The organism is Aeromonas sp. 602658 (assembly GCF_049173005.1).
GTDB lineage: Bacteria > Pseudomonadota > Gammaproteobacteria > Enterobacterales > Aeromonadaceae > Aeromonas > Aeromonas veronii_A.
The window spans coordinates 342,683-458,025 of record NZ_JAAKRF010000002.1; the positions used below are offsets into that span (position 1 = coordinate 342,683).

A 115,343-nucleotide genomic window follows, 5' to 3' on the forward strand; every position below is an offset into this window, starting at 1 on the left:
GTATTTGAAGCAGCCGACGCGATCCAGCTCCGCCTTGTCGATAAAGTCCAGCAGCATCTGGAAATCTTCCTCGGTCTCGCCCGGGAAGCCGACGATAAAGGTGGAACGCAGGGTGATCTGCGGGCAGATCTCGCGCCACTTCTGGATCCGCTCCAGGGTGCGCTCGACGGTACCCGGGCGCTTCATCAGTTTGAGGATGCGCGGGCTGGCGTGCTGCAGCGGAATGTCGAGGTAGGGCAGCACCTTGCCATCGCGCATCAGCGGGATGACGTCATCCACGTGCGGGTAGGGGTAGACGTAGTGCAGACGCACCCAGATATCGAGCTTGGCCAGCTCTTCGCACAGGGCGACCATGCTGGTCTTGACCGGCATGCCGTCGTAGAAACCGGTGCGGTGCTTCACATCGACGCCGTAGGCGGAGGTGTCCTGGGAGATCACCAGCAGCTCCTTCACGCCGGCCTCTTTCAGGCGCTTGGCTTCTGCCAGCACGTCGCCGATGGGGCGGCTCACCAGATCACCACGCATGGAGGGGATGATGCAGAAGGTGCAGCGGTGGTTGCACCCTTCGGAAATCTTCAGATAGGCGTAGTGGCGCGGGGTCAGCTTGACGCCGTGGGCCGGTACCAGACTGGTGAAGGGGTTGTGCTGCGGCTTCTCCACATATTTGTGGACGTGACCCAGCACCTCTTCATAGGCGTGGGGGCCGGTGATCTCGAGCACCTTGGGGTGGATCTCGCGGATCTGGTTCTCTTTGGCGCCGAGGCAACCGGTGACGATCACCTTGCCGTTCTCGGCCAGCGCTTCGCCGATCGCTTCCAGCGACTCTTGCACCGCGCTGTCGATAAAGCCGCAGGTGTTGACGACGACCAGCTCGGCATCGTCATAGCTGGGCACCACATCGTACCCTTCGGTACGCAGCTGGGTCAGGATGCGTTCTGAATCGACCAGGTTTTTGGGGCAACCCAAGGAGACGAATCCTACTTTGGGGGCCTGTTTTGTGTTGGACATCGCTCAATCACTCTTAGGTGGCTCTTCTTTAAGGGCGCGGATTTTACCGGAATGGTTAACCAAAAACTATACAGCCAGCATGGCAGAACCTAACAATATCTCCGAGTGGGCAGGATTGGGCCGTGCGAATAGCGGCTGATGGTGGAGCCCTGACTGGCGCGCAGTCCCTGCTGCACAGGTTTGTGGCTGGCAATATGCATTGCTGACTTATTAGTCAATTTCGCGGTCTGTGGCTGGGAACCCTGTCACGGGTGCCCCTATACTCCCATCATGGTGATCCGGTGGAGAAGGCAATGGAAAGTTCATTTGGCGAAAGAATGCAGAATCTGCACGCTACGCTACGCGAGCGTTTTGACAAGCTGAGTCGGGTGGCCATTGCGATTTACGATCCCCATACCGATCAGCTCAAGACCTTCGCCCACAGCACCGAGGGGCCCTCGCCGCTGGTGCAGTATGAGGTGAAGCTGAGCGATGTTCCATCCTTGCGCTATCTGGCGGAGCACAAGCACCCCCGGGTGCTTGGCAATCTCGATGCCCTGCGTGGTTCCGCGTCGGAACACAGCCGCAAGCTGCTGGAGGCGGGCTATGCCTCCAGCTATACCGAGCCGCTGTTGTTCAACAGCAAGCTGTTTGGTTTTCTGTTTTGCGATGCCATGGAGCCGGGATATTTCGATGAGTCGATCCAAAGCGAGCTGTCGGCCTATGCCCAGATGTTGTCCGCCATCGTTGCGGTGGAGTTCTTCTCTATTCAGACCCTCGGCGGCGCGCTGACCACGGCACGGGAGTTCAGTCGCTATCGGGATGAGGAGACCGCCAACCATCTGCATCGGATGTCGGCCTACTCCCGACTGATCGCCAAGACGCTGGCCCCGACTTGCGGGCTGAGCGACGAGGAGGTGGAGTTTGTCTACCTCTTCTCCGAGCTGCACGACATCGGCAAGATCGCGGTGCCGGATGCCATTTTACTCAAGCCGGGCAAGCTGACCCCGGAAGAGTTCGAGATCATGAAGGTTCACACCAGCAAGGGGCGAGAGATGATCAGCCTGATGATCAATGAGTTTGGCCTCGATGGCATTCACCACACCGATATGCTGACCAACATCATCGCAGGCCATCATGAGCGTTTTGATGGCACCGGTTATCCGCTGGGCCTGGCGGGGGAGGCGATCCCGCTGGCGGCGCGTATCGTGACGGTGGCCGATGTGTTTGATGCCCTGACCAGCGAGCGCCCCTACAAGCAGGCCTGGCCGTTCGAGACGGCGTTTGCCTATCTGGAGGAGCATGCCGGCAGCCAGTTTGATCCCACCTGTGTCGCTGCGGCCCTGCACAACAAGGCCGAGTTTTATGCCATCTATCAGCAGTATCAGGATCCGACCTGCACTGCGAGCGTGGCGGCCAGCGGCGCGGAGCCGGGTTGAGCGTGTGTGATGAGCTTAAGGGGCAATACGGCGGATCAAGCATGAATGAAAAGCGTAACAAGAGAGGGGGCATCAGCAGGTGCCCCCTCTCTTTTATGCGCCTCTCGATTCCACGCGCCCTTATTTTGCCGACCTTATCTCTGCGGCTATGGCGGCTGCGGTCAGGTTACTTTTTGGGCGTTGGCTCACTGATCTGGTAGAGGTGATCCGCGCAGGCGCTGGAGCAGCCACAGGGACGCACCTCTTTATCTTCCCGCTTCTGGGCAAGCTGGTATTGGCGCCACCAGATGATGGTGCCCATGGCCAGGATCAGTACGAACGAGGCGAGCAGGCTCAATAACCAGATGGACATGATCTCTTCTCCTTAGATGGTGATGACATGCACTGTGATGACATCAGTGATGATGGCAGCAACTGGCCTGCGCCCTCACTGCCTTGACAACAAGTATGGCCTTGTCGTGAGCTCTCTGCCTGATGGCCACTACTGGCACAACAGTGATTGGAGCCACTGTTGCAACCACCATGACAATGGCTATGACTCTGGCCTGCTCCAACAGGCTGGATGGCACGGATCGCAGATTTGCTCTGATGACGGCGAGACGGACGCCCCTGACTTGCCTCGGTGAGAGGTTGCAGATTGGCGGGGGCCAGCAGCGCGGGCAGCGGCAGGCGGGCAGAGCGGCACTGCAGAACCCGGATATTGGCCGCCAGCAGGCGGCCCAGCATCCGCTCGCCGATATTGCGCACCACCACCTGACCCACCTGATAGTGGGCGAGGGCGTCGAGCAGCGCTTGCTTGCCGTGGCAGCCTTCGGCGGCGGCCGGGTTAGCCAGGGTGGCGATAACGTTCCCTTCGGGGTTAATAATTTGCAGCTGCTCGGCACGGGTAAAGTGGCCAGCCAGCAACCCCTGACTCAGCATCAGGGCGCTGTTGTTGGGGTTGGTGGTCATGGTTGTGACAGCATTCATGTCGGCTCTTCTCCACTGGTTGGGTGGTCGGGCTCGGCGGGTTGCATCATCAATGCCTTTCCCAGACTCAGACACTCCACCACCTTGTAACGCCCTTTTTTCAGAATATTGGCCAGGGTCTGGCGGGAAACCCCCATCACCAGGGCGGCCTCCTGCTGCTGCATTCCTTGAAGGTCGACGAGGCGCAATGCCTCGAACTCGTCAGGGGCCAGCGTGACCTGTTCCAGCTGATGCATGGGGCGGCCGTTGGGTTTGAAGCAGCTGTTGGCGGGGCGGCCACAGATCTGGCGGGCAATCTTGGGTCTTGGCATGGTGGCTCCTAATTGGCATAAGCCATTTATACGCCCATATGTAGCATATGCCAATAATTTTGTCGGGTGTAGAGAGCTGCGCGCATGCTGTTTACGGTAGCGAGGGGTAAAGAGAGGGAGGAGGAATACGTACAAAAGCTGTGAAGGTGGCAGAAACGACGCAGGCCCGAACATGGTTCGGGCCTGCGGTTTTGCAGAGGATGGCGGTTGCCTTCCCGGCGAGTTTACGCCTGTTCGGCCTCGGCCACAGGAGCTGCGCTCTCGCTACCGTTGGCGAAGCGATCCGCCCACAGGGCAATCACGCCGTCACCGGTGACGTTGCAGGCGGTGCCGAAGCTGTCTTGCGCCAGATAGAGGGCGATCATCAGGGCGATGGAGGCTTCACCGAAACCGAGCATGGAGGTGAGCAGGCCCAGCGCCGACATCACGCCACCACCCGGGGCGCCCGGGGCGGCGATCATGATCACCCCCAGCATCATGATGAAGGGGAGCATGGTCTCGATGCCTGGAATGGCCAGATGCTCGGAGAGGAACATCACCGCGGTGGCGCAGGTCACCAGGGTAATGGTGGAGCCACAGAGGTGAATGGTGGCACACAGCGGCACGGTGAAGTTGGCGATACCGTCGCTCACGCCGTTGTTCTTGCTCGATTGCAGAGCGACCGGAATGGTGGCGGCGCTCGACATGGTCCCCAGCGCGGTGAAGTAGGCGGGCAGCATGTTCTTGATGAGCTGCGCCGGTGAGCGGCCAAGGGCCAGACCGGTACCCACGAACAGTACGGAGAGCCAGATCCAGTGCATCAGGATCGCCATCACCAGCACCACGCCGAAAGTTTTCAGGGTAGCGAATACGGTGCCTTCTACCGTCATCTCGACAAAGACGCCCGCGATATAGAACGGCAGCAGCGGGATGATCACCTTGGCCAGCAGGCGGTCGATGATGTCACGACCCTGATCGGCGACCCGGCGCAGATCGGTGGCCTGGGTGGCGCTGATGCCAATGCCGAACACGAAAGCAGCGGCCAGTGCCGACATCACGCCAAACAGCGGCGGGATCTCCAGATTGACGTAGGAGGCGAGCTTGATGGCCGTGGCCGTGGTGGGCTCGGCGGCGGTGGTGAACAGCGGGATCAGGTGGCTCGCCACGGTAAAGGCGAACAGCCCCGCCAGAATGGTGGAGCAGTAGGAGAGGGCCACGGTTTTGCCCAGCAGCTTGCCGGAGTTTTTCGGCAGGCTGGCGATGCCGCTCATGATAAAGAACAGAATGATGAGCGGAATGGTGAAGGTGATGAGCTGACCTATCACTGTCTTGGCCGTAAACAGCACGCGCGCCACCCACTCAGGGGCGTAGAGACCGAGCAAGAGACCGGCAAGGATGCCAGCAATGAGTTTCAGGACAAGTTTCATAAGGAAATCCGGAGTTGGTTGTATTGTCTGTTTTGTTATTAAATTTTGATATTAATCACACTTTTTAACACGTAAGCCGTGTTATGTCTGCCTTTTCTGCGTTAACGCCGAGTTAAATATTGTCGAAAGCCAAGATCGCCGACTAGCTGTCGGCTTGGCGTTGAACGGGAAAATCTGTGATGAATTAGCCCGTTAGGTGGCTTGATGATCGCCACGCAGCAACATGACGTACTGGCTGGCGTGTTGACTTGTGCATGATGGCGTGTTGGTCGAGGCGGTTTCCATCGGCGCCAGTTGCAGCGCTATCCCGGATGTGGTGACCAGTTGTTTTAGCTCATCGTGACTAGTCTTGCCGCTTGGCTGCAGGGGGAAGCAGAGCGGAGCGCCCGCTTTGAGCAGGGTCGCCAGCTGTTGCAACAGGGGGACAAGGGTGGCCGCGTCGCTATCAAGCGGGCGGCTTAACCAGATGCCATCGTAAGGGAGCACCGAGTACATCTTCGCCAGCGGGCAGACCCGCACTGCTTGTCCGGATTGCTGCGAGGCAACTTTGGCGTCAGCCAGCACTGCTTCGCAGGCGGTGACCACATACCCTTCTGCACGCAGCCAGCACAGATCTTCCCCCATACCGCACTGACCATTGAGCAGGTGAGCACCGGGTGTGAGACGCGCCACAAAGGCAGCTCGAGCGTGGGTGTGCTGGTCGTTAAATGGCCAGGAAGCGGGGATGGCGTCAGAGTGTGGCACAGGGTTACCTCAAGCAGGGGGCGCACAGGGTAACAAATCGGGGCCTGACTGCCAAAGCGCGCGGTCAGGCCCCGATTTGGATGTTAGGAAGTTGCCGGAGCCGGTTAGCGGCCGCAGGCAGGCCCGTGGGGCTGGGCCAGCATGGTGAACATGCTCTCTATCAGGAAGGCTGATTCGCTCTGCAGGTCGATCCGCCCCGGAAAGTGGAGCCAGTTGATGATGTAGCCATCCAGGGTGCAGTGGAGCAGGGTGGCGGCACGCTGCAAGTTAAGGTCTGCCGGCAGTTGGCCCCGTCGTACCGCATTGGCCAAGGTCGTCTCCAGATCCTGAAAAAAGTGTGCGGACTCGCTGCGGATATGCTCGCGCAGTGAGATGGCTTCTCCCTCCAGCGATTCGAGATTGAACAACAGGGTGAACATCTGCCGTTGCGCCGGATTGTGAATGAAGCTGTGGAGCACCCCTTCGAAGAAGAGACGCAGTTGCCCCAGCGGATCCGGCTCATCGGTATTGAGGCAGGCATCGAGCTGGTGGGCGAGAGGGCTGCAGAGCTCTTTCCAGAGCGAAATGAAGAGTTCGTCCTTGTTCTTGAAGTGCCAATAGATGGCCCCGCGCGTCAGGTCGGCCGCCCTGGCGATGTCGGTCAGGCTGGTCTTGGCCAGGCCCTGAGAGCAGAACAGATCCAGCGCCGTGCTCATGATGTGGCAGCGTGTTTGCTGCGCCTCTTCTTTGGTTCGTCTGGCCATCGAAATTTGTGCCTCATGCAAGCAAAAAGTCACTTACATACATTTATGAATGTATGTATATTGCCTCATCTTTCGACTATTTACCAACAGGGCCCATGCGGCCCTGATTGTTCATTGACTGGCAAAGGCTCAGGTGTTTCATGCATAAACATATTCTTGCTCGTTCAGTTGGTCTTGCCTTGCTGGCTACAGGCTTGCTGGCAGGTTGTGGTGACAAGGGGGGCGCACCCCAGGGACAGGGCGGTATGCCCCCCGCGGCGGTCAACGTGGTGACTCTGCAGAGCGGTCCGCTGATGTTGACCACCGAGTTGACCGGTCGCAGTGCCCCGTTGCGGGTGGCCGAAGTGCGTCCACAGGTGAGCGGTATCATCCTCAAGCGTCTCTTTACCGAAGGGAGCGACGTGAAGGCTGGCGATCTGCTCTATCAGATCGATCCGGCTCTCTATCAGGCGGCGGTCGCCAGCGCCAAGGCCAATCTGGCCAAGGCGCAAGCCAACGAGCAGAGTGCCCGCCTCAAGGCCAAGCGCTATCAGGAGCTGCTCAAGGTCAAATCCATCAGCCGTCAGGACTATGACGACGCCGACGCCAGCTGGAAGCAGGCGCAAGCCGAGATCATGGCGAGCAAGGCTGCCCTGCGCAGCGCCGAGATCAATCTCGGTTACACCCGCATCACGGCTCCTATCAGCGGCCGCATCGGTACATCCGCAGTGACCGAGGGGGCGTTGGTGACCGCCCAGCAGGCTGACAGCCTGACCGCCATTCAGCAGCTTGATCCCATGTATGTGGATGTGCGTCAGTCCACTGCCGATCTGCTGCGCCTCAAGCGACTGGTCGCCGAGGGCAAGCTGACCCAGGACGAGCAGAAGGGGGCCAAGGTGACCTTCCAGCTGGAAGATGGCTCCACTTATGGCGAAGAGGGCTCGTTGCAATTCTCCGATGTGACCGTGGATGAGACCTCCGGCATGGTGACCCTACGGGTGATTGTGCCCAACCCTCACCAGCTGCTGCTGCCCGGCATGTTTATGCGCGCCACCCTGCAAGAGGGTGAGCGGGCGCAAGGGCTGCTGGTGCCGCAAACTGCCGTGACTCGCACCCCCAACGGCGGCGCCACCGTGATGGTGGTAACCGCTGACAACAAGGTGGAGCTGCGCAACGTGCAGCTGAGCCGTGTCGTTGGCAGCAACTGGGTGGTGGAGTCAGGGCTCATCTCCGGCGAGCGGGTGATCGTGGCTGGCCTGCAGAAAGTACGACCGGGCGCCGTGGTCAATCCCGCCGAGCAAGGTGCTGATGCAGCGTCTGCTCAAGCCGCGTCCAACACCCCGGCCAACAAGTAGGATGGAGTAGTCGCTTCATGGCTCGATTTTTTATAGACAGACCCATTTTTGCCTGGGTGATCGCGCTGGTGATCATGCTAGCGGGCAGCCTGGCCATCATCAAATTGCCGGTCGCCCAGTATCCGAGCATTGCGCCGCCCGCTGTCGGTATTTCCGCCAGCTATCCGGGCGCATCCGCCAAAACGGTGGAAGACTCGGTGACCCAGATCATCGAACAGAACATGACCGGGCTGGATCACCTGCTCTACATGTCCTCCCAGTCTGACTCCGCGGGGCGGGTGTCGGTGACCCTCACCTTCCAGCCGGGGACCGATCCCGATATCGCCCAGGTACAGGTGCAGAACAAGCTGCAGCAAGCGATGTCGCTGCTGCCGCAAGAGGTTCAGCAGCAGGGGATCCGGGTACAGAAGACCTCCAGCAGCTTCCTGATGGTCGCTGCCTTCATCTCCAGCGATGGCAGCATGAACAACGACGACCTGGCGGACTATGTGGTCTCCAACATTAAGGAGCCCCTGAGCCGTCTGGACGGGGTAGGGGATATCACCTTGTTCGGTAGCCAGTATTCCATGCGGGTGTGGCTCGATCCCAATAAACTCAACCGGGTGCAGATGACTCCTGGTGATGTGCAGGCAGCCATCAAGGCGCAGAACGCCCAGGTGGCCTTCGGCAAGCTGGGCGGCACACCGTCGGTGGAAGATCAGCAGTTCACCGCCACCATCATGGGGCAGACCCGTCTCTCTACCGTGGAGCAGTTCAACGACATCCTGCTGCGGGTGAATCAGGATGGCTCCAAGGTACGGCTGAAAGATGTGGCCCGGGTCGAGCTGGCGGGCGAAAGCTATGACGCCGATGCGCTCTACAACGGCCAGTCCACCGCCGCGGTCGCCATCAAGCTGGCGACCGGCGCCAATGCGCTGGATACCGCCGAGAAGGTGCGTGCCAAGCTCAATGAGCTGTCGGATTACTTCCCGGCCAACATGGAGATCGTCTATCCCTACGACACTACGCCGTTTGTGAAGATCTCCATCGAGGAGGTGGTGCAGACCCTGATCGAGGCGATCTTCCTGGTGTTCTGCGTCATGTATCTGTTCCTGCAGAATTTCCGCGCCACCCTGATCCCGACCATTGCGGTGCCTGTGGTGCTGCTCGGTACCTTCGGGGTGATGGCGGCGTTCGGCTTCTCCATCAATACCCTCACCATGTTCGGTATGGTGCTGGCCATCGGCCTGCTGGTGGATGACGCCATCGTGGTGGTGGAGAACGTGGAGCGGCTGATGAGCGAGGAGGATCTCTCCCCGCTGGAAGCGACCCGCAAGTCGATGACCCAGATCACCGGCGCGCTGGTGGGGATCGCCCTGGTGCTCTCCGCCGTGTTCGTGCCGATGGCCTTCTTCGGCGGCTCGACCGGCGCCATCTATCGCCAGTTCTCGCTGACTATCGTCTCGGCCATGGTGCTGTCGGTGCTGGTGGCGTTGATCCTGACACCGGCCCTCTGTGCCACCCTGCTCAAGCCGATGAAACATGGCGAGTTTGGGGCCAAGCGCGGCTTCTTTGGCTGGTTCAACCGCGCCTTTGATGCGGGTACCAATCGCTATCAGAGCGGCGTGCGCAAGGTGATCAAGCAGGGCGTGCGCTACAGCCTGATCTACGGTGCCATGCTGGCGGTACTGGCAGTGCTCTTTATGCGGATGCCCACCTCCTTCCTGCCGGAAGAGGATCAGGGGGTCATCATGTCCATGGTGCAACTGCCGGTGGGGGCGACCAAGCAGCGCACCGAGGTGGTGCTGGCGGACATGCGCGACTACTTCCTGAAAAACGAGAAGGATAACGTTGACTCCGTACTGACCGTATCCGGCTTCAGCTTCGCCGGTAGTGGCCAGAACGCGGGTATGGCCTTTATCAAGCTCAAGGACTGGAGCGAGCGCAAGAGCCCGGATCGCAGCGCCAATGCCATCATCGGCCGCGCCATGGGCTATCTGTTCAGCATCAAGGAGGCGCAAGTGTTCGCCTTTAACCTGCCTCCGATCCCGGAGTTGGGTACGGCGACCGGTTTTGACTTCTTCCTGCAGGATCGCGGCGGTATAGGTCACGACAAGCTGATGGCGGCGCGTAACCAGCTGCTCGGTATGGCGGCGCAGGATCCCACCTTGGTACGGGTACGCCCGAACGGGATGGAAGATACGCCGCAGCTCGATATCAAGATCGACTACGAGAAGGCGCTGGCGCAGGGGCTATCCATCGCGGATATCAACAACACCCTGGCTACCGCTTGGGGCTCGTCCTACGTCAATGACTTCGTCGACCGTGGCCGGATCAAGAAGGTCTATATGCAGGCGGATGCCCCCTTCCGGATGAACCCGGAAGATCTGAAACTCTGGTATGTGCGCAACAGTGCCGGTCAGATGGTGCCCTTCTCCGCCTTTGCCAGCACCGAGTGGAGCTTCGGCTCGCCGCGTCTTGAGCGTTACAACGGTGTGCCAGCGATGGAGATCGTCGGTGAAGCTGCGCCCGGCAAGAGTACCGGTGATGCAATGGCTGCCATCGAACAGATGGTGAAACAGCTGCCGGAAGGGGTGGGCATCGAGTGGACCGGGCTCTCCTTCCAGGAGCGTCAGGCCGGTTCACAGGCGCCAGCGCTCTACGCCATATCCTTGCTGGTGGTGTTCCTCTGTCTGGCGGCCCTCTACGAGAGCTGGAGCATTCCGTTCTCGGTGATGCTAGTGGTGCCGCTCGGGGTACTGGGAGCCATTGTGGCCGCCACCCTGCGTGGGCTGGAGAACGACGTCTACTTCCAGGTAGGCCTGCTCACCACCATAGGCTTGTCGGCGAAAAACGCGATTTTGATCGTGGAATTTGCCAAAGAGCTCTACGACAAGGGGATGGGGTTGGGTGAGGCTGTGGTGGAGGCGGCACGCCTGCGTCTGCGTCCGATCCTGATGACCTCGCTCGCCTTTATCCTCGGGGTGCTGCCGCTGGTGATCAGCTCCGGCGCCGGTGCCAGCAGCCGTAATGCAATCGGTACCGGCGTAATGGGGGGGATGATCAGCGCCACCGTGCTGGCCATCTTCTTCGTCCCGCTCTTCTTCGTGCTGGTGATGCGTTACTTCACCAAACACAGCAGCAAAGAAGAGCGTCTGACTCATGCTCATGAGTCAAAACATGACTGATGGCATGCAAGGTTGAGCAAATTTGAACAGAGTCCAATAAATCGCCAGTCTGCTTTGGTCTGGCTGACAATCAAGCAGGGCAACCCTATGGGTTGCCCTGTTTTTTCTGGGCTTGCCGAGAGGTTCGTGTTACCGATTGTTGAAATAAGTAGCAGGGCGTTCAAGCTGGTTGTGATCAGCCTCGTGCCCAGCTTCAAATTAACCCCCAGCGAGGTATTTTTTGCTGTTCATATGGGGGCAATACGAGATAGAATCCGGCATCAAATCGGGTATGTGTGGTGTGCAATATCACGAGATATCGGTGAGCGTGTCTAGCGATGCATACCAGCAAAAAATACAATTAAATGCTGGAGGACATGATGGCCAACAGCTTGGGAATCGTGTTTAAAATCAGCGATCTGGGGGCTGCAACTCAGTGCGGTAGCCATGTTATTTGTTGGTTTTAGCTCAAATGATGAGCGTTCTCGCCATCTAGTGATATGTATTAGATGGCAAATATCCATGCACTTCTTTGAATTCCTGCATCGTATTTCCCCCGAGTAATTAATGTCGTTCCAAAATGAGAGTGATTCTCGTTATAAGAGCACCTTTTCTATGAAAATTTTAGTGACCGGCGGTGCTGGTTTTATCGGCTCTGCCGTTGTGCGCCATATTATCCGTCATACTCAGGATGCCGTTATCAATCTCGATAAACTCACCTATGCTGGCAATCTGGAATCCCTGGCCGATGTATCGTCAAGCGAGCGTTATGCGTTTGAGCAGGTGGATATCTGCAACCGTGCCGAGCTGGATCGGGTGTTTGCCTTGCACCAGCCGGATGCCGTGATGCATCTGGCCGCCGAGAGCCATGTTGACCGTTCCATCACAGGCCCGGCTGACTTTATCGAGACCAATATCGTCGGTACCTATATGTTGCTGGAAGCAGCTCGCGCTTACTGGAACGGTCTGGACGAGTTACACAAGGCTGCCTTCCGCTTCCACCATATCTCCACCGATGAGGTGTATGGCGATCTGCCCCATCCGGATGAAGTAGCCGTCGGTGAGCCATTACCGCTCTTTACCGAAACCACTCCTTACGCCCCCAGCAGCCCCTATTCTGCCTCGAAGGCTTCCAGCGACCATCTGGTGCGTGCCTGGCGCCGTACTTACGGCCTGCCGACCATCGTCACCAACTGCTCAAACAACTATGGTCCTTACCACTTTCCCGAGAAGCTGATCCCGCTGGTCATTCTTAACGCGCTGGATGGCAAGCCGTTACCTGTCTATGGCAAGGGCGACCAGATCCGTGACTGGCTCTATGTGGAAGACCACGCGTGCGCGCTCTACAAGGTGGCGACCACCGGCGTGGTCGGTGAGACCTACAACATCGGCGGTCATAACGAGAAGCAGAATCTGGAGGTGGTACACACCATCTGCGATCTGCTGGACGAGATGGTGCCGAAGGTGGGCTCTTATCGTGAGCAAATCACCTATGTGGCGGATCGCCCTGGCCACGATCGCCGTTATGCCATCGATGCGACCAAGATGAGTGCCGAGCTGGATTGGCAACCGCAAGAGACCTTTGAATCCGGTATTCGCAAAACCGTGCAGTGGTATCTGGAAAACCAGCAGTGGGTCAACAACGTCAAGAGCGGGTCATATCAGTCTTGGATTGCTCAGCAGTACGGGGAGAAGAAGTAATGAAAGGGATTATTCTGGCTGGCGGTTCTGGAACTCGTCTTTACCCTATCACTATGGGCGTCTCCAAACAGCTCTTGCCAGTTTATGACAAACCTATGATTTACTATCCACTGTCAGTACTGATGCTTGCCGGGATCAGGGAAATTCTGATTATCACGACACCTGAAGATCAAGCAAGTTTTCAACGTTTGTTAGGTTATGGTAGTAATCTGGGTATTCATCTGCAATACGCTGTTCAAGCATCTCCTGACGGCTTGGCTCAAGCCTTTTTAATTGGCGAAGAGTTTATTGGTAGTGATAGTGTTTGTTTGGCATTAGGTGATAATATTTTCTGGGGGCAGGGCTTTTCTCCAATATTAATACGTGCCGCCCAGCGCCAAACCGGCGCCACAGTTTTTGGTTATCAAGTGAAAGATCCCGAACGCTTTGGTGTTGTTGAATTCGATGAAAATAGAAAGGCTATCAGTATTGAAGAGAAACCAGTTAATCCAAAGTCCAACTTTGCAGTAACTGGACTCTATTTTTACGATAACAAAGTGGTTGAGTTGGCAAAAAAAGTCAGACCCTCAGCCCGTGGTGAGCTGGAGATTACCACTCTCAACGATATGTATTTGCAAGCCGGTGAATTGAATGTAGAACTACTTGGTCGTGGTTTTGCCTGGCTTGATACTGGTACCTATGAAAGTTTGCATGATGCCGCCTCTTTTGTTGAAACCATCGAGAAACGCCAAGGTTACAAGATCGCCTGTTTAGAGGAAATAGCATGGCGAAATGGCTGGTTAACGGATGAGCAGCTATCAAGGGCCGCTAATTTGATGGCTAAAAATAGTTATGGCGAGTATTTGAATTCGTTAAAGAAATAGGAACCAAATTTTTGGTTTAATGAATTGGATTTACTATGTACACCATAAAATCAAAAGCTATTAAAGTCTTTGCGACTGGACTGAAAGGACTTAAGACAGTACAGGGATTAAGAAGAAAGACAAATAAAATCACTGTTATTATTGGAAAAGATACAAATGTGAAAAATGATTTCTCGGATGACATAGAGGTGTACTGCAAACAAGAGAATATAAAATATTATTTTAGTACAAAACATGCTGATAAGCATGAGTTTGGCCTTGCAGTCGCTGCTGGATGGCAGCGAATGATTTTTGATATCCCTTCTTCTGCACTGATAGTTTTTCATGACTCATTATTGCCGAGATATCGTGGTTTCAACCCCCTGGTAACAGCTTTATTGAATAAAGATGACTGTGTCGGGGTAACGGCTTTAATGGCAGCGGACAAATATGATCGTGGTGATATCCTATCTCAAGTTAAGGTTCCAGTCGAATATCCAATCACGATAGAAGATGCAATTATAATGGTAAGTGAGGCTTACTTTAATATTGCAGGTGAGATTTATGATTTATTCATTTCGGGACAGCTACATGGAAAACCCCAAGATGAATCACTAGCAACATATAGTCTATGGCGTGATAGCGATGACTATGCAATAAATTGGAATCTTGATTCTCATGCAATAGAACGACATGTAAATAGTGTTGGCTATCCTTATCTTGGTGCATCATCATTTGTTGATGGGGCATTAGTGAGAATTAAGAAAGTAGCATTGGTTAATGATGTTTTTATTGAAAATAGAGTTCCAGGAAAGATCATTTTCTTTGAGAAGAATATGCCAGTTGTTGTTTGTGGCCAAGGCTTACTCAGACTGGAAAGTATAGAAGATGATAATGGGAATGTATTAGAGATAAATAAACTTAGAACTAGGTTAAAGTAAAATGATAAATTTCAACAAGCCTTATCTCCATGGTAAAGAACTCGTGTATATTGCTCAAGCCGTCGCTGCGGGGAAAATTTCCGGTGATGGTACCTTTACCAGAAAATGTCATGATTTTTTTGAGCAACGCTATGGTTTTAAAAAAGCATTGATGACTACATCATGCACCGATGCGTTGGAGATGGCCGCAATCTTATTGGATATTCAACCTGGTGATGAAGTTATCGCCCCATCCTATACATTTGTGTCGACTGTCAATGCATTTGCGCTGCGTGGTGCCAAAATTATCTTTGCAGATAGTTATAGTGATCATCCTAATGTTGATCCAGCACAAATAGAAAAACTGATCACTCCTAACACCAAAGCTATTGTAGTTGTTCATTATGCCGGTGTTGCGTGTGACATGGACGCCATTATGGCAATTGCAAATCAGCATAATATCCCTGTAGTAGAGGATGCTGCACAAGCGATTGATAGCTATTACAAAGGGAAACCACTCGGTAGTATAGGTACATTTGGAACATTCTCATTCCATGAAACTAAGAATATCATTGCTGGTGAAGGGGGATTATTAGCCATCAATGATGATAAATACATTCATCGTGCTGAGATCATTCGTGAGAAGGGGACGAACCGCTCATCATTTTTCCGAGGTGAAGTGGCTAAATATGGCTGGGTAGACATTGGTTCGTCCTTCCTGCCATCAGATATTATCTCTGCTTACTTGTATGCGCAACTTGAAAACATGGGACCTATTCAGGCTAGGCGCAAAGAAATTTGGCAACGTTATTATGATAGATTGAATGTTGTATTAGCTAACACAGGTATTGAATTGCCAGTCGTTGCAGACTATTCAACTAATAACGCACACATGTTTTATTTGGTTTGTTCAAGTCTTGAGCAGCGCACGGCGCTAATTCAACACTTAAAAGACAACGAAGTGCATGCGGTTTTCCACTACTTATCTCTGCATACTAGCGAATTCTATCAAGACAAGTATATTGGTTACCCCTTGCTAAATTCTGATTACTTCAGCGATACCTTAGTACGTTTGCCACTATTTTATGAGTTAACCAATGAGCAAGTGGATTATATCTGTTCACAAATAAAGAGCTTTGTCGAGCTGAAATGAACAAAAAAATATTGCATCTAGCGTATTTGGATAAATTTATCCCAGGGTTTATTGAACTTGTTCGCCAGCATTTTTCTGGTGATCCTCACACAGTGATTACATTTGGGGACATTAAGAAATATCCTTATGTACAGTCACCGTCGATTTTGAATTTATCAACGTTGAATAGTTTTCGGAATATTATTAAGCTAGTCGTTGCCATGCATCGAAATGATAAAATTATCCTGCATGGACTTTTTTCTTCCCACTTAGTTATATTGCTTTGTTTTATGCCTTGGTTACATAAAAAATGTGATTGGATAATTTGGGGAGGGGACCTTTATTATCACAAACTAACTAAAAAAGATACGCGTTACTATGTGCTGGAAGTATTTCGCAAGTTTTTAATATCACGCCTTGGTGGTTTTATTACTTATGTGGAAGGTGATTATCACAATGCCCAGCAGTGGTATAATGCAAGTGGTAAACTTTATGAATGTATCATGTATAAAAGCAATGTTTATAGTGGTGCAACACTAAGTGAAGAGGAATTAATCCATACGAAAGGGCAAGGTTTACCCAAGGTCAATGTTCAGATTGGTAACTCAGCTGATCCAGCCAATAATCATCAGCAGGTTTTTGAAAAACTTGCCAAACTTGATGTACGAAATCAGATTGGTAAAATTTATTGTCCCCTTTCTTACGGTAACTCGATTTATGCAGCGCAGATAAAAAAATTGGGAGAAGCAATGTTTGGCGATAAGTTTTTCCCGCTGATGGATTTTATGCCGCTTGCGCAATATAATAAAATTTTGGATGAAGTTGATATTGCTATTTTTGCCCATGATCGGCAGCAAGCTATGGGTAATACCATCAATCTGCTTGGTCGTGGCAAAACTGTCTATATGCGCGCAGATACCAGCTCATATGCACTGCTGACAAAACTCGGAATCAAGGTATTTTCGTTAGATGATTTATCTCTCACCGTTCAATCACGCGAAGTAATCATCGCTAATAATCAACGGGTATGTAACTATTTTAGTGAAGAAAATTTAGTGAACCAGCTTAAAACTATTTTCTCCTAATATTTAGTTGGAAATTTAAATTGCAGTAGAGCTTATGTCACCAACAAAAATCCTTCATTTTTCCCTTGGCCCAATCGGTGGCGCATTATTGGGCTTTATCACGTTACCTATTATTGCCTGGGTATTTAGCCAAGAAGATGTTGGCAAAATGGCATTACTGAACGTGGTGCTAAGTTTCGCCACCTTGTTTTTTACTTTGGGGTTAGATCAAGGTTACGTTCGTGAATTCCATGAGTCAGAGAATAAACCTTTACTACTAAAAACTGCGGTCTTGCCTGGCTTAATATTATTGTTGATTGTGCTTGCGACCAGTTTGACATTTGGCTCTTGGTTAGCGGAATTTGTCTTTTCTCTAGAATCAACTAGTGTCAGTTGGATTCTTGCATTAGCTTTATTAGCTAGTTTTTTATCACGCTTTTTATCTTTAGTGTTGCGCATGAATGAACGGGGTTTAGCTTTTTCTATGAGTCAGCTTTTACCTAAGGCATTTTTGCTTATTATTATTCTTTCTTATCTTTTATTGAATGTTACTAAAAACTTTGAGCATTTGTTGTTAGCCAATACTCTCGCAATTTTTATTGCTTGTTTAATATTTGTTTGGAACACGCATAGCGAATGGCGGTTAAGCCTAAGCCAAAAAATAGATCTGCAGCAGTTACGACAAATGTTACACTTTGGCTTTCCATTGATTTTAGGTGGGGTTGCATTTTGGGGTTTAACATCGTTAGATAGAATTTTTCTAAGTCGATGGAGTAGCTATAGCGAACTGGCGGTATATTCAATTTCGGTCAATTTTGCCGCTGCAGCCACAATCTTCCAGTCAGTTTTTTCTACTGTATGGGCTCCGACAGTTTATAAATGGGCCAGTAAAGATGAGGGCCATGATAAAGTCATCATAGTTAGCCGCTATGTGCTGTTCTTAGTCATTATATTATTTTGTGCGGCTGGCTTGTTATCCTGGATTGTATCTTTTATTTTGCCATCTGAATATGCACAAGTTCAATGGATTTTGGTTGCCTGTCTTGCCTATCCATTGTTTTATACCTTGTCAGAGACCACGGTGGTTGGCATTGGTATCGCGCGAAAATCTGTCTACGCAATGTTAGCCTGTGTGCTCGCATTATTAGTTAATGTAGCTTGTAACTATATTCTTATCCCCAGATATGGTGCTGCAGGAGCTGCGAGTAGCACGGCATTGGCATTCTGGGTATTTCTAGTGTTGAGAACAGAGTTTGCTATTCACGTTTGGAAGGTATTACCGAGAGCAGCATTATACACTTTTACGTTCTTGTGTATCATAGGTGCAGTATTAGGTGCGCTAGAACAAGAGCGATTGGGTATTTATATCTATATATACTGGATTGCATTGCTATTGGGGTGTGGTTGGTTTTTTAGATGTGAGTTTTCACAAGCAATAAAAAAAATCTTAAAATGGTATGAAATCAAGTAATGTCTCTATTTGTCAATTTTATAAGCTGGAATTATCATGAAAATTGCCGTCGCGGGAACCGGGTATGTCGGTTTATCTAATGCCATCTTATTGGCGCAGCACCATGAAGTGGTGGCGCTCGATGTGCTGCTAGAGAAAGTCACGCAGATAAATGATCGTATTTCTCCGATTGCCGATGCAGAAATTGAATATTATTTGTCGAGTCAACCACTTAATTTGACTGCCACGCTGGATAAACGATACGCTTATACCAATGCAGAGTTTGTCATCATCGCCACGCCAACCGACTACGATCCTACGACCAATTATTTTAACACCCGCAGCGTTGAAGCCGTTGTGCGTGATGTTATGGAGATTAACCCTACTGCGGTGATAGTGATTAAATCCACCGTACCGGTTGGTTTTACTGCTAAATTGCGTGAAGAACTCGGCTGTGATAATCTGATGTTCTCCCCTGAATTTTTGCGTGAAGGCCGTGCCTTATATGACAATCTGCACCCGTCGCGTATTGTGGTAGGCGAGCGTAGCGAGCGTGCACAATTTTTTGCCAATTTACTGATCGAGGGAGCAATTAAAGAAGATATACCTGTTTTGCTTACCGATAGCACTGAAGCGGAAGCAATTAAGCTATTTGCCAACACCTATCTGGCAATGCGAGTGGCTTATTTTAATGAGCTTGACAGCTATGCTCAGTCTAATGGCCTGGACTCGAGGCAGATCATTGAAGGTGTGGGACTGGATCCACGTATTGGCAGCCATTACAACAATCCCTCGTTTGGTTATGGGGGCTATTGCCTACCCAAAGACACCAAACAGCTACTCGCCAACTACAGTGAGGTGCCCAATAACCTGATCCGCGCTATTGTGGATGCCAATACTACTCGCAAAGACTTTATTGCTGATTCTATTTTGCAGAGAAATCCCAAAAGGGTTGGTGTATATCGGCTTGTAATGAAAGCGGGTTCTGATAATTTCCGTGCCAGTGCTATCCAAGGCATTATGAAGCGGATTAAAGCCAAGGGCATCGAAGTGGTAGTGTATGAACCTACCCTACAGATGTCCGAGTTTTTTCACTCGCGGGTCATTAACAATCTTCACCAATTTAAAGACGAATGCGACATCATCATCACTAATCGCATGATGGCGGAGCTGAGTGACGTTGTTGAAAAAGTCTATACACGTGATTTGTTTGGTTGTGATTGATACGCAAGCCAAGTGGGACTCTATTGGAATTCCCTTGTATTTGCAATCCTGCCTAGTGGATCCCCCCTGGTTTCTTAGACACCTCGCTGTCTGAAAATGGACTGACTCCGCCCCAGTAGACTATCCAGTCCTAGAGTTTGAGCATAGGAGATGCGTATGAGCACACTACGCTTTACACCTGAATTTAACCATGCATCAGATAACTGGATGTGGTTATTCAGTGGCAGAGGTCTCCGACCGGTTGGGTGTTTCTGCGTTTCGGCTCTACAAATTGCTGAGGGCTATCAAGCCGGGGATAATAGCGAGCAGCATGCCCATGATCTACTGGAAGCAAAAATATAGATCATGAAGCTATGGGGGCAGTTTAAACGCGCCGAAGAAGAGCGAGATATTCTGAAAAATGCCACGTGGTACTTTGCAAGGGAGTCCGACTGAAGTACCGCTATTTATAAATGAACACCGATCGATATGGGGGTCATGATGATATGTCGGGTATTGAATGTCAGGTTGGCCGGATTTTATGCATGGCTGTATCAACCGGTCTCCGCACGCGACAAAACAACCAGCGGTTGCTGGCGCTTACTCGCGACCTATATGCCCTAAGTGACGGTGTATATGGTGATTGTGGGATCCATGGTGATCTTTGTGAAATCGGGGAAACCTGCGATCAAAATTGAGTGGGGCGGCTCATAACTGAACCGGAGCAGAGCCGTTCCTGATTATAAAGCACCATGCCTAGTTGCAGGCTTTCAGTCGTGGCGCCTAGTTGTATATAGCGACAGTTTACTGCCGTGCGGGCTAACCAGGTCTGGGGGCCCGTAACGTGGTGGGGTTGGTCGATGAAGCCAACCCTCTCACGCAAACTGGCGTTGAAGATGGCCATATGGCGGCGTAAACCGAACAATGAGGTTATCGTGCAGCCAATATAGTAGTGACAACGGGTAGCACTTTTACCTGGCCAATAATCTGGCACAGAGTATGAGTCTGCGTGGTAACTGCTGGGATAATGTGGTTGCCGATTTGTTCTTCAACTTGCTGAAAAAGTGTGAATTAGAAAACGGATCTACAAAACCCGGGATCTGGCCCGTACGGATATTTTCGATTACATTGAAGCACTCTATAACAGGGTCAGATACCGCTACCACCTTGGTGGAGTCAGTCCGGAGTCCTTCGAACAGGCCTCGTCGTGAGGACAGAAAATGTCTACTGTCATGGGGTCAATCCAAACACCCGACATATGGCTCTGAATATGTGATGTGCCGAGACCATGTATAAACCAGCCTGCGAAAAAAACAATTACTTTTTGTAGGTATGAGCGGCGGCTATCTCTGGTAATCTTTTCCCAAATATAAAAAATTGTTCATGCTCTCGTCTTGTATTTAAGTCCATCTAACTTTAATCATGAGTAAATAATAGCTTCCATTTTGGAGATGTACATTTGCATAAAATAATTGATGTGAATTTTATACTTGCTTGTATTATAATAAGTGGATTCATTATATATATGAGGAAAATGAAATCACATGAATGTAATGGTTCGATTGGATGGTTTTTTATTTTTGCTATAGTATCAGTCTGGTTCTCATTTAGAGATTTAGGCCTAGATTTAGACAACTATAAGTTTTTTTATCAAAATTCAAAAATAGCCGAGGCATTAAGCGAATCAACATTTGGGTATGACTTTGAGATAGGTTGGAGAATTATTATATATTTCTTCTCTTCATTAGGATTATCTTTTGAAGTATTTCTTTTTTTCTCAAGTATGGTGCCTCTCTTTATAATATATCTTCTCTCCTTTAAGCTAAAAAAAGATATTCCTTATGTGTACGTTTTCTTTGTTTTCTTTGTTTTCTTTATTTGGGAATTGGTTGATGTTATAAGAGCTTTTTTTGCATCTTCAATAATTTTGTTATCACTGTACGCATTAAGTCTCAGGTATCGATTGTTTTATTTTACATTATCTTTTTCTAGCATTTTTTTCCATAGCAGTGCGGTGATAGCACCTTTTGCTTCGATTGTATTTTCTAAAATTAGGTTAAATAAATCGACAGCTTATGTTTTATTGGTGTTGGCGTGTTTATTTGGATTGCTAGTTAAACTCAGTCTAATAGATCTTGAACCTGCCAGCTTAATAGAACGGGACGGAACATTTTTATCAGATATAATGTTCAAGTTAGATTATTATTTGTTTTATTATCAGTCGCAAGGGTATTTGTTTATAAACTCAACACATGAATATCTCACACATATTAAAGCAATATTTTCAGTGTTGTGCTATCTTGTGTTGTTTTATGTTTCCTTAGAGTTTAAGGATGACTCAAATAGATTTATTAGAATAATATCAAGGGTGTTTATTCTATCCATGTGTATTTTTATGTTTTTTTATTCATGTGGGTTGTCTGTCATCGGTAATAGAGTATTGTCCCTATTGAACCTTGGCTCCATATTTATAATGGCGAAATTCCTATCTACAGACAAATTCTCATCGAAATTTAAAAATATTTTTATTATGTTGATAATGACCAGAATGATATTTTATATTTTATACCATTCTGGTTTACACCAACCATTGAGCCCATTTTATCTAGGGCTGTAAAGATTTAAGCTATGCGAGTATTGTAAATGATGACTGATAGCCAATTAAAATGTGCTGTTGTTTTTTTTGCGTTTAATCGCCCAGACAAACTACAAGGTACTATAGAGTCCTATCTGTGTTGCAAAAATAGAAAGCTAGATGATGTTTTTGTTTTTATTGATGGGCCACGAAATAATAGTGACGTTGATAAAGTCAACCAGTGTGCGCAGATTGCAAACGTAAAACTGCCGTATGCGCAAATTATTATTCGAGAGACGAATTTTGGTTTAAAAAAATCAATATATGGTGGGATATCACAAATTCTTTCTGAATATGATGCCATCATAGTTATTGAGGATGATTTAAGGCTTTCACCTGATTTTTATGATTATATGGTAGCCTCTCTTGAAGAATATAAGAATTCAGAAAATGTCATGCAAATATCTGGCTATAATTACTTAGGTAATGAATTTTTAGATAGAAATAAGTCAGCCTTTTTCCTTCCAATTACAACGTCATGGGGGTGGGGAACGTGGTCAAGAGCTTGGCAGTCATTTTCTATTAATAATGAAATCTTGCTTCAGGACTTGGATAAAAAGAAATTCAATTTCTTTTCATCATTTCCATTTTTCACCATGCTTGAAAAAGAACTAACTGGGCAAGTTAGTTCATGGGCTATTCGCTGGTATCATCACGTATTTCAATCAGGGGGCCTGGTTTTATATCCTCCAGCTACATTAGTTGATAATGAAGGTTTTGATTCTACAGGAACCCACAGTGCTGCCAAATCTAATGTTTTGTATAAAAAAGTGATATTTGAGGATCTTGGAATAGTAAATTTTCCCCAAAGCATAGAGATTGATAGAGTTCAACAAAGAAAACTGGTTGGCTTCTTTAAAAAGAAACGACTTTCTATCATTTCAAAGCATGTTGTTAATTTGATTGCGAGGGCTTTAAATCGTGTTAGAAATAATTAAAAAAAACATGCTTTTGAGTTGGTTGATTGGTAATCTATACGGTATTTATCTAGGGGTATTAGGTTTTTTATATAGATTCAGATACTTTGGCCGGTGTAAGATATCCCCCTCAACAAGAGTAATTGGATGGCGGCACATTAGTTTTGGCGATAATGTTGTTATATGCCATGGTTCTTGGATTAATGTATCTAACAGAGATAAGAGTAAGGTTTATAAAATAACAATATCTGATAAGACTTTCCTGGGGGCGAACAATTTTTTATCCGTAGGGAAGAGAATTCACATAGGCTCACATGTACTTACTGCATCTAACTGCTCGTTTATTGGTGCCACCCATGTAGTTGATGATGTATACCGCCCCTATTTCTCTACCGGTGTAACAGAGAATAATACAATTCAGGTGGGAGATAATTGTTTTTTTGGTTATGGGAGTAGTGTGGTAGGTAATGTGACGATAGGGCGCGGCTCGATTATCGGTGCTCACGCTGTTGTGCTCAATGATATTCCTCCATTTTCTATGGTAGTTGGTAATCCGGCGAAGGTAATTAAGCGTTTTGATTTTAAAACAAACCAATGGACAAAATGCTTTTCAGATGTAGATGAGACTCTTTTTCCATCAGAAAAAGAGTATAAAGCACAACTAGATCGTCAAGTGTATAATCCGCTGCTGGCATCAATTTTAGCCAATCGATTACTATCAAGTATTTATTAGGGGGGGGCATGGCAAAAATACTAATAACAGGGTGTTTTGGTTTTATTGGCTCAAAGCTATTTGATAAGTTACTTAATGATGGGCATGATGTCTATGGGATTGGACGGAGTTCTTCTTGCAGTGATGGAAAGCAAAGCCAGATCTCAACGAGAAAGAAAAATATTGAAATAAAGCTCACTGAGTTGGAAAAGTTGTCGCTAGATAATAGTACACCATATGATTATGTATTTCATTTTGCTGGTGGAGCTTCAGTGGCGAAAGCTGAAGAGAATAATTACTCCAGTTTTAACAATACAGTGTCATCCACCCTTGAGCTTCTTGAATGGTCCAGAGTTCGACATCCAAACGCTACGATTATTATTGCATCAAGTGCTGCAGTTTATGGAGCAAATGAAGATAACAGTCTTCTTGTTGAGGAATCTGTTCTTAGCCCAATTTCAAATTATGGGCGTCATAAAATCATTGTTGAAGATCTTGCGTTGACATATAATCAGCGTTTTAATATGGATGTGAGAATAGCAAGATTGTTCTCTGTATATGGTCCTGGTCTTAAGAAACAATTTTTATGGGATTTCTGCAATAGATTATCTAACGCAAATGGCAAATGTGATATTGAGGTTTTTGGCACAGGAAATGAAATTAGAGATTGGATTAATATTGAAGATATCACATCTATAATTTCTGCATTTGCGTTTAGTCATTCATCTGAGAGAATAATCAATGTTGGAACAGGAAAAGGTACCACAGTAAAAGATATTGCTCAGACTATTATTGACGCAATGGCTATTGATGCAAGGCTTCACTTTAATGGCCAAGTGAGAAAGGGAGACCCTGAATCACTTGTGGCCAATATACATAAAATGCATTGCTTAGGCTTTTCTGCAAATGTAGATGTTAATCGTGGCATTCAAGAATATGTTAGGTGGTACCTTGACTCACAACGTTAAGAAAAAATGCATCGGGATATTCTGTCCAGATTATAAGGTGTGGATGGGCGGCGTAAATTATTATCTTCGATTATGCCAGGCATTGTCGAAGATGGAAGAAGATATAAAGTTGGTCGTATTTCTTCCGCGTGGTACATTAGTTGATATAAAATCTCAGTTTGAGCAGTGCCATAATGTATCCGTTGTCGATATTCACTCAACAAAACAGTCAATATCGTCATTGTTGTTGTCCCTAATCTGGGGCGTGGATTATAAATTTGAACGTTTAGCTGCAAAGCACGAACTTGATGTGGTCATTGAAAACGCATCTTTCTATGGATGGCGAACCAAGTTACAATGCATTGGCTGGGTTCCTGATCTCCAGCATATATTTTTGCCACAGTATTTTTCTCTGTTTTCTAGAGTGAAGAGGAATATCGGTTTCTATCTTCAGTCTCTGCTTAGAGACCGCATTATCGTCAGTAGTCAAGATACTAAAAATACATTTGTTGATTTTTATAGGGTTGGCAATCCTGAAAAAATAGGGGTGGTTAGATTTGCTCTTGAATCGATGATAAATGCTCACCCTGATGTTGAGATTAAGAGTAAGTATGGATTGCGGGATAAATATGTTTTTATGCCAAATCAATACTGGCCTCATAAAAATCATAGAATTGTTGTCGAGGCGTTATCTATATTAAGGCGGAATGACTCTGTTCCTGTACAGATAGTTTCTGTTGGAAGCACGAGCTCTGATACATATGAATCTGTAGCTGAACTGATTAACGAACGTAACGTTACTGATGATTACAAAGTTCTGGGTTTTGTTTCTGAGTCAGATATGCGCCAACTGTTTATAAATTCTGTGGCGGTATTGAATCCTTCCTTGTTTGAAGGCTGGAGCTCTTCAGTTGAAGAAGCAAAATCATTTAATAAGATGATGATTCTTTCTGATATACCAGTGCATCACGAGCAGGCAAGTGACAATGTATGTTTTTTCAAGGCCAATAGTGCTAGTGATTTGTCGAGACATCTTATCGAAGATGAATTCCCTCATATTATAAATTCACCTAAAGTAGATTTCTTTGGGCGATTTATCGATGATCTTAAAACAGTTCTAAAGTAAGGAAAGAAAATGAATAAAGTTGCACTTATTAGCGGGGTTACAGGTCAAGACGGTTCTTACTTGGCTGAGCTTTTGATCGAAAAAGGGTATGAGGTTCATGGCATTGTTCGTCGAGCTTCTCTTTACAATACACAGCGAATTGATGAAGTCATAAGCCGTTCGAATGGGCATCTCAAGCTTCACTATGGTGACCTGACCGATACATCCAATCTGGTTCGTCTGGTGCGCGAGATTCAGCCGGATGAGATCTATAACCTTGGTGCTCAGTCCCACGTTGCCGTTTCTTTCGAATCGCCCGAATACACCGCTGATGTGGATGCAATGGGCACTCTGCGCCTGCTTGAGGCCATTCGGATTTGTGGTCTTGAAAAGAAAACCCGTTTTTATCAAGCCTCAACATCAGAACTTTATGGCTTGGTGCAGGAAATCCCTCAGAAGGAAACCACTCCTTTCTATCCGCGTTCGCCTTATGCCGTCGCCAAGATGTATGCCTACTGGATCACCGTCAACTATCGCGAGTCCTACGGCATGTATGCCTGTAATGGCATCTTGTTCAACCACGAGTCACCACGTCGCGGTGAGACCTTTGTAACACGCAAGATCACCCGTGCCATTGCCAATATTGCCCAAGGACTTGAGAAATGTCTGCAGTTAGGGAATATGGATGCACTGCGTGATTGGGGTCATGCCAAGGATTATGTCCGCATGCAGTGGATGATGTTGCAGCAAGCGCAGGCCGAGGATTTCGTTATTGCGACTGGCAAGCAAATTTCTGTGCGTGAATTTGTGCGTATGTCAGCTCTTGAGGCGGGTATCGAGCTGGCGTTTAGCGGTGAAGGTGTGAATGAGATTGCAACCGTGGCGGCAGTAAGCGGTGACAATGCGCCGGGCGTAGCGGTGGGTGATGTGATTGTTCGTGTCGATCCCCGCTACTTCCGTCCGGCGGAAGTGGAAACTCTGCTTGGGGACCCGACTAAAGCCAAGAGCAAGCTGGGGTGGGTGCCGGAGATCACCGTCGAGGAGATGTGTGCCGAGATGGTGGCTGCGGACCTCGACAAGGCCAAACAGCATGCCCTGCTCAAGGCCAATGGCTTCGATGTATCCCTGTCGGTGGAGAACTGATCCTATGAGCAAGAAACGTGTCTTTGTCGCAGGACACAGGGGGATGGTCGGCTCGGCCATCTGCCGTCAACTGGCTGATCGCGATGATGTGGAGTTGATCGTCCGTTCCCGAAACGAGCTTGATCTCACCCGCCAGGATGCAGTTGAACGTTTTTTTGCCACCGAGGCGATCGAGGAGGTATATCTCGCCGCGGCCAAGGTGGGGGGCATCCACGCGAATAGCACTTATCCAGCCGAGTTTATTTATGAGAACTTGGTCATGGAGTGCAACATTATCAATGCGGCTCACTTGGCGGGTGTGCAGAAGTTATTATTTTTGGGATCTTCCTGCATCTATCCCAAGCTGGCCGAACAGCCGATGGCCGAAGTGGCATTGTTGACTGGCATACTGGAAGCCACCAATGAGCCTTATGCGATTGCCAAGATTGCGGGCATCAAGTTGTGTGAGTCCTACAACCGGCAATATGGACGTGACTATCGCAGTGTGATGCCAACCAACCTGTACGGCGATAACGACAACTTTCATCCTGAAAACTCCCACGTGATTCCCGCCCTGATGCGCCGTTTCCACGAGGCCAAGCTGCAAGGTGCGAGCGAGGTCGTGGTGTGGGGCACCGGTGCGCCGATGCGGGAGTTCCTCCATGTGGATGACATGGCCGCAGCCAGTGTCCATGTGATGGAACTCCAGACAGATATCTATCAAGCTCATACCCAGCCCATGCTCTCCCATATCAATGTGGGAACCGGGGTCGATTGCACCATCCGTGAGATGGCAGAGACTATGGCTGAGGTGGTGGGATACACCGGCCAGGTGGTCTTCGATGCCAGTAAACCCGATGGTACACCTCGCAAGCTGATGGACGTGGCCCGCCTCTCCGAGCTGGGCTGGCGCTATCGCATCGATCTGAAAGAGGGGCTGACGATGACTTATCGCTGGTTCCTGGAGCATCAGGATGACTTTCGAAAATAAGCAGAGCCATCGGCTGGATAAGGAGACTTTCGGGCAGGTCGTGGCATCTGCCCCATTAATCTCTATTGATCTTGTCGTTCGCAATGGACAAGGCCAAGTACTGCTGGGACGGCGTGTCAATCGGCCGGCTCAAGGGTTCTGGTTTGTACCCGGTGGACGTGTTCGTAAGGATGAGCGACTGGCTGATGCATTCTGGCGGCTAACCGATGAAGAACTCGGCCATCATGTGGCCATGTCGAGTTCCCGCTTCCTCGGGCCCTATGAGCACTTCTACGATGACAATTTTTCTGGCGAGGGATTTTCCACTCACTATGTGGTGCTGGGTCATGAAGTTCAGTGGCAGGAAAATTTGATGGCACTGCCGCTGGCACAACACGATCTTTACCGCTGGTTCACCGTAGAGGAGTTGCTCTCAGCCAGCGATGTTCATCAACATACCAAAGATTATTTTGTAAATAGGATCTAGCTTGATGTTATTACCCGTCATCATGGCTGGGGGATCGGGCTCCCGCTTGTGGCCTCTCTCCCGTACCCTTTTCCCCAAACAGTTTTTGCCGTTGAATGGCGATGCAACCATGTTGCAGGAGACATTGCAGCGTATCGCTTCTCTTGAACATCAGCCTGCCTTCATCATCTGTAACCAAGAGCACCGTTTTATCGTGGCTGAGCAGCTACGTAAGGCCAATCTTCCCCATGGCGGCATAGCGCTGGAACCTGTCGGGCGTAATACGGCTCCTGCTGTGGCTATTGCGGCCTTGCATGCCCAAGCGCAGGGACAAGATCCGCTGCTGCTCGTGCTGGCTGCTGATCACGTTATCCAGAATACCTCGGAATTTTGCCATGCCGTACAGGCTGCCATGCCCCTGGCCGAAGAGGGAAAGCTGGTGACTTTTGGCATAGTGCCAACCTCACCTGAAACCGGATATGGCTATATCTTGCGTGGTGACGCGGTTGAGCAGGGGGCTTCCACTGTGGCTGCCTTTGTTGAAAAACCCGATTTCGATGTTGCTTGCGCCTACCTGGCGGATGGTCGCTATTTATGGAACAGCGGTATGTTCCTGTTCAAGGCTTCGGCCTACTTGAACGAACTCCGTCAGTTTTGCCCGCAAATGGTGGATGCATGCAAGCAGTCTTTGGAACTGGCTCAGGATGACCTTGACTTTATCCGTCTGGCTGAGGCGGCCTTTTGTGCTTGTCCGGATAATTCTATCGACTATGCCGTGATGGAGAAAACTCGACAAGCCGTCGTCATGCCGCTGGATGCCAGTTGGAGTGATGTTGGCTCTTGGTCTGCGCTGTGGGAAGTGAGTGCCAAGGATGAGCAAGGCAATGTGCTGCGTGGGGATGTATTGACCGAAGCTACGCGCAATAGCCTGATTTATTCACAACATCGACTGACGACTGCGGTTGGTGTCGAAGATCTGGTGGTGGTAGAAACCAAGGATGCGGTCCTGGTAGCTCATAAAGAGCGGGTCCAGGAGGTCAAGGGAATCGTGGCTCAGCTCAAGCAGGCGGGTCGCTCCGAGCAGTTGCAACATAGAGAAGTATTCCGCCCTTGGGGTAGTCATGATGCTATTGCGGATGGGCTGCGTTATCACGTCAAGCAGGTGATGGTTAAACCCGGTCAGAAAACAGCAGTGCAAATTCATTATCACCGCGCCGAGCACTGGATCATTGTTTCTGGCACGGCGCGTGTTACCCGTGGTGATGAAACGTTTCTGATTTCAGAGAATGAATCTACCTACATTCCTGTCGGAGTGGCACATGCTATTGAAAATCCCGGCAAGATCCCGTTAGAAATTATCGAGGTGCGCACAGGTATTTATCTGGCAGAAGATGACATCGTGCGTATTCCTTCAACAGGAGTGGGTTATTGATTGATATTTGCACTATTTGGATGGTGGCTGATGCTTAATACAAAAAATGTAATTGGTGCGAGTGGTGTGCAATTTGGCACCAGCGGTGCCCGTGGCTTGGTTGTCGATTTTACCCCCGAAGTATGTGCTGCTTTCGCGCATGCTTTTGTTGCCATATTGCGCACAGAATTTGCGCCCAAGCAACTGGCGTTGGCTATTGATAACCGCCCCAGCAGTTATGCCATGGCGCAGGCCTGCGCTGCTGCATTACTACAAGCTGGGATTGAGCCTATTTATTATGGGGTGATCCCGACTCCGGCATTGGCTTATCAAGCGATGCAAGATAAAATGCCGTGCATCATGGTCACGGGCAGCCATATTCCGTTTGATCGTAATGGTCTGAAATTCTATCGACCTGATGGCGAGATAACCAAGGCTGATGAATTAGCGATTTTGGCGGCTGAGGTTGAGTTTGATTCCTTGCCTGTGTTACCTGAGTTGATTGCCAGCCTACGGGCAGCCGAAAATTATTGTGCTCGTTATACCTCTTTGTTTGCTGCAGATATGTTGGCGGGTAAGCGTATTGGTATTTATGAGCATTCCAGCGCCGGTCGTGAACTCTATGCTCCATTATTTAAGTCTTTGGGGGCAGAGGTTGTTCGTATCGAGCGTAGCGATAAGTTTGTACCGATCGATACTGAAGCGGTAGGTGAAGAAGATAAAGCTAAGGCAAGGCGGTGGTCTACCAAATACCAACTGGATACAATTTTCTCTACCGATGGTGATGGAGATCGACCTTTGGTTGCCGATGAAAATGGCCAATGGTTGCGTGGCGATATTCTGGGGCTGTTGTGTGCTACTGCTTTAAGCATCGATGCTTTGGCAATCCCAGTTAGCAGTAATACTGTTATTGCTACTTGTGGGCGATTTAACAAGATACAATTGACCAAAATTGGTTCGCCGTATGTGATCGCCGAGTTTGCTCAGTTAGCTAAGCAGTATTCCCGCGTAGCAGGCTTTGAGGCAAATGGTGGCTTCTTGTTGGGCAGTGATATAGATCTTGACGGCAAGCCGTTGGCAGCCCTGCCAACCCGTGATGCAGTGCTACCTTTTTTGATGCTGTTAGCTGCTGCAAATAAGAGCACTATATCAGCTTTAGTAGATGCCTTGCCCGCCCGGTATACCCATTCCGACAGAATTCAAAATTTTGCCACTGTTCGTAGCCTTGCGATTTTGGTTGAGGGCCTTAGAGACCCGCAAGACTTGTTAGTGAAGCTTGGTTTGAACGATGCACAGCTGATATTGGTGGATACTACAGATGGTTTGCGGTTGACATTAAGTAATAGTTGCGTTATCCATCTGCGCCCCTCGGGTAATGCCCCTGAATTACGTTGTTATGTCGAGGCGGAGGATATGGCAAAGGCGAAAACGTTGGTGGAGAAGGTGTTAACTAGAGTGATGCTGTTATAATTAAAACATACTAAAATGTACAATAAATTTTGATTAAACTATCCCCGCAATGCGGGGATATAAAATAATGATAGTAGTCGCTGAGTTTATTTTTAAATCGGTATGGCAAATTTTTTAAAAGGCTGGTTTTTATATGGCTAAATGGGCAGAGTTAAAATGAAAGTCTCTATTATTACCGTTTGTTACAATTCAGGAAAAACGATTGAAGACACGATTCGCTCTGTAGAAAACCAAACATATAAAAACATTGAGTATATCATTGTTGACGGTGGCTCAACTGATCAAACGAATGAAATCGTAAAAAAACATTCAAATATTGTCAGTATTCATATCAGCGAAAAAGATAATGGGCTGTATGACGCTATGAATAAAGGCATTAAGTTGGCAACAGGTGATGTTATTGGTATTTTGAATTCCGATGATGTCTTAGCCAGTAATACAATAATAGAAGAAATAGCTGTTTTAATAAAGGAGGTCGATGGTGTTTATGGTGATGTCGGTTTTTATGATAAATCATTAAACAAGAAAACACGTCATTATTCATCCAAGGGATTTCACAAAGCTAGGTTTTCAAGAGGGTTTATGCCTGCACATCCCTCATGCTATTTTAAAAAGGAATTGGTTAACAGAATTGGTTTATATAGTTTGAATTTCAAAATAGCAGCTGATTTCGATTTCTTAGTTAGAGCCTTCTCAGTTCCCAATGTTAATTTTTTGTATTTTCAAAATGAAATTGTAAAAATGCGAGAGGGTGGTATAAGTACCTCAGGATTATCTGCTAATATTTTATTGAACAAAGAAATTATACAGTCCTGCAGAAACAATGGCTTGCCATGCTCTTGGTTATCAATATTGAGTAAGTATCCAGAAAAAATCATGGGGTTAATATTTAAATGATTTTAATAACCGGTTCAAATGGCTTTCTTGGTTCGTGGTTGGTCAATACTTATCAAGGGAAAAAGCTGTCACTGCTTGACCGTGATCCGGTTAGCAAGCATTCAGGTTACCCGTATTTATCTGCGGAAATTAACAGTACAGATGATTATTCACAAGCCTTGGCTGGTTGTGATGCTGTGATCCACTGTGCTGCTCGTGTTCATATTATGGATGATAAAGTAGAAAATCCGTTGTCTTTATATCGTGAGGCTAATACTGCAGGGGCGCTAAATCTTGCCCGCCAAGCGATGTACAATGGTATCAAACGGTTTATATTTATTAGCAGTATTAAAGTTAATGGTGAATCTTCGCGGAAGGGGCAACCATTCACTGCGAATGATGACCGCCTTCCGCAAGATAGTTATGGGCTATCAAAATCCGAAGCGGAAGTCCAGTTATTAGACCTAGTAAAAGGTTCAGAGATGGAGGTGGTGATTATTAGGCCAACATTAGTCTATGGGCCTGGTGTAAAAGCTAACTTTGCCTCATTGTTTCGGCTCGTTTCTAAAGGGATTCCGTTGCCGTTTGGTTGCATTAACAAAAACAAACGAAGTCTGGTTTCTATAGATAACCTTGTCGATTTGATAGTGACATGTATTGACCATCCTAATGCAGCTAATCAAGTTTTTCTTGTTTCTGATGATCATGATCTCTCGACGTCAGAGATAGTTCACGAGATGGCAATAGCATTGGGTAAGTCTGCTTGGCAGTTGCCCGTTCCGATGTGGTGTTATAAGTTGGCAGGTAAACTATTTAACAAATCGGATGTTATCGATAGATTAACGGGGTCGTTGCAGGTGGATATTCATCATACCAAAGAAACCTTGAATTGGATGCCCCCGCAATCGTTGCAAGCCGGTTTTAAACAAACGGCGCAAGCCTTTCTTGAATCAAAAATGAGTCGTGAAAATAAATGATACGTTTAATCGATTTTATTGCATCGTTGTTTGGGCTACTTTTTTTATGGCCTGTTTTGTTGGTAGTCACTCTGATTGGCTTGTTTGACACAGGTTCACCCATTTTTGTACAAGAACGGGTTGGGCGTTACAAAAAGCCATTTAAGCTGATCAAATTTCGTACTATGTCAGTCGATACCCAGTCTGTGGCAAGTCACTTGGCGAGTAGCAGTTCTATCACCAAGCTGGGTGCATTTTTACGAAAAACTAAAATTGATGAACTGCCACAACTGATCAATGTGCTTAAAGGTGAGATGAGCCTAGTTGGGCCACGGCCTAATCTCTTTAATCAGGAGGAACTGATCAAAGAGCGTGATGCATTGAGGGTTTATGAGGTGTTACCGGGTATTACTGGCTTGGCACAGGTGCAAAACATCGATATGTCGACCCCAGCATTGCTTGCAGCAACAGATCGGCAGATGATCGATACCCTCACATTATCTAGCTACTTTCGTTATATCATCATGACGGCAACCGGCAGCGGTGCTGGTGATGCAGTTGGGTAGAAATAGTATCGCAGCGAGTAGCCTCACCTTATTTTATTCACCGCTATTAACGAGATGGCGCCATTATGTTGACCTCTTTCTTGGCTATCCCCCGTGCTTATAAACGTGGGATCAGTGTCTGTGCTGATCTGTTCTTACTAACCTTGGCCTTTTGGGGGGGGTATTGGGTTCGGCTAGATGTAAATATTCCGTTGCAGAGTGCGCAGCACTGGCAAATGCTGGGGTTACTGCTGCCGATCACCATCGTAATCTTTATACGGTTAGGGCTGTATCGCGCGGTATTACGCTATGTCGGTTTCAAGGTGTTGTGGACGGTGTCACTGGGCGTTCTTCTATCAACAATGTCTTTGGTTATGCTTGCATTTTTTATGGAGGTGCAACTTCCTCGAACCGTATCAGTGATCTATTTTGCTTTTTCAGTATTGCTGGTCGGTGGTGTGCGGCTTTTTTTCCGGGCGCTGGTACAGCGCAGTGGTCAGCAACGAGTGGCGGTGCTGATTTACGGTGCAGGATCTTCTGGTCGGCAGTTACAACTGGCCTTGAATCAAGGGCGGGAGTACCTGCCGGTGGCGTTTGTCGACGATGATCCTGCGTTGGTTAAAACAGTGATCCAGGGGGTGAACGTTTACAGCACCGAAGCTATCGAGGAGTTGACTGAGCGCTTTGATATTAAGAAGATCTTGTTAGCCATGCCTAGTGCCTCGCGTAGTGTCAGGCAAGCGGTAATAAATCGACTTGAACAGTGCCCATGTGAGGTTCTTTCTATCCCTGGTATGGCAGACCTGGTTGAGGGAAATGCTCATATCGATGAGCTTAAAGAGGTCAGTATTGAGGATTTATTGGGGCGTGATGCAGTTGCCCCGATCCCAGAGCTGATCAACGCCAATATATCTGGCAAGCGAGTGATGGTGACGGGGGCGGGGGGGTCTATCGGCTCTGAATTGTGTCGCCAGATCATCCGTTGCAAACCCGCGCAGCTGGTGTTGTTTGAGCTGTCTGAATATGGCTTGTATGCCATAGATAAGGAGCTGCAAGAAATAAGTCAACAAGAAGGGTTGCAGGTCGAGATAGTGCCATTGCTGGGGTCTGTGCAGCGACAGCATCGCTTGCAAGCGGTGATGAGTACCTTCCAGGTACAGACGGTTTATCATGCCGCGGCATACAAGCATGTCCCTTTGGTTGAATACAACGTGGTTGAGGGGGTGCGCAATAATGTGTTTGGCACCCTTTACTGCGCGCAGGCAGCCATCAAGGCCAAGGTTGAAACCTTTGTGTTGATTTCAACTGATAAGGCGGTGCGCCCCACTAACACTATGGGCACCACTAAACGATTGGCCGAACTGGTATTGCAATCGTTAGCTGCCGCGCAGCGGCAAACTCGTTTTTGCATGGTGCGTTTTGGTAATGTGTTGGGCTCTTCGGGCTCAGTGGTGCCGCTGTTTCGCAAGCAAATCCGCGATGGTGGCCCCTTGACCTTGACCCACCCCGACATCATTCGGTATTTCATGACCATTCCTGAGGCATCGCAACTGGTGCTTCAGGCTGGTGCCATGGGGCAGGGGGGAGATGTGTTTGTGTTGGATATGGGTGAGCCGGTCAAGATCATTGATTTGGCGCACCGGATGATCCGCTTGAGTGGCCTGAAGCTCAAGAGCGACAGTCACCCAGCTGGCGATATTGAAGTGAAGATCACCGGTTTGCGCCCCGGTGAGAAGCTGTTTGAAGAGCTGCTAATTGGTGAGCAGGTTGAGGGTACTGCCCATCCCCGGATCATGAAAGCCTCAGAGTCGATGTTGCCATGGCCACAACTGCGGGCGTTTTTGGCCGAGCTCGATAGCGCGTGTTTCCGCTTTGATCATGAGCAGATTCGTAGCCTGCTGTTAAGTATGCCTACCGGTTTTAATCCTACCGACGGGATCTGCGATCTGGTGTGGCAGGCAAAAAATACTTTGTCGCATGAACCTAGCCTAGGTGTGGTCGAGGACATTGATTTTCTTAATTCAGAGAGTCATCAGCCGATGCATTAAACTGTGTGTTTTATGGGATGCATACTGTTTTCGTAAATGACTGCGCAGATAGATGGACAGAGGGGCAACATGTTGAGCATCAATAGCTTGTTTGGGCCGAAGCAATCCTCTGTCCTAATCATGGGCAATGCTCTGTCAAAGTGTAGCCTTCAAGCATGTCTTGTCAGTCGGTCTTATATCGCAGAAATGCTCGCTTAAATATGTTGAGAATTCTCGTTACCGGTGGCGCTGGTTTTATCGGCTCTGCCGTGGTGCGCCATATTATCCGTGATACCCAAGATTCCGTTATCAATCTCGATAAACTCACCTATGCCGGCAATCTGGAATCCTTGGCCGATGTATCGTCAAGCGAGCGTTATGTGTTTGAGCAGGTGGATATTTGCAATCGCGCCGAGCTGGATCGGGTGTTTGCTCGGCACCAGCCTGATGCGGTGATGCATCTGGCCTCCGAGAGCCATGTTGACCGCTCCATTACAGGGCCGGCTGACTTTATCGAGACCAATATCGTCGGCACCTATATGTTGCTGGAAGCGGCTCGCGCTTACTGGAACGGTCTGGACGAGGTACGCAAGGCGGCCTTCCGCTTCCACCATATCTCCACCGACGAGGTGTATGGTGATCTGCCTCATCCGGATGAAGTGGCTGCCGGTGAACCATTGCCGCTCTTTACCGAGACCACCCCCTACGCCCCCAGCAGCCCCTATTCTGCCTCCAAGGCTTCCAGCGACCATCTGGTGCGCGCTTGGCGCCGCACCTACGGTCTGCCGACCATCGTCACCAACTGCTCCAACAACTACGGCCCGTACCACTTCCCCGAGAAGCTGATCCCGTTGGTCATTCTTAACGCGCTGGATGGCAAGCCGTTACCTGTCTATGGCAAGGGCGACCAGGTCCGTGACTGGCTCTACGTGGAAGATCACGCGCGTGCGCTCTACAAGGTAGCGACCACAGGCGTGGTCGGTGAGACCTACAACATCGGCGGTCATAACGAGAAGCAGAATCTGGAGGTGGTACACACCATCTGCGATCTGCTGGACGAGATGGTGCCGAAGGTGGGCTCTTATCGTGAGCAAATCACCTATGTGGCGGATCGCCCTGGCCACGATCGCCGCTATGCCATCGATGCGACCAAGATGAGCGCAGAGCTGGATTGGCAACCGCAAGAGACCTTTGAATCCGGTATTCGCAAAACTGTGCAGTGGTATCTGGATAACCAGCAGTGGGTCAGCAACGTCAAGAGCGGTGCCTACCAGTCCTGGATTGAGCAACACTATTCCTCGATTGAACAGAATGATGGGGAGCGTGCCTGATGCATATTCTGCTGTTTGGCAAAAACGGCCAGGTAGGCTGGGAGCTGCAACGCGCACTGGCGCCGCTGGGGCGCATCACTGCCGTTGATTTTGACTCCACCGACTATTGCGGCGATTTCAGCAACCCGGCAGGGGTGGCCGACACTGTACGTCTGGTCAAGCCGGATGTGATTGTCAACGCTGCGGCCCACACCGCAGTCGACAAGGCGGAGAGCGAGCGTGAATTTGCCGAGCTGCTCAACGCGACCAGCGTGGCAGCGATAGCCAAAGAAGCGGAAGCATTGGGTGCCTGGTTGGTGCATTACTCCACCGACTATGTATTTGATGGCAGCGGTGAGCGCCCCTGGGGGGAAACCGATGCAACCGCCCCGCTCAACGTCTATGGCGAAACCAAGCTTGCGGGTGAGCAAGGGGCCGCACTTTGTTCCCGTCACCTGATCTTCCGCACCAGCTGGGTTTACGCCGCCCGCGGAGCCAATTTTGCCAAGACCATGCTGCGCTTTGGCAAAGAGCGTAGCGAGATGTCAGTGATCAATGACCAGTTTGGCGCTCCGACCGGCGCCGAGTTGCTGGCCGATTGCACCGCCCATGCTCTCCGCGTGGCGCAGCGCAAACCCGAGGTCGCCGGGCTGTACCATCTGATTGCCTCCGGTACCACCACCTGGTTTGACTACGCCCAGCTGGTGTTTGCCAAAGCCAGAGAGGCTGGCGTTGAACTGGCGGTGACACAACTCAATGCGGTGCCGACCAGCGCCTTCCCTACCCCGGCCAAACGCCCCCATAACTCCCGCATGGATACCGGCAAATTCCAGCGCACCTTCGATCTGGTGCTGCCGGAGTGGACAGTCGGTGTGGAGCGGATGTTGACCGAGATCCTTGGCAAGTAAATTACTGGCCAGGGATGTAGTGACTGCCTCCCTGGCTGCCAGGGATAAAACGGAAAGGTGGCCTAAAGCCATGCTTCCTCTATATAAGAAACAAGCATCATGACCAAACGTAAAGGCATTATTCTGGCCGGCGGCTCAGGCACCCGTCTCTATCCGGTAACCATGGCAGTGAGCAAGCAGCTGTTGCCTATCTATGACAAGCCGATGATCTACTATCCTCTCAGCACCCTGATGCTGGCGGGAATTCGCGATATTTTGATCATCAGCACGCCGCAAGATACCCCCCGTTTTGAGCAATTGCTAGGTGATGGCAGTCAGTGGGGCCTGAGTTTGCAATACAAGGTTCAACCAAGCCCGGACGGGTTGGCACAAGCCTTTATTCTGGGTGCAGAGTTTATCGGTTCAGACCCCTGTGCACTGGTGTTGGGGGACAACATCTTCTACGGCCACGACTTGCAGAAACAGTTGGAGGCGGCAGTGGCCAAAGAGAGCGGTGCTACCGTCTTTGCCTACCATGTGCATGACCCCGAGCGTTATGGGGTGGTTGAGTTTGATAAAGAGGGCACCGCGATCTCTCTGGAGGAGAAGCCACTGGAGCCCAAGAGCAACTATGCGGTAACCGGCCTCTATTTCTACGACAACAGCGTGGTCAAGATCGCCAAGAGTCTGACGCCGTCGCCCCGTGGCGAGCTGGAGATAACCGATGTAAACCGTATCTACCTGGAACAAGGTAATCTGTCGGTGGCCATGATGGGCCGTGGTTATGCTTGGCTTGATACCGGTACCCACGAGAGCATGATTGAAGCGAGCAACTTTATTCAGACCATCGAGACCCGTCAGGGGTTGAAAGTCGCTTGTCCTGAAGAGATCGCTTTTCCCAAGGACTTTATCGATGCCGACCAGTTGCGAGCGCTCGCTAACCCGCTGGTAAAAAATGGATATGGTCAATACCTGCTGCAGTTGCTCGCCACGCAATCTGATGTGTGATTCAAGTGGGGTTTGCGAGCGGAAAGGGAAGCTGTCAAGCTACAGCCGAGGAAGTTAAACAGTAAGCGATCGGTCATCCGGTTTTTTTTCGCATGGATTTATCAATGCAATATCGTACAACATCGCTGGCGGAGGTTATGATCCTTACGCCCACAACCTTTTCTGATCATCGTGGCCAATTTCGCGAGTGTTTTCGTCAAGATGAGTTTGAACAACACTGTGGCCATTATCCGCTGGTGCAAGACAATCTGAGTCGTTCGATCGGGGGCACGTTGCGAGGTTTGCATTATCAACACAGCCGGCCACAGGGTAAACTGGTGCAGGTCATCAGTGGGAGCATTTTTGATGTTGCGGTTGATATCCGGCCCACGTCGCCTACGTACGGGCAATGGTTGGGTTGTCTATTAAATGCAGAACTCGGCGAGCTTATCTGGATTCCCCCCGGTTTTGCGCACGGTTTTTATGTGCTAAGTGACAGCGCGGATGTTTTTTACAGATGCAGCGATTATTATCATCCCGGTGATGAAACTGCTATTCGATGGGATAGCCCTAATCTGGCGATAAAATGGCCATTATCTGAGCGGTGGCCCTTACTGCTATCGGATAAGGATCGCCTGGCCCCTTGTTTTGTCGGTGCCCCATAATTGTGCCTCTGTCGTAATATTTTTAACATTGATAATGAAGAGAGAAGAGATGAGCGAAAAAACGCCAGTTATTCCTAACCAGTGGGTGCAAGCACCTGTACCAAAGGAAATCGATCTACGTGAGCTGGTATTGGTATTGTGGCGCCAAAAATTATTGATATTGTTGGTTTCTGGTGTATTTGCCGTTGCAGGAATTGCCTATGCCCTATTGTCGCCACAAGTTTGGTCTGCTAAGGCGGTGATCTCGGCACCACGTAACGAAGATCTGCGTCCTATGTTACGAGTAGCCAGCCAGGCCAACCTGTTTGGGATAAGCGACTTTCCCGATGCAAATCAGGTATATGGTGAGTTTGTTGCTCAGTTCAACTCTTATGAGAATCGTCGCAATTTTTTGAAGGACAGTTCATTTTTCAAAGAGCAAGTCCAAGCAGCTAAGTTGGATCAGCCCGCGCAGCGCCTATGGTTACGTAAGTGGTCCGAGTTAATCTCTGCCGAGGCCGTTGATAAAAAGGGGGAAAGACCCGGTATTATCATCTCGAGCAGCGCAAATAACTCAACTCAAGCATTAACTCTGTTGGAAACCTACATTCAATTCATTATTGAAAAGCAACAGCGTGAATTGGTTAGTAACCTGACTGAACAACAGTCAACCAAAATTGCTGCCTTGAGTACTAGATTTAAATTAACCAAGGACGATGCCGAGCGAGCTTTAAAACATGAGCGCGATAATCTGGTACTAACAATCTCAATCGCCAAAGCGGCTGGCATTGAACGCCCATTAACAAACTATAATAACAGTGAGCGCTTTTTGCCCACTTTGGGCACCAAAGGGTTGGAGGAAAAACTGAATGTGCTCAAAACTCTAGAGCTGACTGCGTATCAACCCAAGCTTATCGATCTTCAGGTACAGATTGATCGCCTTAAGGCTGTGAAAATGGATGGCATCAGCTTTCGACCGTTCTCATATCTTGATGCTCCAGAAGAGCCGCTAAGCCGCGATAAACCTAAGCGCCCATTGATAGTTGTATTGGCAACCTTACTTGGGGGCATGTTGGGTGTTGCGATTGTGCTGGTACGTCATGCCTTTCGTCGGCCAGAAGAAGCATAATCTTTTTGAGGGAGCAGAGGGGGCAATTAGCCCCCTCTCTTTTTATCTGTATCTTGTATGACCTTTCAATGATGGGTGGGCCTAAGGAGCTGGGCAGTGACGTTAACGCGAATCATGATGGTTTTATGTGGGCTCTATTGTTTGTTGGGGATGCATTTTTTTATGCACAACCCGGGAGGAGCAGGGCTATATCTGCCCTTTAACGCATGGGGATGGGTGTTTGCCTCGCTGGCTATTGGATTAGGATTGTGGCAAGTGACGTTACGCCAGCGTCTGCTCTTTTCTCCATTACAAGCGGGCTTATGGATAGGGGCACTCTTGCTACTGCTGCCGATGTTCTATCCAGGTTTTGCACTCAGGGATTATGCCATTCCCAGATTATTGGGGCTTTTTGCTGGTCTGCTGTTTTTATTTGGGCTCTATCAATGGCGCTTCAATCGGTTGCAGCGTGATCGCTTGCTCTATATCGTCCTGATAGCGATCGCGATGGAGGCTTTGCTCGGTCTGATACAGTTCTATCTGTTGACACCCGGTAACTGGATTGGCTACGACACTAAAACCAATCGTCCTTACGGGATCTTTCAACAGCCAAACGTGATGGCAACCTTTATGGCAACTGGTCTTGCCCTTGCTATTTGGCTGGAATTACGCCGAGAGGGTGGTCGTTTGCTGATGGCTCTGCGCTATGGCGTCATTCTATCAGCAACACTGTTGCTGGTTGTTTTGCAATCCCGAGTGGGTCAACTTGGCGGTCTGCTAGCTCTGTTTTTATTGATACCGCAACTCCATCGCCATCGATTGCTATGGCGTATGTTGGCGCTGGTTATTTTTGCGGTAGCCCTAGGCCTGCTATCACAGTACTGGATGGCAGGAGCAAAGCGCGGGTTGGAGATTTATCAATCTGGTGGTATGCGATCTATTTATTGGCCTTATGCAGCCAAGCTGATTGCCGAAGCACCATGGAGTGGTTGGGGATACGGCAGTTTTGAATCTGTTTTTCTCCATCACTACATGGCTGATAAGGCGCTGAATCCATCTATGGTGCAGATTGAGTACAATCTTGACCATCCCCATAACGAATTCCTTTATTGGGCTGTTGAGGGAGGGGTGGCTCCCATGGTTGGTATGGTGATTATGGGGGGCGCATTATTGTGGCGCCTGACGAAGGTGCGTTGGGTAAATGCCATGGCACTACTTGCCCTGGTGACACCGATATTGCTCCATACTCAGACGGAATATCCCCTTTACCATGCAATCGTGTTGTGGTGGTTGTTGCTGACGCTGATCTATGTCGTTGACACCGAGATTGAAGAAACCCGTTTCGTGAGTTGCGGTAGCCCATCGTGGTTGGACATTGAGTATCGCCCCTGGTTGTTGCTCCGATTTATGGCAATAGCTATCCCTCTATTGGTTGTCCCATTTATGCTGACAGCCCTTCATACTGCCTGGGTCGTCACCAAATACGAGCGGGGAGGTTATAAGGAGCCGACGCTCTTGCTGGAGATTATCAATCCTATGGCATGGCTGACACGAGTTGAATTTGATGTGAACTCGGTTCGTCTGATGGTGGGTCTGCAGACAAACAACAAGACAGAACTGGCCGCTTATCTGGAATGGGGGCGGGCATTCGTACGCCATACACCGCGTGCCAACATATACGCCAATATGGTGATCGCGCTTAATGCATTGGGTCGTACAGAGGAAGCCAATGCGATGCGGGCAGAAGCGCTTAAGCTCTATCCAACCGAGCCCCTTTTAACTGGCTCTGCTTCACAGGCTGTGACTACCGGTGTTGACCAATCAGGCAAGAATATAACCCAAAATAAATAGTGCTATTTGGATACATAGAAAGCCAGCCGTTAAAAACAGCTGGCTTTTTTTATTTTTTACCTTCTGGACTACCAGTATCTGAACGGTCTGTTTTCGGACGCATGCGTCGGTCAAACGGGCTATGAACGACATATTTGAAATGTCATGTAATGAACACAACTGATTGATTGATATAAATTTTGTTGAGCGTGTTGAATGGGGTGATAGTCAATTGAGATATCACCCTCATCATCGGGTAACGGGACAGGATCTAGATGTGTTCATTGCTAAACAGATAGGCGTAGTTTTGTCACATGATGTTGAACGTATGGTAGAAATGTGCGCTCAGGCTTAAAAAGCAGGTTACAGAGTTAGTTTTGTTGGATGCTGAACTGGAAATTAATGAGTCTTAAAATACCAATGTTTCTTGAACACAAGATGGTAATCACCTCTCTACCCAGAAGATCTGCATTCCAGCCAGTTTGTTATTGATAGTGGCAAGCATTCGATCTTGATGGTGAAATTTAAGAAAAAAAGAACGTTAATATAGAAAAACTGTATGTTCTCGCGAATTGTCCATGCTATTCTGAAACGGTATCCCTGTAACCGACTTTTTTGTGAGGAAATAATGAACGAGTTTCTGAAAGTTCTGCTGAACATTCGCAGTTTGCGTGCGGCTATTCGTGAGCTGCCGTTTGAGCAACTGCTGGAAGCTAAAGAGAAGTTTGACCTGGTTTACCAAGAGCGCGCCGATTCTGTTGAACAGGAGCGTGCTGAACAGGAAGAGCGTCAGCGCAAGCTGAATGAATTCACCGAAATGCTGCAGCAGGCTGGTATTGATCCTCGCGAGCTGCTGGCAACTGCTACTGCTCCGGCTGCTGCGACTGGCGCTGCCAAGAGCAAGCGTGCTCCGCGTCCGGCTAAATACAAGTACGAAGAAGATGGCCAGGAAAAAACCTGGACCGGTCAAGGCCGTATGCCGAAAGCCATTGCTGCTCAAGTAGCACTGGGTAAAGACCTGAACGATTTCCTGATCTAATTCGTCAGGTTCAGAGATTGAATAATGCCGCCCTTGGGCGGCATTATTTTTTGCCTTTTTACTCGTGGTTATCCAATCCGCCTTCTGCCGCTCTACTATCTACATCCTCGCTTGTATCCTTTTTACCGTCGTTTCACCGCACTGTTACTTTGCTCAATATCCCTCGCTGTTTGCGATTAATTTTGTCGTGCAGGATTAACTGCGTGATATCGCTATTTGTATGCGTCGTGCAGATATGCGCTTCGGATATGTCTCTCACGATTCACGGGGCGCCGCTCGGCAAAAGCCGAGCTCTCTGCGGATGGAATATCCGGTAATCGTTATCTCCGGTCAGGGTGCGTGAAGGATAGAGATAGCCGCAAGGTATAGCCGGGATATTCTGGGTCGCCGATGCATGTAATTGGATGGGATGCCGTAACTGCCCCTGATGATGAGCAATGGCGTTCGTCTGCCGTGTGGGCGAGGGAATTCGGTGCGGTCGATGGCGATGGTATTCCCCACTCTACAGGCAGAGTGGGGAATATTGGGGGGAGGCGTTATCGGGGCGCCACGCTATCGCTGCCACCCAGGGCGCGATAGATTTTGGCAGTAGTGGTGAGCTGCTCTTTTTGCTGGGCCAACAGGCTCTGCTGGGCATCCCACAGTCGGTTCTGCTCATCGAGCCAGGCTTGCACGCCGGTCGCACCCGCCTGGAAGCGAGCCTTGGCCAGTCGTTCGGCCTCCTGGGCATAACTCAGCTGCTCCTGCAGATAATCGAGTCGCTGCTGGCCATAGTAGCGGGCGGCCAGATTGTCTTCCACCTCTACCAGTGCGGTGTAGAGCTGTTTGCGAAACTCGGTTTCAGCGATCTGGTAATCCAGCTCTGAGCTTTCGATGGCGAGCTGGGTGCGGTTGTATTCAAGGAAGGGGAGGGCAAGGCTGGCTCCCAGCGTACCAACCGGATTTTGCAGCACCTGCGCCAATCTATCGGATGCGGTGCTGGCACTGCCGGTCAGGGTCAGGCTGGGGTAGAAGCTGGTGCGGATCTCGTCTCCTTTAGCCAGCGTCTTGCGCAGCCGCAATTCGGCCGCTTTGACATCGGGGCGGCGTGCCAGCACATCGGCCGGAATACCCACCGCAAGTTCAGGAATGGTCTGCTTTGCAAGGGAAGCGGGTGCATACTCCAGCGGCCCGCTGCTGCGGCCCAGCAACAGACGCAGGGTATTGCGAGCCTGCTCCTGCTGCGCCTTGAGGGAGGCCAGCTCAGCCTGTTTTCCGGCCAACTGTTGGCGTGCCTGCGCCAGATCGAGCCGAGTGATGGCGCCTGCCTGGTATTTGGTCTGGGTCAGCTGCTCGGTACGGATCAGATTGGCCAGCTGCTGTTCCCCAAGGGTGATGGCAGAGCCGAGATAGCCGAGCTGCCAATACAGCTCCAGGGTATTGCCGATCAGCAGCAGTCGGGTGCTGGCGAGATCCTGCTCGCTTGCCGCCGCTTCCCAGCTTGCCTGATCTCGCACCGAGGCAAGCTTGCCCCACAAATCTACTTCGTAACTGAGGCTCAGCGAGGGGCCCAGACTGTTGGTGTCTTTGCCGGTTTTCAGATCCTTGTTGCCACTGGCTGCGATAGTGCCATTGACCGAGGGGGTGAGGTTGGTATCGGCCTGCTCGGCGCCCAGTCGGGCGCTTTTGAGCTTGAGGGCCGCCACATGCATGTCCGGGTTAGCGGCCAGAACCGCCTCGACCAATTTGTCGAGCTGGGGATCATGAAATTCTCGCCACCAGGGGCCAGCCTGCGCAGCCAGTCGGGCGCCGTCTGCCTGTTGCCATGTGGGGGCGATCGCCAGCTCGGGTCTTTGATAGGTGCTGTGCTGACTGCAGCCGCTGAGGGCCATGCAGAGAGCCAGCCAGGAGAGTTTGTGCATTGTTATTCCCTCGCCAGTGCGACAACAGGGTCGAGCCGCGCCGCATTGCGTGCCGGCAGGTAACCAAACAGGATCCCGATGAGTGACGAGCAGCCAAAGGCCATCAGGATGGAGAAGAGCGAGAACTGCATCTTGATGGAGTCCACCAGCAGTGAAAAGAGCGCGCCAATGCCGAGCGAGAGGCCCACGCCGAAGATCCCCCCCAGCAGGCTCACCATCACGGCTTCAATCAGGAACTGCTGCAGAATATCCGACTGGCGGGCGCCCACGGCCATGCGAATGCCGATCTCGCGGGTGCGCTCGACCACCGACACCAGCATGATGTTCATCACGCCCACCCCGCCGACGATCAGCGAGATCACCGCGATGGCCGAGACCATCAGGGTCATGGTGGCGGTGGTTTTCTCTACCGATTTGATGATGCTGTCGCTACTGAAGGTGAAGAAATCCTTCACCCCGTGGCGCTTGGTGATCAGCTCGATCACCGCCTGCTCGGCCAGTGCCGGTTGTACCCCGTCTTTGACCCGGATGGTGATCTGGCTGAAGTGGTGCTGCGAGATGAGGCGACTCATCACTGCGCTGTAGGGCAGCCAGATATTGACCGACTGGCTGGTGGGGCCGAAGCCGGTCTCCTGCGAAACCACACCGACAATCCGCACCGGCAAGGTGCCGACCAGTACCACCTTGCCGACCGGCTCCTCCTTGCCAAGCAGGCTGGTGATGCTCTTCTTGTCCACCACGGCGACGGCGGCACGCTGCTGGATATCTTGCCACTCCAGTAAGCGACCACTGACCAGCGTCATCCCCTTTACCTTGAAATAGTCGTTACCGACCCCGGTCACGTTACCGCTGTTGGTCTTGTTGCGGTAGCGCAACTGGCCTGAGCTGCCGATCTCGGGGCTGGCGCCCGCAAGATAGGGTTGCCCCAACAGGGCATCGAGATCCCCCTTGTTGAGGGTCTGGATGCTGGCCATCTTCTCATCGCCCCATCCTTTACCCGGGAAGATTTCGATGGTGTTGGTGCCCATCGCATTGATCTGGTCGATCACCTTGGCGCGCGCCCCTTGCCCCAGCGCCACCACACTCACCACGGCGGCGATACCGATGATGATGCCGAGCATGGTGAGGAAGGTGCGCATCCGGTGGGCGAGCATGGCATGCATCGCCATCCGTCCCGCTTCCCGATAACGATCCCAGTCGTGGCCCATGGCACCTTTAGTGGGCGCTATTTTTTGAGGGGCTACAGCGGTGGCTGGAGCCAACACGGCCGTTTGGCAGGGGCCGCTATCTTGTTCAATCCGACCATCCTTGAGAGTGATGATCCGGTCGGCATGGCTGGCCACGTTCATATCGTGGGTGACCAGAATGATGGTGTGGCCCTGAGCGTGCAGCTCCTTGAGGATCGCCATCACCTCCTTGCCGCTCTGGCTATCCAGTGCGCCGGTCGGTTCATCGGCGAGGATCACTTCGCCGCCATTGGCCAGCGCCCGGGCGATACTGACCCGCTGCTGCTGACCGCCGGAGAGCTGGCCCGGTGTATGGTGGCTGCGATCGGCCAGTCCCAGTCTGCCCAGCAGCTGACGCGCGCGCACCTGGCGATCCGGGCGGCTGGTGCCGGCATAGACGGCGGGGATCTCCACGTTGGCGGCGGCATCGAGGTGGGGCAGCAGGTGGTAGCGCTGAAAGATAAAGCCGAAGTGGTGGCAGCGCAGCCGGGCCAGCGCCAACGCATCCATGGTGGCGGTGTCCTGACCGCGAAACAGGTACTGGCCGCCGCTCGGGCTATCCAGACAACCCAGCAGGTTCATCAGGGTCGACTTGCCGGAGCCGGACGCGCCGACAATGGCGATCATCTCTCCTGCCGTGATGGTGAGGTCAAGAGGGTGGAGCACGGTGACTTCGCTGTCACCGCTCTGGTAGCGTCGCTCGACCCCTTTCAGCTGGATCAACGGCAGCTGGTTCAGGGGCTCACTCATAGCATCACCGCCATCTCATCATTGTCGGCGGGGGCTCCGTGATTGAGCTGCACCTCCTCCTTCTCACTCAGCCCGCTGATCACCTCAATGCGGATCTCGTCCTTCATACCGGTCTTGATATGACGGGTTTCGGTTGTCCCATCGTCCTTGATCACGGTGACTTCATACTCGTTGTCACCCAGCGACTTGCCGAGGGCGGTTTGCGGCACAGTGAGCACCTGCTTGCGCTCGCCGAGCACAATGGTCACCTGGGTGGTCATTGCGACCCGCAGGGTATGGTCGGGATTGGGTACATCGAACAGGGCGTAGTAGTAGACAGCCGCATTGCTGGTGGTGGTACCAGTGGTGGCCTGATCGTTGATGTTGGTAGGCGCTAACTCCACGGCGCGAAGCGTACCCTGATAGCGGGTATCCGGATCGCCGATCAAGGTGAAATAGACCGGCATGCCGGCTTTGACCTTGGTGACATCGGCTTCGGAGATCTGAGCCTTGACTGTCATGGTCTCGAGGTTGGCCAGCTTGAGCACGGTCGGCACCGTCTGGCTGGCTGCCAGGGTCTGGCCCTGACGGGTCACAATGCTGATGACGGTGCCATCCATCGGCGCCAGGATCTTGGTGTAGCCCAGCTCGGTCTTGGCCCGATCAACCTTGATCAGGGCGTTGTCGATATTGGCCTGGCTGTTTTGCAGTTCGGCGCGGGTGACCGCCAGCAGTGCCTCGGCACTCTCCAGATCGGCCCGTGAGCTCGCCTCCTGCTTGAACATCTGTTGCTGGCGCCGCCAGGCGAGCTCGTTCTGTTTGAGTTGCGCTTGCTTGATCTTGAGCTGGGCGCGGTTGCTGGCAAGTTCCGCCTCGGCCGTCTTGAGGTTGTTCTGGGCAATCAAGGGATCGATCTCTGCCAGCAGGTCTCCCTGCTTGACCTGATCACCTGCCTCGACGGCCAGCTTGGTGACTTGACCGGAGACCTGGGCCCCCACATCCACCTGCTCCACGGCCTGCAGCACACCACTGGCCAGTACAGTTTGGGCAATATCCTCGCGGGTCACCTGAGCGGTCAGCATCGCCTTGGGTGGTTGACTGGGCCAGAGTAGCCAGCCGAGGAGCACCACGGCGATCAGCATGGTGATGGCCAGGGTTCTCTGCTTGGGGGTTATGTTCATCGATCACCTGAATGGAAACGGAAAAGGTTGTGCGCGGCGATTATCCTGCAGCAAAGCCCTGATAAATAACAGCCGCAAATATGTAAGCAAAGTTATGGCGTTAACTGTCAATAAGCCGTGAAAGGAGTAAGCGAGAGACCGCAGTGGTGAGCAAGATGGTCAGCAAGAGGGGGGAGTGCGGCTGGCGGTGGCGATGAAAAAGCCCTGCGCAGAGGCAGGGCTTTGGAATAGGTGATGGCGAGGGAAGGTCAGGCCTTGGCCAGCAGATCCATCACCCAGGGCAGACCCTGCTTCTTGCGGCTGACAAAGCCCGGGTGGTAGCTGGACTCTGCCGGTACTTTGGCGTGCTCGGTAAAGTAGATACGGCTGGCAGCCGCAGTCAGGTCAGTCACCATCAACACGAATAAGTCGAGCCCTTCGCTCGCCACGCGCTGGGCCATCTCCTGCTGCAGGGCTGGCAGGTGCTCGGCCAGTTGCTGTTCGCTGCCCACTTCGATCTGGCTCATGATGAAGTTCAACCCTTCGGCTTGGAATGCCTTCTCATCCTGCTGCAGCAGTTGAGCTGGAGTCAGGCCGCTCAGGTCGGTTTTGGCCATCAGCAGCTGTTGGCCGAATTCGGCCAGCGATACTTCGGCCAGCGGTGCCAGACGCTCACAAGCGATCTTGTCCTGCTCGGTGGTGGTCGGCGAGGTGAGACAGAGGGTGTCGCTCATGATGGCGCCCAGCATCAGGCGAGCCTGGCTGCGGGTCACAGTGCCTTGCTGGCTCAGCAGATCGAAGGCGATGGTGCAGGTGCAGCCGACGGCACGGATCCAGGCATCCAGCGGAGACTGGGTGACCAGGGTACCGAGACGGTGGTGATCCACCAGACCCAGTACATTGGCTTGTGCCAGTGTGGCAGGACCCTGTTCCAGATCACTGAAATCCACCAGCCAGACATCTTCACCGGTCAGATCTTTGGTCAGCAACTCGGGTTCGCTGACGCCTGCCTGCTCCAGAATAAAACGGGTTTCGGTGCGCAGGTCACCCAGACGCCATGGGGTGGCCTGACGGCCCTGGCCATTGAGCCAATCGGTGATAACCAGCGCACTGCAGATACTGTCGCTATCAGGATTCTTGTGACCAAAAACGTGGATCATAGACAAAGCCTCACAATTGGATACCCATAAAGGGGGGCAACACTATGCGAAATCCGCCACATGAAGGCAACCGGATCCACTCCCATGTTGCTGCCAGCTTCGCCTAACTCGCCATTTTATTGATCTGGGTCGGTAATCCTGACGCGAGTTCGGTTCTCACAGTTGGCTATTGGCTATTGGCTATTGGCTATTGGCTATTGGCTATTGCTGACTGTGCAGGCCATGGCACTCGTCCGTACCTGCGAAGTCAGCATGTTCTGTCAGCGCTATCAGTCGCCATCGCTGCAAATCGGCTTTATCACCTGATTCATCGACGCAGCAGCTCGCGGGCATTGGCCAAAGTGTTGTCGGTGATCTGGTCGCCTCCAAGCAGCCGTGCCAATTCATTGAGACGGGCAGCCTCATCAAGGGCACTCATTTGGGTTTCGGTGGTTTTGCCATTGGTATGCTTGCTCACCACCATATGCTGGTGGCCGTTGCCTGCCACCTGAGGCAAGTGAGTGACCACCATCACCTGAGTGGACTCGCCGAGCTGGCGCAGCAGGCGACCCACCACGGCGGCAGTCGGGCCGCTGATCCCCACATCCACTTCATCGAAAATCAGGGTCGGAGTGGAGACCTTGCGAGCGCTGATCACCACGATGGCAAGGCTGATACGCGACAGTTCACCGCCCGAAGCTACCTTGCCAAGCGGCTGGATCGGTTGGCCCGGGTTGGTGGTGACCATAAATTCCACCCGATCTATACCCAGCGGAGAGAGGCTGCTCTGGGCATCGGGGCGCACCTCGATGGCAAAGCGGCCATCGGGCATCGCCAGTTCGTGCATGCTGCTGGTTACCTTGGCGCCCAGCTCCTGGGCGTAACGCTGACGGCTCTGGCTCAGGGCCTCGGCGGCCTGGACAAAAGCCTGACGAGCCTCGGCCAGCTCATCTTCCATCCCCTCTAACCGCTCCTCATCGGAGTTGAGGCGGGCGAGATCAGAGGCAAGCTCCTGATGGTGTTGGGCCAGATCCGCCGGTTTAACGTGGTGCTTGCGTGCCAGATTGATGGCTTTGGAGAGGCGGGCTTCCAGCTCGTTGAAACGTTCGGGATCGAGCTCCAGCCGATCGAGGTAGCTGCGAAGTTCGCTGTGGCTCTCCTGCACCCCGATCAGCGCTTCATTCAGCATCTCCAGTACCGGGTTGAGGCGGCTGTCCATGCTGACCAGCCCCTCGGCCCGATCGACGGCCGATTGCAGCAGCCCTGCGATAGTGGTCTCTTCGTTGTCATAGAGCAGATCGAGGCAAGCCCCGCACTCCTGCATCAGCTCTGTGCCGTTGGCGAGACGCTGGTGCTCCTCCTCTATCTCTTCAAACTCCCCCGGTTGCAGGGCAAATTCGTCCAGCTCCTGCACCTGGTACTCGATAAGCTGACGGCGCGCTTCCCGCTGCTGCTGCTCGGCCTTGAGCCGGTTCAGTTCGTTTTGCAGTTGGCGCCACTGCTGATAGTGCTGGCGCACCTCGTCGAGCAGCAGATGGTGACCGGCATAGCCATCGAGCAGGGCGAGCTGGTAGTCGGGTTTGAGCAGCATCTGGTGGGCATGCTGACCGTGTACGTTGACCAGCAGTTGGCCCAGATTCTTGAGCTGGGTGAGGGGGACGGGCACGCCGTTGATATAGCTGCGTGAGCGCCCCTCGGTTGAGATGACTCGCCTGACGATACACTCACCTTCGTTTTCCAGCTCGTTGGTAGCGAGCCAGGCGCGGGCGGCCGGGTTGTTGTCGAGCAGGAAGCGGGCGCTGACCTCGCTTTTGTCGCTATCGGGTCGCACCATGCCGGCTTCTGCCCGCTCTCCGAGGCAGAGACCAAGAGCGTCGATGGCGATGGATTTACCGGCGCCGGTCTCACCGGTGATGCAGGTCATGCCCGGTTGCAGATCGAGTTCGAGAAACTTGACGATGGCGAAGTTGTTGACGGTCAGCTGGGTCAGCATGGTCTCATCCTGTATAGGTCAACATTACTGTGTATGCATCCAGTATATACTGGTCTTATATACAGTAAAGAGGGCGCCGTCATTTTTAGTACAGGAAAGGTGCGCCAGTGCGGTATGGCTATGAGAATGCGGTACTGACTATTGGCACGCGGTACGGATATGAGAGGGCAGGGGATGTTGCCACGACAGAAAAGAGAAGGGCGCCAATTCAGGCGCCCTTCTCTGGCAATGCCGTTGTCGGTCAAAGCTGATTAGAACAGCTTGCTGCCCCAGCCGAGCTTGTTGCGCAGTACGTGGAAGTAGCTGTAGTCGAGGGGATGCACCAGATGAAGCTGGTGGTGGCTCTTCTTGATCAGGATCTCGTCCCCCGGGTGGACCGCCAGCGTCACCTGGCCATCACAGCTGACCTGCATGGCATCGTCCTGATTATCCGGCGAGACCAGCAGCCGTACTTCGCTGTCGGCATCGAGTACGATGGGGCGACTGCTGAGGGTATGCGGGAACATGGGCACCAGCGTGATGGCGTTGAGCTTGGGGGTGAGGATGGCGCCACCTGCCGACAGGGAGTAGGCGGTCGAGCCGGTCGGGGTGGCCACTATGATGCCGTCCGAACGCTGGCTATACATAAAGCTGCCATCGATATAGACCTCAAACTCGATCATGTGGGCGATCTTGCCCGGGTGCAACACAGCCTCGTTGACCGCCAGATTGCTCGACTTGCGCTCGCCGTGGCGATAGACCGAGGCTTCCAGAAGGAAGCGGTGTTCGCTCTTGTAGTGGCCGGAGAGCACCTGCTCCAGCGGCAGCAGGTAATCTTGTGGCGAGAGATCGGTCAGAAAGCCGAGGTTGCCCCGGTTCACCCCGATCACTGCTACATCGAAGCGCGACAGTACTCGCGCCGCCCCCAGCATGTTGCCGTCACCGCCGACCACGATGGCGAGATCGGCCTGCTGGCCCAGTTGCACCAGATCCATCACGTTTTCATCGAGGATGCTCAGGGTCTGGGCGACCCGGCTCTCCACCAGTACCCGAAAGCCGCGGGCGGTCAGGTATTGATGCAGGCCGGTCAGCGTCTGGTTGGCCCCCTCATGGTGGGGTTTGCCAATCAGGGCGATGGTTTTGAACGGAGAATCCATAGTCAGTCAGATCTGGGATGGGTATTGCGGGCCAGTATACAGTGCTTTGCTCCGCTTGTGACGCTCTCCCGTGTGACGGGGGTGGCTATCCCCTTGAGGTTACTGGTTAAACGGTGAGCGGCAACTCGGATAAACCGCCGGTTGCGGCTATTCAGCAACCCTGATTGCCCTTTACCCCTTGAAAGCCGGGGATGCATCCCCATAATAGCGCCAACATAGTCGGTCTGTTGTCGTCCGGTCGCTCAACCAGACGTCAGGGCCCTCATAAGTAACCCCGGAATTGGAGATGTCATGAACCACGAAGAGCAAAAGGTTGAAGCGATGGAGCAAGTGGAAGCCCAGCCAGTCGAGCCGACCGATGTAGACAGTGAAGTGACAGCCGAGCAGGCCCGTATTGCCGAACTGGAAGCGCAGTTGGAAACCGCCATCCAAAAAGCGGCGGAAGAGCGTGAACGCGCCCTGCGTACCGCCGCCGAGATGGAAAACCTGCGCCGTCGTACCGAGCTGGATGTGGAGAAGGCGCACAAATTCGCTCTGGAGAAGTTCGCCAATGAATTGCTGCCGGTGCTGGACAACCTTGAGCGTGCCATCGAACTGGCCGACAAGGAGAACGAAGCCCTCAAGCCGATGATCGAAGGTGTCGAGCTGACCCTGAAATCCATGCAGAGCGGCGTGGCCAAGTTTGGTCTGGTGGCGCTTGACCCGATCAACCAGCCGTTTGACCCCAATGCCCATCAGGCGATGAGCATGGTGCCGAGTGCCGATGTGGCCCCGAACACCGTCATTGCAGTGATGCAGAAGGGCTATGACCTCAACGGTCGGGTGATCCGTCCGGCCATGGTGATGATCGCCAAAGCGGTCGACTGATTGGCTGTGGGTGCCCGAGCCCGCCCTGTGGCGGGCTTTTTGTTTCGCAGTGCAGCACCTGTTCATCTTGCCCGGTTTTACGGCTCAACGTGACCGCGCAACCATGACAAAGGGTGTGGTTTTTTAGGGTTGGGGCTTGAAGCTGCGTCTGGCGACCCCATATAGGGTGCAAGGCCGCGGCGGCACAAAAAATTTGATGCCGGGAGCTTGAAAGCCAGATTGGCAGCCCCCACCTAGCCGTTAACGCATTAAGGCGAGTTCCTCGCCAGTTTATTCAAAGTATTTGGAGATTCGTCAAATGGGTAAAATCATCGGTATTGACCTGGGTACTACCAACTCCTGCGTCGCTATTCTGGATGGCGACACTGCTCGCGTGATCGAGAACGCAGAAGGCGATCGTACTACTCCGTCCATCATTGCCTATGCCGATGATGGCGAGATCCTGGTTGGTCAGCCGGCCAAGCGTCAGGCCATCACCAACCCGAAAAACACCCTGTTCGCCATCAAGCGTCTGATCGGTCGTCGTTTTGAAGATGAAGAAGTGCAGCGTGACCTGAAAATCATGCCGTACGCCATCGCCAAAGCTGACAACGGCGATGCCTGGGTTGAAGTGAAGGGCAAGAAAATGGCACCGCCGCAGATCTCTGCCGAAGTGCTGAAAAAGATGAAGAAGACCGCTGAAGACTACCTGGGTGAGCCGGTAACCGAAGCCGTTATCACTGTTCCGGCCTACTTCAACGACGCCCAGCGTCAGGCTACCAAGGATGCCGGTCGCATCGCCGGTCTGGATGTAAAACGCATCATCAACGAACCGACTGCTGCTGCATTCGCTTACGGCGTGAACAAGGTCAAGGGCGAGCGCAAGGTTGCCGTATATGACCTGGGTGGCGGTACTTTCGATATCTCCATCATCGAGATCGACGAAGTGGAAGGCGAAACCACCTTCGAAGTACTGGCGACCAACGGTAACACCCACCTGGGTGGTGAAGACTTCGACAACCGCGTCATCAACTATCTGGTAGACGAGTTCAAGCGTGAGCAGGGCATCGACCTGCGCAACGACCAGCTGGCTCTGCAGCGTCTGAAAGATGCCGCCGAGAAAGCCAAAATCGAGCTCTCTTCTGCCCAGCAGACCGACGTCAACCTGCCGTACATCACTGCAGATGCCACCGGTCCGAAGCACATGAACATCAAGGTGACCCGCGCCAAGCTGGAATCCCTGGTAGAAGACATGGTGAAGGACTCTCTGGAGCCGGTTCGTGTCGCCCTGAAAGACTCCGGTCTGGCAGTTGGCGAGATCGATGACGTGATCCTGGTTGGTGGTCAGACCCGTATGCCGCTGGTTCAGAAGACCGTTGCCGAGTTCTTTGGCAAAGAGCCGCGTAAAGACGTCAACCCGGACGAAGCCGTGGCCATGGGTGCTGCCATTCAGGGCGCCGTACTGTCCGGTGACAAGACTGACGTACTGCTGCTGGACGTCACCCCGCTCTCCCTGGGTATCGAAACCATGGGTAGCGTGATGACTGCGCTGATCGAGAAGAACACCACCATTCCGACCAAGAAGTCCCAGGTGTTCTCCACTGCCGAAGACAACCAGTCTGCCGTGACCATTCACGTGCTGCAGGGTGAGCGCAAGCGCGCCAGCGACAACAAGTCTCTGGGCCAGTTCAACCTGGAAGGCATCCGTCCGGCACCGCGCGGTCTGCCGCAGATCGAAGTGACCTTCGACATTGATGCCAACGGTATCCTGCACGTCTCTGCGAAAGACAAAGAGACCAACAAAGAGCAGAAGATCACCATCCAGGCCTCCTCTGGTCTGTCTGATGACGAGATCGAGCGCATGGTACGCGAAGCCGAAGCCAACGCGGCCGAGGACAAGAAGTTTGAAGAGCTGGTACAGGCTCGCAACCAGGCTGATGGTCTGGTCCACTCCGTACGCAAGCAGATCACCGAAGCCGGTGAAGCCCTGCCTGCCGACGACAAGACCAAGATCGAAGCTGCTCTGAGCGAGCTGGAAGCGGCCATCAAGGGTGACGACAAGGCTGCTATCGAAGCCAAACAGCAGGCTCTGCTGGAAGCGTCCCAGAAGCTGATGGAAATTGCCCAGCAGCAGGCTCAGGCCCAGGGTGCAGCCGGTGCTGATGCCGGTCAGTCCTCCTCTTCTGCCAAGGCTGACGACGATGTAGTCGACGCCGAGTTCGAAGAAGTGAAAGACGACAAGAAGTAAGCCCTACCCAGATGGGCGGAGTCCGCTTCGCCCATCGGCTTGGTCAATGAATTCACGGGCGTTGGGTAACCAACGCCCGTCTGCGTAACCACAGGATGAGTATGTCGAAGCGCGATTTCTACGAAGTACTGGGTGTGGCGAAAGATGCCGACGATCGCGAGATCAAGAAGGCGTACAAGCGCCTGGCCATGAAGTATCACCCGGATCGTAATCAGGGTGATGCCGCATCCGAAGAAAAGTTCAAAGAGGTCAAGGAAGCCTACGAGGTCCTGACCGATGCCAACCTGCGTGCCCGTTACGACCAGTACGGCCATGCCGGTGTCGACCCGAGCCAGGGTGGCGGTGGCCACGGTGGCTTTGGCGGCGGTGCCGACTTCGCCGACATGTTTGGTGACGTATTCGGTGACATCTTCGGCGGTGGCCGTGGTGGTGCCCGTCGTGGCCCGGCTCGTGGCTCCGACCTGCGTTACACCATGGAGCTGACGCTGGAAGAGGCGGTGCGCGGGGTCTCCAAGGAGATCAAGGTGCCAACTCTGGTTCACTGCGAAGTCTGTAACGGCTCCGGTGCCCACACCGGCAGCAGTGCCCAGACTTGCCCGACCTGCCACGGCTCCGGCCAGGTGCAGATGCGTCAGGGCTTCTTCGCGGTACAGCAGGCATGTCCGCACTGTCACGGCCGCGGCAAGATCATCAAGGATCCGTGCCGCAAGTGTCACGGTGAAGGTCGCTACCAGCGCACCAAGACCCTGTCGGTAAAAATTCCGGCGGGCGTCGATACCGGCGATCGCATCCGTCTCTCCGGCGAAGGAGAAGCGGGGGAAGCAGGAGCTCCGGCAGGGGATCTCTACGTACAGGTGCACGTCAAAGAGCACGAAATTTTCGTGCGTGACGGCAACAACCTCTACTGCGAAGTGCCCATCAGCTTCACCGCAGCTGCGCTGGGTGGCGAGATTGAAGTACCGACCCTGGATGGCCGCGTCAAGCTCAAGGTCACTCCGGAGACCCAGACTGGCAAGATGTTCCGCATGCGCGGCAAGGGCGTGAAGTCCGTGCGCTCCGGTCAGGTAGGGGATCTGATGTGCAAGGTGGTGATCGAGACTCCGGTCAACCTCACCGAGCAGCAGAAAGAGCTGTTGCGCCAGCTGGACGAGTCGTTCAGCGGTGCCGCTGCCAAGACCCACAAGCCGAAATCGGAAGGCTTCTTCGAAGGGGTGAAACGCTTCTTCGACGATCTGACCAGCTGATTTCAGCGACCCGAATAAACAGAGCCGGCCTTGTGCCGGCTCTTTTTTTGCCCGTCATTTCGCCAGGATCCGCCTTATTGAGTGGATCCTGATGAGGGATCCTCCTCACAACTCCCGCCAATTCCTGCTGTACAAATGTTATCCCGCTCACACTGTTGCTGAAACGGTTTAGTTGTCATATTGAGTTGGCTAAATTGGTTTAGCTATGCTCTGGCTGTCGATAACAACAGCGCCCGTTCGGGCCACCGATGACAGGTGAGGAAGATGATGATGTTCAAGAGCAAGTTGGCGCTGGCGGTAGCGCTGGGATTGGGGATGAGCAGCCCGCTGTGGGCGGCGCAGGCGAGTATTGCAGGTGAGAGTGTCGAGGCCAGATTGGCGGCGCTGGAGGCGCGGGTACAGGCAGCCGAAGCGAGAGCCGAGGCGGCAGATAGCCGTGCCAGTCAGGCGGAAGTGAAGGCGAGCGCGGCGAGCGAGCAGGCTCAGGTGGCCGACAACCGCAGCCAGCAGGTGGATGAGAAGACCGCTGGTGCCCAGGGCTTCGAGTTTCACGGCTACGCCCGCTCGGGCCTGTTGGTCAACGGCAATGGCAACGGCGGGCGCGGCGGCCCCTACATCACGCCAGCCGGTTCGGTGGGCGGGGCCGTCGGTCGCCTTGGCAATGAGGATGACACCTATATGGAGGCCAACCTGCTGAAAACCCAGACCTTCGAGGATGGCAGCTGGGCCCGCTACAAGCTGATGCTGGCAGACGGGGTGGAGACCAGCAACGACTGGACCGCCAGCGATTCGAGCCTCAATACCCGTCAGGTGTTTGCCGAGATCGGCAATCTGGCGAGCTTCGACGGCCCCTTCAAGAATGCGGTGCTGTGGGCGGGCAAGCGCTTTGATCGGGACAACTTTGACATCCACTGGCTCGATTCCGACGTGGTGTTCCTGGCCGGTACCGGCGGCGGCGTCTACGACGTGCAACTGGCCGATAGCTGGAAGGCCAACTTCTCCCTCTATGGCCGCGATTACGGCGACATCAGCGCCAGCGGTCTTTCCGATATCGAGAGCTACATCCTCACCATGAACAACCGCGTCGGTAACTTGCAGTGGATGGTGAACGGCCTCTCGGCCAAGGACAATGACGCCCGCATCAATGACAAGGGGGCGGGCAGCGAGGCGGCGGACAAGGGGGCACACACCCTGCTGGCCTACCACGGCGAGAGCTTCTTTGGCCTCAACCCCGGTTTTGCCAAGGCGGCGGTGCTGTACGGTCATGGGCTGGGGGCCGAGGTCAAGGGGCTGGGCTCTGACAGCGAGCTGTTGCCGGACGCCGATGCGGTGCGGATCGCCGTGTTTGGCGCCACCGATCTCAACTCGCGCTGGCGTTTTGCCCCGGCCCTGCTGGCCGAGCAGAGTCAGGATCGCTACGTGAAAGGGGATGAGTACCGCTGGCTTACCTTCAATACCCGGGTGGCGCAGGTGCTGAGCCAGAACGTCGAGCTGGTCTACGAGGCGGCCTGGCAGTACATGGATCTCGATCCCAAGGGTTACAAGGGACGCCAGGCGGTGAACGGCAACTTCACCAAGTTCACCTTCGCCCCCACCTTCAAGGCGCAGACCGCCGGTTTCTTCGAACGGCCCGAACTGCGGGTGTTCGCCAGCTGGATGGACTGGTCCTCCGAGCTCGACAATTACGCCAGCGACGATGCCATGGGCCAGAGCAACTTCACCGCCGGTGGCGAGTGGAACTTTGGCGTACAGATGGAAACCTGGTTCTAGTTCGTTATCCCGATCACAAAAATGGCAGCCGGTGCCGAGATCTGTTGGTTGGCTAAAACGGTTTAGCTGATAATGCCAGCCAACAGAACAGAGTTCGGGTTTGACCGTGGATCCGATGCAGCAGTGGAGTAGCAAGGTGACGAATCGTGTGTGGGTAATGGGGGATGCGGTGGTGGATTTGATCCCGGAAGGGGCGTTGCACTACCTCAAGTGTCCGGGTGGCGCGCCCGCCAATGTGGCGGTTGGCGTGGCACGGCTGGGCGGCGATGCGGCCTTTATCGGTCGGGTTGGTGCTGACCCGTTCGGCCGCTTTATGGCCGACACCCTGAGCGGGGAGGGGGTGGATGTGGCCGCGCTGCGGCTCGATCCTGACCATCGCACCTCGACCGTGCTGGTAGAACTGGATGACGAGGGGGAGCGCAGCTTCACCTTTATGGTGCGCCCCAGTGCCGACCAGTTCCTCACCCCAAATGAGTTGCCCCAATTCGATGCCGGTCAGTGGTTGCTCACCTGCTCCATCGCGCTCGCCAACGAGCCGGTACGCACCAGCTGCCTGCAGGCCATGGCAGCCATCAAGGCGGTAGGCGGGCGGGTCTGCTTCGACCCCAACCTGCGCCCCGAGGTGTGGGGCAACCCCACCGAGATGCTGCCGCTGGTGCGTCAGGCCATTGCACAGGCGGATGTGGTCAAGCTCTCCATCGAGGAGCTGCAACTGCTGAGCGGCGAGGATGAACTGGTCGCCGGGCTTGCAACTCTCTCTGGCCCGGCGCTGGTGCTGGTGACCAGAGGGGCGGCCGGTGTGGTGGCTCACCTTGATGGCGAGTTGCTGGAGTGGGTGGGGCAGAAAGTGACGCCCATCGACACCACGGGGGCGGGGGATGCCTTCGTCGCCGGTCTGCTGGCGGCGCTGGCCGGGCGCTCGTCGCTGCCGACTCTGGCCGAGTTGCCCGCCATTCTGGCTCAGGCTCACGGCTGCGGGGCGCTCGCCACTACCGCCAAGGGGGCGATGACGGCGCTGCCGACCCGCTCCGAACTGGATGCCTTTTTGCGATCAGGCGCAAGCGGGTGTTGAACTGCGGCTAGAAGCCCGGCTCGACAGCCCCTACTCTCATGTGACAAGGACCCGCCAGCGTGGCGGGTCATAAGAGGAAGAATATGAATATCAGTGCGATAGCCAAGGATCTGGTGCCCCTGCTCGGGGGCAAGGAGAACATTGTCAGCGCTGCCCACTGCGCCACCCGGCTGCGGTTGGTGCTGGCCGATGACAGCAAGGTAAACAAGGCCGCCATCGACAAGCTGGAGGGGGTCAAGGGGTGCTTTAGCAACGCGGGCCAAATTCAGGTGATCTTCGGCACCGGTCTGGTCAACAAGGTCTATGCGGAGTTTGTGGCGCTGACCGGTACCGGCACCGCCAGCAAGGCGGAGCTGACCGACATGGCGGCGGCCAAGCTCAACGTGGCCCAACGGTTGGCGCGAACCCTCTCCAACATCTTCGTGCCGATCATTCCGGCCATCGTCGCCTCGGGCCTGCTGATGGGGCTGCTCGGCATGGTGCGCACCTACGGCTGGGCCAATGCCGACAGCGCTCTGTTTGTGATGCTCGACATGTTCAGCTCGGCGGCCTTTATCATATTGCCGATCCTCATCGGTTTTACGGCAGCGCGGGAGTTTGGCGGCAATCCGTACCTCGGGGCGACCCTTGGCGGCATTCTCACCCACCCGGCGCTAACCAACGCCTGGGGCGTGGCCGGTGGCTTCAAGACCATGGACTTCTTCGGGCTCGATGTCGCGATGATCGGCTATCAGGGCACCGTCTTCCCGGTGCTCTTGGCGGTCTGGTTTATGTCCCATCTGGAGAAACAGCTGCGCAAGCGCATTCCGGATGCGCTGGATCTGATCCTCACGCCGTTTCTCACCGTCATCATCACCGGCTTCGTGGCGCTGCTCTTTATCGGCCCGGCGGGGCGGGTGCTGGGGGATGGCATCTCGTTCGGCCTAAGCGCCCTCTATGAGCAGGCTGGCTGGCTGGCGGGGCTGGTATTTGGCGGCACTTACTCGCTGATCGTCATCACCGGCATTCATCACAGCTTCCATGCCATCGAGGCGGGGCTGCTGGCCAATCCGCAAATTGGCGTCAACTTCCTGCTGCCCATCTGGGCCATGGCCAACGTGGCACAGGGCGGGGCTTGCCTCGCGGTCTATTTCAAGACCCGCGATGTGAAGATCAAGGCCATTACCGTGCCGGCGGCCATGTCCTGCCTGCTGGGTATCACGGAAGCGGCAATCTTTGGGGTGAACTTGCGCTATATCAAACCCTTCCTCGCCGGTCTGTTTGGCGGGGCCTGCGGCGGCGCCTACGTGGTGGCAGCCAAGGTGGGGATGACGGCGGTGGGGCTGACCGGTATTCCCGGCATGGCCATCGTCCAGCCCATGAGCCTTATTCATTACATCATCGGGCTGGTGATCGCCTTTGGCGCCGCCTTCGCCGCTTCCTACCTGCTCAAGTACAAGGTGGAGTGATGAAGGAAAGCGATCTTCTCAACCAGATTGTCCGGTCGTTGCTGGCCGGACAGCTCAAGGCTGCGGCCGATCCCCATCGGCCCCGCTGGCATCTGGCAGCCCCGGTGGGGCTGCTTAACGATCCCAACGGCTTTATCGAGCACGACGGGCGCTACCATCTTTTCTACCAGTGGAACCCGCTCGGTTGCGAGCACCGCAACAAGGGCTGGGGGCATGTCACCTCCACCGATCTGCTGCATTGGCAGCACGAGCCGGTGGCGCTGTTGCCCACCGAAGCCTATGAGAGCCACGGCTGCTATTCGGGCTCTGCGGTGAGCGACGAGCAGGGGTGTTTGACCCTCATCTACACCGGCAATGTCAAATACCCGGACGGCAGCCGCACCGCCTATCAGTGTCTGGCCCGGGCCGACGGTGAGGGGGGCTTCGAGAAGCTGGGGCCCGTGCTGGATCTGCCCGAAGGCTACAGCGGCCACGTGCGCGACCCCAAGGTGTGGTACGACGGCCAGCAGTGGCTGATGGTGCTGGGAGCCCGCACCCTGGATGACAAGGGGGAAGTGCTGCTCTATCGCGGCGAGACCCTGCAAAGCTGGCATCGGGTGGGCCCCATCGCCGGTAGCGGGCGAGGGGGGCTGGGTGAGTTTGGCTATATGTGGGAGTGCCCGGATCTCTTCCCGCTGGGGGAACGCCATGTGCTGATCAGCTGCCCGCAGGGGATTGCCCCGGCAGGCGAGGACTATCGCAACCTCTACCAGTGCGGCTGGCTGGCTGGCAACTTCGACGGCGAGCGCTTCGAGCACGGGGCTTTCCACGAGCTGGACCGGGGCTTTGAGTTCTATGCGCCGCAAACCACTCTGGATAGCCAGGGTCGGCGCTTGCTGTTTGGCTGGCTGGGTCTGCCGGAGGAGAACGAGATGAGCCAGCCTACGGTCGCTCACGGCTGGATCCACCAGATGAGCTGCCCGCGGGAGCTGTTCTGGCAGGATGAGTGGCTTTGCCAGCGGCCGGTGGCGGAGCTTGCGGCGCTCAAGGGAGAACTGACCCGCTTCGAGGGGACGCTTGGCGAATTTCCGGGGCTGGCCATCGACTCGGCCTGGCTCGATCTGGATCTCTGCGGTGAGGGGAGCCTCTGTTTCGGCGCCGTGGCCGAGCTGGTGTGGCAGCCGGACCGCATCACCTTGCGGCGCCAGAACTGGCAGAGCGGAGCGTGGGAGACTCGCAGCAGCCCATGGGCTGGCGGGCGGATCACCGTGCTGTGCGATCGCTCCAGTCTGGAGTGTTTCATTGATGAGGGTCGCCACAGCCTGTCGGCGCGCTACTTCCCCGGGGAGAAGCCGCAACTATCATCAGGTAGCGGCGATGATGGCTGCAAAATTTGCCTCAATCACTGGCCGCTGTCGGCATGCCTAGTACAATAGCCCGGTTCTAGTCAGCCGGGAGGCCAGGTGGAGAAGAAGAAACGGATCACGATTGCCCAGATCGCCGAACTGGCGGGGGTGTCCAAGGCGACCGCCAGTCTGGTGCTCAACGGGAAGAGTGCGGAGTACCGCATTGCCGATGATACCCGCAAGCGCATTCAGGCGGTGGCGGAGGAGTGTCACTACCTGCCGAGCTTTCATGCCCGCTCCCTGCGCGAGACCCGCAGCTACACCTGGGGGTTGGTGATCCCCGATCTCACCAACTTCGGTTTTGCCCGCATCGCCCGCGCCCTCGAGGCGCACTGCCGGGAGGCGGGTATCCAGCTGCTGATCGCCTGCTCCGAGGATGATCCCGCCCTCGAGCAGCGGGTGGTGGACAACCTCATCAGCCGTCAGGTGGATGGGCTGATTGTCGCCTCCAGCGGCCACAGCGATGACATCTATGCCCGCATCCACGACCGCCTGCCGGTGGTGCAGCTCGACCGCCATATTGGCGAGTCGCGCCTGCCCATGGTGATCTCCGATGCCTGCAAGGCCACCGCCGAGCTGGTGCGGGATATGGCCAGCGAGTGCGGCGAGCAGATCTACTACTTCGGCGGTTTGCTGGATCTCTCCCCCAGCCGTCACCGGCTGGCGGGCTATGAGCTGGGGCTCCATCGCGCCGGTTTTGAAGCCGATGCAGCAAGGGTGCGTCATCGCGACTACCAGCCGAGCTCCGGTTATCAGCTGATGGCCGAGCTGGTGGCCGAGCTGGGAGCCCCCCCCAGGGGGCTCTTTACCGCCTCCTTTACCCTGCTGGAAGGGGTACTGCGCTACCTCAACGAGGCGGGGTTGATGGAGACAGGGATGCGGCTGTGTACCTTCGATGATCACGACTTGCTCGACTGCATTCCCATGCGCATCGACTCGGTGGCGCAGGATTGTCCGGCGCTGGCCCTCGCCGCTTTCGAGCTGATGCAGCAACTGATAGCGGGCAGTCCTCCCGCACAGACCGCCCAGGTGATCACCCCCAGGGTGCGCTGGCGCAGCCGCCGCTAGCCACTCTTCGCTCATCCATATGAAAAAGCCCCGCCATTGCTGGCGGGGCTTTTTGCTGTGGGCGGGTGGCTCGTTCCTCTGACCGGCAGCTCAGTCTGTGGTACTGGCGCGCCAGAATATCTGCTTGATATGGGGATGAATGCCGAGTTTCACCATCAGGGCATCCAGTTCGTCGCCATCAATGGAGGTGGCCAGCAGCACCGCCGAGATCTCCAGATCCCTCTCGCCAAATGGCTCGATGTCGAGCTCGCTCATGGGATAGTTGGCCTGCTCCAGCATCTCCTCGAGCCAGTGCAGCACCTCCTTTTGATGCTCACGGGGGGTCAGGGCAGTCACCTTGTAGGTGACTTCAGTATCCAGATTGTCTACCGGGCGACGGTTGATCTGGTTGACCAGTGGTCGCAGCAGGGTGTTGGCGGCCAGCACGAATAACGCGCCCAGGATTGCTTCCATGGCGAGCCCTGCGCCACAGGCGGCGCCGACCGCTGCCACGCCCCAGAGGGTGGCGGCGGTGTTGATGCCGCGGATATTGCCCGACTCGCGCATGATGACGCCGGCGCCGAGAAAGCCGATGCCGGAGACAATATAGGCCACCACATGGACCACGTTGTAGTTGCCGCCGTGCAGGTCATAGATTCGCTGGGCCAGGCTGACGAACAGGGCGGCTCCCACGGCGACCAGCACGTTGGTGCGCAGGCCCGCGGTACGTTGGCGGTACTGGCGCTCCAGCCCGACCAGACTGCCGAGCACAAAGGCGAGCAGCAGGCTGGCCAGAGTGTCGAGCAGTGAGAGCATGTCTAGTTGTTGCCACATCTTCATGGCGTACTCCTTCTTATGAAAGCTGGCTTGGCACAATCCATGATGAAACGCCGGGTGGCGGATGGATCAGAGGGGGATTGAGCGGATGGCCAGCAGAAAAACGCAGCGTCCCGGGTTTAGCTTCCGGGGCGCGAGCATCATCAGATGCCCTGACGCTCGGAGAGGACGCAACAAGTGGGGCCAGCGTGGCTGGCCCCTTGAACGGTCGTTAGTGCAGCAGGATGCGCGTCAGTTGAGTTCGGGAGCCGTGTCGATGCGCGGACGCAGCTCCCAGCGCACCGGATGCGCTACTCCGACCTGATGAACAAACTGCACCAGATAGCGGCGCTGGGGTGGAGTGCAGTGCACATTGAGCACCAGCTCTCGCCCGCCGCTGCGACCCGGTTTCATCGATTGCATCGGTTGCAGTCCGGCCGGTTGCAGGGTGTGGCTCACCATATCCAGCACTTGCTCCATATCGGCGCGATCCTCGCAACGGATCTGCAGCCTATAGTGGTGCTGGCGCGGTTTGCCGCCCAGCCAGCGTGGCAGCATGCCACGGCCGAGCCGGCTCAACAGGGGGTGAGCCCGGGTAGCAACAGAACCTGTTGCTACCGCGCGATCCGCAGCCGGTTTGATTGAGATAAAACGCATAGCAGCCTCCTTGTGGGAAGCAGAAACTATGCAGGCATGGCGACCGTGGCGGTTGGCCTCTGGTTGCCAGACGTCAAGTGTAAAAAGGGAGAAGAGGGGAGTGGATTTCCGCTTCTCGCAGGGTTGCGAGCATGCGGCAGAGAAAGACCTGCGGCTAGCTCGCGACCTTGGTACCGACGATGAGGGTCGGTCTACAACTGTCACTTGATGAGTTGCCCACTGATGGTCTCCGCTGTGTTAAGAACGGCAAAATGGTACTCATCCAGAGCGGTGAGGTAAAGCCTTATCGACCTTCCAGCAACATTTAGATACAAGTTTGTCAATAATGGGGCCGACTGGCTACCTCCATAAGCATCAGGGAGCGACGATAGCCATCGCCGCGCGATGACGCCCCGCTAGCAGGACCGCCCCTGTCTTGCGCGACCTGTTACTTCAGCCCCAGGCGCTTGAGGAGCATAGCGGCCGGACAGAAACCGGTGAACGCGCTTTGGATCAGGTTGACCCCGACAAAGGCACTCAACCAGACAAAGCCCGGATGAACCCAGGCGGTAAGGACTAGCGAGAGCAGCAACATGCAACCCGCGACGATTCTGACTCCGTTATCTACTGTCATGGTCCTTCTCCTTATCTACTTTAGATGTTGCTAATTTAGTGTTGTTTTATACAATAGAACAAATATCAGCAATTGCTAATTTACTCTTATGAGCCAATTCGACGAGATGAACAGACATGCGACAGCCGCCGCCTCCCTGCTCAAGGCGTTGGCTCATCCCGAACGCCTGATGGTGCTCTGCCAGCTGGTGGAGGGGGAGAAGGGGGTCGGGGAGCTGCTGGCCCATAGCCAACTCGGGCAGTCGGCCTTCTCCCAGCAACTTTCGGTATTGAAGCGCTACGGCCTGATCCGTTCGCGCAAGGTCTCCCAGCAGATCTACTACTCGCTGGTGAGCGAGGCGGCCGCCGATGTGTTGGGCGCGCTGCAAACCCATTTTTGTCACTCAGAAAATAAGGAATCTTGATGATGGAAAGCCAATGGCTGCTCTCTTTGGGCGGTGGCATGCTGGCGGGGCTGTCGGCCCTGATCCTGATGTTGTTCAACGGCCGGGTGGCCGGGATCAGCGGTATTCTGGCCGGTGCGCTGCAACACCGTTCGCCGTGGCGGGTGCTGTTTCTGCTGGGGCTCGGGGCGGGTGCCTGGTTGGCGCTGACCCTGGGCTGGGCCACCATGCCTGCATTCACCACGCTGCCCGGCTGGCCCGTTGTGCTACTGGCCGGTCTGCTGGTTGGCATCGGTACCCGTGTCGGCAATGGCTGTACCAGTGGCCACGGCATCTGTGGCATGGGGCGGCTCTCCCTGCGCTCCATCGTCGCCACCCTGACCTTTATGGCGGCAGGCTTTATCACCGTCTTTGTCACTCATCATCTGCTGTAAGGGACTGATCGCCATGAAATTGCTGACAAGTTTGTTTGCGGGCCTGCTGTTTGGACTGGGGATGGCCATCTCCGGCATGGTGGATCCCGCCCGGGTCACCGGTTTTCTCGAGCTGGCCGGGGCCTGGGATCCCAGCCTCGCCTTCGTGATGGGGGGCGCTCTGCTGGTCTTTATGCCGGGTTATTTTCTGCTGGTGAAACCTCGTCGCCAGAGTGTGCTGGGGGAGCCCATCGCTGCCGTACCGGCCCCTCGGCTGGATCGTCGTCTGATCGGTGGGGCCGCGCTGTTCGGTATCGGCTGGGGATTGGTGGGTATCTGCCCGGGGCCTGCCTTGAGTCTCATTTCCAGTGGCCAGCCCATGATACTGTTGTTTATTGCGGCCATGGTGGCCGGGATTTTGCTTGTTGATCGGGTCTTGGTGAAGGTGCGGGAGAAGCGCTGCCCCCCCCGCTCTGCCTGAATGGATTGCCCTTGGTGTCGGGGAAGGAGGAATATCATGGAACAGATCCGCTTGCTGGGGGCCGCCATGCTGGCTGTGACCTCCGTTCTTGTCTCTCCGATGACATGGTCTACCGAGGCGAATGGTGATGCCACCCTGACTCTGGTTCCCCGTCAGGTTGCCGACTGGCTGACGCTGGATGGTACCGTCAGTGCCATCAATCAGGGGACGGTGGCGGCCCAGACCAGCGGCCGGGTCTCCCGCATGCTGGTGGATGTGAACGATCAGGTGCAGGCGGGGCAACCGCTGCTGGAGATCAGCGGCAAAGAGCAGTTTGCCGCCGTCACGGGGGCCGAGGCGCGGCTGGCGCGGGCGCAGGCCCAGCAAGTGGAAGCCGAGCGCCAGCTCGCCCGCTTTCAGGCGCTGATTGCCAAGGGGGTGATCACCCGCGCCCAGCTCGACAATGCCCAGGCGACTGATCGCGCCGCCCGCGCCGAGGTGAACGCTGCCGATGCGGCTCTCACTCAGGCCCGCGAGGCCTACGGTTATACCCGCATTCTGGCTCCCTATGCAGGGGTAGTGACCAAGAGGCTGGTAGAGCTGGGGGAGACTGTCGCCCCCGGTACCCCGCTGCTCTCCGGCTTCTCTCTCGACACCTTGCGGGTGGAGGTGGAGTTGCCCCAATCCGCCCTGACGCTGGCTCGTGAGCCTGCGGATGTGCAGGTGCTGCTGCCCGATGGCAGGACCGTTACCCCGGTCAAATTGACCCGCTTTAACTATGCCGACAGCCAGAGCCACGCCTTCAGGTTGCGCCTCGACTTGCCGCCGCAAACCGCCGGGGTATTGCCCGGCATGTGGCTCAAGGTGCAGCTCAAGCAGGGTGAGCGTCAGGTGTTGCAGGTGCCGGATCGCGCCCTGCTGCGGCAAGGGGAGTTCAACGGCGTCTATCTGCAGCAACCCGCTGGCTGGGCCCTGACGCCGGTGCGGGTCGGCCATTGCGTCGAGGGACAGTGCGAGATCCTGGCCGGGCTGCAAGCCGGTGACAAGCTGGCTCCCGATGCCTGGGCGCAGCAGCAGGAGGTGGCCCATGAGTAGCGAGCTGAACGGCAACAAGGAGAGGCTGGGGCCTGCCGGTCGGCTGGCTGCGCTGTTTCAGGGCTCGGCCATCACGCCGCTGCTGGCGCTGTTGGGGCTGTTGCTCGGCCTGTTTGCGGTGCTGGTGACCCCCAAGGAGGAGGAGCCGCAGATCGATGTCACCTTCGCCGATGTCTACATTCCCTTCCCGGGAGCCACTCCGGCTGAAGTGGCCTCTCTCGTCACTACCCCTGCCGAGCAGGTGGTTTCCCAGATAAAGGGGATCGATACCCTCTACTCTTTTTCCCAACCCGATGGCGCCCTGCTGGTGGTGGTATTCAAGGTGGGGGTGAGCCGCGAACAGGCCATCGTCGATCTCAACAACCAGCTCGACTCCAACCGCGACTGGTTGCCACAGGGGATCGGAGTCGGTCAGCCACTGGTGAAACCGAGGGGGATCGATGATGTCCCCATCGTCAGTTTGACCTTATGGAGCAAAGAGGGGAGCAAGCAACTGGGGGCTCCCGAACTGACCCTGGTCGCCCATGAGCTGGAGACCGAACTCAAGCGCATTCCCGGTACCCGCGATATTTACACGCTGGGCAGCCAGAGCGCCGTGCTGCGGGTGATACCGGATCCGGCGGCCCTCAGCGCCCATGGCATCAGCTGGGGTGAGCTGAGCCAGCGACTTGCGGCCGCCAATCAGGTGGGCCCGACACAGGCCATCGAGCAAGATAGCCGGGAGATCAAGGTGCAGGTCGGGCAGTTCCTGCAAAACGATCAGCAGGCCCGCGAGCTGGTAGTGGGGCTGCACGACGGCAAGCCGGTCTATCTGGGGGAGGTGGCCAAGGTCTCTCTGGGTCAGGAGACCCCGACCAAGCGCAGCTGGATGGGGCTGGGGCAGGCCAGTTATCCGGCGGTGACCCTGGCCATCGGCAAGCAGCCGGGCCAAAACGCGGTCGAGGTGGCCAAGAGGGTGGAAGAACGGGTCGAGAGCCTCAAGAATCGACTCATCCCGGCTGGCGTCGAGGTGACGGTGACCCGTGACTACGGCGTCACCGCTGAGACCAAATCCAACACCCTCATCGGCAAGCTGATTTTTGCCACCACGGCGGTGGTGCTGCTGGTACTGGTGAGCATGGGGTGGCGCGAGGCGCTGGTGGTGGGGGTTGCCATCGTCATCACCCTGGCACTGACCCTGTTTGCCAGCTGGGCCTGGGGCTTTACCCTCAACCGGGTGTCGCTGTTCGCGCTGATCTTCTCCATCGGCATCTTGGTGGATGACGCCATAGTCGTGGTGGAGAACATCCACCGCCATCGCGGTTTGGGCAAGGGGGCACTCAAGGATCTTATTCCGGGGGCGGTGGACGAGGTGGGCGGGCCGACCATACTGGCGACCCTGACCGTCATCGCGGCCCTGCTGCCGATGGCCTTTGTCAGTGGCCTGATGGGCCCTTACATGAGCCCCATCCCCATCAATGCCAGCATGGGGATGCTTATCTCCCTGCTGGTGGCCTTTATCTTCTCTCCCTGGCTGGCGAGCCATTTGCTCAAGGGGGAGGTGCACGGTGCCCACGGCGAGGCCAAGGCGGGTCTCTTTCACCGGCTAATGACCCCTTTCCTGATCGGTGATGGCGCCAAGCGCGCCAGACGCAAACTCTGGCTGGCGGTGTTGCTGCTGGTCGGGGCGGCCACCGCCATGCCGGTGGTGCAGTGGGTGGTGCTCAAAATGCTCCCCTTTGACAACAAGTCGGAATTTCAGCTGGTGCTCGATATGCCGGAGGGGGCGACCCTGGAGCAGACCGAGCGCACCCTGCTGGCGGTCGGACGAGAGCTTGCCAAGGTGCCTGAGGTGAAGGATTACCAGATCTACGCCGGCACCGCCGCCCCCATCAATTTCAACGGGCTGGTGCGCCACTACTTTATCCGCAGTGGCGCCAACGTGGGGGATATTCAGGTCAATCTGGTGGACAAGCATGAACGGGATCGCAGCAGTCACCAGATTGCCCAGTCGGTTCGGGAGCCGCTGCAGGCCATCGCCAGTGCGGCAGGGGGCAACCTGAAAGTCGTTGAGGTGCCGCCCGGCCCGCCGGTCTGGTCCCCCATCGTTGCCGAGGTCTATGGCCCGACTCAGGCCGCCCGCGAAGCGGCCGCTCGCGCCGTACAGGCCCGTTTTGTGGCCACGGCGGATCTGGTGGATGTGGATATCTATCTGACCGACCCGCAGCCCAAGTGGCGGCTGGTGGTGGATCGCAGCAAGGCGGCCCTGCTCGGGGTCGATCTCGGGGATCTGGTGAGCACCCTCAATGGCGGGGTGGGTTATCAGGATGCCAGCTGGCTGCAGGGGCACGGTGCCAAGTATCCGGTGCCGATCCGCATCGAACTGGCTCCCGGTGACAAACGGGATCTGGCGGGTGTGCAGGCCCTCAAGGTGCGCAGCCAGAGCGGCCAGCTGGTGCGGGTCTCCGAGCTGGTGAATCGCCGTGATGAGGTGGCCCCCAGCTATATCATGCACAAGAACATGCAGCCTATGGTGATGGTGGTGGCCGACATGGGTGGACATACCGACAGCCCGCTCTACGGCATGTTTGCCGCCGGTGCCGACATCGACCTGCCCCAATATTACGTGCAGCAGCCCGATAAATTGGGAGAGGTGGCGCTGTTGTGGGACGGGGAGTGGAAGATCACCTACGAGACCTTCCGCGACATGGGGCTAGCCTACGGGGTGGGGATGATCCTCATCTACCTGCTGGTGGTGGCCCAGTTCCGCTCCTATCTGGTGCCGCTCATCATCATGGCTCCCATTCCGCTCACCATCATAGGGGTGATGCCGGGCCACGCCCTGCTGGGGGCCCAGTTTACCGCTACCTCGATGATCGGGATGATCGCCCTGGCCGGGATCATCGTACGCAACAGCATCCTGCTGGTGGACTTTATCGAGCAGCAGCGCAGCGCCGGGGTGGCGTTCGAGCAGGCGGTAATCGAAGCGGCGCAGGTGCGGGCCAAACCCATCATGCTGACGGCGCTGGCGGCGATGATCGGAGCCCTGTTCATCCTCGATGATCCCATCTTCAACGGACTGGCCATCAGCCTGATTTTCGGGATCCTGGTCTCCACTTTGCTCACCCTGGTGGTGATACCCTTGCTCTATTATGCCCTGCTCTCCCGACGCACATGACGGGAGTCACTAGCGAAAGGATGCGCGATGAAGAGAGGTTGGTTGTGGTGGGGAAGTGGCGCCGTGGTAGCGGTGGCTGCTCTGGCATGGTGGTGGCGACCGCAGCCGACGCCGATCAGGCTGGCTGAGGTCGGGCGGGGGGATGTGCTGGTCACCGTGGTCAACACCCGGGCCGGTACCATCAAGTCGTGCCAGCGGGCCGGACTCAGTCTGCCCGGTGGCGGCGTGGTGGAGCAGATCGCCGTCAAGGCCGGGGAGCGGGTGGCCCGGGGTGATCTGCTGCTGACCCTCTGGAGTGACGATATTCACGCCGATCTTGCCCGGGCACGCGCCCAGCAGGCGCTCGGCAAGACCCAGCGCGAGGAGCGTTGCAGCGAGGCGGCCTACTACGAGCGGGAGGCCAACCGGCTGGCCACCTTGCTGGCCAAAAACCTCACCTCCCGCACCCTCGCCGAGCAGGCCCAGAATCTGGCCGATACCCGCCGCTATGTCTGCCAGGCATCCCGTCAGCAGGAGCGGGTCGACGAGGCACAGGTCGCCCAGGTGGAGGCCCGCTTGAGCGAGCGCCGCCTGCTGGCGCCGTTTGCCGGAGTGGTGGCGGAGGTCAACAGCAAGCTGGGCGAATACATGACCCCCTCACCGCCCGGAGTGGCCATGCCTCCGGTGATCGATCTTATCGATGATAACTGTCTGTATGTCTCAGCCCCCATCGATGAGGTGGATGCTGCCCACCTCAAGGTGGGCCAGTCAGCCCGGGTACTGCTCGATGCCATGCCCGGGCGCGATTTTGCCGCCACTGTCACCCGCATCGCCCCCTATGTGAAGGAGCTGGAGAAGCAGGCCCGCACCGTGGAGGTGGAGGCGGCGCTCACTGCCCTGCCCACCGATGTGCCCCTGCTTATTGGCTACAGTGCCGACCTTGAGGTCGAGGTGACCCGCGCCACCGATGTGCTGCGGGTAGCGGCCAGCAGCCGGGCCGACGATGGCAGTGTGCTGCGGCTGGAAGGGGATAAGCTGGTGCGGGTGGTGCCCCGCTGGGGCGTGGAGAACTGGAACTGGATTGAGGTGGCCGAGGGGCTCGCCGCCGGTGATCGGCTGGCTGCCCAGCCCGGACAGATTGTCGGGGAGGGCCCTTTCAGCGCCGCCACGGAGCAGACGGATGAGTGATCTCATTCGCCTTGATGCAGTCAGCCGTCGTTTCACTCTGGGGGGGAGCGAAGTGGCCGCCCTCGACCGCGTTTCCCTGCGGGTTGCCGAGGGGGAGTATCTGGCGGTGATGGGCCCCTCGGGCTCCGGCAAATCGACCCTGCTCAATGTGCTGGGGCTGCTGGACCGGCCCGACGAGGGGCGCTACTGGCTGGGTGGGGAGGACACCGCTACCCTGTCAGAACCCGCATTGGCCCAGCTGCGCGGCCATCGCATCGGTTTCGTGTTCCAGTCGTTTCACCTTATCTCCCGCCTCACCGCCCGTGAAAACGTCGAGCTGCCGCTGATGCTGTGCGGGATCGCCCCCGCCGAGCGCCATCGCCGAAGCCAGCAGTTGCTGGGGGAGCTGGGGCTGGAGAACCGGGCCGGACACCGCCCTGCCGAGCTTTCCGGCGGTCAGCGTCAGCGGGTAGCCATCGCCCGGGCCATGGCAATGGCGCCGCGGCTGATCCTGGCCGACGAGCCCACCGGTAATCTCGACTCCCGCTCCGGGGAGGAGGTGATTACCCTGCTTGAGGGGCTCAACCGGGAGCAGGGGATCACGCTGGTGGTGGTGACCCACGACCCGCGCCTCGGTGATCGGGCGGGCAGGCGGATCCTGATGAACGATGGCCGCATCAACATTGATAGCGGCGGTGGCTGAATGCGGCGCCCCGATGTGATCCGCTTTGCCGCCGTGGCCCTGCTGCGCCAGCGCTCACGGGCGCTGGTCTTGATCCTGGCGGTGAGTCTGAGCGTCACCTCGGTGCTGCTGCTCACCGCGCTGGGGGAGGGGGCGAGGCGCTATGTGGCCGACCAGTTCAGTTCCCTTGGCAAGGATCTGCTGGTGATGTTCCCGGGCCGCAAGGAGACCACCGGCGGGCTGCCGCCGGTCACCGGCAACAGTCTGCGGCAGATCACCCTCGATGACATGCACTACCTTGGCCAGCACCAGCCAAACGTGCGGCTGGTGCCGCTGGTGATGGGCTTTGCCGAGGCCAAACAGGGGGCGCGGTTGCGCCAGACCATGCTGCTTGGCAGCAGCAACGGGCTGCGCGATACCCACGGGCTGGAGCTGCTCTCCGGCCGCTGGCTGCCGGGGGATGCCGCAGAGGATCGACCGGCCGTCCTGCTCGGGGCCAAGGTGGCCCGTGAGCTGTTTGGTCAGGCCGCTCCGGTCGGCCAGTGGCTGCGTTTTGACAATCGTCGCTTTCGGGTGGTGGGGGTCTTCACCAGCCAGAGCAGCAATCTGGGGATGGATATGGCCGAGGCCGCGCTGATCCCGGTGGGTAGCGCCATGCGGCTGTTCAACACCGAGGGGCTGTTTCGGCTGCTGATCCAGCCGCTGGCGGGACAAGCGGTGCCCCCGCTGGTCAAGCGACTGGAGCAGCTGATGCAGGCGCGCCACGGGGTACTCGATGTGACCGTGGTGCGCCGTGACGCCATGCTGGCTACCTTCTCCACCATTCTCTCGACTCTCACCCTGGCCGTTGCCGGCATCGGTGCCATCAGCCTGCTGGTCTCCGGCATCATGATGATGAATCTGGCGCTGATCAGCACCCGCCAGCGCACCGGCGAGATCGGCCTGCTCAAGGCGCTGGGGGCCGACAGCCGCCAGATCCGCCAGCTGTTTTTGTGGGAGGCGCTGTTGCTGAGCGGCAGTGGCGCGCTGTTTGGCACGGTGTTGGGCTATGCCCTTGTTGCCCTCGCCGGAGTGATTTGGCCCAGTTTTCCGGCGGCGGTTCCTCTGCTCGCGACTCTCTGCACCATACCGGCGGCCCTGCTGACCGGGCTGTTTTTTAGCTGGCTGCCCGCCTCCCGGGCGGCACGGCAAGATCCGGTCAGCAGCCTGCGCAGCGGACAGTGGAGCGGTGGCTGATGCGCGCCGCCGATCTGCTGTTCTGGCTCTGGCGCGCCTTGCTGGCGGGGCGCAGTCGCAGCCTGCTGTCGGCGCTGGGTATCGCCATCGGGATCGCCTCGGTGACCCTGCTCACCGGCATCGGCGAGGGGCTCAGGCTCTATCTGCTCGACAGCTTCTCCCAATTTGGCACCCGGCTGATCGCCGTGACCCCGGGCAAGACCGAAACCGCTGGCGGCCCGCCCGGCATCCTCTCCAGCAGCCGTCCCCTGCTGCTGGAGGACGCCGATGCCCTCGCCAGATTGGCAGGGGTAGAGGCGGCGCTGCCGGTGGTGCAGGGGCAGGGGGAGGTGCGCAGTCGCGGATTGACCCGCAGCACCGCCATTCTGGGCACCGGCCCAGCGGCACTCTCAGGCTGGCGCCTCACCCTGGTGCAGGGGCGTTTTTTGCCCGCGGACGACAGTGCCATGCCCCGCGCCTATGCGGTGCTGGGGGCCAAGGTGGCGGCTGAGCTGTTTCCTGGGGGCGATGCACCTGGCAGTTTGCTGCGTGCCGGTGATCGCCGTTTTCGGGTGGCCGGGGTGCTGGCCCCCAAAGGGCAATTTCTCGGCTTTGATCTGGATGACATGATCTATCTGCCCGCCGCCCACGCCCAGGCACTGTTCAACAAGGAGGGGCTGCAGGAGATCGACGTCATCTATCGCGCCGGGCAGGCGGAGGCCGACATCACAGCCCAGATCCGGCAGGTGCTGATCGCCCGCCACGGCGCCGAGGATTTTACCCTCACTTCCCAGCAGGACATGCTGACCAGCCTCGGCAAAATCCTCTCCATCATCAAGCTGGCGGTTGGCGGGCTCGGCATTATCTCGCTGCTGATCGGGGCGGTCGGCATCTTCAGCATCATGAGCATCGCCCAGCAGGAGCGGATCCCCGAAGTGGGTTTGCTGATGGCGTTGGGCTGTCCGCGGCGGCGCATTCTATTGCTGTTCCTGCTCGAAGCCGTGGTGCTGGCGCTGCTGGGCGGAGCCATGGGACTGGCCCTGCTAGGGGGGCTCAAGCTGCTGCTCACCCTGCTGGCGGCCGGCTTGCCGCTCACCCTCCATCCTCTCTATCTGCTGCTGGCGCTCGGTTGCAGTGCTCTGGTTGGCCTGCTGGCCGGGGTCGCTCCTGCGCTGCGGGCGGTGCGTCTCGACCCCGTGGTTGCCCTGCGCGGTGATTAGGTCGCCCCTTTCGCAAGAGGCGCATTACGCTCGGGGCTGAACAGGGGGGACTAGGTGACCACCTCCGCAACCGACACGCTGCGCTCAGATCTGAACAGGGGAAAGTAGCGGCGATCCGCCTGACTCATGTGGCCGACCACCAGCTCCTGAATGATGAAGTTGAGCAGCTCGTCGTTGCCCAGTCTCCCCGCTTTGGCGGCGTGCAGCAGTTGGCTCGCTTTGTTGAGCAGGCGCTGGTGATCCTGACGGTGGCTGATGAGTTCCCGATAGTCGATCTCCGCCAGCATCTGCTCTTCAAAGGCGAAGTGATGGCGGGCCATGTCGAACAGGCTCTCCAGACTCTCCAGAAACGGGGCCGGATCCTCGTGCTGATCTTTCATCCGCTCCAGCAGCCGGTTGGTCAATACGAAGAGCTGGCGATGCTCGGCATCGATGCGCGGGTGACCGCACTCGTGGCCGGGTTGCCACAGCAGGGCGCCCTGCTCGGGATCAAGGCCCTCGGTATAGAGGCAGACCCGGCCGCGGCCGCGATTCTTCGCCTGATACATGGCCTGATCGGCGTGGTGCATCAGGGTTTTGGCATCCTCGCCGTGCTCGGGATAGAGCGCCAGCCCGATACTGCTGGAGATAAGCAGCTCCTGCCCCTCCAGCTGGAACGGATGGCGCAGCTGCTGGTGCAGCTTGTCGGCCACCGCCAGCACTTCGTCGCCACTCTCCGGCAGCAAGATAACGAACTCGTCGCCCCCCAGCCGTGCCACCAGATCCTGTTTGCGCACGCAGTGGCTCATCCGCTCGGCCACCATATTGAGCAGAATATCCCCGGTCTCATGGCCGAAGGTGTCGTTGATCGGCTTGAAGTGATCGAGATCGATAAACATCAATGCCAGCGGACGGGGCGTCTCCTGCTCAATCAGCTCCTTGAGCCGTTGCTGCAGCAAGCGGCGATTGGGCAGCCCGGTGAGGGGGTCGTAGAAGGCGAGGCGGCGCATCATCTCCTCTCGCGCTGCCCGCTCGGTGATATCCCGGGTGACCCCGAGGATCGCCTCCGGCTGGGCGTTGTGGTTGCCATGGAGGGTGGTGATGGTCTCGGTCGCCACCAGATGGCCATCCTTGTGGCGCAGCTGGGTGCGAATGACCCGGCGAGTCTGGTCATGTTCCCCCCGCTGCCAGGCCTCCAGGGTGGCGGAGATCTCCTCGCGCAGCAGTTGCCTTGAGGCATCCGGCAGCAGCTGTTTGAGGGGCAGGGCAAACAGCTCTGGGGCCTCGTAGCCGCTCAGAGGAGTGATGGCCGGGCTGACGTAGCGAAAGCGCAAGCTGGCGGCATCCATGGTCCAGATCACATCGGCACTGTTCTCCGCCACGAAGCGATAGTGCTGTTCGCTCTGGGCCAGTTCACGGGTCAGCCGCTGGCGATCCCGCGCCTCCTCGCGCAGGCGCAGATAGAGGTGCAAGAAGATGCCGAGCAGGGTCATCAGGGTAAAGGTGATAAGCATGGCCACCGCCACGCTCTTGTCGAGCAGTTGCCGTTGCTGGCGCAGCCGCTCCTGCGCCGGGTCGTAGATAAAGCGGTCGAGGTTGGGCAATACCGTGAGCATGCCCGCCTCCAGATAGGTTTTGGCGATCTGCAGCCAGCGCTCCTGCTGCATGTAGCCCGGTTCGATAAGGTCCGGCTGCATCAGCTCTCTGGTTTCGCGAGCCTCGAACTCCAGCTGTTCACGGCCAGCCCCGGTCGGGTACTGCTCCATGATGAGGTTGATCATCTCTTCGGGGTGGTCCATCGCATAGCGCCACCCCTTGAGGCTGGCCTGCTGGAAGGCGTAGACCCGATCCTGTCGGGTGATCAGCTCCCGCTCGGAGGTAAACAGGTTGTCGCCGTAGAAGTCGAAGTCGATGGTGCGCGGACTGAAGACCCGATAGGGGATCCCTTTTTGTTGCAGATAGAAGGGCTCGGTAGTGCTGTAGGCGCTGATGGCATCCACCTTGCCCGCCAGCAGTGCCTGAATCCCCTGTTTGTAGGGAAGGGTGACCCAGTCGCGGCTGCGGGTATGGTGGGAAAGGTAGGTCAGCAGCTCGTTGGAGCCAGGCTCCAGCATCAGTCGCTTGTTGGCCAGATCGGCCGGGTTGCGAATATCTGGCCGATCCAGCGTGAGCAAAACCAGCGGCGAGTGCTGCAGCAGGGCGGCGAGCACCACCACCGGACGACCGGCAGCCCGATCCAGCAGCAGATCACTGCCGCTGATGCCAAACTGGGCCTTTCCCGAGATCACTTCGCTGACCACATCGGTGCGGGAGTCCGCTTCGCGCAGGGTGACATGCAGACCGGCCTCCCGATAAAACCCTTTGGCGATGGCCGCGTAGTAACCGGCAAACTGGAACTGGTGTTGCCACGGCAACTGGACGACGACCTGCTCGCCGGCTCGCACGGGGGGAGAGGTCAGGGTCGCGATGACCATACCGACCAGCATTGGCAGAAACCAGCTGAGGGGCTGGCGGGGGGCTGCGTTCTCCGTCATACAACGTTTCTCTCGGGAGCGGTGTCTAGGCTAGATTCAAGCAATTTTGTGTCACCTGCAAGGGGAGAAAAGGCGTTTGCAATGGGGTATAGGGGGGTTGGAAAGTCATTTTTGTGTCGTTCATCACACGGGATGGATACATGCCGCTTTTTTGCAAGTTATGTGACCAATAAGAGAGTCATATGGCCTATCTAAGTGGTCGCATTCTAGCCACTTTTTCCCGTTTTTATCGTTGTCATTGTGGCTTGACTGCATTTTTTCCGTGGTTGCACGTCAAGCTGTGTCGTTATATCAATAGATACTTTTATGGGGCAGTCAGGTGTGACGCAAATGTATCGCGGCTGCTGCGCACCGGTTAATGTGCAACGGCTCAGTGATGGTACCCCGTCAGTGTTATCATGCTGTCCCCAGTTCCGGATAAGGTCTTTTTATGTCCCGCTTGCGTCTGCTTGTCTCCGACTCTCACGATCCCCTGTTCAATCTGGCCGTTGAGGAGTGCATCTTCCGCCAGATGGACCCCGGCCAGCGGGTGCTGTTCCTCTGGCGCAACGCCAATACCGTGGTGATTGGTCGTGCCCAGAATCCGTGGAAGGAGTGCAACACCCGCCGGATGGAAGAGGACGGGGTGACCCTGGCGCGTCGCAGCAGCGGTGGCGGCGCCGTGTTCCACGACCTTGGCAACAGCTGCTTCACCTTCATGGCGGGCAAGCCGGAGTATGACAAGAGCGTCTCCACCGCCATCGTGCTGGACGGGCTCAAGCGATTGGGGATCGAGGCGTTTGCCTCCGGTCGCAACGATCTGCTGGTGGCCACCCCGGACGGGGAGCGCAAGGTATCGGGGTCGGCCTATCGGGAGACTCTGGATCGCGGATTCCACCACGGCACCCTGCTGCTGGACGCCGATCTCGGCCGCCTTGCCAACTACCTCAACCCCGACCCCAAGAAGCTGGCGGCCAAGGGGATCACCTCGGTGCGCAGCCGGGTGGCCAATCTGTGCGAACTGCTGCCGGGGATCGACCATCAACAGGTGAGCAAGGCGCTGCAGGAGGCCTTTTTCCACCATTACGGCGCGCGAGTTGAGCCCGAGCATATCTCCCCCGAGCAGATGCCCGATCTGCCCGGTTTTGCCGAGACCTTCGCCCGTCAGCGCAGTTGGGAGTGGAACTACGGTCATGCCCCGGCGTTCAGCCATCTGCTGGAGGAGCGGTTCAGCTGGGGCGGGGTGGAGCTGCACTTTGATGTGGAGAAGGGGGTTATCACCCGGGCGCAGCTCTTTAGCGATACTCTGGAGCCGGCCCCGTTTGATCTGCTGGCGGCCGAACTGGCGGGTTGTGGCTATCGACCGGACGCTGTTGCCGCGCGCCTGCAGCCCTGGCTGGCGGCCTTCCCGCAGCAGCAGAGCGAGCTGGCGGAGTTTGCCGAGTGGCTGTTGGCCTCCCTGCGTTGAGGGGGCGCTGTGCTGATGGCGGTCCGTTAGTGAGGGCGCTGTCAGCCAGGATGGGAGCAAGATCACGAAATCTAAAGAGGCGCCTCAAAGGCGCCTTTTTGCCAGCCCTTGTGATGGCTGATACATGACAAAAAGTAGGGTAGGCCATTAGATATTGTCACTGTCGGCCCCGCTGGCACAGGGGTATAACGGCCGCACATTTGCTGTACTAATGGTATAAAAATGAGTGACTTAGTTTATTTGCAAGACGAAAGCGTCAATGCCGTTCACCCCGATTTCTCCGCCCGTTTCGCCACAGTCAAAGCCAACTTTTTCTCGCGCAATCCCGATCTCTGGCCCGTTTTTCGCGAACCCGGATTTGCCACCCTCAACGAATTTCGGGCCCGTGGTCTGGCGCCGGATGCCCGCCTGAACGCCTGGCCTGATGGCCGTGCCCGCCTGGCCGATCTCTGCGAGACCATGCCGGTGCCCGCCACCATGCGCACCCCGGGCGAGCCGATGGCCGAGCTGCTGTTTGCCGCCGCCCTGTCGAAGGATTGGGAGAATCCCTCCAGCGTCGAGAACGTCATCACCATGTCAGCGGATCCCGCCATTTACGGTGCCCAGCTGGGCATTCTGGCCAACCCCAATCTGGTCTACTCCGAATACGCCGGGGTCGCCGAGGAGCTGGAGAAGAAGGTAGTGCGCCAGATTGCGCTGCTGGCAGGCTATGACCCCGAGCGGGCTACCGGCATCTTCACCCAGGGGGGGACCTTCTGTAACCTCTATGGCTACCTGCTCGGCATTCGCAAAAGCCTGCCCGAGGCCAAGCACAAGGGGCTCGGCCACTATCAGGATTACCGCATCATCAACTCCCAGGGCGGCCACTACTCCAACATCACCAACCTCTCCCTGCTCGGGGTCGACATCGAGAACAAGACCATCCGCATTCAGGTGGGGGAGAACAACGACATCGATCTCGACCACCTAGAACGCACCCTGACCGCCTGTTTTGCCCTGAAACACGTGGTGCCCACCATCATGCTCACCATGGGCACTACCGACACTTTCGGGGTGGATCAGGTGAAACCCGTGTTCGAGCTGCGCAATCGCCTCTGCGAGCAGTTCGAGGTGGCAGTCAAACCGCACATCCACGTCGATGCAGCTATCGGCTGGTCGATGATCTTCTTCCTGGGTTACGACTTTGCCGCCAACCCGCTCGCCATCAACAGCGCCACTCTGGCGGGGATCGAGCGCAACGTGGCACGCTTTGCCGAGCTGAAATATGCCGACTCCTTTACCGTCGACTTCCAGAAGTGGGGCTATGTGCCCTACACCTCTAGTCTGGTGATGATCAAGGAGCAGGATGACCTCAAGGCGATGGAGAATGACCCGGAGAACTTCTCCTACTTCGAGCGGGACATTCAGGGCCAGACCCACCTGCAATCCACCATCGAGTGCTCCCGCGGCGCGAGCGGTCTGTTCGGTGCCTATGCGGCGCTCAACTACATGGGGGTCGAGGGATATCGCACCGTGCTGGCCCACTGCCTGCAAAATGCCAACTACTTCCGCTATCGCCTGAGTCAGCTTGGCAACGTCAAGCTGGTGGCGCAGGAGAATCAGGGGCCGAGTGTCGGCTTCAAGATCTACAACTCCGAGTGGGTGAGCGATCCGGAGGCCGAGTTCGCTTTCGAGCTGGCCCGCTCCGGCGATCCTGCCTACAAGGCGCGCTTGCAGCGCAATACTGACTATCACCGCAGCCTGTTCAAGGGGCGCGGCAAGGTGGGGCTCTACACCAACTGGGTGGAGGCGGTGGCCCATTCCGACTATGACGCCCGTGGCAAGTACTCCTACATCGCCGGGGAGAAGGCGGTCTTTATGAATCCTGCCTGCACTCGCGAGCAGATCGACGCCTTTATCGACCATATTCGCGGTTGATGGCACTCTTCCTGACCACCGATAGTGGCCAGGGTGGTTAGGAACCTCGCCAACAGATAAACAAAGGGCAAGCCGGTTGGCTTGCCCTTCTGTTTTCACGACTGAATGCGAAAGCGGTGGAAAAGGCCGGGTTCAGAGGGCCAGCAGTTGCTCGTTCTCGACAATCTCGCACCCGGCGGGCAGTTTCGAGAGGGCGATCATGGCGCGAGCCACCTGACTGGCCTCGATGGCGCGCCAGCGGGCGAGCTTGCCCACCAGCAGCGGCCGAAACAGCGGGTAGATGGTCTGAAAGATCTGCTCGGAGAGGCGCGGTGGCTGGCGATCTCCGAGCAGCATGGCGGGCCGCACGATGGCGAGCCGTGGCCAGGATTGGGCCAGCAGGGCCTGCTCCATCTCCCCCTTGGTACGCGGATAGAGAGCCGGGGACGATGCACTGGCCCCTATGCTTGAGACCACGATGAGCCGTTGACAACCGTGGCGGCGGGCCAGCTCGGCAAAGGCGACCACATAGTCGAGATCGACCCGACGAAACGCCTCGGCAGAGCCCGCTTCCTTGCGGGTGGTACCGAGGGCACAGAAGGCGATATCCACCGAGCGGGAGAGGGTGACGCTGGCCAGATCATCAAAATTGACCGGCAGCCAGTGGTGCGCCTCCTTGCCCGGCTTGCGACAGAGCAGGGTCAGTTCATGTTCGGCAGGCAGTTGCTGCACCAGTTCGCGACCGATCAGGCCGCTGGCTCCGGCAATCAGGATCCGGCTCATGGGGATTCTCCCTGTGTCATTCGATGGTGTTGATGCCATGGTGGCTGCTCATCAGCATCAGGCAATTTGCGGGCAGCTGCAATGGGGAGAAATGACTCAGTGTTGTCGGGCAGGATGAATTACGCGGGACTGGATAAAACAAAACCGGCGCGAGGCCGGTTTTGCGGGATATCAGAGCGGGGTATTGAAAGCTGCTGGCAGCGGGAAGTCACCCGTCACAGTGGTCAGCCTGTCGTTGGCGAAGGTGACGGTGAGCTCTTTGCGCTCCTTGTCGCCGTGGCCCGGCTGGAATTCATAGAGGTAGTACCAGGTGTTGGGGTCAAAGCCGTCGCGCAGCATGGGGGTCCCCAGTACATAGCTGACCTGCTCGCGGGTCATCCCCTGGCGCAGTTTGTCGACCTGTTTTTGTTCCACATAGTTGCCCTGGGGAATATCGATACGATAGACCAGGCTGCAACCGGAGAGGGTGAGGGCGGTCAAAGCCGCGGCAATCAGGTGTTTCATCCGCATATCGAGTTCAGATCATCCATACAGTCTTTTTGGCTCGGCAAATCATACCGACTCCCTCCACGGAAGTAAAAAGCCATTGATCCATCAGCCAATAAAAAGGGTCGCACTGCGACCCTTTCTGGCAATCCGGCTGCTGTTACATGGCCGCGCGGAAGATGGCAACGATCTCTTCGTGGCTCGCCTGTTTCGGGTTGGTGAAGCCGCAGGCATCTTTCAGGGCGTTGCTGGCCAGGGTATCGAAGTCATCGGCCTTGACGCCGAGCTGCTCCAGACCGGCCGGGATCTTCACATCCATCGCCAGCTGCTTGATGGCGGCAATGGCAGCGGCGGCGCCCTGTTCGTCGCTCATGGCACTCACGTCCACCCCCATGTAGCGGGCGACATCCTTCAGACGAGCGGCGCTCACCTGGGCGTTGAACGCCTGAACGTGGGGCAGCAGCACGGCGTTGCAGACACCGTGGGGCAGGTCATAGAAACCGCCCAGCTGGTGGGCCATGGCGTGCACATAGCCCAGGCTTGCGTTGTTGAAGGCCATGCCGGCCAGGAACTGGGCGTAGGCCATCTGCTCGCGGGCGTGCAGGTCATCGCCATGGTGAACGGCGGTGCGCAGGTGCTTGGCAATCAGCTCGATGGCCATCACGGCGCTGGCATCGGTCACCGGGGTGGCGATGGTGGAGACATAGGCTTCGATGGCGTGGGTCAGGGCATCCATACCGGTGGCGGCGGTGAGACCGGCTGGCTTGGCCAGCATCAGCTCGGGGTCGTTGACCGACATCAGCGGGGTAACGTGCTTATCGATGATGGCCATTTTCACGTGGCGCGCTTCGTCGGTGATGATGCAGAAGCGGGTCATCTCGGAGGCGGTACCGGCGGTGGTGTTGATGGCGATAAGCGGCAACTGTGGCTTGGCGGAGCGATCCACCCCTTCGTAATCCTTGATGCTGCCACCGTTGGCGGCGACCAGCGCGATACCCTTGGCGCAGTCGTGGGGCGAGCCGCCACCCAGCGAGATGACGCAGTCGCAGCCGTTGGCCTTGATCATGGTCAGACCCGCTTCAACGTTGCTGGTAGTGGGGTTGGGTTTGGTCTCATCGAAAACTGCGCTTTCAATGCCATGTTCAGCCAACAGGGTGGTGAGCTTGGCGACCACGCCGATCTGGTTGAGAATTTTGTCGGTGACGATCAGCGCCTTGCGATAGCCGTAACCCTTGATATCGGCGGCAGCCTCTTGCAGGCAGCCGGCACCCATCAGGTTGATTGCGGGAATATAGAACTTGAATGTAGCCATGATGGACTCCCTATAGTTAGCCATTAAGTGGTAATTGGCTGCCACGTTACCATCTTGCGGGGGATACAAAAGCATCTGTTTTGCAACTTTACGGGGGCGATCACGGGACATTAATTAAGCGTTGAACCGGGCTTGACTTTCCCTGTTACATCCCGATTTCCTGAAAAACGTTTTTCAATTAATTCATCAGGTTAGAAAACGTTTTGCCTGCTCTTTGATGTTGTCAATGCGTGGAAGTGTGAGGCGCTTCAAGGAATTGGAAAGCGCTTTCGACCATAGTTGGCGCCTCCCCGAAGAGGGGGGTAAAGGCTTGAAAGTATCATAAAGAATCATCTTAATTTGCGTCCTGACCATGCTGGCAGGGGGCAACCAGGAGTCCAATATGTCTGATGTATTTCACTTGGGTTTGAAGAAAGCGGATCTGCAAGGCGCCACCCTGGCGATCGTCCCCGGTGACCCCGAGCGTGTAAAGCGTATCGCAGAGCTGTTGGATAACCCGGTGCACTTGGCCAGCCATCGTGAATTCACTACCTGGAGTGGCGAGATGGACGGCAAGGCCGTGATCATCTGCTCTACCGGTATCGGTGGCCCGTCCACCTCCATCGCAGTAGAAGAGCTGGCCCAGCTGGGTATCCGCACCTTCCTGCGCATCGGCACCACCGGCGCCATCCAGCCGCACCTGAATGTGGGTGACGTGATCGTGACCACCGGCTCCGTGCGTCTCGACGGTGCCAGCCTGCACTTCGCACCGATGGAGTTTCCGGCTGTTGCCGACTTCGACTGCACCACCGCGCTGGTCAACACCGCCAAAGAGATGGGCTCCAAGCTGCACATCGGTGTGACTGCCTCCTCCGATACCTTCTACCCGGGTCAGGAGCGTTACGACACCGTATCCGGCCGCGTAGTGAGCCGTTTCCAGGGTTCCATGAAAGAGTGGCAAGCCATGGGCGTGCTGAACTACGAGATGGAGTCTGCAACCCTGCTGACCATGTGCTCCAGCCAGGGTCTGCGTGCCGGTATGGTGGCTGGCGTTATCGTCAACCGTACCCAGCAAGAGATCCCGAACGCCGAGACCATGGCGAAGACCGAATCTGATGCCATCAAGATCGTACTGGGCGCTGCCCGCAAGCTGATCTGATAGCACCACAAAGAGTGGGGGGTGGGGGCCGTTGCGAAAGCGCGGCCCCTATCTTTATCCGCCGTTTACCGCTTTTCCTCTCCCGTCACGCCTTTCACTGATCCCGTCGCACTCGCACTTGTTGTCTCTGCTGGCTGCCTCTACCTATTGCCCCTAAAAAGGCGCTGTACAGCGGATCTGCATAGGCTCGCCGCTCACCGGATGAGCAAAATCCAGCTCGCTGGCATGCAGCATCAGCCGCGGCGCCTGTTCGCAGCCGGGCGGCAGCAGGCCACCATAGAGATCGCAACCGAGGATGGGGTGGCCCAGCAACTGACTGTGGATGCGCAGCTGATGGGTGCGGCCGGTCTCCGGCACCAGTCGTACCCGGGTCAAAGGCACGGTTTGTCCCTGCATCTGCTGCGCCAGCCGCTCAACCACCTGATAGCGGGAGCGGGCGGGTTTGCCGCTGGTGGCGCAGATCTTCATCAGCGGGAAAATAGCCGGATCCTTGGCGATGGGGGCGTCGATAACCCCTTCGTCGTTAGCCAGATGGCCGCAGAGCAGGGCGCTGTAGGCCTTGCTCACCGCCCGCTGGCTGAACTGTTGGCAGAGCTGGGCGTTGATGGCCTTGTTTTTGGCCACCACCATGAGACCTGAGGTACCAAAATCGAGGCGGTGCACCAGGGTGCAGCCGGGGTAATCCTGTACCAGTCGATAGTGAACCGAGTCGAGGTTCTGCGGATTCTTGCCCGAGAGGCTCAGCAGGCCGCTCGGCTTGTTGATGAGCAGCAGGTGCTCATCCTCAAACAGGATCTCGATGGCGGCACTGCAAGGTGGGGCGATAAAGGTGTCGACGATAACGGACATAGGGCGCACGGGCTGGAAACGGGGTGCGATCATACCCGAACCGGCGCTGCCGGGCGAATGGGCGGTGCGCTGCCTCGGAAAATGAACGGCATGACGTCATGCAACCTCTTGATAATGAGCCGCTTTGAGCGATGCGGCGTGCCGTGCAAACCGCTTGGGTCACCAACAAGGCCCCGTTTTGTGACCCCTTCCCGAGTTCATCCGAAGCTTGCTTGTTAAGGTATGGCTCCCTGTTATGTTGTAAGGACCCTTTCCATGGCACTGCCCGTTATTCTCGATTGTGATCCCGGCCACGACGACGCCATTGCCCTCATTCTGGCGCTGGCCAGCCCTGAACTTAAGGTGCTGGCGGTCACCACCAGTGCGGGCAACCAGACGCCGGACAAGACCCTCAACAATGCCCTGCGCATCCTCACCTTGCTGGGGCGTGACGATATTCCGGTGGCGGCGGGGGCGCCGAAACCGCTGGCCCGCGAGCTGATCATCGCCGACAACGTCCATGGCGAATCTGGGCTCGATGGCCCCAAACTGCCTGATCCTGCCTTTGCGCCGCAGGCCATGACTGGGCTTGAATTGATGGCCAAGTGCCTGCGCGAGAGCCCGCAGCCCGTGACTCTGGTGCCGACCGGGCCGCTCACCAATATCGCCCTGCTGCTAGCGGCGCATCCCGATCTCAAACCCAGGATTGCCCGCATCGTATTGATGGGGGGCGCCGCAGGGGCTGGCAACTGGACGCCTGCGGCGGAATTCAATATTTATGTGGACCCGGAAGCGGCCGATATGGTGTTCAAGTCGGGTATCCCCATCACCATGTGCGGCCTCGATGTGACCCACGAGGCGCAGGTGATGGATGAGGATATCGAGCGGGTGCGCGCCATCACCAATCCGGTGGCCCAGTGCGTGGCCGAGCTGCTCGACTTTTTCATGATCTACCATCGGGATCCCAAGTGGGGATTTGCTGGTGCACCGCTCCACGACCCCTGTACCATTGCCTGGTTGCTGGCTCCCGAGCTGTTCCACGGAGTCGAGTGCCGGGTCGATATCGAGACCAGCGGGGTGCATTCCGTGGGGATGACGGTGGTGGATCGTTATGGTCTGACCGGCAAGCCAGCCAATGCGCTGGTATTGTTGGGGCTGGATCGTCCGGGCTTTATCGATCTGCTGGTGACGCGGCTGCGGGCGTTTGACTGAGCGCCGGTTCATTTTTGCAAGAAGGGGCGGGGAATGTGGAAGAGAGGCTTGGTGCTGCTGGCCGGGTTGCAACTGACAGGCTGTGCGACGCCATTCGAGCGGATGTGGCAGGGGCTGGCGACCTGTGAATTTACCGATCTCTATGTGGATGAGACGGGCAGGGCCGCCAATCTACAACTGGCCAACTACACCCCCTACAAGGTGAGCGATGGCTTTGCCTGGTACAAGGTGCACGAGGAGCTGCACGGTCTGCCGGTGGTCGGCTTTATCGTGCCAGCCTCCAGCTTCGAAGTGCATGCCCTCTTTGTCGATACCCCCATCGCCAATGCCCGCCGGTTGACCCACAACGCCTACGGCAGCGAGTTTGGCGACGAGCAGAAGCATGACGAGGGGTTGGCGCCCCTGCTGCTGCGCGATCCCAACAACCCCAAGCGCTCCATCATCGACTGCACCCGCGGCGAGTCAGACGGGGAGCTTGAGGATTCGGCCATGCCCGAGTAGAGCCACCTGTCACGCCATCGGCCTGAAAAAAGAGGGGCCAGCCTTGCCGGCTGGCCCCTCTATTTTGTTCCCCTTCGCCCGCCTAAGGGGCTGGCACGGCACGCGTTGGCATTCCTTCTCGAGGCGTTTGTTATGTTCAACTCACAGTAACTTCATAATAACGTTCAACATTAACAGAAACTTTACCCCACTTAGACGATTTAACTCTTAACTGATGCCTATCAAAAGCAGTTTGATCTTTAAACTCTTCATATACATCGAACCGATACTGGTTTTCTTCGTTTTGCGTGACTTCAAAAATCAGACAACCATCCTCTAATCTGGTTAAACGAATATGATTGTCTAGCTCATTGATAACAGCAGTTAACTCAGCTTGTGGCACAACAATGAAGCCTTTTAGAGTCACCTTGCTCAATTTTCATCCTTTTAAATTTTTGCAGATGTAGCTGATTTGTTTATGTGAAGCGCATAACACTCGGATCAGGGATAGCTCAACGTCTCTTTGATAAGCGGCAGTTGAGCCTTGATCCACGCCGGATTGATGGGACCCCAGTCGCTGATGCGGTAGTGCCCCTGCAGGTGGCGAGCCCCCTCGGTCTGCTCGAAGGCGCAGCTGATATCGAGTTCGGCCAGTGCCATCAGGGTATCCTGCGCGGTGCGGCGCGGCATGCCGGTCGCCTCCATGATGGCAGGCACCGTATCCGTGCCCTGGCTGATCAGCCAGGCCACGTAGAGCCGCCGGTAGAAGCTGGTGCGGGTCTTGCTCGGCTCACTCATATCTCGTCCTCAAGACGATCGAAGTAGCGCCAGGTTGCGATGGCTGCCTTGCCCATCACCAGTGCCCAGAGGCCGAACCAGAACCAGCGGAAGAAGCTCCAGGTGGAGGCGTCAGGCTCTGTGCTCTCGATCTTGGTGACGTTGGGGAACATGGAGAACATGTTCACGCGCCAGCCGTAGGAGGTGATGATGGCCAGGCGTTTCTCGAACTCCATCGACTTGGCCTTGGCCTGGACGTCGGCGGCGTTGAATTTGAAGTAGAAGGGCCAGCCCCACTCGGTATCTTCATTGCGAAACACCCGGATCTTCTCGCCGGGGCGCTCGGTGTAGATGTAATAGACGTCGGTGGTGGGGCCGTCAGCCGGGTTTTTCTGGCTGATGGGGCCATCCTTGTCGGTGCGCTTCACCTCGACCCCGGTGATGGTGGCGATGGTGTGCTCCGGCAGGTAGTAGTCGAGCCAGGCGGCGGAAATGAGGGCGATGAGCCCCAGGGCGATAAAAGCGGGTTTCTTGAATCTCAGGCTCATGGTGTGCTCACGTGAGGGGGAGTAACGTGCCTCTACCATACCGATATTTGACAGGGCAGCCCAGCCCCTTATGGCACCAACGGCCAAAAAATGGCGTTTAAAACAGAGACAAAGCCATTGCTCCATCAACAAGAAAGGCCCCTGCGGGCCTTTTTGTCTGGTTCACTTTGTGCGCTTACAGCTGGAATTGGGCCAGCTGCTTGCGTTGCTGCTCGGCGAGCTGGGAGAGCTCGTTGCTGGCACTGGCGCTCTGGCTGATGCCGGCGGAGCTCTGGCTCACGATCTCGTGAATATTGGTGATGTTGCGGTTGATGTCGGCAGTGACGCAGGACTGCTCCTCGGCGGCGGTGGCGACCTGGGCGTTGGCGTCGTTGATCTGGCGCACGGCACCGGTAATGCCGCTCAGCAGGTCCTGCACCTGAGCGGACAAGCGCTGGTTATGGCTGAGGATCTCCAGAGTCTCCTGTACGCCGTTGTTGGCGGATTGGGACTGGCTCTGCAGCCGCTCGATGATGGCCTGGATCTCCTTGGTGGAGTCCTGGGTACGGGCCGCAAGCATTCTCACTTCGTCGGCCACCACCGCAAAACCACGACCCGTTTCACCGGCACGGGCCGCTTCGATGGCGGCATTGAGCGCCAGCAGGTTGGTCTGCTCGGAGATCCCCTGGATCACTTCAATTACCTTGCCGATCTGCTCGGACTGGGATTTGAGCTGAGCCACGATGGCGGCGGCATCTTCCAGACTGCCCGCCATCCGGCTGTTGGCGGCGATGCTTTCGGTAAAGAGGGCGAGCCCCTGTTCGACCCGGCCATTGGCATCCCGCGCCAGCTCGTCGGCGATGGCGGCGTTGTGGTTGACGTTGTCAGCGGTGCTGGAGAGTTCGGTCACGGCGGAGGCGACCTGTTCGATCTCGCTGTGCTGCTGCTTTGCATTGGCCTCGGACTGGGTCATCACGGCGGCCAGCTCGGTGGCGGCGGAGGCGACGCTGTTGCTGATCCCGGTCAGGTTCTCGATGGTGCTACCAAGTTGCCCCAGAGTGAGGTTGATATCTTTGGCCAGACGGGTCAGCTCGTTGTTGCCCTCCGCTTTGGCGCGCACGTTGAAGCGCCCTTGCGCCACGGCGTGCATCACCTCTTGCAACTGACCGATGGGGCTGACGATGCGCCCGGAGAGGACCCAGCCGCAGATCAGCGCCGCCAGCAGGGTACCGGCGGTGAGCAGCAGGGTACGCAGCAGGGTGGCGTCGTAGTGGGCCTGCTCTTCGGCCAGCTCTTGCTGGATCAGCTGGTTGATGTGGGCGGACATGCTGTCTATCTGCTTGATCAGCTGTTCACCCAGCTCGCGGAAATGGAGGCGAGCCGCCTCGTAGGCGACCGGATCGCCGCCACCCTGATGTTTTTGCGCCAGCAGCGGCAGCATGTTGCTGCGGGTATGGCTGAGGTAGGCCTGCAGGGCAGCAGCGACCTGACGGTTATCCTGCTCGGCACCGGGGAGCACCAGACGGCCGAGGATGGCGTTGATCTCCTGCTCGGCGCTGTTGAGGTTTGCGGGCAGTGCGGCAAACAGCTTGGCATCGTAGAGGCCATAGATGGCGCTGGTGCGCAGCCGGTAGGTGGCGTGGATCAGTTTGGCAATATCGTCCTTGTGCTGGACCACGGTCTGGGTCGTCTCATCTATGTCATTGATGGCTTCATCCAGCCCCTGTTTACTGATGGCAATCATCACCATCATCAGCAGGCTGGCCAGCAGCAGCGGTATCAGGACCTGGACACGTATTGATAGATTATTCAATGACATAAATGGCTCTAATCCGAAATGGGAGGAGCCGACATATTACACACCTACGTCAGGAGCTGTCACAGGCTTTTATTGCTGAAATTTGCTGAAGAAAAGGTTTTTCCTTGTGAAAAAGGCGCCATATATGCATGATTGAACGCTTGATCCCCTGAATATGTGGTACAACTGGCCGGATTGAGTCAATCCTGTCCCGTTTTCGTGATTCCCCGCTCTTGGCGTATGGAGGTGTGTAGTGTCCAGCTGGATCGATCCGGCCATTCTGGCTCTGTTTATCCCGACCTTTTTCTTTGTCTCGGTGACCCCCGGCATGTGCATGACCCTGTCGATGACGCTGGGGATGAGCCTGGGGGTGCGCCGTACCCTGCACATGATGTGGGGGGAGCTGATCGGAGTCGGGTTGGTCTCGGTGCTGTCGGTGATCGGGGTGGCTGCCATCATGCTCAACTATCCGGGGATCTTTGCCGCCTTCAAATATGTGGGGGGCGCCTATCTGGTTTGGCTCGGTATCCAGATGTGGCAGGCCAAGGGGAAGATGGCCATTCCGGCGGATCTTTCGTCCGGTCAGCAGACCAGCGCCATGGGACTGGCGGTGCAGGGTTTCGTCACCGCCATTGCCAACCCCAAGGGGTGGGCCTTCATGATCTCCCTGCTGCCACCGTTCATTTCGGCCAGCAAGCCGATGGTGCCGCAGATCACTGCGCTGGTGGCGCTTATTCTGGTCATCGAATTCTCCTGCCTGCTGCTCTACGCCAGTGGTGGCCGAACTCTGCGCCACTTCCTCGCCAAGAGCGGCAACGTCACCCTGATGAACCGCATCGCCGGTACTCTGATGCTGGGGGTGGGAGTCTGGCTGGCGCTTGGTTAAGCGCTGTTAGTGACCCCCACCAGACAAGAAAAATGCCACCGGTCGGTGGCATTTTTTATGAGTGCCAAGTGGTTCAGCGGGGTTTGAAACGTGTGACCCAGGGGTTGGCGGTGATGCCATGCAGCAGCACGCTCAATATGATGGTGCAGAGCACGGTGGCGATGATGGGGCGCTGGCCAATCAGGGCAGGCTGGTTTTGCAGCACCATCACTGCAAAGACGATACTGGCAAGGCCCCGCGGGCCGAACCAGCCGATAAAGAGCTTGAGCTCTGGCTTGAGGCCGGTGCCGAGCAGGCTCAGCCAGACCGGCACCATCCGCAGCAGGGTGAGGCTGGCAATGGCATAGAGCCAGTATTGCCAGTGCATCAGCTCCGACAACATGGGGAGCAGAGTTGCGCCAAACACCATCCAGATCACCACGGAGAGCAGGTCGCCGTAGCCTTCGCAACTGTCCATATAGGCGTGCTTGTGTTCACCGAGTCTGCGCCCGATAAAGAGACCGCCGACAAAGGCGGCGATAAAGCCGCTCCCCCCCAGACTCTGGGCCAGCGCAAAGCAGAGCAGGGCCAGTCCCGGCATGGTGAGCTGGCGCCAGAGCGGCAGTTGCCAGCCGTTGAGATAGGAGATTTTCAGCAGCCGTATGGTTAGGCTGGTCAGCACAAAGGCGACCAGCAGGCCAATACCGATCTCCTCCAGCATCAGGGTGATGGCCAGGGTGGCGGTGCCTGCGTGCTGCTCGGTGGGGGCGATAAGGGCAAGCAGCAGAAGCAGCACAGGTACGCAGATGCCGTCGTTGAGGCCGCTCTCCTGATTGAGCCCTTCGCGCACCGGTGCCGGCACCGCGGGGTTGCTTACCACCGCCTTGCCGAGTGCTGCGTCGGTGGGGGCAAGAATGGTGGAGAGGATGGCCATCTCCAGCAGTGGCAGGTCGGGGAAGATCCAGTGGCCAAACAGGGCGCCACAAAGCAGGGTGAGGGGCAGGCCAATCAGTAGCAGCCGGATGGGGAGCTGGCGGTTGGCCAGCAATACCTGCCAGTTGGTGTTGGCGGCATCGTTGAACAGCACGATAACCAGAGTCAGCTCGGCCAGCAGCTTGATGCCGGCGCTGTCGATAGAGAGGGAGAGCAGCTCCAGCCCGCCAGGCCCCAGCAACCAGCCGGTCAGTAGAAAGAGCAGGGGGCCGTTGACCAGCTTTGATTCGAAGCGCCCCGCGATCAGGCTGTAGATCAGCAAGAAGGCAGCGATCACCGCCAGATTCTGGTAAAGCAGATGTGTATCCATACAAGCTCCCTTGAAACCATCTTGTCAGGGCTGTTTAACTGCCATCCTGGCCCCGGGTTATGCCCGATATTCTCAGTGATTAACTCTTTGTTGCCGTAACTGTGCGCACACCTTGTCCAGAGTGGCTGTGCCCATCACGCCTGCCGAGGCAGGTCAATCGGTCAGGCAGTCGGGGTCGAACACATACTCCCCATCCAGCCAGCGCACGATTTCGTCGACGCAGGATTGGTCACGAAACGGCAGGTAGCGGGCCTTGAGATGGGCCACCTGCTCAGGGGTCAGCTGGGCCATCCCTATGTCCTGAAACAGCGGCAGGTCGGCCTCGATCATCGCCGAGATCTGTGGGCCGCAGGTGGCGTTGAGGGCGGCATGCTGCGCCTTGTCGGGGTCGTACTGCTTGCCGAGGCGGTAGCTCATCGGCAGGGTGGCGAGGGGTAGGGTCGACAGCGCCGCCTGTTTCATCGGGTTGACCGCGTGGCCAGAGACCAGCTCTGCCAGCTCGGCAGGGCGATTCTCGAAGGCGCGCAGGTGCAGGTAGCTGCTCGCCTTGCTGCCATCGTTGACCGGGTAGTTGTCCCACAGGAAGGGCTTGCGGCCGAGCAGTTCGGTCACCTGCTTGAGGTGGCTGGCCGGATATTCGCTGGAGCAGACCTTGGGGCCGGTCCAGAAGATCTCGAAACGGCGATCGAGCCGCTCGCCAAGCTCCTCCAGATAGTGGGGCGGCATGGCGCCAAACACCTTCTCCAGCACCGGATCGGTCGAGTAGTAGCTGGGGCAGAAGATGAGGCGGGTCGCCTTGCTGTGAGCCGCGATGTCGTGGGCGATGATGAGCTGATGGTGCGCCAGATCCGGGGTATCCCCCTTCATGTCGTCAAACAGCACTGCCAGAATGTCAGGCTGCAGCATCTCGTCGATGAGGCGCACTTTCTCAAGCAGCGCCGAGCGTTTGCGATCGTAGTCGTGATGAGCCCCCATGGGGCTCAAGCCCACCCCGAAGGCGATGCCGTTGGCGCGGCACTGGCGCGCCAGTTCGGCGAGATCGGCCTGCTGCTGCTCGGGCCAGGGGAGGGCCCAGTGCTTGCGCAGATAGCCATCCTCTTTCGGTGCATAGATATAGAAACCGTAACCGTGGCGTGGCAGCCACTGGGCGTAGCGGGCGCGGGCCTGCCAGCTCCATCCCTTGCCAAAAAAGCCTTCAATGACCCCCAGATTGGCAGCGGGGGGCAGGGGGCCGGACAGCAAACTTTGATATGGCATAACTCTCTCCCTTCTTGCTGGGGACTTGATACGGGACGGTCAGTCAGACCGGGTCCTCTTCCTGAAAGCGCACCCCGATCTTGCTCGGCACGCTCTCGTCCATTTCGGCCACGGTCCAGATCAGGCCCTGCCATTCGATGTTGTCACCGACCACCAGATTATCGCCCAACTGACTGGCAATAAAATCGCCCAGTGTCTGATCCGCCACCTCGCTCACATCCAGCCCGTAAAGAGGGGCGAGATCCACCAGCCGTGCCGCCGCTTCCAGCAGGAAGTCACCGAAGAAGCGGGGGCCGAGATCTTGCTCCGGTGCCTGACTAAAGAGCTGACCGAGGGCGGGGAGGTCACGTTCGTGACCGATGACGCAGAGGATGTCATCGGCCTGCAGACAGGTACTACCCGAGGGGTGGAGCAGCTCGCGGCCACGAAACAGGGCGCAGATCCGGGTGCCGGTGGGCATCTGCAGATCCCGCAGTGGCGAGCCGATGCACCACTTCTCTTCCCCCAGCTGGTAGACGAAGGTCTCCCACTGGCTGTCGAGATCGATTTCGAGCCCCGAGCGGTTGATGGGCGACGGCGGTGCCGGTACCTCCACCCGCGCCAGTTTTGAGGCCAGCGGTAGCGAGCTGCCCTGCAAAATCAGCGAGACCAGTACTACAAAGAAGGCGACGTTGAAGTAGAGCTGGGCGTTGGGCAGCCCCGCCATCATGGGGAACACCGCCAGAATGATGGGCACGGCGCCGCGCAGGCCAACCCAGGAGATAAACCAGCGCTCGCGGGGGGCGAAGTTCTTGAACGGTAGCAGCCCGATCCAGACCGACACCGGGCGGGCAAACAGGATCATCCACATCGCCAGCGCCAGCGCGGGCAGGGCGATGGGCAGCAGCTTGTGGGGGGAGGCAAGCAGCCCCAGCACCAGAAACATGCCGATTTGGCTGAGCCAGGTCAGACCGTCCAGCACCGACAATGTGGTGCTGCGGCTGCGCAGGGCGAGGTTACCGAGCAACAGACCGGTGAGATAGATGGCGAGAATGCCGCTGCCACCGACCGCCGTGGTGAGGGCGAAGATCAGCAGACCGCCGCTGACGGTGAGCAGCGGATAGAGCCCCGGCGCCAAGCGGGCTGTGTTGATGAGGCGCCACAGCAGCCAGCCGCCGCCAAGGCCGATCCCGGCGCCAAGACCAAACTGCTTGACCAGTTGCAGCAGCAGGAAGCCCCCATCCAGCCCTTGCTGGGCGGTGGCGAGCACCTCGATCAGGGTGACGGTAAGAAACACTGCCATAGGATCGTTGCTGCCCGACTCTATCTCCAGCGTCGCGCTCACCCGCTCGTTGAGGCTGCGCCCGCCGAGCAGGGAGAAGACCGCCGCCGCATCGGTGGAGCCGACAATGGCGCCGATCAGCATCCCCTGCATCAGGTTGAGGTCAAACAGCCAGGCGGCGGCAAGCCCCGTCAGGCCGGTGGTGATAGCCACCCCGACTGTCGCCAGCGACAAGGCAGGCCAGAGTGCAACCCGAAACGAGGAGACCCGGGTGCGCATGCCACCGTCGAGCAGAATGATGGCAAGCGCCAGGTTGCCCACCAGATAGGCGATGGAGTAGTCGGCGAAGTGGATGCCACCAGGGCCATCCTCACCGGCCAGCATGCCGACGGCGAGGAAGATAACCAGAATGGGAATACCGAGGCGGGAAGAGAGGGCGCTCAACAGTACGCTGGCTCCCACCAACAGGGCAGCGACAAAAAAGAAACTGTTGATGGTAGCGGCATCCAAGGGCGAACTCCTTCCTGGTAATGTGCAAAGTAGGCACATTATATGCAGTTAGGCCCCCCTTGTGTGGCTTATTTGTGCATCAATTTTCACTTTCTTACATTTTTCATCCCTTTTTTCAGCATGGCCGCGCCATATTCTGACTGTGACGGGGTTAACGAAAGCGGAGTCAAAGGATCGTCGATTTCAGGATGCGCAGGGAGGAGAGGGCGGGGAAAAGCGAAACGGCACAGCAGAGGGAGAGGGGAGCACAAGGGCGCTCCCCACGGGATGGGGGCGGGATTCAGTCGTCCTCGTCATCCTTTACTTCGCGGATCTTGTCCTTGTAGTTGGGCAACTGCTTCTCCAGCCGTTTCATGTCTTTGATGGCATTGAGAAACAGCCCGAGCAGGAACAGCAGCGGCAACCCTATCCACAGCCAGAGATTCATGGGATTTTCCTTTCGTCAGGACAGGTGGTGACATAACAGGCCAAAATTTCATCAAGGTTGGCCAATATGGTCGACTTGCCTTCAATATCCGCCTGTTGCAGGCAAAGCGCCAGTGCCGCGGGATCAAGTCGCTGCTCGTCGGACTCCAGCGAGAAGCTAATATGCCAGGGCTCGTAGGCGACCCCGCTCTCTGCCCCGACCGGCTTGGCATAAGGGAGGAAGAAGCCGAAGTCGCTCATATGGTCGCTGAGCCACTCGCTCAAGCCTGCAAACCAGCCCCCGGCTTCATACTCCCACGGCTCCAGTGCCAGTTTGGTATTGGCGGGCAGGCAGTCCGGGTCGTAGATATCGAGATCGGTCCCCCAGTGGTGACGGCTGGTGCCGGGCAGGGCGCTCCAGCGCAGGATAGCGTGGAGGCGCTCCTCGTCGCTCAGTTGCAGGGCGTCGATGGGCTGGCTGTGGGCATCGAGCAGTGGCCGTTCGCCGCGCCACTTGCCATTCCAGATGGCGAGTTGGCGCTCGAAGCTGCGCCAGCTGGAGGCCGCCTGCAGGTTGAACCCCTCGTAGGCGGCCGCCACCTGCATGTCGTTGAAGGCCGCCGCGGTGGCGGCGGTCAGCCGATGGGGGCCGCGCCCCACCAGAATAAGGTGGCTCTCGTCGAGCCCCAGCAGTTGTTCCTGCGTCATGCCAGCAATCTCTCGAGCACCCCTTGGTACATGTCGGCCAGCAGATCCAGATCGTCCGCCTTCACGCACTCGTTCACCTTGTGAATGGTGGCGTTGACCGGCCCGAGCTCAATCACCTCGGCGCCGGTGGGGGCGATAAAGCGCCCGTCGGAGGTGCCACCAGTGGTGAGCAGGGCCGGTCGCTGACCGTTCACCGCCTCGATGGCCGCCACGGCCGCATCAAGCAGCGCGCCGGTATCGGTGAGGAAAGGTTGGCCGGAGAGGGTCCAGCTCAGCTGATAATCGAGGCCATGTTTATCCAGCAGCGCCTCGACCCGCTCGCGGATATCCAGGTCGGTCAGTTCGGTGCTGAAGCGGAAGTTGAACTGGACGTGCAATTCGCCCGGAATGACGTTGGAAGCGCCGGTGCCGGCCGAGATGTTGGCAATCTGGAAGCTGGTGGGGGGGAAGTAGGCGTTGCCCTCATCCCACACGGTGGCGGCAAGTTCGGCCAGCGCTGGCGCCGCCTTGTGGATCGGGTTGTCAGCCAGATGGGGATAAGCCACATGGCCCTGCACCCCGCGTACCAGCAGATCGCCGGTGATGGAGCCGCGGCGGCCGTTCTTCACTACATCCCCTACCACGGCGGTAGAGGAGGGCTCGCCGACGATGCACCAGCGGATCTTCTCGTTGCGGGCCTCCAGGGTGTCGATCACCCGGGTGGTGCCATTGATAAAGGGCCCCTCCTCATCGGAGGTGATGAGAAAGGCGATGGACCCGGTGTGATCCGGATGCTCGGCCACGAAGCGCTCTACCGCCACCACCATGGCAGCCAGCGAGCCCTTCATGTCGGCGGCGCCGCGTCCGTAGAGCACGCCATCCTTGATGGTCGGCTCGAACGGCGGGGTGTGCCATTTGTCCAGCGGCCCGGCGGGCACCACGTCGGTGTGACCGGCGAAGCAGAACAGTGGCCCCTCGCTGCCACGACGGGCCCAGAGGTTGGTGGTGTCCTCAAACACCATGGGCTCGATGACAAACCCGAGCTTGGCGAGGCGCTCCGCCATCAGGGTCTGGCACCCTTCATCGAGGGGGGTAACGGAGGGGCGGCGGATCAGATCCTTGGCCAGTGCGATGACATCCGACATCAGTTGTCCTTAGTTGTCCTTAACGGGAAAAGAGGGATTGGTAGTGATCAGCCTTGAAACCCAGGGTCAGTTCGCCGTCACGGTCGAGCAGCGGGCGCTTGATCATGGCCGGATGTTCCAGCAGCAGGGCGCGCGCCTTGGCGGTGTCGAGCCCCTGTTTGGCCTCATCCGGCAGGGCGCGGAAGGTGGTGCCGCGGCTGTTGAGCAGGGCTTCCCAGCCGAGTTTTGCCAGCCAGCTGTCCAGATCGTCCGGGTTCAGGCCGTCGGCGCGGTGGTCGTGAAAGCGGTAGTCGATACCGGCCTCATCCAGCCACTTGCGGGCTTTCTTGATGGTGTCGCAGTTCTTGATGCCATAGAGGGTGATGGCCATGGGGAGTCCTTCTCTTGTGGGCGCTGGCCGTGGCCGCGCCCGAAAATCCGAATCAACAGAGTGCAAGGGCCCGATTCTGGCATTGTGGCAATCCCATGGCAACGCCGATGGTCCGGCTCGCGGGTTTTACCGGAACTGGTCACACCTGAACGGCGATTTTGAGCACAAAGTCAGAAGCAGTGGGGCTGGCGTGCCCGATGGGGTTGGGTATTGCGGGAGAAGATCGACTATTGCAGGAGAAAAAGAGAAGGGGGCAAACGCCAGATAGCCAAAACGCGCCAGTGGGCGCGTTTTGGTCGGCATCATCAAGTACCTCAATCAGTGCAGGGTGGTCCACTCATGGTCAAAGACCCGGGCCCGTTCCCAGGGTGCATCAGGCAGGCTGGAAGAGAGGCCAGTGTATTTGCCCACGTCGTCCACCACGATGGCGGAGAGGATCGGCAGGTTGTTTTCGGTGCAGTACATGCGGATGCGTTGCAGCAGGGTGCGCAGTTCATCCTGGCACTGCTCCAGCCCGGCCTGCTTGGCCAGTTTGGAATAACGAATGGTAGTGCGTTCCTTTGCAGACTCGACGAGGATGTCCCACAGCTTGTAGTCGCAGGTCGAGACACCTGCGGTGGCTTGGCTTGTCATAACTCTCTCCGGCGCGAAATGGTCGCTATATGTCGAAGCGCATCTTCGCCACTTCGGCGCTGTCGTATGTTGATCCAACGCAAAAAAGAGGGGAGTCGCGTCAGACAATTCTCTTTCCGAGAATGGTAAAGGTTTTTCTGTGGGTGAAAAAACGAAAATTTGGCACTTGGCTAACATATTGTGCTGTCAAAGCCCAATGTCGTCACCTTTATTGATGGGGATCAAAGGCAAACAGTAGTCAGATCACTAGATTTCGCTCCTCGATAAATTTATCAGGAGTGAATATTGGAACTTTTATTCGTCTTGCTCGTTCTGGTCGCCGTGGTCTACGGCATCATCAAGGATTACAACCCGCAGGCGGTGCTGGCGCTGGCGGGCATGGCCATTTTTGCAGTGGCCTACTGGTTGGGGCTGCACCCCATTCTCCCCGCTGACAAGAGCACCGGCTTCGCCCTGTTCGACCTGTTCGAAGTGTTCAAGGGGATCTTCTCCTACCGCGCGGCGGGCCTCGGCCTCACCATCATGGCGGTGGCGGGTTTTGCCACTTACATGTCCCATATCGGGGCCTCTCAGGCGCTGGTGCGGGTGGCGGTCAAGCCGGTGGCGGGCATCCAGTCCAGCTACCTGATGCTCGCCATCTGTTATCTGGTGGCGGTCTTTGTCTCCCTGTTCGTCACCTCCGCCACCGGCCTTGGCCTGTTGTTGATGGTCACCATGTATCCGGTGATGCGCAACCTCGGCATCAGCCCGGCCTCCGCCTGTGGTGTCATCGCCACCTCCCAGGCGTTTGAAATTGGCCCGACCCAGACCAACGCCATCTTCTCCGCCGGTCAATCCGGCATGGATCCGACCAGCTATTTCGTCGACTACCAGATCTGGCTGGTGGCCCCCATGCTGCTGGTGACCATGGTGCTGCACTTCTTCTGGCAGCGTCACTGCGATCGCAAGGATGGCTGGGATCCTGCGCTCCATCGCGGCGATCACGCCGAGCTGGACGAGCAGGGCACCGAGAGCGTGCAGGCGCCCACCTGGTATGCCCTGCTGCCGATAATCCCCTTCGTGCTGATGATGACCTTCTCCAAGCTGCTGGTGAGCGACATCAAGATGAGCGTGGAGGTGGCCATGCTGCTGTCGGTCTTTATCGGCATGCTGTGCGAGCTGCTGCGTAGCCGCTCGGTGCGAACCGCATTCGCGGGGCTGTCGAGCTTCCTCGATGGCATGGGCAAGGTGTTTGGCCCTGTGGTGGCGCTCATCGTCTGTGCCGAGCTGTTTGCCGAATCTCTCAAGGCCATCGGCGCCATCGATACCCTGCTGCACTCTGCCAGCAATGCCGGTATCGGCAGCGGCCTGATGACCCTGGTGATGGTGGGCCTCATCATGGTGGCGGCGGTCATCATGGGCTCCGGCAACGCGGCGTTCCTGAGCTTCTCGACCCTGGCACCGGCGGTGGCGGCCAAGTTTGGCGTGCCTGCGGTGACCATGTTGCTGCCGATGCAGCTCGCTTCCAGTATCGGCCGCACCATCTCTCCCATCGCGGCGGTGCTGATCGCTTGTGCGGGGATTGCCAAGGTGTCGCCCTTTACCGTGGTCAAACGCACCAGCGTGCCGATGGCGGGGGCGCTGGTGACGGCGCTGACCCTCAACTATCTGCTGTTTATGTAAGCGGGTGGCGGACGGCACGAGCTGTCCGCCCCTTTCACTCGGCTGTCGGACGGGAGGCCTGCCCTCCCGTCCCAGGAGATGACAATGACAGACTCTCGCAACGCTTTTTCTCTGGATGCCTACCTGGCAGATCTGGCCCCGCTCATCAACCTCGATTGCGGTACTCGCACCCCGGCCGGGGTGGCCAAAGTGGCCGACATCATGACCGAGAAATATGAGGCCATCGGCTGGCAGGTGACCCGCCACCAGTTTGCTGCCGAGTGCGGCCCCTGCCTCGAGGCAACCAATGCCCCGGGGGCCGATCACTACGATGTGATGCTGGTGGGCCACATGGATACCGTCTTCCCCGAGGGGACGGCGGCTAAGCGCCCGCTCAAGATTGAAGGCAATCAGGCCTTTGGCCCCGGCGTGTCAGACATGAAGAGCGGCCTGCTCTCCACCTGGTATGCCTTAAAAGAGATGGATCCGGCGCAGCTGGCCAAGCTCAAGGTGCTGGTCTGCTGCAACTGCGACGAGGAGATTGGTTCCCCCTGGTCCAAAGATTGGCTGGTGGAGAAGGCCAAGCAGAGCGGTTGCGTGCTGGTGGCCGAAGCGGCGCGCCCGAGCGGCGATCTCATCAGCGCCCGCAAGGGCAATGCCAAGTACCGCATTACCTTCCACGGCAAGGCCTCCCACGCCGGTTCGGCGCTGACCGAAGGGGTCTCTGCCATCACCGAACTCGCTCATTGGGTGCTGGCCATCAATGAGCAGGTCAATATGGAGACCGGCACCACCATGAACGTGGGGGTGGTACAGGGCGGCACCGGCGTCAACGTAGTGCCGGACTTTGCCGAGGCGATCGTCGATCTGCGCTTCTGGAGCAATGCAGAGGCGGCGGCGGTGCACGAGCGGCTCACCTTTATGGCCAACAACCCCTTCCTTGCGGGCTGTCGGGTCGAGGTGGATCGCCAGAGCTTCAAGCCGGCGATGCGCCCGAGTGGCGACACCGAGGCTGTGATGGCGCTGGTGGAGGCGGCTGCGAAAGAGGAGGGGATCTCCTTCAACTGGCTGGAGGCCGGTGGCGGCTCGGATGCCAACTTTACCGCAGCGGCGGGTGTGCCGTCGCTGGATGGCTTTGGCCCCATGGGCGGCGGTTTCCACTCGGAGGCGGAATTCCTGCTGCTCGATAGCATCGAGCCGCGCATCCGCCTGCTGCAGCGGGTGCTGGGCAAGCTGGCCAAATAGGTCGGCGTCAAAGACAAGCAAAACGGGAGGCCATCGCCTCCCGTTTTTTTATCTGCCGTACCTGCGAAGATTCATCCCGCAGAGCAGTTTTTCTTGCACCCTCAACCCTCATCCTCCCGCAGATAGGCAAGCTGCTCCTGACGGGCAACCTGCCAGTGGCCGAGTGCCAGCGGCGCCGCAAAGCCCGGGCCGTCGGTCACCATGGTGTGGTACTCCCCCTGCTCGCCGCAGGCATCAAAGCCCCGGGTTGCTGCCAGCTGCTGCAACTCGGCGAGGGTGGCAGCATCCAGCGTGCGTCCCACCCACTCGGAGGCCAACACTCTGGTATCGACGCAGGAGAGGTGGGCGACGATGCCGCGGGCCAGCAGATCCGCCAGCAGCGCCTTGCGGGAGTGTTGCCAGAGCGGCGTATGCACGGTGAGACCAAGCGGGCGACAGCGCTCGCGGATCCAGTTAGGCGCGCCGCCCACGCTGTCGATATCGCCGGTGACCACCCCATCGAGTTGCCACTCCTCCTTGAGCTTGGCCAGCGCCCGCTCATAACCGAGATCGAACGGCGCCTCTATGGTGACCAGCAGATGGGGCAGCGCGAGGGCCGCCGCCTGTCGACGTACTTGCGACAGGGGATGGGCCAGAAAGCGGGGGGCTGGGGGGGCAAAGGTAGCCAGTGCCACTACCTGATGGCCCGCTTCACGGGCATGGCAGAGGGCCTGCATGGCATCCTTGCCGCCGCTCCAGAGCACGATGACGCGAGACATGGAGAAGATTCCGCAAAGAAAAGAGGGGTCATGCTACCCAGAGCGCGGGCAGTTGGCAAAGCAGTATGGTGTGCGCCACAAAAACACAGGCCCCCGTGCGGGGGCCTGTGGCAGTGATTGAACAGCGAGCGCCGGTCAGAGCAGGATGCTGGTCAGGATAAAGCCCAGCGAGCAGGAGGTCACCACCCCGATCAGCCCCGGAATGATGAAGCTGTGGTTGATGATGAACTTGCCGATGCGGGTGGTACCGGAGCGGTCGAAACCGATACAGGCGAGATCGCTCGGGTAGGTCGGCAGCACGAAGTAGCCGTAGCTCGCCGGCAGGAAGGCGATCAGCAGCTTCGGCTCCACACCCAGTGCCAGACCCATGGGGGCGATGGCGGTGAGGGCGGCGGCCTGGCTGTTCACCAGCTTGGAGATGAGGAACAGCACCAGCGCGTAGGTCCAGGGCTGGGCCTGTACCACGTGGGCCAGGGTCTCTTTGAGCAGCGGCATGTGGGCCTGGAAGAAGGTTTCGCTCATCCAGGCAACCCCGAATACGGAGAAGATGGCGACCATGCCCGCCTTGAAGACGGCGCCGTTGGCGATTTCGCCCGGCTTGACCTTGCAGCGCATCAGGATGATTGCACCGGCGATCAGCATCATCATCTGGATCACCAGGTTCATGGAGAGCGGGCCAGTCTTGTCCTTGATGGTGAAGACGGGGCGCAGCGCCTCATCGGCACCCAGCAGCACCACGGCTGCGATGGCGGCGAAGAAGATCCAGGTAGACCAGTAGGCCTCTTTCGGGAATTTGGTGTTGAGCAGGGTCTCGCCACCACCGTAGATGAAGGCGCGCTGCTCCGGATCCTGGATCTTGGCCTGGAACTCCTCGTCCTTGTCCAGATCCTTGCCGCGGCGCAGGCTCCACAGGGCCGCCACGATGACACCTGTCAGGGAGGAGGGGATGGCGACCATCAGGATGTCGAGCAGACCATAGGCCTGACCGATACCGTGGCCAGCCGCCAGAATGGAGACCATGGAGACCACGGCAACCGATACCGGTGAGGCGCAGATGGCCATCTGGGAGGCAACGGAGGCGACAGCCATCGGGCGCTCGGGACGGATGTTCTTCTGCAGCGCGATGTCGGCGATGATGGGGAACATGGTGTAGACCACGTGGCCGGTACCGCACAGGAAGGTGAGGGTCCAGGTGGTGAGCGGTGCCAGGATAGTGATGTATTGCGGGTGACGGCGCAGCAGACGCTCGGCTACCTGCATCATCAGGTTGAGACCGCCGGCGGTCTGCAGGGTGGCAGCACAACCGATCACCGCCAGAATGGTCAGCATTACCTGAACCGGCGGTTCGCCCGGAACCAGACCGAAAACGAAGGTCAGCAGGAAGAGACCGATACCACTGATGAGACCAAGCCCCATGCCACCAAAGCGGGTACCTAGCAGCAAGCAGCCGAGTACCACCAAAAATTCCATCAAGATCATTCCATTACCTCGTGTGATTCAACCCATGTTGCCGCGGGTAGCCTGAACCATGAATTGTCATTGTCTGTTTTTAATTAGCCCAAAAGGGTTAGTTATTATTTTGCTCCCCTGCAAAAGTGAAAAAATTGAGTTACTTCAATAACTCGATGAATTTTTGATTAAACCACTTAAAAACCACGTACTAACAAAAACATCATTTTTGTCACCAAGTGGTATCACTCGGGGCCAGCCCATCAGAGTGCAACCAGAGGCGTTGTGATGGGGAATGCGTTGGTAAGGAAGTTGTGGAAAAAGGCCCGGGTCAGGGGAGAAGAGGCTGTAAAAACACGGGTTAAAGATATCTTTTTTGACAAATGGGGTGTTCTGCGACTCTGCTCATCGGGGGGCGGGTGCTGATAGCAGATAGCGACGCTGATACTGTTCGCTCAGCTGCTTGATATCGAGTCTGGCTAGCGCATTGTTCACTCGCTGTTGCAGTTGCTGTTGATCGGGACGGAACATGATGTGCAGGCTCTTGTACCCGAGGATCTTCGGGTTGAACTGCAGCTGTTCGGGGTGGAGTTTGTCATCGTGATAGGTGAGCCAGTAGAAAACATCCCGGTCGATCACGGCCAGATCGAGCCGGTCGCGCTGCAATTTTCGCAGGTTGAGGTGATCGTCGTCCACGGCAAAGGTGTTGAGGCGCTTGCTGGCCATCAGGGCATCAAATTCACGGGTATTGATATAACCTGCGACGACCCCAATCCGGTAGGAAGCGAGATCTTCGAGTCGCTGCCAGTGGATAGGGGGGCCGGCTTGCTGCGCCATGCCCAGCACACTACTGCCCACGCTGGTGGAAATATGCCACCGTTTATCCAGATCATCGGCGAAGTATTTGGGGAAGTAGCCGCTGTAGTGCTGGGCGGGATCGGATGCCAGCAACATGGCTCGATGCCAGGGGTAGAAGTCAAACTGAACCTCCAGCCCCGCTTCGGCAAATGCACGCTTGACGATATGGCCGGTAAGGCCACCATCAGGGAGATGCTGGCTGGTATAGGGGGGCCACTCCAGGGTGGTCAGGTGCACGGGTTCTGCCCGCAATTGCAGGGGGAGCCAGAGCAGCAAGAGTGTCAGAAGCCGACGATATCCCATGAACGACCCATTCCTTGTGTCGATTGGTTCTGAGTATTACCCATAACGGGGGTAATAAAAAAGCCGACCCTGAGGACGGCTTTTGCAATGTAGTGGCAATATGCCGCTGATCAGAACTCGGCGGTACGCGGAGTTCGCGGGAACGGGATCACGTCGCGGACGTTGCCCATACCGGTCACGTAAACCACCAGACGCTCGAAGCCCAGACCGAAGCCGGAGTGCGGGACTGTGCCGTAGCGGCGCAGATCGCGATACCACCAGTAATCTTCCTGCTTCAGGCCCATCTCGGCCAGGCGGGCATCCAGTACCTCCAGACGCTCTTCACGCTGGGAGCCACCGATGATCTCGCCGATGCCCGGTGCCAGTACGTCCATCGCGGCAACGGTCTTGCCGTCGTCGTTGAGGCGCATGTAGAAGGCCTTGATATCTTTCGGATAGTTCTTCACCACCACCGGAGACTTGAAGTGCTCCTCGGCCAGATAGCGTTCGTGCTCGGAGGAGAGATCGATGCCCCAGGAGACCGGGAACTCGAACTTCTTGCCGCAGTTTTTCAGCACTTCGATGGCATCTGTGTAATCAATCTGGGCGAAGTCGGAGGCGACGAAACGCTCCAGACGGCCGATGGCATCCTTGTCTACGTGCTGGGCAAAGAACTCCAGATCGTCGCGACGCTCGGTCAGGACGGCGTTGAAGACATACTTCAGCATGGCTTCGGCCAGGGCGGCGTTATCTTCCAGATTGTTGAAGGCCACTTCCGGCTCAACCATCCAGAACTCGGCCAGGTGACGGCTGGTGTTGGAGTTTTCAGCGCGGAAGGTCGGCCCGAAGGTATAGACCTTGGAGAGGGCGCAGGCATAGGTTTCGGCGTTCAGCTGGCCGGATACGGTCAGGAAGGCCTCTTTGCCGAAGAAATCTTCGTTGTAGTCCACCTTGCCGGCGTCGGTACGCGGCAGGTTTTCCAGATCCAGGGTAGAGACACGGAACATCTCGCCGGCCCCTTCGGTATCAGAGGCGGTGATGAGCGGGGTCGCAACCCAGACAAAGCCCTCTTCGTGGAAGAAGCGGTGGATAGCTTGCGCCAGGCAGTGGCGAACCCGGGTCACGGCACCCACGATGTTGGTGCGCGGGCGCAGGTGAGCCTGTTCACGCAGGTACTCGATGCTGTGGCGCTTGGCGGCCATCGGGTAGGTATCGGGATCTTCGACCCAGCCGACGACCTTCACATCGGTGGCCTGCAGTTCGAAAGCCTGGCCGCTGCCCTGGGATTCGGCGATGATGCCAGTCACTTCCACGGAGCAGGCGGTGGTCAGACGCAGCACTTCATTCTCGTAATTGGCCAGGGTATTGGGGACGACGGCCTGTACCGGATGGAAACAGGAGCCATCGGAAATGGCCAAAAATGAGATCCCCGCCTTGGAATCACGGCGAGTCCGGATCCACCCTCGTACAGTCAGGGTGGTGCCAACCGCATATTTACCGGTCAGCACATCAACTACGGATGCGTGCGTCATCGAAATATTGTCTCCAGCTTGTTCTTGCAGCGCTATTTGCAACACTAGGGAGTCTGGCCCGGGCACAGATGGCCCACCATGGCAGACTAAGCCGTCAATCTTACCCGCGCGGGTTTGATAAACAAGCAAAAATGTCGGACTCTGGTGGGGTTTTCAGCATGGTTCACCCAAGCAGGGTTCCCTCGGGACAGGAGATGCGAGTGAAAGAGCGGCGACAAGGGCCGGATTGGCTGACACGACTGTTGCGAGCAATGGTGCTGATCTGCTGGTGCGGTTTTATCGTGCTGCTTGCGCTCTATCACTATGCTAGGCCGGAGATTGCATATGGTTTTCTGGTTTACGGCGGCATCAAGGTACGCGATTACTGGGATCCCGCACTCACTCCCTGGTTGGTGCATGGCCTGTGGGGTTGCAGCTTGCTGACCCTGGCTGTACTGCTGCTGGAGCGGCGGCGCAGTCGGCGCAGGGATGATGCCTATCACGTCAATCTGGCGATCCTGCTGCTGATCCTTATTGCTTGTCTGCTGTTCTATTACACCGGTTAGCCGATGCCGGGCGGTGTGGTCCGCTATTCGCCAGGGCGAGCTCCCGGCTTGCCGCCGAGCGGTCGCTTGCCGAGCTGGCGCTCCACACTGTCGAGCATCTGGTTGTAGGCCACCGCCACCCGGCCAATCTCGTCGCCGTCATCCCCCTCCAGCCGGTGGCCGAAGTCGTGCAAGTCGGTGGCCTCTTCCATGGAGCGGGTCAACTGGTTGAGGGGGCGCACGATCCAGGTGCGGATGACCCAGAGGGTCAGCAGCAGTCCCATCCCGAAGATGCCGGTGAGGATCAGCGCCGAGGTGAGAATGTTCTGCTCGACCCGGGTAAACAGCGAATCGAGGGAGTAGTCAAAGCGCACCGCACCGAGCACAGTGTTCTCCGGCACCAGATGACAGCTGGTGCAGTCGGTGCCGCGAAAATCCTTCTTGGCTAGTAGCGGTCGGGTCACTACCAGACGGCTGTGCATGCCGTTGTGCACCACCTCCAGACTCCCTTTGCCCGCCAGAGCCAGCTCATCAAACTCATCTTTTACCTGCTCTGTCTCCCGTCCAGGCCCGAACTGTTTGCTCACCGCGTCGCCACGGACGATGCGGGCATCCTCCACATGGGCGTGGTCGAGAAACTTGCCGCGCAGGGTATCGCGGGCATCCATCTTGCCGGTCAGCATCAGCATGTTGAGGCCGTCGAAATAGGCTTCGGTCTGCTCGCGGCTCTGCTCCTTGATGAGGGTCAGGATGAGATCGCGCTCGCGCACCGCCTGATAGGCTGCGGAGAAGACCAGTACCATGGAGAAGATGAAGAGCAGGAAAAAGTTGATTTTGGCAGCAATGGAGAGGCGCATGAGCAGTCTTTCTTGATGGTAAAACCGCAGCAGTTTACCCCTCTTGGGGCCTCAGGTCTGGTGTTTTGCTCACATTACGGCAAGTGAAACTGCACTGAAGTGGATAAAGTTGCCCTCTTTATATATCAAATGCTGGTAGTCAAACGGGCGGCTGCGATGGCCGCCCGCTGCATGCCTTAAAACTCGCCTTCGGTGATGGCCTGACGGATGGCGCCGGTCAATACCCGCAGCTCTTCAGGGGTGATGACGAACGGGGGCATCAGGTAGACCAGCTTGCCAAAGGGGCGGATCCAGGCGCCCAGTTCGACAAACTTGCGCTGGATGCGCGCTACATCCACCCGCTCTTTCATCTCCACCACCCCGATGGCGCCGAGCACTCGCACATCCGCGACCGCCGGGTGCAGGGTCAGCTCTACCAGCTCGGTACGCAACTGATGCTCGATGGCGCGCACCCGCTCCTGCCAAGGTGAGGTCAGCAGCAACTCGATGGAGGCGTTGGCCACCGCGCAGGCAAGCGGGTTGCCCATAAAGGTGGGGCCGTGCATAAAGACGCCGGCCTTGCCGTCACAGATGATGCGGGCGACATGCTCGGTGGTCAGGGTCGCCGAGAGGGTGAGGTAGCCGCCGGTAAGCGCCTTGCCCAGACACATGATGTCGGGGCTGATCCCCGCCCAGTCGCAGGCAAACAGCTGGCCGGTGCGGCCAAAGCCGGTGGCAATCTCGTCGGCAATCAGCAGCACACCGAACTCGTCGCACAGGGCGCGCACCCACTGCAGGTAGCGGGGGTGATAGAAGCGCATGCCGCCAGCGCCTTGCACTATGGGCTCAAGCACGATGGCGGCGATCTCCTCGTGATGATCGGCCATGAGTGTCGCCAGCCCCACCACGCACTGCTCGTCCCACTCGGCGTGGAAGCGACAGCTGGGCGCATCGACAAAATGGTGCTCCGGCAGGAATCCCTTGTAGAGCTCGTGCATGCCACCATCGGGATCGCAGACGCTCATGGCGCCAAAGGTGTCGCCGTGATAGCCGCTGCGCAGGGCGACAAATTTGGCTCTGGGCGTCCCCTTGGCGTGCCAGTACTGCTGCGCCATCTTGAGCGCCACTTCCACTGCCACCGAGCCGGAATCGGCCAGAAATACCCGATCCAGACCCGCCGGGGTGATCTCCACCAGTTTGCGACAGAGCTCGACCGCCGGAGCGTGGGTGAGGCCGCCAAACATCACGTGGGACATCTTGCTGAGCTGGGCGGTGGCGGCGGCGTCCAGTACCGGCACCTGATAGCCGTGCACGCAAGCCCACCAGGAGCTCATGCCATCCACCAGTTCACGGCCATCGCTGAGGGTGATGGTCACCCCTTTGGCGCTGGCCACTTCATAGCAGGGCAGGGGGTGAGTGAGGGAGGTATAGGGGTGCCAGATGTGGTGCAGGTCGAATTCTTGATTGGTCATTTGTTGTTCTGTTGTCAATTGGTTTGATCTGGTCGGTGTTGACAGTCTACGCGTGCTCTCTACACTAGCCAACAATTTCAGCCACTTGGCACTGCGCATCACCTTGAGCGCGCGGGCCCGGCGGCGGGTTTTGTAGCCGTCCATCCTAAGATGGCGGGCGCAGGATCCCACTAATAACAACCGGAAGCCATGCATGAATGCTCTCACCGCGGGCGGTCACGCCCTTCGTCACGACTGGACCCTGTCCGAGGTTCAGGATCTCTTTGCCCTGCCATTCAACGATCTGCTGTTTCAGGCCCAGACCGTCCACCGCGCCCACTTTGACCCGAATGAAGTGCAGGTGAGTACTTTGCTCTCCATCAAGACCGGCGCCTGCCCGGAAGATTGCAAATACTGCCCCCAGAGCGCCCGTTACCACACCGGTCTTGAGGCCGAGCGGCTGATGGAGGTGGAAAAGGTGCTGGAGCGGGCCCGCGAAGCTAAGGCCAACGGCTCGTCCCGCTTTTGCATGGGGGCCGCCTGGCGCAACCCCAAAGAGAAGGACATGCCCTACATCATCCGGATGATTGAGGAGGTGCGCGGGCTGGGGATGGAGACCTGCATGACCCTGGGGATGCTCACCGCCGATCAGGCGGCGCGTCTTGGCGCTGCGGGGCTTGATTACTACAACCACAACCTCGACACCTCGCCGGAGTTCTACGGCGAGATCATCTCCACCCGCACCTATCAGGATCGGCTCGATACCCTTGAGCATGTGCGCGGTGCCGGCATGAAGGTCTGCTCCGGCGGTATCGTCGGCATGGGCGAGCAGGCGAAAGATCGGGCGGGCCTCTTGATGGCGCTGGCCAACCTGCCCCGTCACCCGGAGAGCGTGCCCATCAACATGCTGGTCAAGGTGAAGGGGACGCCGCTGGAGGATCAGGAGAACCTCGATCCGTTCGAATTTATCCGCACCATCGCGGTGGCGCGGATCATGATGCCCGCCTCCCATGTGCGCCTCTCTGCCGGGCGGGAGAAGATGAATGAGCAGATGCAGGCCATGTGCTTTATGGCGGGGGCCAACTCCATTTTCTACGGCTGCAAACTGCTGACCACCCCCAACCCGGACGAAAACAGCGACATGCAGCTGTTCAAGCGGCTCGGCATTCGTCCCGCCCAGCGGGCCCAGAAGCCGGATCAGGTTCAAGAAGAGGAGCTGCTGGCCGAGGTGAGTCGCCAGAGCGAGCCTGCCGAGATGTTTTATGACGCCACCCGCCCCCGTGCAGGGGCCGCCCGGTCATGAAGGGCCCTGCAGTAACGGGCCCCTTTGGGTTGAGCACGGCGCTGGCCGAGCGCGAGCAGGCGGGTCTGCTGCGCAACCGCATCGCGACCGACGGGGCGAGTGGCGGGCAGCTCAGGGTCGCGGGGCGCGACTACCTCAACTTTTCCGCCAACGACTATCTGGGACTGGCGGATCACGGCGCCATCAAGGCCGCCTTCAACGCGGGGATTGAGCGTTATGGCACGGGCTCCGGCGCCTCGCCGCTGGTGACCGGTTACAGCCGTGCCCACCAACAGCTTGAGGAGACCCTGGCCGAGTGGCTCGGGGTGGAGGCGGTGCTGCTGTTCAACTGCGGTTTTTCGGCCAATCAGGCGGTGCTCAAAGCGCTGCTCGGCAAGGAGCATCTGCTGTGGCAGGACAAACTCAACCACGCCTCTTTGCAGGAGATGGGCAGTCAGCTCCCCTGTAAGATGAAGCGCTTTGCCCACAACGATATGGCTGCCCTTGAACGGCAGCTTGAGCCAAATCGCGGATTGATTGTCTCGGAAGGGGTGTTCAGCATGGACGGGGATCAGGCCCCCTGGGGTGAGCTCGCAACCCTCGCCGCCCGGAGCGGCAACTGGCTGATGATCGACGATGCCCATGGTCTCGGCGTGATGGGGCCCGAGGGGAGCGGCACTCTGGCGGCGCAGGAGGTAGATCCGGCCAGCGTACACATCCAGATGGGCACTTTTGGCAAGGCGCTTGGTGTGGCTGGCGCTTTTGTCGGCGGCAGCCGCGAGCTGGTGGAGTATCTGGTCAACTTCGCCCGCCACTATGTCTACAGCACCCATATGCCGGCGGCGCAGGCTTGTGCAGTCAGCAAGAGCATCGAGCTGGTGCGTGCCGCCGATGAGGCCCGCTCCCATCTTGGTAAGCTCATCGCCCGCTTCCGGCAAGGGGCACAGGCGTTGGGTTGGCAACTCGGTGCGAGCGATACCCCCATCCAGCCGCTGCTGGTGGGGGAGAGCAGTGTTGCCCTGCAACTGGCAGAACGGCTGCGGGAGTGCGGCGTCTGGGTGAGCGCCATCCGCCCGCCTACTGTGCCAGTCGGTACGGCGCGGTTGCGCATTACCCTGAGCGCGGCTCATCGCGATCAGGATGTGGATCGCCTGCTCGATGCCTTGGGGGTCTGCCCTGCAGTTACAACGCTTGGGGAGGCTCACTATGGCTGAGCGTTTTCAAACGGTCGACAAGGCGCAGCTTGCTCGCCGTTTCGGCGCCGCCGCTCGTCATTACGATGCCCATGCCCGCTTTCAGCAGGAGGTGGGTCAGGCGTTGCTGGAATGGATGCCGAGCAGGCCGGTTGGCACTGATCTGACGGTGAGCGGGCTGGATCTGGGCTGCGGTACCGGCTTTTTCTTGCCCCAACTGGCGAACCGTTGTCATCAGCTGGTGGGACTGGATCTCGCCCCCGGCATGCTGGCGCAGGCCGCCTTGCGTGACAGCGGTGCTCGCCTGCTCTGTGGCGATGCGGAGCAGCTTCCTTTCGCCGATAACACATTCGACTGGGTTTTCTCCAGTCTGGCGTTGCAGTGGTGCGAGCGTCCGGCCCAGGCTTTTGGCGAGCTGCTGCGGGTGGTCAAACCGGGCGGCCAGATCTTTTTCTCGACCCTGCTCGATGAGTCGCTCTGGCAGTTGCGAGCCGCCTGGCAGCAGCTTGATGGTCGCGCCCATGTCAATCGCTTCCTCAGCCTGCCACAATTGGAGCAGGCGCTGGCTAGCGCAGGGGTATCTGCTCCCGAGCTGCGCTGTATCACCTGGGATCTCGCCTATCTTGAATTGCCGCAGCTGTTGCGCGATCTCAAGGGGATCGGGGCCAATCAGGTCAACGACAATCAAGGGGGCGCCGCCCCGGCCGGTCTGAGCGGTCGCGCCAGATTGCAGCAGCTGGCTCAGGCATATGAAGCATTTCGCCAGCCCGATGGCAGGTTGGTCGCCAGTTATCGGGTGTGTCTCGGTCGCCTCAGCAAGCCTCGCTGAGCGCCGGGAATTGCAGTGTGTGCAGGGCAGTGAGCCACTCCCTGCCAAGGAGAGAACCATATGAAATCATTCTTTATCACCGGCACAGATACCGATGCGGGCAAGACGCTGGTGGCACGCACTCTGCTGCGCGAATTCAGCGCACAGGGGATCCGCTGTGCCGGCTACAAGCCTATCTCGGCAGGGTGTGCCCGAACACCCGATGGATTGCGCAACCTCGACGCTGTTCTGTTGCAGGAGGCGGCGAGTGTTCAGCTGCCTTATGAGGTGGTCAATCCCTTTGCCTATGAGCCGCCGATTGCGCCCCATATCGCTGCCAGCGAGGCGCGCCAGCCCATTACCATGCAGGGGCTGAGCGAGGGGCTGCGCAAGATTGAACAGGCAGGGGCCGAGCTTGCAGTAGTGGAAGGGGCGGGGGGCTGGTATCTGCCGCTGGATCGCAAGCATCTGCTGTCGGATTGGGTGAAGCAGGAGAACATGCCGGTGATTTTGGTGGTGGGGGCCAAACTGGGCTGTCTCAACCATGCACTGCTCACCTTTGCTGCCATTCGCAACGATCGGTTGCCAGTGGCGGGATGGGTTATTAATCGCCTTCACAGTGCCATGAGCCACTATCAGGAAAATCTGGACACCCTGAGGGGGATGTTACCGGCCCCGTTTCTGGGGGAAATTCCCTTTGCAAACAATCCATTTGAGGCTGATTTGCAGGGGCGGCTTGATATCTCTCCGCTCTTGTGACGTCACATTCAGCGAACATTCATCGAGTCTCCCTAAAATTCATCTATAACATGGAGATAGGGAGGTCGAGTGATCTCTCTCCGTGTCTTTAATTCTCACAAGGAGTCTATATGAAGCGAATTATGCTATTCCTGGTGACCAACCTGGCCGTCATGCTGGTGCTGGGGGTGGTACTCAATATCCTGTTCTCGGTTCTGGGGATCAACAAGTCCAGCATTTCCGGGCTGTTGATGTTCTGTGCCGTGTTCGGTTTTGGGGGTTCCTTTATCTCCTTGCTGATGTCCAAGTGGATGGCCAAGCGCAGCTATGGCGTCCAGGTCATCGAGCAACCTCGTAACGAGACCGAGCACTGGCTGGTGAGCACTGTTGCCCGTCAGGCCCGCGAAGCGGGTATCAAGATGCCGGAAGTTGGGATCTACGACTCTCCCGAGATGAACGCCTTTGCGACCGGCGCCCGCCGAGATGATTCGCTGGTGGCGGTCTCCTCCGGCCTGCTCTACAGCATGAGCCGTGACGAGGCGGAAGCGGTACTGGCCCACGAGGTGAGCCACGTTGCCAACGGCGACATGGTGACCCTGACCCTGATCCAGGGGGTGGTGAACACCTTCGTGATGTTCTTCGCCCGCATCGTGGCTGGCGTCATCAGCAACTTCTTCAGTTCCAACAACGAGGAAGAGAGCAGCAGCACCGGTGGTTTTGCCTACATGATCACCGTGTTTGTGCTGGAGATGTTGTTCGGCATTCTGGCCTCCATCATCGTCATGTGGTTCAGCCGTCAGCGCGAGTTCCGTGCCGATGCCGGTGCCGCCAAGCTGGCCGGTCGCGACAAGATGATTGCCGCCCTTGAGCGCCTCTCCCGCGGTGCCGAGCCGCAGCTGGAAGGCTCCATGATGGCCTTTGGCATCAACGGCAAGCGCTCCATGAGCGAACTGTTCATGAGCCACCCGCCCATTGAGCAGCGTATCGCCGCCCTGCGTGGTTGATAGATACTGAATGACAGGGGATAACCCCGAATAAAAAACGGCTGCCTTGGGGCAGCCGTTTTGTTTTGCAGCCTTCTTTAAAGCTTGAAGTGCCCCATCTCCTGGCGCAGCACCCGTGACAGCTGCTTGAGCTTGGCTGCCTCTTGGGACACGTGGCGGGCGGCATCCCCCGATTGTTCCGAGAGGGAGGTGATGTTGCCGACGGTAGAGACCACCTCGTTGGCGGCGGTGGACTGCTCGCGCAGGGTGTGGCTGATCTCTCCCATCAGACCGGTGAGATTGGAGGCGTGGCTCTGGATGCTGGCGATTGCCTGCCCGGTCTGGTTGGCCAGTGTGACCCCGCGGGAGACGTTGTTGACCGTGTTCTCCATGCTGCGGATAGAGGCATCCGCCCCGCTCTGGATCTTGCTGATCATCCCTGTGATCTGCTGGGTCGAGGCCGCCGAGCGGCTGGCCAGATTGCGTACTTCGTCGGCCACCACCGCAAAGCCACGTCCCTGCTCACCGGCCCGCGCCGCCTCGATAGCCGCGTTGAGGGCCAGCAGGTTGGTCTG

The 115,343-nt window shown here is 56.7% G+C and carries 102 protein-coding genes and 1 pseudogene (2 of these 103 running past the window's edge); 63 read left to right on the top strand and 40 right to left on the bottom strand.

What is annotated here, in order from left to right; genetic code table 11:
* Nucleotides 1-1,008: the 5' portion of a 30S ribosomal protein S12 methylthiotransferase RimO gene (gene rimO, locus G5253_RS03920; RefSeq protein ID WP_201951934.1), read on the bottom strand. The gene continues 321 nt to the left of window position 1, outside the view; 1,008 of the gene's 1,329 nt are visible here — the first part of the coding sequence; it begins with the start codon at nt 1,006-1,008; its stop codon lies off the left edge, out of view.
* Nucleotides 1,009-1,301: 293 nt separating this feature from the next.
* Here rimO and G5253_RS03925 point away from each other — a divergent pair, with 293 nt between their 5' ends.
* A complete protein-coding gene (locus G5253_RS03925; RefSeq protein ID WP_266134485.1) occupies nt 1,302-2,426 on the top strand; it encodes an HD domain-containing phosphohydrolase in 1,125 nt (374 codons plus the stop codon).
* Nucleotides 2,427-2,592: 166 nt separating this feature from the next.
* On the opposite strand, the gene G5253_RS03930 is transcribed toward G5253_RS03925, so the two are convergent.
* The 6 genes from G5253_RS03930 to G5253_RS03955 all read right to left on the bottom strand — a co-directional run bounded on the left by G5253_RS03930 (nt 2,593) and on the right by G5253_RS03955 (nt 6,599).
* Nucleotides 2,593-2,778, bottom strand: coding sequence for a hypothetical protein (locus G5253_RS03930; RefSeq protein WP_005338109.1), 186 nt, complete (start codon nt 2,776-2,778; stop codon nt 2,593-2,595).
* Nucleotides 2,760-3,395 (bottom strand): NifB/NifX family molybdenum-iron cluster-binding protein, encoded by a 636-nt coding sequence (locus G5253_RS03935; RefSeq protein WP_266134484.1) that lies wholly within the window; start codon nt 3,393-3,395, stop codon nt 2,760-2,762. Before G5253_RS03935 ends, G5253_RS03930 begins: the two co-directional genes overlap by 19 nt.
* Nucleotides 3,392-3,706, bottom strand: coding sequence for a DUF134 domain-containing protein (locus G5253_RS03940; RefSeq protein ID WP_005338107.1), 315 nt, complete (start codon nt 3,704-3,706; stop codon nt 3,392-3,394). The genes G5253_RS03935 and G5253_RS03940 overlap by 4 nt, the downstream gene beginning before the upstream one ends.
* Nucleotides 3,707-3,930: 224 nt before the next feature.
* Nucleotides 3,931-5,112: a dicarboxylate/amino acid:cation symporter gene (locus tag G5253_RS03945; RefSeq protein ID WP_266134483.1), complete on the bottom strand. Its 1,182-nt coding sequence runs from the start codon at nt 5,110-5,112 to the stop codon at nt 3,931-3,933.
* A 192-nt stretch (nt 5,113-5,304) separates the two neighbouring features.
* A complete protein-coding gene (locus tag G5253_RS03950; protein ID WP_421202721.1) occupies nt 5,305-5,784 on the bottom strand; it encodes a hypothetical protein in 480 nt (159 codons plus the stop codon).
* 176 nt (nt 5,785-5,960) lie between these two features.
* On the bottom strand, nt 5,961-6,599 hold the full coding sequence (locus tag G5253_RS03955; RefSeq protein ID WP_266134481.1) for a TetR family transcriptional regulator: 639 nt from the start codon (nt 6,597-6,599) through the stop codon (nt 5,961-5,963).
* 140 nt (nt 6,600-6,739) lie between these two features.
* On the opposite strand from G5253_RS03955, the gene G5253_RS03960 reads away from it, so the two are divergent.
* The 31 genes and pseudogenes from G5253_RS03960 to G5253_RS04110 all read left to right on the top strand — a co-directional run bounded on the left by G5253_RS03960 (nt 6,740) and on the right by G5253_RS04110 (nt 43,355).
* Nucleotides 6,740-7,933 (top strand): efflux RND transporter periplasmic adaptor subunit, encoded by a 1,194-nt coding sequence (locus G5253_RS03960; RefSeq protein ID WP_266134480.1) that lies wholly within the window; start codon nt 6,740-6,742, stop codon nt 7,931-7,933.
* A gap of 17 nt (nt 7,934-7,950) precedes the next feature.
* Nucleotides 7,951-11,100, top strand: coding sequence for an efflux RND transporter permease subunit (locus tag G5253_RS03965; protein ID WP_266134479.1), 3,150 nt, complete (start codon nt 7,951-7,953; stop codon nt 11,098-11,100).
* Nucleotides 11,101-11,694: 594 nt separating this feature from the next.
* Nucleotides 11,695-12,780 (top strand): dTDP-glucose 4,6-dehydratase, encoded by a 1,086-nt coding sequence (rfbB, locus tag G5253_RS03970; RefSeq protein WP_266134478.1) that lies wholly within the window; start codon nt 11,695-11,697, stop codon nt 12,778-12,780.
* On the top strand, nt 12,780-13,643 hold the full coding sequence (gene rfbA / locus G5253_RS03975; protein ID WP_266134477.1) for a glucose-1-phosphate thymidylyltransferase RfbA: 864 nt from the start codon (nt 12,780-12,782) through the stop codon (nt 13,641-13,643). Before rfbB (G5253_RS03970) ends, rfbA (G5253_RS03975) begins: the two co-directional genes overlap by 1 nt.
* Before the next feature lie 35 nt (nt 13,644-13,678).
* The gene (locus G5253_RS03980; protein ID WP_209794913.1) at nt 13,679-14,563 is read left to right on the top strand and encodes a methionyl-tRNA formyltransferase; all 885 of its coding nucleotides are present in this window, start codon (nt 13,679-13,681) and stop codon (nt 14,561-14,563) included.
* A 1-nt stretch (nt 14,564) separates the two neighbouring features.
* Nucleotides 14,565-15,695: a dTDP-4-amino-4,6-dideoxygalactose transaminase gene (gene rffA, locus G5253_RS03985; protein WP_266134476.1), complete on the top strand. Its 1,131-nt coding sequence runs from the start codon at nt 14,565-14,567 to the stop codon at nt 15,693-15,695.
* On the top strand, nt 15,692-16,759 hold the full coding sequence (locus G5253_RS03990; protein ID WP_266134475.1) for a TDP-N-acetylfucosamine:lipid II N-acetylfucosaminyltransferase: 1,068 nt from the start codon (nt 15,692-15,694) through the stop codon (nt 16,757-16,759). The genes rffA and G5253_RS03990 overlap by 4 nt, the downstream gene beginning before the upstream one ends.
* Before the next feature lie 34 nt (nt 16,760-16,793).
* A complete protein-coding gene (locus tag G5253_RS03995; protein ID WP_266134474.1) occupies nt 16,794-18,209 on the top strand; it encodes a lipopolysaccharide biosynthesis protein in 1,416 nt (471 codons plus the stop codon).
* A 36-nt stretch (nt 18,210-18,245) separates the two neighbouring features.
* A complete protein-coding gene (locus tag G5253_RS04000) occupies nt 18,246-19,412 on the top strand; it encodes a nucleotide sugar dehydrogenase (protein ID WP_266134473.1) in 1,167 nt (388 codons plus the stop codon).
* 156 nt (nt 19,413-19,568) lie between these two features.
* Nucleotides 19,569-20,602: pseudogene (locus tag G5253_RS04005) on the top strand (IS3 family transposase).
* A 323-nt stretch (nt 20,603-20,925) separates the two neighbouring features.
* The gene (locus tag G5253_RS04010; RefSeq protein ID WP_421202722.1) at nt 20,926-22,008 is read left to right on the top strand and encodes an EpsG family protein; all 1,083 of its coding nucleotides are present in this window, start codon (nt 20,926-20,928) and stop codon (nt 22,006-22,008) included.
* Between the two features lie 26 nt (nt 22,009-22,034).
* A complete protein-coding gene (locus G5253_RS04015) occupies nt 22,035-22,964 on the top strand; it encodes a glycosyltransferase (protein WP_266134472.1) in 930 nt (309 codons plus the stop codon).
* Between the two features lie 7 nt (nt 22,965-22,971).
* Nucleotides 22,972-23,676 (top strand): acyltransferase, encoded by a 705-nt coding sequence (locus G5253_RS04020; protein WP_410170579.1) that lies wholly within the window; start codon nt 22,972-22,974, stop codon nt 23,674-23,676.
* 8 nt (nt 23,677-23,684) lie between these two features.
* On the top strand, nt 23,685-24,623 hold the full coding sequence (locus G5253_RS04025) for an NAD-dependent epimerase/dehydratase family protein (protein WP_266134471.1): 939 nt from the start codon (nt 23,685-23,687) through the stop codon (nt 24,621-24,623).
* A gap of 91 nt (nt 24,624-24,714) precedes the next feature.
* The gene (locus G5253_RS04030; RefSeq protein ID WP_266134470.1) at nt 24,715-25,728 is read left to right on the top strand and encodes a glycosyltransferase; all 1,014 of its coding nucleotides are present in this window, start codon (nt 24,715-24,717) and stop codon (nt 25,726-25,728) included.
* 9 nt (nt 25,729-25,737) lie between these two features.
* Nucleotides 25,738-26,850, top strand: coding sequence for a GDP-mannose 4,6-dehydratase (gene gmd, locus G5253_RS04035; RefSeq protein WP_266134469.1), 1,113 nt, complete (start codon nt 25,738-25,740; stop codon nt 26,848-26,850).
* 4 nt (nt 26,851-26,854) lie between these two features.
* Nucleotides 26,855-27,820 (top strand): GDP-L-fucose synthase, encoded by a 966-nt coding sequence (fcl, locus tag G5253_RS04040; protein WP_266134468.1) that lies wholly within the window; start codon nt 26,855-26,857, stop codon nt 27,818-27,820.
* Nucleotides 27,804-28,286 (top strand): GDP-mannose mannosyl hydrolase, encoded by a 483-nt coding sequence (locus G5253_RS04045; RefSeq protein ID WP_209794902.1) that lies wholly within the window; start codon nt 27,804-27,806, stop codon nt 28,284-28,286. Before fcl ends, G5253_RS04045 begins: the two co-directional genes overlap by 17 nt.
* A gap of 4 nt (nt 28,287-28,290) precedes the next feature.
* Nucleotides 28,291-29,697: a mannose-1-phosphate guanylyltransferase/mannose-6-phosphate isomerase gene (locus tag G5253_RS04050; RefSeq protein ID WP_266134467.1), complete on the top strand. Its 1,407-nt coding sequence runs from the start codon at nt 28,291-28,293 to the stop codon at nt 29,695-29,697.
* The gene (locus G5253_RS04055; protein WP_323137649.1) at nt 29,698-31,146 is read left to right on the top strand and encodes a phosphomannomutase; all 1,449 of its coding nucleotides are present in this window, start codon (nt 29,698-29,700) and stop codon (nt 31,144-31,146) included.
* A gap of 156 nt (nt 31,147-31,302) precedes the next feature.
* Nucleotides 31,303-32,043 carry a glycosyltransferase family 2 protein gene (locus G5253_RS04060; RefSeq protein WP_266134466.1) on the top strand — a complete coding sequence of 247 codons (741 nt, stop codon included), beginning with the start codon at nt 31,303-31,305 and terminating at the stop codon, nt 32,041-32,043.
* Nucleotides 32,040-32,999: a UDP-glucose 4-epimerase family protein gene (locus G5253_RS04065; RefSeq protein WP_266134465.1), complete on the top strand. Its 960-nt coding sequence runs from the start codon at nt 32,040-32,042 to the stop codon at nt 32,997-32,999. The genes G5253_RS04060 and G5253_RS04065 overlap by 4 nt, the downstream gene beginning before the upstream one ends.
* Nucleotides 32,996-33,544 (top strand): sugar transferase, encoded by a 549-nt coding sequence (locus tag G5253_RS04070; RefSeq protein WP_266134464.1) that lies wholly within the window; start codon nt 32,996-32,998, stop codon nt 33,542-33,544. The genes G5253_RS04065 and G5253_RS04070 overlap by 4 nt, the downstream gene beginning before the upstream one ends.
* 65 nt (nt 33,545-33,609) lie before the next feature.
* On the top strand, nt 33,610-35,571 hold the full coding sequence (locus G5253_RS04075) for a polysaccharide biosynthesis protein (RefSeq protein ID WP_266134463.1): 1,962 nt from the start codon (nt 33,610-33,612) through the stop codon (nt 35,569-35,571).
* 203 nt (nt 35,572-35,774) lie between these two features.
* The gene (gene rfbB, locus G5253_RS04080; RefSeq protein ID WP_266134529.1) at nt 35,775-36,881 is read left to right on the top strand and encodes a dTDP-glucose 4,6-dehydratase; all 1,107 of its coding nucleotides are present in this window, start codon (nt 35,775-35,777) and stop codon (nt 36,879-36,881) included.
* Nucleotides 36,881-37,768 carry a dTDP-4-dehydrorhamnose reductase gene (gene rfbD, locus G5253_RS04085; RefSeq protein WP_216954300.1) on the top strand — a complete coding sequence of 296 codons (888 nt, stop codon included), beginning with the start codon at nt 36,881-36,883 and terminating at the stop codon, nt 37,766-37,768. Before rfbB (G5253_RS04080) ends, rfbD begins: the two co-directional genes overlap by 1 nt.
* Nucleotides 37,769-37,867: 99 nt before the next feature.
* Complete coding sequence (gene rfbA / locus G5253_RS04090) at nt 37,868-38,755, top strand: glucose-1-phosphate thymidylyltransferase RfbA (protein ID WP_266134462.1); 888 nt, start codon at nt 37,868-37,870, stop codon at nt 38,753-38,755.
* A 104-nt stretch (nt 38,756-38,859) separates the two neighbouring features.
* On the top strand, nt 38,860-39,399 hold the full coding sequence (gene rfbC, locus G5253_RS04095) for a dTDP-4-dehydrorhamnose 3,5-epimerase (RefSeq protein ID WP_266134461.1): 540 nt from the start codon (nt 38,860-38,862) through the stop codon (nt 39,397-39,399).
* 49 nt (nt 39,400-39,448) lie between these two features.
* Nucleotides 39,449-40,507 carry an LPS O-antigen chain length determinant protein WzzB gene (locus G5253_RS04100; RefSeq protein WP_266134460.1) on the top strand — a complete coding sequence of 353 codons (1,059 nt, stop codon included), beginning with the start codon at nt 39,449-39,451 and terminating at the stop codon, nt 40,505-40,507.
* A gap of 114 nt (nt 40,508-40,621) precedes the next feature.
* Nucleotides 40,622-42,337 carry a PglL family O-oligosaccharyltransferase gene (locus G5253_RS04105; protein ID WP_266134528.1) on the top strand — a complete coding sequence of 572 codons (1,716 nt, stop codon included), beginning with the start codon at nt 40,622-40,624 and terminating at the stop codon, nt 42,335-42,337.
* Nucleotides 42,338-42,944: 607 nt separating this feature from the next.
* Nucleotides 42,945-43,355 (top strand): H-NS family nucleoid-associated regulatory protein, encoded by a 411-nt coding sequence (locus G5253_RS04110; RefSeq protein ID WP_005338054.1) that lies wholly within the window; start codon nt 42,945-42,947, stop codon nt 43,353-43,355.
* 536 nt (nt 43,356-43,891) lie between these two features.
* On the opposite strand, the gene G5253_RS04115 is transcribed toward G5253_RS04110, so the two are convergent.
* From G5253_RS04115 to nadK, 6 genes are all read right to left on the bottom strand, one after another.
* Nucleotides 43,892-45,256: an efflux transporter outer membrane subunit gene (locus tag G5253_RS04115; protein WP_266134459.1), complete on the bottom strand. Its 1,365-nt coding sequence runs from the start codon at nt 45,254-45,256 to the stop codon at nt 43,892-43,894.
* A gap of 2 nt (nt 45,257-45,258) precedes the next feature.
* Complete coding sequence (locus tag G5253_RS04120) at nt 45,259-47,232, bottom strand: MacB family efflux pump subunit (RefSeq protein ID WP_266134458.1); 1,974 nt, start codon at nt 47,230-47,232, stop codon at nt 45,259-45,261.
* Complete coding sequence (gene macA / locus G5253_RS04125; RefSeq protein WP_236382135.1) at nt 47,229-48,392, bottom strand: macrolide transporter subunit MacA; 1,164 nt, start codon at nt 48,390-48,392, stop codon at nt 47,229-47,231. Before macA ends, G5253_RS04120 begins: the two co-directional genes overlap by 4 nt.
* A gap of 248 nt (nt 48,393-48,640) precedes the next feature.
* Nucleotides 48,641-49,531 carry a manganese-dependent inorganic pyrophosphatase gene (locus tag G5253_RS04130; protein WP_266134457.1) on the bottom strand — a complete coding sequence of 297 codons (891 nt, stop codon included), beginning with the start codon at nt 49,529-49,531 and terminating at the stop codon, nt 48,641-48,643.
* A 307-nt stretch (nt 49,532-49,838) separates the two neighbouring features.
* Nucleotides 49,839-51,503 carry a DNA repair protein RecN gene (gene recN, locus G5253_RS04135; protein ID WP_421202723.1) on the bottom strand — a complete coding sequence of 555 codons (1,665 nt, stop codon included), beginning with the start codon at nt 51,501-51,503 and terminating at the stop codon, nt 49,839-49,841.
* A gap of 251 nt (nt 51,504-51,754) precedes the next feature.
* Nucleotides 51,755-52,639 carry an NAD(+) kinase gene (gene nadK, locus G5253_RS04140; protein WP_005338038.1) on the bottom strand — a complete coding sequence of 295 codons (885 nt, stop codon included), beginning with the start codon at nt 52,637-52,639 and terminating at the stop codon, nt 51,755-51,757.
* 291 nt (nt 52,640-52,930) lie between these two features.
* Between nadK and grpE the strand changes: the two genes are divergently transcribed.
* The 8 genes from grpE to G5253_RS04180 all read left to right on the top strand — a co-directional run bounded on the left by grpE (nt 52,931) and on the right by G5253_RS04180 (nt 63,720).
* A complete protein-coding gene (grpE, locus tag G5253_RS04145; RefSeq protein ID WP_005338036.1) occupies nt 52,931-53,506 on the top strand; it encodes a nucleotide exchange factor GrpE in 576 nt (191 codons plus the stop codon).
* A 298-nt stretch (nt 53,507-53,804) separates the two neighbouring features.
* Nucleotides 53,805-55,733 (top strand): molecular chaperone DnaK, encoded by a 1,929-nt coding sequence (gene dnaK, locus G5253_RS04150; protein ID WP_005338034.1) that lies wholly within the window; start codon nt 53,805-53,807, stop codon nt 55,731-55,733.
* A 101-nt stretch (nt 55,734-55,834) separates the two neighbouring features.
* Nucleotides 55,835-56,977, top strand: coding sequence for a molecular chaperone DnaJ (gene dnaJ, locus G5253_RS04155; RefSeq protein ID WP_005338032.1), 1,143 nt, complete (start codon nt 55,835-55,837; stop codon nt 56,975-56,977).
* Nucleotides 56,978-57,241: 264 nt separating this feature from the next.
* Nucleotides 57,242-58,747: a carbohydrate porin gene (locus G5253_RS04160; protein ID WP_266134455.1), complete on the top strand. Its 1,506-nt coding sequence runs from the start codon at nt 57,242-57,244 to the stop codon at nt 58,745-58,747.
* 115 nt (nt 58,748-58,862) lie between these two features.
* Nucleotides 58,863-59,819: an aminoimidazole riboside kinase gene (locus tag G5253_RS04165; protein WP_266134454.1), complete on the top strand. Its 957-nt coding sequence runs from the start codon at nt 58,863-58,865 to the stop codon at nt 59,817-59,819.
* Between the two features lie 83 nt (nt 59,820-59,902).
* Entirely contained in the window at nt 59,903-61,267 is a 1,365-nt protein-coding gene (locus G5253_RS04170) for a sucrose-specific PTS transporter subunit IIBC (RefSeq protein ID WP_043818633.1), read from the top strand.
* Nucleotides 61,267-62,682 carry a glycoside hydrolase family 32 protein gene (locus tag G5253_RS04175; RefSeq protein ID WP_266134453.1) on the top strand — a complete coding sequence of 472 codons (1,416 nt, stop codon included), beginning with the start codon at nt 61,267-61,269 and terminating at the stop codon, nt 62,680-62,682. The genes G5253_RS04170 and G5253_RS04175 overlap by 1 nt, the downstream gene beginning before the upstream one ends.
* 27 nt (nt 62,683-62,709) lie before the next feature.
* Entirely contained in the window at nt 62,710-63,720 is a 1,011-nt protein-coding gene (locus G5253_RS04180; protein ID WP_100654144.1) for a substrate-binding domain-containing protein, read from the top strand.
* Nucleotides 63,721-63,810: 90 nt separating this feature from the next.
* Here G5253_RS04180 and G5253_RS04185 read toward each other — a convergent pair whose 3' ends face one another.
* The 3 genes from G5253_RS04185 to G5253_RS04195 form a co-directional block, all read right to left on the bottom strand.
* Nucleotides 63,811-64,539 (bottom strand): MgtC/SapB family protein, encoded by a 729-nt coding sequence (locus G5253_RS04185; protein WP_201990472.1) that lies wholly within the window; start codon nt 64,537-64,539, stop codon nt 63,811-63,813.
* A 228-nt stretch (nt 64,540-64,767) separates the two neighbouring features.
* Nucleotides 64,768-65,172: a hypothetical protein gene (locus tag G5253_RS04190; RefSeq protein WP_266134452.1), complete on the bottom strand. Its 405-nt coding sequence runs from the start codon at nt 65,170-65,172 to the stop codon at nt 64,768-64,770.
* Between the two features lie 427 nt (nt 65,173-65,599).
* Complete coding sequence (locus G5253_RS04195) at nt 65,600-65,785, bottom strand: YgaP family membrane protein (protein WP_266134451.1); 186 nt, start codon at nt 65,783-65,785, stop codon at nt 65,600-65,602.
* An 88-nt stretch (nt 65,786-65,873) separates the two neighbouring features.
* On the opposite strand from G5253_RS04195, the gene G5253_RS04200 reads away from it, so the two are divergent.
* From G5253_RS04200 to G5253_RS04240, 9 genes are read left to right on the top strand one after another with little or no spacing between them, the layout of a single operon-like run.
* Nucleotides 65,874-66,188 carry an ArsR/SmtB family transcription factor gene (locus G5253_RS04200; protein WP_005338008.1) on the top strand — a complete coding sequence of 105 codons (315 nt, stop codon included), beginning with the start codon at nt 65,874-65,876 and terminating at the stop codon, nt 66,186-66,188.
* Nucleotides 66,188-66,601, top strand: a complete 414-nt coding sequence (locus G5253_RS04205; RefSeq protein ID WP_266134450.1) for a YeeE/YedE family protein — start codon at nt 66,188-66,190, stop codon at nt 66,599-66,601. The genes G5253_RS04200 and G5253_RS04205 overlap by 1 nt, the downstream gene beginning before the upstream one ends.
* 13 nt (nt 66,602-66,614) lie before the next feature.
* Entirely contained in the window at nt 66,615-67,061 is a 447-nt protein-coding gene (locus tag G5253_RS04210; RefSeq protein ID WP_266134449.1) for a YeeE/YedE family protein, read from the top strand.
* A gap of 36 nt (nt 67,062-67,097) precedes the next feature.
* Nucleotides 67,098-68,135, top strand: a complete 1,038-nt coding sequence (locus G5253_RS04215) for an efflux RND transporter periplasmic adaptor subunit (protein ID WP_266134448.1) — start codon at nt 67,098-67,100, stop codon at nt 68,133-68,135.
* Nucleotides 68,128-71,292 carry an efflux RND transporter permease subunit gene (locus G5253_RS04220; protein ID WP_266134447.1) on the top strand — a complete coding sequence of 1,055 codons (3,165 nt, stop codon included), beginning with the start codon at nt 68,128-68,130 and terminating at the stop codon, nt 71,290-71,292. The genes G5253_RS04215 and G5253_RS04220 overlap by 8 nt, the downstream gene beginning before the upstream one ends.
* Nucleotides 71,293-71,319: 27 nt before the next feature.
* Complete coding sequence (locus tag G5253_RS04225; RefSeq protein ID WP_266134446.1) at nt 71,320-72,459, top strand: efflux RND transporter periplasmic adaptor subunit; 1,140 nt, start codon at nt 71,320-71,322, stop codon at nt 72,457-72,459.
* Nucleotides 72,452-73,141 carry an ABC transporter ATP-binding protein gene (locus G5253_RS04230; RefSeq protein WP_042080313.1) on the top strand — a complete coding sequence of 230 codons (690 nt, stop codon included), beginning with the start codon at nt 72,452-72,454 and terminating at the stop codon, nt 73,139-73,141. Before G5253_RS04225 ends, G5253_RS04230 begins: the two co-directional genes overlap by 8 nt.
* On the top strand, nt 73,142-74,356 hold the full coding sequence (locus tag G5253_RS04235; RefSeq protein ID WP_266134445.1) for an ABC transporter permease: 1,215 nt from the start codon (nt 73,142-73,144) through the stop codon (nt 74,354-74,356). It abuts the gene before it with no gap.
* Entirely contained in the window at nt 74,356-75,555 is a 1,200-nt protein-coding gene (locus G5253_RS04240; RefSeq protein WP_266134444.1) for an ABC transporter permease, read from the top strand. The genes G5253_RS04235 and G5253_RS04240 overlap by 1 nt, the downstream gene beginning before the upstream one ends.
* A gap of 50 nt (nt 75,556-75,605) precedes the next feature.
* Here G5253_RS04240 and G5253_RS04245 read toward each other — a convergent pair whose 3' ends face one another.
* Nucleotides 75,606-78,068, bottom strand: a complete 2,463-nt coding sequence (locus G5253_RS04245; protein ID WP_410170576.1) for a diguanylate cyclase domain-containing protein — start codon at nt 78,066-78,068, stop codon at nt 75,606-75,608.
* A 430-nt stretch (nt 78,069-78,498) separates the two neighbouring features.
* Here G5253_RS04245 and G5253_RS04250 point away from each other — a divergent pair, with 430 nt between their 5' ends.
* Together G5253_RS04250 and G5253_RS04255 are read left to right on the top strand one after the other, a co-directional pair.
* Nucleotides 78,499-79,515 (top strand): lipoate--protein ligase A, encoded by a 1,017-nt coding sequence (locus G5253_RS04250; protein WP_244775083.1) that lies wholly within the window; start codon nt 78,499-78,501, stop codon nt 79,513-79,515.
* 222 nt (nt 79,516-79,737) lie between these two features.
* A complete protein-coding gene (locus G5253_RS04255; protein WP_118854054.1) occupies nt 79,738-81,432 on the top strand; it encodes a pyridoxal phosphate-dependent decarboxylase family protein in 1,695 nt (564 codons plus the stop codon).
* Nucleotides 81,433-81,564: 132 nt separating this feature from the next.
* Here G5253_RS04255 and G5253_RS04260 read toward each other — a convergent pair whose 3' ends face one another.
* From G5253_RS04260 to yiaY, 3 genes are all read right to left on the bottom strand, one after another.
* Nucleotides 81,565-82,194 carry an NAD(P)H-binding protein gene (locus G5253_RS04260; protein ID WP_118854053.1) on the bottom strand — a complete coding sequence of 210 codons (630 nt, stop codon included), beginning with the start codon at nt 82,192-82,194 and terminating at the stop codon, nt 81,565-81,567.
* A 171-nt stretch (nt 82,195-82,365) separates the two neighbouring features.
* Nucleotides 82,366-82,704, bottom strand: coding sequence for an outer membrane protein assembly factor BamE (gene bamE / locus G5253_RS04265; protein ID WP_005337980.1), 339 nt, complete (start codon nt 82,702-82,704; stop codon nt 82,366-82,368).
* 136 nt (nt 82,705-82,840) lie between these two features.
* Nucleotides 82,841-83,992 (bottom strand): L-threonine dehydrogenase, encoded by a 1,152-nt coding sequence (gene yiaY / locus G5253_RS04270; protein ID WP_266134443.1) that lies wholly within the window; start codon nt 83,990-83,992, stop codon nt 82,841-82,843.
* Nucleotides 83,993-84,374: 382 nt separating this feature from the next.
* Between yiaY and udp the strand changes: the two genes are divergently transcribed.
* Complete coding sequence (gene udp, locus G5253_RS04275; RefSeq protein ID WP_266134442.1) at nt 84,375-85,130, top strand: uridine phosphorylase; 756 nt, start codon at nt 84,375-84,377, stop codon at nt 85,128-85,130.
* 153 nt (nt 85,131-85,283) lie between these two features.
* Here the strand turns inward: udp and G5253_RS04280 are convergent, their stop codons facing one another.
* On the bottom strand, nt 85,284-86,012 hold the full coding sequence (locus G5253_RS04280) for an RluA family pseudouridine synthase (RefSeq protein WP_266134441.1): 729 nt from the start codon (nt 86,010-86,012) through the stop codon (nt 85,284-85,286).
* Nucleotides 86,013-86,234: 222 nt separating this feature from the next.
* Here G5253_RS04280 and rihA point away from each other — a divergent pair, with 222 nt between their 5' ends.
* Both rihA and G5253_RS04290 read left to right on the top strand, forming a co-directional pair.
* The gene (gene rihA / locus G5253_RS04285; RefSeq protein ID WP_266134440.1) at nt 86,235-87,170 is read left to right on the top strand and encodes a pyrimidine-specific ribonucleoside hydrolase RihA; all 936 of its coding nucleotides are present in this window, start codon (nt 86,235-86,237) and stop codon (nt 87,168-87,170) included.
* Between the two features lie 33 nt (nt 87,171-87,203).
* Nucleotides 87,204-87,671 carry a hypothetical protein gene (locus G5253_RS04290; RefSeq protein ID WP_043818580.1) on the top strand — a complete coding sequence of 156 codons (468 nt, stop codon included), beginning with the start codon at nt 87,204-87,206 and terminating at the stop codon, nt 87,669-87,671.
* A gap of 136 nt (nt 87,672-87,807) precedes the next feature.
* Here the strand turns inward: G5253_RS04290 and G5253_RS04295 are convergent, their stop codons facing one another.
* The 4 genes from G5253_RS04295 to G5253_RS04310 form a co-directional block, all read right to left on the bottom strand.
* Entirely contained in the window at nt 87,808-88,077 is a 270-nt protein-coding gene (locus tag G5253_RS04295) for a putative quinol monooxygenase (RefSeq protein ID WP_227016197.1), read from the bottom strand.
* A 74-nt stretch (nt 88,078-88,151) separates the two neighbouring features.
* Nucleotides 88,152-88,448 (bottom strand): winged helix-turn-helix domain-containing protein, encoded by a 297-nt coding sequence (locus G5253_RS04300; RefSeq protein WP_266134439.1) that lies wholly within the window; start codon nt 88,446-88,448, stop codon nt 88,152-88,154.
* Nucleotides 88,445-88,975, bottom strand: coding sequence for a DUF1523 family protein (locus tag G5253_RS04305; RefSeq protein WP_005337948.1), 531 nt, complete (start codon nt 88,973-88,975; stop codon nt 88,445-88,447). Before G5253_RS04305 ends, G5253_RS04300 begins: the two co-directional genes overlap by 4 nt.
* Before the next feature lie 175 nt (nt 88,976-89,150).
* Complete coding sequence (locus G5253_RS04310) at nt 89,151-90,773, bottom strand: methyl-accepting chemotaxis protein (RefSeq protein WP_266134438.1); 1,623 nt, start codon at nt 90,771-90,773, stop codon at nt 89,151-89,153.
* Between the two features lie 232 nt (nt 90,774-91,005).
* Between G5253_RS04310 and G5253_RS04315 the strand changes: the two genes are divergently transcribed.
* Entirely contained in the window at nt 91,006-91,638 is a 633-nt protein-coding gene (locus G5253_RS04315) for a LysE family translocator (RefSeq protein WP_216954223.1), read from the top strand.
* A gap of 73 nt (nt 91,639-91,711) precedes the next feature.
* On the opposite strand, the gene G5253_RS04320 is transcribed toward G5253_RS04315, so the two are convergent.
* The 8 genes from G5253_RS04320 to G5253_RS04355 form a co-directional block, all read right to left on the bottom strand.
* On the bottom strand, nt 91,712-92,920 hold the full coding sequence (locus G5253_RS04320) for a cation:proton antiporter (RefSeq protein WP_266134437.1): 1,209 nt from the start codon (nt 92,918-92,920) through the stop codon (nt 91,712-91,714).
* A gap of 153 nt (nt 92,921-93,073) precedes the next feature.
* Nucleotides 93,074-94,177, bottom strand: coding sequence for a beta-N-acetylglucosaminidase domain-containing protein (locus tag G5253_RS04325; protein ID WP_266134436.1), 1,104 nt, complete (start codon nt 94,175-94,177; stop codon nt 93,074-93,076).
* 43 nt (nt 94,178-94,220) lie between these two features.
* Nucleotides 94,221-95,948, bottom strand: a complete 1,728-nt coding sequence (locus G5253_RS04330) for a potassium/proton antiporter (protein ID WP_005359340.1) — start codon at nt 95,946-95,948, stop codon at nt 94,221-94,223.
* 280 nt (nt 95,949-96,228) lie between these two features.
* Complete coding sequence (locus G5253_RS04335; RefSeq protein WP_005337933.1) at nt 96,229-96,375, bottom strand: hypothetical protein; 147 nt, start codon at nt 96,373-96,375, stop codon at nt 96,229-96,231.
* The gene (locus tag G5253_RS04340; protein WP_216954216.1) at nt 96,372-97,061 is read right to left on the bottom strand and encodes a M15 family metallopeptidase; all 690 of its coding nucleotides are present in this window, start codon (nt 97,059-97,061) and stop codon (nt 96,372-96,374) included. Before G5253_RS04340 ends, G5253_RS04335 begins: the two co-directional genes overlap by 4 nt.
* Nucleotides 97,058-98,185 carry a succinyl-diaminopimelate desuccinylase gene (gene dapE / locus G5253_RS04345; protein ID WP_266134435.1) on the bottom strand — a complete coding sequence of 376 codons (1,128 nt, stop codon included), beginning with the start codon at nt 98,183-98,185 and terminating at the stop codon, nt 97,058-97,060. Before dapE ends, G5253_RS04340 begins: the two co-directional genes overlap by 4 nt.
* 19 nt (nt 98,186-98,204) lie before the next feature.
* Entirely contained in the window at nt 98,205-98,555 is a 351-nt protein-coding gene (locus tag G5253_RS04350) for an ArsC family reductase (RefSeq protein ID WP_005337930.1), read from the bottom strand.
* Between the two features lie 318 nt (nt 98,556-98,873).
* Nucleotides 98,874-99,188, bottom strand: coding sequence for a hypothetical protein (locus tag G5253_RS04355; RefSeq protein WP_266134434.1), 315 nt, complete (start codon nt 99,186-99,188; stop codon nt 98,874-98,876).
* Between the two features lie 285 nt (nt 99,189-99,473).
* Here G5253_RS04355 and dcuC point away from each other — a divergent pair, with 285 nt between their 5' ends.
* Nucleotides 99,474-100,850 carry a C4-dicarboxylate transporter DcuC gene (dcuC, locus tag G5253_RS04360; protein WP_216954209.1) on the top strand — a complete coding sequence of 459 codons (1,377 nt, stop codon included), beginning with the start codon at nt 99,474-99,476 and terminating at the stop codon, nt 100,848-100,850.
* 84 nt (nt 100,851-100,934) lie between these two features.
* Nucleotides 100,935-102,074: a M20 family metallopeptidase gene (locus tag G5253_RS04365; RefSeq protein WP_266134433.1), complete on the top strand. Its 1,140-nt coding sequence runs from the start codon at nt 100,935-100,937 to the stop codon at nt 102,072-102,074.
* 101 nt (nt 102,075-102,175) lie between these two features.
* Here G5253_RS04365 and G5253_RS04370 read toward each other — a convergent pair whose 3' ends face one another.
* The 4 genes from G5253_RS04370 to asnS all read right to left on the bottom strand — a co-directional run bounded on the left by G5253_RS04370 (nt 102,176) and on the right by asnS (nt 106,953).
* On the bottom strand, nt 102,176-102,832 hold the full coding sequence (locus G5253_RS04370; RefSeq protein WP_266134432.1) for a hypothetical protein: 657 nt from the start codon (nt 102,830-102,832) through the stop codon (nt 102,176-102,178).
* A 135-nt stretch (nt 102,833-102,967) separates the two neighbouring features.
* The gene (locus tag G5253_RS04375) at nt 102,968-104,311 is read right to left on the bottom strand and encodes an anaerobic C4-dicarboxylate transporter (RefSeq protein WP_041208381.1); all 1,344 of its coding nucleotides are present in this window, start codon (nt 104,309-104,311) and stop codon (nt 102,968-102,970) included.
* A gap of 375 nt (nt 104,312-104,686) precedes the next feature.
* Nucleotides 104,687-105,442: a substrate-binding periplasmic protein gene (locus tag G5253_RS04380; protein ID WP_216979130.1), complete on the bottom strand. Its 756-nt coding sequence runs from the start codon at nt 105,440-105,442 to the stop codon at nt 104,687-104,689.
* 110 nt (nt 105,443-105,552) lie between these two features.
* Nucleotides 105,553-106,953, bottom strand: coding sequence for an asparagine--tRNA ligase (gene asnS / locus G5253_RS04385; RefSeq protein WP_216979129.1), 1,401 nt, complete (start codon nt 106,951-106,953; stop codon nt 105,553-105,555).
* A 194-nt stretch (nt 106,954-107,147) separates the two neighbouring features.
* On the opposite strand from asnS, the gene G5253_RS04390 reads away from it, so the two are divergent.
* Nucleotides 107,148-107,498: a hypothetical protein gene (locus tag G5253_RS04390; protein ID WP_216979128.1), complete on the top strand. Its 351-nt coding sequence runs from the start codon at nt 107,148-107,150 to the stop codon at nt 107,496-107,498.
* A 23-nt stretch (nt 107,499-107,521) separates the two neighbouring features.
* Here G5253_RS04390 and G5253_RS04395 read toward each other — a convergent pair whose 3' ends face one another.
* Together G5253_RS04395 and bioA are read right to left on the bottom strand one after the other, a co-directional pair.
* Complete coding sequence (locus G5253_RS04395; protein WP_216979127.1) at nt 107,522-108,334, bottom strand: HAMP domain-containing protein; 813 nt, start codon at nt 108,332-108,334, stop codon at nt 107,522-107,524.
* Between the two features lie 176 nt (nt 108,335-108,510).
* Complete coding sequence (bioA, locus tag G5253_RS04400; RefSeq protein WP_266134431.1) at nt 108,511-109,785, bottom strand: adenosylmethionine--8-amino-7-oxononanoate transaminase; 1,275 nt, start codon at nt 109,783-109,785, stop codon at nt 108,511-108,513.
* Nucleotides 109,786-109,978: 193 nt separating this feature from the next.
* On the opposite strand from bioA, the gene bioB reads away from it, so the two are divergent.
* From bioB to htpX, 5 genes are all read left to right on the top strand, one after another.
* Complete coding sequence (gene bioB / locus G5253_RS04405; RefSeq protein WP_266134430.1) at nt 109,979-111,067, top strand: biotin synthase BioB; 1,089 nt, start codon at nt 109,979-109,981, stop codon at nt 111,065-111,067.
* Nucleotides 111,064-112,260, top strand: coding sequence for an 8-amino-7-oxononanoate synthase (bioF, locus tag G5253_RS04410; RefSeq protein ID WP_266134429.1), 1,197 nt, complete (start codon nt 111,064-111,066; stop codon nt 112,258-112,260). Before bioB ends, bioF begins: the two co-directional genes overlap by 4 nt.
* On the top strand, nt 112,253-113,068 hold the full coding sequence (gene bioC / locus G5253_RS04415) for a malonyl-ACP O-methyltransferase BioC (RefSeq protein ID WP_266134428.1): 816 nt from the start codon (nt 112,253-112,255) through the stop codon (nt 113,066-113,068). Before bioF ends, bioC begins: the two co-directional genes overlap by 8 nt.
* Before the next feature lie 60 nt (nt 113,069-113,128).
* Entirely contained in the window at nt 113,129-113,806 is a 678-nt protein-coding gene (gene bioD / locus G5253_RS04420) for a dethiobiotin synthase (protein WP_266134427.1), read from the top strand.
* 110 nt (nt 113,807-113,916) lie between these two features.
* On the top strand, nt 113,917-114,789 hold the full coding sequence (gene htpX, locus G5253_RS04425) for a protease HtpX (protein ID WP_069527876.1): 873 nt from the start codon (nt 113,917-113,919) through the stop codon (nt 114,787-114,789).
* A gap of 77 nt (nt 114,790-114,866) precedes the next feature.
* Here htpX and G5253_RS04430 read toward each other — a convergent pair whose 3' ends face one another.
* Nucleotides 114,867-115,343, bottom strand: partial view of a methyl-accepting chemotaxis protein gene (locus G5253_RS04430; RefSeq protein ID WP_266134426.1) — the end only. 1,236 nt of this gene lie beyond the right edge of the window; only the last 477 of its 1,713 coding nucleotides appear in the window; its start codon lies off the right edge, out of view — the gene reads right to left on this strand; the stop codon is at nt 114,867-114,869.

Excerpts from the sequence above, each read along its gene's own strand:
- G5253_RS04325 (WP_266134436.1), bottom strand. The coding sequence starts at position 94,177 with ATGCCATATCAAAGTTTGCTGTCCGGCCCCCTGCCCCCCGCTGCCAAT.
- G5253_RS04320 (WP_266134437.1), bottom strand. The coding sequence starts at position 92,920 with ATGGATACACATCTGCTTTACCAGAATCTGGCGGTGATCGCTGCCTTC.
- G5253_RS03995 (WP_266134474.1), top strand. The coding sequence starts at position 16,794 with ATGTCACCAACAAAAATCCTTCATTTTTCCCTTGGCCCAATCGGTGGC.
- G5253_RS04105 (WP_266134528.1), top strand. The coding sequence starts at position 40,622 with ATGATGGTTTTATGTGGGCTCTATTGTTTGTTGGGGATGCATTTTTTT.
- dnaK (WP_005338034.1), top strand. The coding sequence starts at position 53,805 with ATGGGTAAAATCATCGGTATTGACCTGGGTACTACCAACTCCTGCGTC.
- G5253_RS04070 (WP_266134464.1), top strand. The coding sequence starts at position 32,996 with ATGATACGTTTAATCGATTTTATTGCATCGTTGTTTGGGCTACTTTTT.
- yiaY (WP_266134443.1), bottom strand. The coding sequence starts at position 83,992 with ATGGCTACATTCAAGTTCTATATTCCCGCAATCAACCTGATGGGTGCC.
- asnS (WP_216979129.1), bottom strand. The coding sequence starts at position 106,953 with ATGACGCACGCATCCGTAGTTGATGTGCTGACCGGTAAATATGCGGTT.
- G5253_RS04260 (WP_118854053.1), bottom strand. The coding sequence starts at position 82,194 with ATGAGCCGGATCCTGATTGCCGGAGCCAGCGGCCTGATCGGTCGCGAA.
- G5253_RS04200 (WP_005338008.1), top strand. The coding sequence starts at position 65,874 with ATGAGCCAATTCGACGAGATGAACAGACATGCGACAGCCGCCGCCTCC.
- G5253_RS04395 (WP_216979127.1), bottom strand. The coding sequence starts at position 108,334 with ATGCGCCTCTCCATTGCTGCCAAAATCAACTTTTTCCTGCTCTTCATC.
- recN (WP_421202723.1), bottom strand. The coding sequence starts at position 51,503 with ATGCTGACCCAGCTGACCGTCAACAACTTCGCCATCGTCAAGTTTCTC.
- G5253_RS04120 (WP_266134458.1), bottom strand. The coding sequence starts at position 47,232 with ATGAGTGAGCCCCTGAACCAGCTGCCGTTGATCCAGCTGAAAGGGGTC.
- G5253_RS04110 (WP_005338054.1), top strand. The coding sequence starts at position 42,945 with ATGAACGAGTTTCTGAAAGTTCTGCTGAACATTCGCAGTTTGCGTGCG.
- G5253_RS04290 (WP_043818580.1), top strand. The coding sequence starts at position 87,204 with ATGTGGAAGAGAGGCTTGGTGCTGCTGGCCGGGTTGCAACTGACAGGC.
- htpX (WP_069527876.1), top strand. The coding sequence starts at position 113,917 with ATGAAGCGAATTATGCTATTCCTGGTGACCAACCTGGCCGTCATGCTG.
- G5253_RS04160 (WP_266134455.1), top strand. The coding sequence starts at position 57,242 with ATGATGATGTTCAAGAGCAAGTTGGCGCTGGCGGTAGCGCTGGGATTG.
- G5253_RS04195 (WP_266134451.1), bottom strand. The coding sequence starts at position 65,785 with ATGACAGTAGATAACGGAGTCAGAATCGTCGCGGGTTGCATGTTGCTG.
- G5253_RS03945 (WP_266134483.1), bottom strand. The coding sequence starts at position 5,112 with ATGAAACTTGTCCTGAAACTCATTGCTGGCATCCTTGCCGGTCTCTTG.
- G5253_RS04335 (WP_005337933.1), bottom strand. The coding sequence starts at position 96,375 with ATGAATCTCTGGCTGTGGATAGGGTTGCCGCTGCTGTTCCTGCTCGGG.
- G5253_RS04255 (WP_118854054.1), top strand. The coding sequence starts at position 79,738 with ATGAGTGACTTAGTTTATTTGCAAGACGAAAGCGTCAATGCCGTTCAC.
- G5253_RS04115 (WP_266134459.1), bottom strand. The coding sequence starts at position 45,256 with ATGCACAAACTCTCCTGGCTGGCTCTCTGCATGGCCCTCAGCGGCTGC.
- rfbB (WP_266134478.1), top strand. The coding sequence starts at position 11,695 with ATGAAAATTTTAGTGACCGGCGGTGCTGGTTTTATCGGCTCTGCCGTT.
- G5253_RS04130 (WP_266134457.1), bottom strand. The coding sequence starts at position 49,531 with ATGATCCACGTTTTTGGTCACAAGAATCCTGATAGCGACAGTATCTGC.
- G5253_RS04305 (WP_005337948.1), bottom strand. The coding sequence starts at position 88,975 with ATGAGCCTGAGATTCAAGAAACCCGCTTTTATCGCCCTGGGGCTCATC.
- G5253_RS03925 (WP_266134485.1), top strand. The coding sequence starts at position 1,302 with ATGGAAAGTTCATTTGGCGAAAGAATGCAGAATCTGCACGCTACGCTA.
- gmd (WP_266134469.1), top strand. The coding sequence starts at position 25,738 with ATGAATAAAGTTGCACTTATTAGCGGGGTTACAGGTCAAGACGGTTCT.
- G5253_RS04370 (WP_266134432.1), bottom strand. The coding sequence starts at position 102,832 with ATGTCTCGCGTCATCGTGCTCTGGAGCGGCGGCAAGGATGCCATGCAG.
- G5253_RS04185 (WP_201990472.1), bottom strand. The coding sequence starts at position 64,539 with ATGAAGATGTGGCAACAACTAGACATGCTCTCACTGCTCGACACTCTG.
- G5253_RS04165 (WP_266134454.1), top strand. The coding sequence starts at position 58,863 with ATGCAGCAGTGGAGTAGCAAGGTGACGAATCGTGTGTGGGTAATGGGG.
- G5253_RS04225 (WP_266134446.1), top strand. The coding sequence starts at position 71,320 with ATGAAGAGAGGTTGGTTGTGGTGGGGAAGTGGCGCCGTGGTAGCGGTG.
- bioB (WP_266134430.1), top strand. The coding sequence starts at position 109,979 with ATGAATGCTCTCACCGCGGGCGGTCACGCCCTTCGTCACGACTGGACC.
- G5253_RS04390 (WP_216979128.1), top strand. The coding sequence starts at position 107,148 with ATGCGAGTGAAAGAGCGGCGACAAGGGCCGGATTGGCTGACACGACTG.
- G5253_RS03930 (WP_005338109.1), bottom strand. The coding sequence starts at position 2,778 with ATGTCCATCTGGTTATTGAGCCTGCTCGCCTCGTTCGTACTGATCCTG.
- bioC (WP_266134428.1), top strand. The coding sequence starts at position 112,253 with ATGGCTGAGCGTTTTCAAACGGTCGACAAGGCGCAGCTTGCTCGCCGT.
- G5253_RS04380 (WP_216979130.1), bottom strand. The coding sequence starts at position 105,442 with ATGGGATATCGTCGGCTTCTGACACTCTTGCTGCTCTGGCTCCCCCTG.
- rihA (WP_266134440.1), top strand. The coding sequence starts at position 86,235 with ATGGCACTGCCCGTTATTCTCGATTGTGATCCCGGCCACGACGACGCC.
- G5253_RS04280 (WP_266134441.1), bottom strand. The coding sequence starts at position 86,012 with ATGATCGCACCCCGTTTCCAGCCCGTGCGCCCTATGTCCGTTATCGTC.
- G5253_RS04010 (WP_421202722.1), top strand. The coding sequence starts at position 20,926 with ATGAAATCACATGAATGTAATGGTTCGATTGGATGGTTTTTTATTTTT.
- G5253_RS04030 (WP_266134470.1), top strand. The coding sequence starts at position 24,715 with ATGGAAGAAGATATAAAGTTGGTCGTATTTCTTCCGCGTGGTACATTA.
- bioD (WP_266134427.1), top strand. The coding sequence starts at position 113,129 with ATGAAATCATTCTTTATCACCGGCACAGATACCGATGCGGGCAAGACG.
- G5253_RS04355 (WP_266134434.1), bottom strand. The coding sequence starts at position 99,188 with ATGACAAGCCAAGCCACCGCAGGTGTCTCGACCTGCGACTACAAGCTG.
- nadK (WP_005338038.1), bottom strand. The coding sequence starts at position 52,639 with ATGGATTCTCCGTTCAAAACCATCGCCCTGATTGGCAAACCCCACCAT.
- G5253_RS04375 (WP_041208381.1), bottom strand. The coding sequence starts at position 104,311 with ATGATCTTGATGGAATTTTTGGTGGTACTCGGCTGCTTGCTGCTAGGT.
- G5253_RS04310 (WP_266134438.1), bottom strand. The coding sequence starts at position 90,773 with ATGTCATTGAATAATCTATCAATACGTGTCCAGGTCCTGATACCGCTG.
- G5253_RS04170 (WP_043818633.1), top strand. The coding sequence starts at position 59,903 with ATGAATATCAGTGCGATAGCCAAGGATCTGGTGCCCCTGCTCGGGGGC.
- G5253_RS04175 (WP_266134453.1), top strand. The coding sequence starts at position 61,267 with ATGAAGGAAAGCGATCTTCTCAACCAGATTGTCCGGTCGTTGCTGGCC.
- G5253_RS04050 (WP_266134467.1), top strand. The coding sequence starts at position 28,291 with ATGTTATTACCCGTCATCATGGCTGGGGGATCGGGCTCCCGCTTGTGG.
- G5253_RS04365 (WP_266134433.1), top strand. The coding sequence starts at position 100,935 with ATGACAGACTCTCGCAACGCTTTTTCTCTGGATGCCTACCTGGCAGAT.
- G5253_RS04210 (WP_266134449.1), top strand. The coding sequence starts at position 66,615 with ATGAAATTGCTGACAAGTTTGTTTGCGGGCCTGCTGTTTGGACTGGGG.
- G5253_RS04020 (WP_410170579.1), top strand. The coding sequence starts at position 22,972 with ATGCTTTTGAGTTGGTTGATTGGTAATCTATACGGTATTTATCTAGGG.
- G5253_RS04300 (WP_266134439.1), bottom strand. The coding sequence starts at position 88,448 with ATGAGTGAGCCGAGCAAGACCCGCACCAGCTTCTACCGGCGGCTCTAC.
- G5253_RS04190 (WP_266134452.1), bottom strand. The coding sequence starts at position 65,172 with ATGCGTTTTATCTCAATCAAACCGGCTGCGGATCGCGCGGTAGCAACA.
- G5253_RS04000 (WP_266134473.1), top strand. The coding sequence starts at position 18,246 with ATGAAAATTGCCGTCGCGGGAACCGGGTATGTCGGTTTATCTAATGCC.
- G5253_RS03940 (WP_005338107.1), bottom strand. The coding sequence starts at position 3,706 with ATGCCAAGACCCAAGATTGCCCGCCAGATCTGTGGCCGCCCCGCCAAC.
- G5253_RS04100 (WP_266134460.1), top strand. The coding sequence starts at position 39,449 with ATGAGCGAAAAAACGCCAGTTATTCCTAACCAGTGGGTGCAAGCACCT.
- G5253_RS04230 (WP_042080313.1), top strand. The coding sequence starts at position 72,452 with ATGAGTGATCTCATTCGCCTTGATGCAGTCAGCCGTCGTTTCACTCTG.
- G5253_RS04075 (WP_266134463.1), top strand. The coding sequence starts at position 33,610 with ATGTTGACCTCTTTCTTGGCTATCCCCCGTGCTTATAAACGTGGGATC.
- G5253_RS04245 (WP_410170576.1), bottom strand. The coding sequence starts at position 78,068 with ATGACGGAGAACGCAGCCCCCCGCCAGCCCCTCAGCTGGTTTCTGCCA.
- G5253_RS03935 (WP_266134484.1), bottom strand. The coding sequence starts at position 3,395 with ATGAATGCTGTCACAACCATGACCACCAACCCCAACAACAGCGCCCTG.
- udp (WP_266134442.1), top strand. The coding sequence starts at position 84,375 with ATGTCTGATGTATTTCACTTGGGTTTGAAGAAAGCGGATCTGCAAGGC.
- G5253_RS04215 (WP_266134448.1), top strand. The coding sequence starts at position 67,098 with ATGGAACAGATCCGCTTGCTGGGGGCCGCCATGCTGGCTGTGACCTCC.
- G5253_RS03955 (WP_266134481.1), bottom strand. The coding sequence starts at position 6,599 with ATGGCCAGACGAACCAAAGAAGAGGCGCAGCAAACACGCTGCCACATC.
- G5253_RS03960 (WP_266134480.1), top strand. The coding sequence starts at position 6,740 with ATGCATAAACATATTCTTGCTCGTTCAGTTGGTCTTGCCTTGCTGGCT.
- bioF (WP_266134429.1), top strand. The coding sequence starts at position 111,064 with ATGAAGGGCCCTGCAGTAACGGGCCCCTTTGGGTTGAGCACGGCGCTG.
- G5253_RS04015 (WP_266134472.1), top strand. The coding sequence starts at position 22,035 with ATGATGACTGATAGCCAATTAAAATGTGCTGTTGTTTTTTTTGCGTTT.
- rffA (WP_266134476.1), top strand. The coding sequence starts at position 14,565 with ATGATAAATTTCAACAAGCCTTATCTCCATGGTAAAGAACTCGTGTAT.
- rfbC (WP_266134461.1), top strand. The coding sequence starts at position 38,860 with ATGCAATATCGTACAACATCGCTGGCGGAGGTTATGATCCTTACGCCC.
- rfbA (WP_266134462.1), top strand. The coding sequence starts at position 37,868 with ATGACCAAACGTAAAGGCATTATTCTGGCCGGCGGCTCAGGCACCCGT.
- G5253_RS04060 (WP_266134466.1), top strand. The coding sequence starts at position 31,303 with ATGAAAGTCTCTATTATTACCGTTTGTTACAATTCAGGAAAAACGATT.
- G5253_RS04250 (WP_244775083.1), top strand. The coding sequence starts at position 78,499 with ATGTCCCGCTTGCGTCTGCTTGTCTCCGACTCTCACGATCCCCTGTTC.
- G5253_RS04045 (WP_209794902.1), top strand. The coding sequence starts at position 27,804 with ATGACTTTCGAAAATAAGCAGAGCCATCGGCTGGATAAGGAGACTTTC.
- G5253_RS04350 (WP_005337930.1), bottom strand. The coding sequence starts at position 98,555 with ATGGCCATCACCCTCTATGGCATCAAGAACTGCGACACCATCAAGAAA.
- rfbD (WP_216954300.1), top strand. The coding sequence starts at position 36,881 with ATGCATATTCTGCTGTTTGGCAAAAACGGCCAGGTAGGCTGGGAGCTG.
- G5253_RS04205 (WP_266134450.1), top strand. The coding sequence starts at position 66,188 with ATGATGGAAAGCCAATGGCTGCTCTCTTTGGGCGGTGGCATGCTGGCG.
- G5253_RS03990 (WP_266134475.1), top strand. The coding sequence starts at position 15,692 with ATGAACAAAAAAATATTGCATCTAGCGTATTTGGATAAATTTATCCCA.
- G5253_RS04220 (WP_266134447.1), top strand. The coding sequence starts at position 68,128 with ATGAGTAGCGAGCTGAACGGCAACAAGGAGAGGCTGGGGCCTGCCGGT.
- G5253_RS03980 (WP_209794913.1), top strand. The coding sequence starts at position 13,679 with ATGTACACCATAAAATCAAAAGCTATTAAAGTCTTTGCGACTGGACTG.
- G5253_RS03965 (WP_266134479.1), top strand. The coding sequence starts at position 7,951 with ATGGCTCGATTTTTTATAGACAGACCCATTTTTGCCTGGGTGATCGCG.
- macA (WP_236382135.1), bottom strand. The coding sequence starts at position 48,392 with ATGAACATAACCCCCAAGCAGAGAACCCTGGCCATCACCATGCTGATC.
- bioA (WP_266134431.1), bottom strand. The coding sequence starts at position 109,785 with ATGACCAATCAAGAATTCGACCTGCACCACATCTGGCACCCCTATACC.
- G5253_RS04340 (WP_216954216.1), bottom strand. The coding sequence starts at position 97,061 with ATGACGCAGGAACAACTGCTGGGGCTCGACGAGAGCCACCTTATTCTG.
- grpE (WP_005338036.1), top strand. The coding sequence starts at position 52,931 with ATGAACCACGAAGAGCAAAAGGTTGAAGCGATGGAGCAAGTGGAAGCC.
- G5253_RS04235 (WP_266134445.1), top strand. The coding sequence starts at position 73,142 with ATGCGGCGCCCCGATGTGATCCGCTTTGCCGCCGTGGCCCTGCTGCGC.
- G5253_RS04240 (WP_266134444.1), top strand. The coding sequence starts at position 74,356 with ATGCGCGCCGCCGATCTGCTGTTCTGGCTCTGGCGCGCCTTGCTGGCG.
- bamE (WP_005337980.1), bottom strand. The coding sequence starts at position 82,704 with ATGCGGATGAAACACCTGATTGCCGCGGCTTTGACCGCCCTCACCCTC.
- dapE (WP_266134435.1), bottom strand. The coding sequence starts at position 98,185 with ATGTCGGATGTCATCGCACTGGCCAAGGATCTGATCCGCCGCCCCTCC.
- dnaJ (WP_005338032.1), top strand. The coding sequence starts at position 55,835 with ATGTCGAAGCGCGATTTCTACGAAGTACTGGGTGTGGCGAAAGATGCC.
- fcl (WP_266134468.1), top strand. The coding sequence starts at position 26,855 with ATGAGCAAGAAACGTGTCTTTGTCGCAGGACACAGGGGGATGGTCGGC.
- rfbA (WP_266134477.1), top strand. The coding sequence starts at position 12,780 with ATGAAAGGGATTATTCTGGCTGGCGGTTCTGGAACTCGTCTTTACCCT.
- G5253_RS04025 (WP_266134471.1), top strand. The coding sequence starts at position 23,685 with ATGGCAAAAATACTAATAACAGGGTGTTTTGGTTTTATTGGCTCAAAG.
- G5253_RS04065 (WP_266134465.1), top strand. The coding sequence starts at position 32,040 with ATGATTTTAATAACCGGTTCAAATGGCTTTCTTGGTTCGTGGTTGGTC.